This window comes from Kribbella sp. NPDC051587 (assembly GCF_044453945.1).
Lineage (GTDB): Bacteria > Actinomycetota > Actinomycetes > Propionibacteriales > Kribbellaceae > Kribbella.
In genome coordinates, this window is record NZ_JBITDE010000010.1 from 1 (window position 1) to 112943 (window position 112943).

Sequence of the window (112943 nt, forward strand, 5' to 3'; positions counted from 1 at the left end):
ACGCCGCGACCACTGAACCGTCACCCATGTCCTGACACACCAACTGTCACCGATGTCCTGATGCAGAACCGTCACCCATGTCCTGAGACATCACAATTGACTTGTCAGGATTCGTTGCATCTGATCGAACATCTGTTCTAATGTTTTCTCAGTTCGAGGTTCTCCACCCGGACGTCCGGCCGGCCGAGTCTCCCACCTTCGATGTGGACGGCCAGACGGACCCGCCGCCCGGGGTGTGAGGTCCCGGGCGACGGAGAACCGCCCGGAACATCATGCGGGGAGGACCAACTCGAACTACCCGCCCACCACGTCGATTCCGTGGAGATCGAACCGGCGTACCTGGACCGGCGCTTTGCCAGCACAGGTCAGCCGAGCGTCCACGGTGTCGAAATGCACCGACACCTCGATCACTACAGCTGTGGCTGACGTCGTGGTGAGAGTGACTTTGTAGTGCTGGTTGGCGAGTTGCTGAACCTGCGTGGGACGGAGGGCAGTGAGAGAGTCGGAGTGACCGGCCAGGCGGGCGTAATGCTGAGCGGCTTGGACGGCGGGTGGATAGATGCCGGAGCCTCGGAGGAGGTCAGGGACGACCCGACCTTCGGCGTGGTGTTTGGCGACCTCCACTGCACGCGACGGCGGGACCTGGCCGTAGAAGAGTGCGTGCGGGAGGACGACGACGTTACCGGCGAAGCGGTCGCCGCCGATATGGCTGCACTCCCAGGTGCGGTCGGGGTAGGCGCCGGCGAGAGCGGCGGCCACCGGCCGACCGCGGACGGCGCAGCAGGCGTCGTGGCGACCATGGGTGCAGACGAGGTAGATCGGTTCTTGCGTAGGAGGTTGGAGATCGGGGAGAGCATTCAAGGAGTTGGTGGCGACTGCCTCGAGGACGTTGAGCAGATAGGCGTCCGTCGGTAGTTCACCCCAACGGACGGACTCGTGTCCGGGGCGGCAGTCGACCAAGGCGTAGCGGCGTACGGCGGCGCGGTCTACGCGGCCGTGGCGTCGGATGAGGACCGGGCGATAGCCGAGCTCACCGCAGCGGCGGGCCACCTCGCTGCTGACCGCGGGCTCTTCGGGCGCGGGCTGCAGGGCGCCCAGAGCCTGGCGCGGCCAGGCGTTGGCGGACTCGATCAGCAGCCAGCGGGCAGCCGGTGGTGCCGTCGCGATCATCGCGTCGCCGCGCTGGAGTGCCATCGCCGCACACCCGGTGTCAGGCCGATAGCGGTCAACCGGCGCTGCAGCCGGAGCGGGTCGGTCGAGAGGGTTGGTCACTGCATGCCTTCGGTACCGCGTTGGGGTGACGGGCGGTGATGGGGACCTGAGGCGAGTTTACGAGGTCGGTACCAGGACTGCTTCGGTGAGCAGCCGGCGGACGAGGACCACCTGGTCAGGCGTGTCCAGACCTGGCAAGGTGCCCACCTTGTGCTCCTGACCGTCGCAGAGCTGCGCCAAAGCCTCGAGGACAGTCGCGGGGAACGTGATGGTCCGATCAGGCAGTTGGAGCGTGACCGGGTCCCCGGGGACCACCCGGCAGCGGAGACCAGCGCGCAGGCGGACCGTCGTACCGGATGCGAGGTTGGTGATGGCTGCGGCGTGCGCGAGCGGCGGGATCGGTTCGGGACGGTTGGCCGACCAGGTACGGCGACGCAAGCGCGGCGCCAGGTCGTCGACCGAGGTTGAGCGGAGGTGAGCAACCAGCAGATCAGTCACCTGCGGCAGTACTGCGGCCAGCTGAGCCGGGTCGCCGGGGTCGAAGCCGAGCGGAAGCGCGGTCCGGAGGGCCGGCTCGTTGGCAGCCAGCGCGGCCAACTCCTGGACCAGCAGGTACCGCGTCAACGTGTGCAGGCCGACCGTCAGGTGCGCGCTGACTCCACCCAGCGCCTTCGCTGAGTGCAGGAACCCACGCGGCACATAGAGCGCATCACCCGGCCGAAGGACGTCGTCGACGACCGGAGCCTGGTCGCGGGCCGCCGCGCCGACCGCTCGCGAGTGATCGGTCCACGGCTGGTTGCGCAGTGGATCGACGTGGACTGGTTCATGCACAGTCCAGTGCTTCTCACCGGCGACCTGAAGAACGAAGACGTCGTGGACGTCGTAGTGCGCCGAGAACCCCTGTGACTCCGGCGGAGTGATGTAGGCGTTGATCTGCACCGGATGCCCGGCGTCCGTCGACAGCTGCGTAGCGAAGTCGACCAGCGCAGGCCAGGTGCGATGGAGGGCCTGCAGTACGACGGTGTGCCCGCTCGCGAAGAGCGCAGCGACCTTGTCGTCGCGGACCTGGTCACCGATGTCAGCACCTGCTCCACCCGTGCCGGTGAACTGCGAGTCGCCGACGACGGCACCGTTCTTGGCGATGCGCAGGAACGGAGTCCGCAGGCCGCGACGGGACAGCAGCTCGTCGGCCGCGGTCAGGCTGAAGAGGTCGTCGTACGGCGCGGGCAGGTCAGGGGCGTGGGACAGCAAGGCCCGTGAACCCCAGTAGGCGCTGGCGAACTCATCCAGGTCGCCTGCCACGCAGCGCCGAAGAGCCGGACGGTCAACCGTCTCGGCAGGATCTGATTGCGGTCCGGCTCCCGGCACTATGGTCACCAGCTCCCGGAGTTGCCGCTCGCGCCTCCGTCGGCACCGCCGTCGGTTGCGTTCGAGTCGGCTCCACCGTCAGCAGTGCCCTCGTTGTCGCTACCAGCGCCACCGTCAGCCCCACCGTCGGTGCCGCCACCTACTGCGCCGCCATCGGCCGGACCCTCGTTCGAGTCACCACCACCGAAGCCACCGCCGTCACTGGAGCCACCTGAGTCGCCATAGCTGTCACCACCGCCGGCACCACCATCAGCGCCGCCGTCAGTACCGCCACCTACTGCCCCACCGTCAGCAGGACCCTCATTGGAGTCCCCACCGCCCGAGCCGCCGTCAGCGCCACCATCAGCGCCGCCGTCCGTGCCACCGCCGACCGCACCGCCGTCGGCCGGGCCTTCGGACTCGCTGCCGTAGCCGGACGAGTTGTTGCCGCCTGTCTGGCTGTCGTTGCCGTCGGCCGAGCCTCCGTACTCGCCGTCGGACGAGGTGTTCATGTCGTCGTCGTTCAGACCCATGATGGTGCTCCCTTCACTGCTGGCTTCAGAGCGCCGGACAGTGCAAGCAGCGCGCTCTGCGACCATCCTGTGCGCAAACCGGCGAAGAGCTAAACGTCGCCCTGGTTACAGCTCGACTGCAGTGTCTCGCCACACCTTCACGAAGCCGTCAACGACGTCCTCCGGCCGCACCGCGATCCGCAGCCAGTCCGGTCCGAGCCCGGGGAAGGTGTCGCCACGCCGTACCGCATATCCCTTGGCACGCAAGGCTTCTCGCAGTACGGCGCCGCCCGCGACCTGCACGAGGACGAACGGACCGCGCGGTACGCCGTAGGTCCGCACGCCCGTCAGGCTGTCGAGGAGATACGACCGCTGCCGCTCGATGTCGCACGCTGCCGCGGCCGCCTCGGCCACCGCGTGCTCGTTGCTGCAAGCAATCGCCGCGGCCAACGCAGGCGTGGACACCGGCCAGTGCGGCTGGACGGCGGCCAGCTGCTCGATGAGTCCCGCAGCAGCCAACACATACCCCACTCGCAACCCAGCCAGACCCCAGGTCTTGGTGAGGCTGCGAATCACCACCAGCCCCGGGATCGACGCGCCGGCCAGCGATTCCGGCTCACCCGGTACGGCGTCCATGAACGCCTCGTCGACCACCAGGATGCGGTCCGGCCGAGCGAGCTCCCGCAGGTCGTCGGCCCGATGCAGGACCGACGTGGGGTTGGTCGGGTTGCCGATCACCACCAGATCCGCGTCGGCCGGGATCGCCGCCGGATCGAGCACGAACCCGTCCTCCGGGCGGAGCACGACCCGATCGACCATGTGCCCCGCGGAGCGCAGCGCAGCCTCGGGCTCGGTGAATTGTGGATGAACAACGACCGCATGGCGTGGCCGGAAGGCCCGCGCGATCAGCACGAACGCCTCCGCCGCACCGGCCGTCAGCAGCACCCGCTCCGGCGTCACCCGGTGCCGGCCGGCGACCGCGAGGACCGCCGCGTCCTGTCGTGGATACGCCGCCAGGTCGGTCAGGCTGGCCGTAATCGCGTCGACGAGCCACGGCGGCGGCGTACCGGTCCGCACGTTGACGGCGAGGTCTACGAGGCCGTCACCGACCTCGAGATCGCCGTGGTGCCACAAGTCAAAGCCATCCGCCACCCAAGGAGGCTAACCCGAGACTAGGAACGGGGAGTGACACTGAAGCGGCGATTGATGAGCGAAGGGTTCCGTTGACGCACCTCGGCCAGGCGTTCGTCGGCGAGTTCAGCGACCGCGTAGCCGTCTGCTTCGCCCACTGCGGCGATGGCGATGCCCTGCGGATCGATGACCTGACTGAGCCCGGAGTACTTCTTCCCGTTCTGCGCCGCGGCCGCCACGTAGCAGGTGTTTTCGATCGCGCGTGCGGTGAGCAGAGTGGTCCAGTGGTGCTCCTTGAGCGGTCCCCGGACCCACGCGGCCGGTACGACGAGGACGTCGGCACCCTTGTCGACCAGCGCCCGCGACAACTCCGGGAACCGCAGGTCGTAGCAAGTCATCAGCCCGAGTGTCCGCCCGGCCACCTTCACCACGACCGGAGCCACGTCACCAGCCGTCAGCTGGTCAGACTCCTTGTAGCCGAACGCGTCGTACAGGTGGATCTTGCGGTACGCCCCCAGCAGTGAGCCGTCGGCGCCGACGGCCAGCAGCGTGTTGTACGGCCGGTCCTGGTCGCAGCTCCGCTCGAACATGCCGGCCACGATCGCCACTCCGTGCTCCACCGCACTCTTGCGCAGCGTCGACACGAACTCACCGTCCAGAGGCTCCGCCACGTCCGCGACGCCCTCGAGGTTGAAGTCGGCCATGATCGCCTCCGGCAGCACCACCAGGTCCGGCCGGTCCTGAGCAGCCTCTGCCACCAGTCTCGTGACCAGCTCCCGGTTGGCCGCCTTGTCAGAGCCACTGGCGGTCTGCACCACAGCAATCCTCATGCCCCCATGGTGCCGCACAAACTCGGACTTGAACCTCTCGCGACGGGAGGTCCTACCGTCGTGACATGGACACCGACGAGAAGACCTGGCGGGTCGGCGAGCTGGCACAGGCGACCGGCCTCAGCGTCCGCACGCTGCACCACTACGACGAGATCGGCCTGCTCTGCCCGAGCGGGCGCACCGGATCAGGGCACCGCCAGTACGACGCAGCCGACGTACGGCGGCTGCACCGGGTGCTGGCTCTGCGCGGATTCGGGCTGTCACTCGCAGAGGTGGGGCAGGTACTCGACGGCACAGTGAGCGACGTGCGGGAGCTGGTCCGCAGGCAGCTCGAGGTCGTCGAGGAGCAGGTGGCCGCGGCGACCAAGGTGCAGCACAAGCTGCGCGGTGTCCTGTCCGGTCTGGAGCAGACGGAAGAGCCGTCGGCCCAGACATTGATCGAGTTGATCGAGGTGATGACTGCTATGACCCGTGCACTCACGAGACAAGAGTTCGACGACCTGGCCGAGTCCCGACGCCAGGCCACGGCCCACCTGTCGGCGGAGGAGCTGGCCGCGATGGCCGAGGTCCGCCGCCAGGCAGCGGCTGCGATGACCCCAGCGGAACGCGAGGAGCTCAGCCGCACCCGGGCAGCCCTGCTTCCGAAGGACTGACCGACAGCTGTCACACAGTCGTCAGCAGATCCGTCAGTGGGACAGAGAGACGATCCACTGAGGAGTGACGATGACGATTCTGGTGACCGGCGGGACGGGAACGCTCGGCAAGCTGGTGGTTCCGCAACTGACAGGAGCCGGGTACACCGTCCGCGTGCTGAGCCGTCGGGGCGGCGTGAACGCGGACGGCGTCGAGCACGTGCAGGGCGATCTACTCAGCGAGGACGGACTTGACCTCACCGGAATCGACACCGTGGTCCACCTCGCCGGCGGAGCCAAGGGCGACGCCCAAGCCGCGGCGCACCTCGCGAAGGCAGCCGCAGCAGCGGGGGTTCGGCACCTGGTCCACATCTCCGTGATCGGCGCGGACACGATGCCGATCGGCTACTTCCGCGAAAAGCTCGGCGCCGAGCAAGCGATCCGCGACTCCGGCGTGCCCTGGACGATCCTGCGCGCGGCCCAGTTCAACAGCCTCACCTACACCGTTGCCCAGAAGATGGCCGGACTGCCGGTCGTACCCGTCCCGGGCGGCCTGCGCTTCCAACCGGTCGACGAGCGTGACGTGGCCGACCGCATCGCCGAACTGGCCCTGGGCGAGCCGGCCGGCGCCGTACCGGACCTGACCGGCCCGACGGTCTACACCCTGCGCGAGCTGGTCGACAGCTACCTCCAGAGCCAAGGCAAGCGCCGGCCCCACCTCCCGATCCGCATGCCCGGCAAGGTCGGCCGTGCCTACCGCACTGCCCAGAACCTCACCCTGACCGGCGCCACCACCGGCAAACACACGTGGGAGGACTACCTGGGGGCACACTGCTGAGGTGGAGTTCGATGCGGTGGTCGTGGCCGGCGGCGGGTCGACGAGGTTGGGTGGCGTCGACAAGGCACTGGTGGTCCTGGACGGGGTGACGTTCCTCGACCGGGTACTGCGTGCGGTCGGCCACGCCACGCACACCGTGGTGGTCGGACCGGTGCGCAAGACCTACCGGGACGTGGAGTGGACCCAAGAGGATCCGCCGGGAAGCGGTCCGGTGGCCGGGCTGGCAGCTGGCCTGGCGAGTGGCAGCGCCCCAATCGTCGTGGTGCTGAGCTGTGATCTCCCCTGGGTGACCCAGCAGGACATCACTCGACTGGTCGACAGCATCGACACCCACGACGGCAGCGGGCTGCGTGACAGTGACGGACGCGACCAGTGGCTCGCAGCGGCGTACAAACGCAGCTCACTCACAGCGGCCTTCACCAAGCTCGGCGATCCGCACAACAAGTCGGTACGACGTCTTGTCGCCGACCTGGACCTGGTCTGGTCGGACCCGTCCCGCAGCGGCGACGACGTGGACACCTGGGCCGACCTGGACGGCTGAAAAATCGTTCGACAACGCACCTAGGCTCCGAAGCAATGGATATCGAAGCGATGGTGACCAAGGCCTGTCCCGGAAGCACAGTCACGGACGTCAAGGAGCGGACCGGCGGTCAGCTCAGCAGTGTGTTCGAGGTGCAGCGGGAGAACGACGAGCCGCTGATCGTGAAGGTCTACAAGCCGGAGTGGGCCTGGAAGCAGGCCAAGGAAGTCCATGTCTACGGGCTGCTGGCCAACGAGTTCGCCACCGAGACTCCGCAGGTGGTGTACGTCGAGAAGGACGAGTACACCGTGCTGACGAAGATCGAGGGTGTACCGCTGTCCGAGGCGGAACCGCCGGACTGGCAGGCGATCTACGTCCAGCTGGGCAAGATCCTGCATCGCATGCACCAGATCCCCCAACCGGCGTACGGGTATCTGGTCGATCAGATCCTCGAGCCGCTGCCGGACAACGAGCAGTACGTCCAGCGTCAGTTCGCGAAGAAACTCGGCGAGTTCGAGCAGCTCGGTGGCGACCCGGCCCTGCACCGGCAGATCACCGAGTACGTCGCGAAGCACACCGCCGACCTGGCCATCGACCACGCTGTCCTCTGTCACAACGACTTCCACGAGGGCAACATCCTGGTCGACCCGCAGACCTGGCAGGTGACCGGCTTCATCGACGTGGAGAACGCGATCGCTGCCGATCCGCTGCTGGACGTCGCCAAAACCATCGCTTACTCGGTCCGCGACAACGCCGACAAACTCGCAGGGCTGGAAGCCGGGTACGGCGCTCTGGACCCGGACAAGATCGCGCTCTACCGGGTCTACCACTCGCTCGAACTATGGGACTGGTTCACGTCGATAGGAGAGACCACCTACCTCGACAGCATCGCGGGCGACATCGCAGGTTTGGTCAGCGGTACCGTGTGAGTCATGCGAGCTGTGGTGTGTGAAGGTGCAGGCGGACTCGAGGTTCTGACGGTCGGCGAGATCCCGGATCCGACCCCGGCCGTCGACGAGGTCGTGATCGACGTCGTCGCCGCGGGCGTGAACCGCGCCGACCTGCTGCAGCGGCAGGGCTTCTACCCACCACCCCCGGGTGCGCCCGGCACGATCGGGCTCGAGGTCTCCGGCCGGATCGCCGCGGTCGGTTCCGAGGTGACCGACTGGGCCGTCGGCGACGAGTGCTGCGCGCTGCTGGCCGGAGGCGGGTACGCCGCGAAGGTCGTCGTACCGGCGCCGCAGGTGATGCCGGTGCCGGACGGGGTCGACCTGGTCAGCGCGGCCGCGTTGCCCGAGGTGGTGGCGACCGTCTGGTCGAACATCTTCATGGGCGCGCACCTCAAGGACGGCGAGACCCTCCTGGTGCACGGCGGTGCCTCCGGCATCGGCACGATGGCGATCCAGCTCGGCGTCGCGCACGGTGCGCGCGTGCTGACCACCGTCGGCAGCAAGGACAAGATGGAGTTCTGCAGCGCGCTCGGCGCCGATGTCGCGATCAACTACAAGGAAGCCGAGTGGGCCTCAGTGGTGCAGGAGGCGACCGGTGGTGCCGGGGCCGACGTCATCCTCGACATCATCGGCGCGAAGTACCTGACCGACAACGTGAAGTCACTCGCGTACGACGGCCGCCTGGTCGTGATCGGCATGCAGGGAGGCGCGAAGGGCGAGCTGGATCTTGGCCGCCTGCTCAGCCGTCGCGCCTCGGTGACAGCGGCCGGCCTGCGGACCCGTTCGGTCGCGGACAAGGGACGGATCATCGCCGAGGTCGTCGGCCACGTCTGGCCGCTGGTCGCCGCGAAGAAGGTCCGCCCGATCGTCCACACCACGTTCCCCCTGGCCGAGGTGGCCGAGGCGCACCGCGCCCTCGAGGAATCAACTCAGATCGGCAAGGTCCTGCTGACCCTCTAGGGACGACAGCCACGCCGGATCCGGTGCGACCAGCTGGATCACGTCGATCCAGCTGCCTTCGGGGTCACGCACGAAGAAGTGCCGCTGACCCCACACCTCGGTGACGACCTCGGTCTCCAGCTCGACCCCGCCCTCGACCAGCGCGGCGGCGGTCTGGTCCGCGTCGTCGACGATGAAGCCGAAGACATTGGTCGACTCCCGAGCCGCCGACACCGCGGCCGGCACCGATTCGTGCCCGCGCTGGGTGATCGCCAGCTCCCACGAGGCGTCGCCGCGCCGAACACAGATGAACCAGCCGATGTCGAGCGTGATCTGCAGGTCGAAGTGCTGCTGGTAGAACGCGGCGACCTCCGCCGGTCGGTCCGTGACCACGGTGGCGCCAAAGGCTGCGGGTTGCATACGCACTCCTGACTAACTACTACAGCTGTTGTTGTTGACCACGACAGTTGTAGTTCACAGCTGCTAGGGTTGTCAACGTGCCCCGGAACCCAGAACGCCGTACCCGGCTCGCCGACGCCGGCCTGGCCGTCATCGCCGAAGCCGGTGCTCGCGGCCTGACCCACCGCGCCGTCGATGCCGCGGCCGGCCTCCCCGCCGGTACGGCGTCCAATTACTTCCGCACCCGGGATGCGCTGCTCGGCGCCCTCGGTGAGCGCATCTTCGAGCGCCTCGCCCCGGACCCCGCCGTACTGGAACCACTGGCGAAGCGCGAGCCGTCCGTCGACCTGGTCGTGGACTACGTCCGCTACATCGTCGAGCGACTCCTCGGCCGCCCCGAGCTGTCACTCGCCCTGCTCGAGCTCCGCCTGGAGGCGGCCCGGCGACCGGACCTGCACGAGATCCTGTCCCGCACGCTGCGCCAGGGCTTCGACGCCGACGTCTCCTTCCACGTGAACGCCGGCCTGCCCGGCGGCGCCGAAGAGGTGCGCCTCCTGCACTTCGCCCTCGACGGCCTCGTCCTCGACCAGCTCACCCCCGGCACCGGCCACCCGTACGACGTCGACGCCACCACCGATCGCCTGGTCCGGCGCCTGGTCGGTTGACCGGACGGTTGCTTGGACGGTTGACCGGGCCATACCGGGTATGCATACTCGGTATCTATGTCGATCAAGCACGGACTGCTGGCGTTGCTCCGCGAGGAGCCGAAGTACGGGTACCAGCTGCGCGGTGAGTTCGAAGCCGCCACCGGGGCGACCTGGCCGCTGAACATCGGGCAGGTCTACACGACGCTGACCCGGTTGGAGCGTGACGGCCTGGTCCGGGCCGCGTCGACCGAGGCCGACGGCCGCTCGATGTACGAGATCACCGACGCCGGCCGGGACGAGCTGAACAGCTGGTTCCAGACCCCGGTGACCCGCGAGTCGCGTCCCCGCGACGAGCTCGCGATCAAACTCGCCCTGGCGCTGGCTGTTCTGGGAGTCGACGTCAGCGCGGTCGTCCAGCGGCAGCGAGCGGCGACGATGCAGTCCCTGCAGGAGCTGACCCGGCTGAAGCGCAGCGATCGCGACGGCGAGATCTCCTGGCTGCTCGTCCTGGAGTCGATGATCTTCTCCGCCGAGGCCGAGATCCGCTGGCTCGACCACTGCGAATCCATCCTGTTAAGGCACCGAGGTCGGCCGGCGAAGCAGGTCCAACCGAGTGCGGACACCGCCGAGGTGTCCCAATGACCGCCGTACTCGACATCCGTAACCTGAGCAGGACCCACGGCCACGGCGAGCAGGCAGTGCACGCCCTCCGCGGCATCGATCTGAGCGTCGCGCCCGGTGAACTCGTCGCGGTGATGGGCCCGTCCGGCTCGGGCAAGTCCACGCTGCTGACCTGCGCCGGCGGCCTCGACCGGCCGACCGGCGGCGAAGTACTTGTCGACGGCAACGATCTCGTCACCCTCAGCCGGGCCGGCGTGGCGGCTCTGCGCCGCCGCCGGATCGGCTACGTCTTCCAGGACTTCAACCTGATCCCGGCCCTGACCGCCGCCGAGAACGTCGCGCTCCCGCTCGAGCTCGACGGCACCCGGAACCGGACCGCCCGCAAGTACGCCGAAGCGGCCCTGCAGGAAGTAGGTATCGGTGACCTCGCCGACCGTTTCCCCGACGACATGTCCGGCGGCCAGCGGCAGCGCGTGGCGATCGCGCGAGCCATCGTCGGCGAACGACGGCTGCTGCTCGCCGACGAGCCCACCGGAGCCCTCGACTCCGAAACCGGCGAAGCCGTTCTCCAGCTCCTCCGCGACCGCTGCGACCAGCACGGCATCGCCGGCGTCCTCGTCACCCACGAGGCCCGGCACGCCGCCTGGGCCGACCGAGTGGTCTACCTGCGCGATGGTGTCCTGGTAGGCCAGGCCGGCCCGCTGCCCGACGCCGACGAACTCCTGCAGGACAGTTACTGATGGGCAGCTGGGGCCCACCCCTCCGGATCGCCCGACGAACCACCCGCAAGTCGATCGGCCGCACGCTCCTGGTCGCTGCGCTGATCGGCCTGCCCGTGTTCGCCGCGACCTGGAGCGGCGTGACCGGACGCTCCGCCAGCCCGACCGGTGAGTTGCTGGCCCGGGTCTCGATCGGTCAGGCCGATGCGCAGCTCACGGTGACGTCGTACAACAAGATCGACCTCCAGTACGGCGAACCGACGCTCGACCTGATCCCGGGCGCTCCCCTGGACGGCAAGCGGGTGCGGAACCCCGCGACATTCGACCCGTTGCGCGTGCTGCCGCCGGGGACCCACGTCGCCCGGCCGTTCGACAACGCCGGTACCGCGGAGGTCAAGGGCCCGAACACGGTCAACAGCGTGAACGTGGTTGTCGGCGATGGGCAGGATCCATTGCTCAAGGACACCCTCCGGCTCGATGAGGGACGCTTCGCGACCGCACCGGACGAGGTCGCCGTCTCCCCGCGCCTGGCCAAGCATCTCGGCATCACCACGCTCGGCGGCACCCTGAACACCGCGGACGGCAAGGCCTACAAGGTCGTCGGGATCGCCCGGCAGCTCAAGGAAACCAGCTCCTGGCTGCTGTTCGCAGCACCGGCTACCACCCTCGTGACGCCGACGTCGGTCGACCTGCGCTACCTGGTCGATCTCCCCGACTCGGTCGATCCACATGCGCTGGTGGTTCCGCTGGCCGCCCAAGGGTTCACCTTGTTGCCGAGAGCAAACATCATCGACCCGCCGCCGGGTCCGGTCGGCTATCCCGGCGAAGCGATCGGCCCGTACGCCGCGATGGCGCTCGCGATCGGATTCGGCGTCCTCGAGATCGTGCTGCTCGCCGGTACGGCGTTCGCGGTCGGCGCCCGGCGGCAGACGCGAGAACTCGGCCTGGTGCTCGCCAGCGGTGGGACCGCCCGCGATGTCCGCCGAATCGTTCTGCTCCAAGGGGTTTTCGCCGGAGTCGTCGGGGTCACCAGCGGTCTGCTGCTCGCCGCCGTGGCTTTGCTGGCCGGCCGGCCGTTGTGGGAAGACCTGAGCTCGACGGTCTTCCTGGAATGGCAGGTCCCTTGGACGGCGATCATCACGATCAGCCTGATCGGGCTGTTCGCCGGCCTGGCAGCGGCCGTCGTACCGGCGATCAGTGCTGGGCGGCAGACGCCGTTGGCGGCCTTGGCCGGCCGGTTCGCGGCGACGACGACACGCCAGCCGATCCGCAAACCCGCACTCCTGCTGCTGATCGCGGGCATCGTGCTGGTGGTCGTCGGCTCCGGGCTGCTGGCGGCGGCCCTCGCCGCGGCGCAGCGTCAGTTCGCCGAAAGCGATCACTACCAGGCGACCGCGACGCCGGTCGGACCGATCGCCTTGGTGCTGCTCGGCATCACGACGGCGATCGCCGGGCTGATCTGGATGCTGCCGAGTCTGGTCAGCACGATCTCCGGCCTGGCCGGAAGGTTGCCGCTCAGCGGGCGGCTCGCGATGCGCGACGCGTCCCGGCACCGGCACCGCACCGCGCCGGCCGTGGCGGCGATCATGATGTCGGTCGCCGCTACCGCCGCAGCCGCCTTCGCCGGAGCCAACTCCATCGCCGCGGACTCCGCGGAGTACATCCCGGTCGGCCACCGGGGAAATGCGAGTCTGCGGTTCGACAGCGGCCTCGCCGGGGTCCCGTACTCACCCGAGCTCGAACAGCGGGTCGGCGCGCAACTGTCGTCCGCGTACACCTATCGGTTCGGCATGATCAGCGTGCCTCGGCCGGACGGGACCCCGATATACCTGGGCGTGCAACCACCCGGAGTCAACCCGGAGGAATCGCCGTCCTCCTTCATCGGTCTGGCGGTGGTGGATCCGGCGTATCTCGAGCAGTTCGACGGCAGCGGCCCGGAGTTGGCGAGCCGCCTGCGCGCGGGCGACATCGTCGTACCGCGCAGCGACTTCACCACCACGAAGTCGGTCGACATCGGCTTCACGGATCCGGCGCACCCCACGAAAGTCGTGCAGCACAAGGCGTCGTACGCCGGAGAGCTGCCGCTGATCCAGGTACTGCAGGGCCAGGCGCTGATCGGGCCGGAGGCGGCCGCGAAGCTCGGCAAGGTGGACACGTTCATGGTCGAGTACCAGCTGAAAAGCCTGCCGACGAAGGACGAACTCGCCGCCGCTGACGTCGTCATCGGTCACGACAAGCTACTGACCGTCGAGCAGGGATACCAGGATCCGGGCAACAAGATCCTGATCGGCGTCCTCGGCGTAGCGGCCGTGGTCACCCTGCTCGGGGTGGCGATCTCGGTCTCCTTGTCCGCGGCCGAAGGCCGGGCCGACCTCGCCACCCTGGCGGCGGTCGGCGCGTCACCACGCCGTCGGCGGAACCTCGCCGCGGCGCAGGCGTGGATGCTCGGGCAGCTCGGATGCGTGCTGGGTGTAGGGGTCGGCGCGCTCTACGGCTACACCGCGCACGCGGCCTTCGGTTCGCCGCACTTCACAGTCCCGTGGGCGGAGCTCGGCGGCACACTGATCGCCGTCCCCTTGTTCGCCGCCGCGCTGGCCTGGCTGCTCACCCGGTCACGACTGCCAATGGTTGCTCGCCTCGACTAGTGGTGATCCGCCAGTCGCCGCAGGCGCAGCGTTGGTAGACGACGAGTCCTTCGCTGACTTGGTGGGAGGACACCGCGCTCCAGCGGTGCCGGTGAGTCTCGGTCTGGGCTGTCATGGATCCATCGTGCTGTAATGGCATTATGCATCTCAACCCTTACGGTGCGGACGCGGTCCTGCTGGCCGTCGAACTGATCAGCCGGCAGCCCGCGACCCCGGTCGAGCTGGCCGAGGTCTGCGAGGAGAACCGGGTCGACAGCACGCTGATCCGCGAGCGCAAGGCGACACAGGCCGACCTGGCCGCGGTCCGCGTCGCGTTGGCCGAGTGGCTCGAGGTGGTCGATGCGACCGACGAACAGACCCGCGTCGACCTGATGAACGCGATGCTCGCCAAGTACACCGAGCATCCGCGGCTGACCAACCACGCCGGCGACGGCTGGCACGTGCATTACCGACCCGACAACGTCCCGGTCGGCAGGCTCGTCGCGACACTGATCAGCACCGGTACGGCGTTGCACCTGGCCGGCCGTGGCATCACTCGCCTCGGCCGTTGCGCTACTGAGGGTTGCGACAACGTGTACGCCGACCTCTCGCGAACCGGCCGGCAGCGCTACTGCAGCCCGGCTTGTGCGAATAGAGACGCCGTACGGCGTCATCGCGCCAAGCAAGCCTAGGATGGGCAGATGAGTGAGAGCAGCAGCGGCGAGGGCCAGGAGATGCCGATGGCCGGGGCACGGACCGAGGACGGCAAGGTGCTGATCGTCGGGCCGGACGGCATGGCTGTCGAAGGACCGCCGCGCTCGAGCGACGACGACGATCACGACGAGCCACGATCGGTGACCGAACTGGTCGAGCAGCCGGCCAAGGTGATGCGGGTCGCGAACATGATTCGCCAACTGCTCGACGAGGTGAAGTCGGCGCCGCTCGACGAAGCGTCGCGGCAGCGGCTGCGGACGATCCACGAAGCGTCGATCAAGGAGCTCGAGAGCGGCCTCGCGCCGGAGCTCGTCGAGGAGCTCGAGCGGCTCAGCCTCGACTTCACCGAGGACAGCACACCGACCGAGGCCGAGCTGCGGATCGCACAGGCCCAGCTGGTCGGTTGGCTGGAGGGTCTGTTCCACGGCATCCAGACCGCGCTGTTCGCCCAGCAGATGGCCGCACGCCAGCAACTGGAGGGCATGCGCCGCGCACTCCCCGGTGGCCAGCAGCAGCCCGGCGAAGAAGGACCCGGCTTCCCCGGCGCCCCACGGGCCACTGACGGCCCTGGCAGCGGCGGGATGTATCTCTAGGAGACATGCCTCGGCCCTACAGCTGGAACAACTCCTCGAGGACGGCGGCGACGCCGTCCTCGTCGTTTGAGGGGCACACCCGGTCGACAGCGGCCAGTACGTCGGTGTGCGCGTTCGCCACCGCGTACGACGTACCGGCCCAGGCGAGCATGGGCAGATCGTTGAGCGAGTCGCCGAAGGCGATCGTGTCCGCAGCCGGGATGTTCAGCTCGGCCGCGAAGTCCGCAAGCATCGCTGCCTTCGAGACACCGGTCGCGCTGATCTCGACCAGGCTCGTTCCGCCACTGTGGCTGGCCGTCACGCGCTCACCCACTACTGCGCTGACTTGTGCGAGCAGATCGTCGGAATGCCAACTCGGGTGCCGGACCAGCAGTTTGGCGGCCGGCTCGGCGAGTAACTCCTCCAGCTCGGCGATCAACGTGTTCTCGGGTTGTGGCCAGCGATTCACGTACCGCGGTTCCTGTCCGTAACGGTCCGATCGCTCAATGGCGAACTCCACCTCGGGAATCGCCGAGCGGATCGCGATTGCCACTTCGTGCAATACACCGGGATCGATCAGCCGGGTCCGGATCGCCTGCTGCTGCACGACGTCGTACAGAATGGCGCCGTTGGCAACTATTGCAATTCCGTGATCGCCCACCAGGTCTGCCAGTTCGTGCAACCACCGAGGTGGCCGCGCGGTGACCATCACGAAAACACTTCCGGCGCGTTGCGCCGCGGTCACGGCGGCACGGGTGCGTTCGGAGACCGAACGATCACTGCGTACCAAGGTTCCGTCAAGATCGGTCGCGATCAGGCGGGGTGGGCGGGGAGCTTCGGGAGCCGTCACCCGCCCACCGTATCGAGGTTCCGCACTACCGCCGGAGCACCCCTGGGCGCAAGGTTCCGGAGATCGGTTTCTGATGATTCTGATCAATCTGATTGAGTTTTTGACAACGTCACCAGACCGTTACGGCAACATGCTGCAAAGGCAGCAAGTTCCCCTGCGCAGCAGGGAGAACGCGTGATTTCATGCGGAGGTCTGGCGGGGAACCCGGAGCGATTCGACCGCGTCGTATGCCTGTTCTGGATCAGCACGACTGAGACAGCCCGCCAGCGAACCAGCAGACGTAACGTCCGCAAATTGATGCGGATTTGGCTGCAACCAAATCCTCAGCAGCGACGTCAACAGTTATGGATCAGTCTGTCCCGCGACAGGGACGACAACGGTGGGTCGGCAACAGTGCGCCGTTCCATCAGCTAGTGGATCCGTGTGACCGAACGGCGTTCACCGTTCGTTCATGTGAGTCCGGATACTTGGGGAGCCTTGATGACCGTCAGCAGCGCCACTCGCACGGGACCGATGCAAGCTGTCGAGACATCTTCCAGCACAGTTGGGGCCATGACCGGATGTATCGACCGGTCGGATATTTTCCAGCACCGCCTGATGGAAGAGCCGCCGCCCGCCTCGGCAACCCGCCGGACCCGGGAGCGGTACGAACAGCTGGTGCGGGAGGCAAAAGCCTTGTGTGCCTCGTGTCCGCTGTTCACCGACTGCCTCTACAGCGCCGTCGCCGAACACGATGTGAGCGGCTTCGTCGCCGGAACCACAGCAGCACAACGCCGTTCGATGCGGAACCTGCTCGACGTCGAAGTGCAGGCCGACGACTTCGACCAGCTGGCCGGAGCCCGCGGCACGCGGCGCCCGGTGAGCCACGAAGAGGTACTGCGCCTGCGCAGCCAGTACCCCAACGACAGCCTGGAATCCCTTGCCATGCGGCTGGGATGCTCGTTGTCGACCGTCAAGCGGCACCTGCGCCGGGCCCGGCGCGGCCAGAGCCCGGCCACCAAGACGCCGCGGCCGCGGCCCCAGGTGAACGCCGTCCTGGACGCCTTCGAGGCCGTCGTGGACGTCCAGTCCTGCCAGCCCCGCCGCGGCGGCAGCCGCGTCGCCTGATCCGGCCCTCGGCCCGCCAGCGGACTGCCGGATCACTCTGCGCATCGGCCCGGAATCCCTGTGTAGACAGGGATTCCGGGCCGTTTTGTTGCTACTGGCAAGCTTTCCCGTTGTCAACCTATTTCGTCCTGGTCGAAAGGTTGGCACCGACCTCCGGCGCAGGACCACACTGGTCCGGTCTCAGAAGTAGCGATTCAGAACGGCGGCAACCCCGTCGTCGGTGACCGACTTGGTCACCTCGTCGGCTGCCGACTTCACCTCGTCGGGAGCCGCGCCCATCGCGACCCCATGGCCGGCGAACGTCAGCATCTCGATGTCGTTGCGGCCGTCCCCGATCGCGAGCAGTCCGGACGCATCCAGGTCGTACTGCGCCAGCGCCACCTTCAGCCCGGTCGACTTGTCGACGCCTTCGGGCGCGATGTCGAGCCAGGCGGTCCAGCCGACGAAGTAGCCGACGCCGTGCAGACCGAGCCGCCCGGCCAGCCGGACGAAGTCGGCCTCGGACTGCTCCGGGTCGCGAATGATCAACCTGGTCACGGGTTCCGGCGCGAGCTCCTCGTCGGAGACCACGCGGATCCTGGCGTTCTTGCCGAGGTCGCCGTCCGGGAACGGCGCGGTCACCAGGTAGGTCCCGTCGTACTCCTCGACGGCCATCCGGGCGTTCGGCGCATGTTCGCGCACCGACGCGATCACCGTGCGCGGATCGAAGGTGCGCTCGTCGAGCACCTCACCGTCGGGGTAGCGCAGGGTGCGCGCACCGTTGCTCACGACAACCAATCCGTCCGGCAGGCCGAACCGGTCGGCCACCGGCTTGGTGGTCGACCACGCGCGGCCGGTGGCCAGGAAGACCGGTACCTGTGCGGAGGCACGCCGTACCGCGTCGACGACCGCGGGCGACAGCCCTTCGTCGTGGTCGATCAGGGTGCCATCGATGTCGAGGGCAACGGCTGTCGGGGCGAAGGGCTGTCCGCTCATCTATTTGACCGGCTCGAGGACTTCGCGGCCGCCGAGGAACGGCTGGAGTGCCGTCGGCACCCGCACCGAACCGTCCGCCTGCTGGTGCGTCTCCAGGATCGCGACGATCCAACGGGTAGTGGCCAGCGTCCCGTTCAGCGTCGCCACCGGCTGCGTCTTGCCGTCGGCGTCGCGGTGCCGGATGTTCAGCCGGCGGGCCTGGAAGTCGGTGCAGTTCGACGTCGAGGTGAGCTCGCGGTACGCGCCCTGGGTCGGCACCCAGGCCTCGCAGTCGAACTTCCGGTACGCCGACAACCCCAGATCGCCGGTGGCGGTGTCGATCACCCGGTAGCTCAGCTCCATCTTGTCGAGCATCTGCTTCTCCCAGTCCAGCAGCCGCAGGTGCTCCGCGTCCGCCTCGTCGAGGCTGCAGTACGAGAACATCTCGACCTTGTCGAACTGGTGGACGCGGATGATCCCGCGGGTGTCCTTCCCGTGCGAGCCGGCTTCCTTGCGGTAGCAGGACGACCAGCCGGCATACCGGATCGGGCCGTTGGACAGGTCCAGGATCTCGTCCATGTGGTAGCCGGCCAGCGCGACCTCCGACGTACCGGTCAGGTAGAGCTCGGGGTCCTCGAGCCGGTAGACGTCGTCGTGCGCCGACAGGTAGCCGGTGCCGCCCATCACCTCGGGCTTGACCAGGGTCGGCGTGATCATCGGGGTGAAGCCGTTCTCCACCGCCTGCTGGATCGCCAGCTGCAGCATGCCGAGCTGCAGCAGCATGCCGGCGCCCTTGAGGAAGTAGAACCGGGCCCCCGAGACCTTGGCGCCGCGCTCCATGTCGATCGCGCCGAGCAGCTCGCCCAGCTCGAGGTGGTCGCGCGGCTCGAAGCCCTCGGCCGCGAAGTCGCGCGGCTTGCCGATCTCCTCGACCACGCGGAAGTCCGCCTCGCCGCCGACCGGCGCCTCGTCCGAGACCAGGTTCGGCAGCGATCCGGCCAGCTCGTCGTACCGGCGGCCGGCGTCGTTCGCCGCCGCCTCGTTGGCCTTCACCTCGGCGGCCAGGGTCTTGGTCCGCTCCAGCAGCGCGGTGCGCTCGTCGCCCTTGGCCTGGGCGACCTGCTTGCCGAGCGACTTCTGCTCGGCCCGGAGCGCCTCGAACGCGGAGATGGACGATCGACGCTCGCTGTCGGCGACCAGAATCTGGTCGACCAGGTCGGTACTCTCGCCGCGCTTGGTCAGGGCGGCACGTACGACGTCAGGGGTCTCACGGAGCAGTTTCGCGTCAATCACACCCTGAGGGTATCGGGGCGTGTCTGAACCGGCGAAGTCAATTCGGGATGATGAGGTGGAGGCACGTCACCACAGAGGGGGATTTGAGCGGGCGATGAACCACCATCCACCCAGTCCGGTCGGCCGTGCGCTGACAGTTGTCCTGGGCGCGGTGCCGTTCACCGTCATCACCCTCCTCGTCTTCGGGCACTGGCCGCCGCTGGAGCAGTGGGACGCGTCGGTGGCCGCCCGGGCTTCCGCGTACGGCGCGACGCACCCGAACGTGGTCGACATCTGGCAGGTGGTCGGGGCGGTCGTCCTGCCGTGGACGTCGCGCGCCGTGATCGTGGTCGTCGCCGCCTACCTGTGGCACCGCCGGGCCCGGCTGCTGACGGTCTGGCTGCTGGTCTCGGCCGGTGCGGAGCTCGGGCTGGTCCAGGCGGCCCAGTACATCTTCACCCGCTCGCACCCGGCCGAGGCGCTCGTCGAGAGCGGAGGCTGGTCGTATGTGTCCGGCCACGCCACCGCGGCGTTCGTGATGGCCGGGGCGCTCGGTGTGGTGCTGCCGTCGGTACGGGGCTGGCGGCGACGCTTCCGGCTGCTCGTGCTGATTCCGGTGATCGCGGTGGTGTGGATCGCCTCGGCGGACCGGATCGCGCTGAACGTCCACTACGTGTCCGACGTACTGGGTGGGTGGGCGCTCGGCCTGGCGATCCTGACCGCCACCTCGATCGGCTTCGGACTGCGGCCGGGGTTGCGCCGCCGGCGCCGTCGTACCCCGTCTTCGCCGGACGAGATCGCGAAGCCGCCGCGGGCGGCCGTGATCGTGAACCCGATCAAGGTCGGGGACGGGGTGACGTTCCGGCGGAAGGTGACGCGGTCGCTGGAACTACGCGGGTTTGACGATCCGCTCTGGCTGGAGACCCGGGTGGACGACTCCGGGAACGCGATGGCCAAGCGGGCGATCGAGTACGAGTCGGACCTGGTGCTGGTGGCCGGTGGGGACGGGACGGTTCGGGTGGTGTGCGCGGCGCTGGCGCATACCGGGATTCCGGTCGGGGTGATCCCGGCGGGGACCGGGAACCTGCTCGCCCGCAACCTGCACATCCCGCTCGACCTGGACGACGCGCTCGAGCGGATCCTGGAAGGGCGGAACCGGCGGATCGACCTGGTCTCCGTGTACGGCGATCAGCTGGACAAGGACCGGTTCGCGGTGATGGCCGGGCTGGGGCTGGACGCCGCGATCATCTCCGGTGCGCCGCCGGTGCTGAAGGCGCAGATCGGGTGGCCGGCGTACCTGGTGTCGACGGCCCGGAACATCAACCACCCCTCGGTGAAGGTCCGGATCACGCTGGACGACGAGGTGTCGATCGAGCGCCGGGTCCGGACCGTGGTGGTCGGGAACGTCGGCATGCTGCAAGCCAACATCCCGCTGCTGCCGGACGCGCGGCCGGACGACGGTCTGCTCGACGTCGTCGTGATCGCGCCGCGGCGGGTCACGCAGTGGCCGATCGTGGTCTGGCGGTTGATGACCCGCACCAACCGCGCCGACATGTACCTGGAGCGCTTCACCGGCCGCAAGGTCGAGATCGAGGCTGCTGTCGACGTCGAGCGCCAACTGGACGGCGACCCGATCGGCCCCGGCCGCTCGCTCACCGCCGAGATCGAGCCCGGCGCCCTGATCGCCCGGGTCCCCCGCGGCCGCTAGGCGACGGTGGGGCCGGCTTCCTTGCGGAGGGTCTCCAACGCCTCTTCCTCTTCGGGGGAGAGCTTGGACTCGCTGGCGAAGGAGCGGATCTCCTTGGCGTAGGTGCGGGCGTCGGCGCGGCTGTTGATCGAGGTCAGGATCACGCCGTGGCCGTTGTCGTCCAGCAACGCCAGCGACCAGGACAGCTTGCCGCCGGTGTCGCCGAACGCGTCGTACCGGACCATGGCGAGGTGCTGGAGGGTCTCGCGCACCTCGGCGCGGGTCACCTCGATGTCCTTGCCGAGCCGGCGCAGCTCGGACTTGACCGTGCCCGGCTTGGCCTCGGGCTGGGGTTCCGGCTCGGGCTCCGGGACGACCGGTTCCACCTTGGCCGTCGTACCGGTCTGGGCCCGGACCGCCTGGATGGCGAACACGAGGGCGAGCACCGCCACGAACAGGGCAGCGATCCCGAAGGCACCGGCTAACGTCGAAGACACGCACGAGAGCCTAAGGCATCAGGGTTTACCTGAGTACTCAGGTGGTTGCGGAGCGTGCGGAACGACGGCCGGAAGAGGTGTCCGGGGCATCGGCCACGTAGATTCACGACGTGACACATTTGCCTGACCAAGGACCACAGCCGGGCGTGCACGACCTCGGTTACGCCCGTCTCGACACTGACCGCCTGGAGCGCACCGGCGACGCCGAGGTCGTGTACGGCGCCGGCAAGACGCCATCGCAGGTGGTGGAGCTGCTGCGCACACTGCACGCCACGCACCCGGACACCGCCGTACTGGCGACCCGGCTGACGCCAGAGGCGCAGTCTGCCGTTTCTGAGGCGCTGCCGGAGGCTGTGGTCGACCCAGTCGGACGTACGGCGGTTCTCGGCTCTGTGCCGGTCTTGCAGGGGACTGTGGCCGTCGTGGCCGCCGGTACGTCGGATGCGCCGGTCGCGCTTGAGGCGGCGACTACCGCGCGCGTGTTCGGGGCGAACGTCGAGATGATCACCGACGTGGGCGTGGCCGGGCTGCACCGGATCCTTGGGGTGCGTGAGCGGCTGGACACGGCGGACTGCCTGATCGTGGTCGCCGGGATGGAGGGTGCGCTGCCGAGCGTCGTCGGCGGGCTCGTCGGCGTACCGCTGGTGGCTGTGCCGACCTCCGTCGGGTACGGCGCTTCGTTCGGCGGAGTGGCCGCGCTGCTGGGGATGCTGAACTCGTGCGCGCCCGGTGTCACCGTGGTGAACATCGACAACGGCTTCGGCGCCGGAGTGTTCGCTGCCCGCGTCGCCCGCCGCGCAGCACCCCGTGACTCGAAGGACGAGTCATGAAGGTCGCCTGGATCGACTGCTCTGCCGGCGCCTCCGGTGACATGCTCCTGGGCGCTCTGCTGGACGCAGGTGCCGACCTGGCCTACGTGAACTCCGCTGTGGCCGCCGTAGACCCGTCCCTCTCCGTCCAGGTAGGCAGAACCGCCCGCCACCAGATAGCGGCTCTCAAGGCGTCCGTCGAGGTTGACGGCACCCCTCACCCGGAGGGTCCGGCGGAAGTCGGACATGGGCACGGGCACGGTCATGGGCACTCCGACTCGTCTGACCACAGTCATGGGCCCACTCGGCCTTGGGCTGAGGTGCGGCGGATTCTCGAGGCGGCCGAGCTACCGGACGTCGTACGGGCGCGGGCGCTGGACACCTTTGCTCGGTTGGCTCGGGCTGAGGCCACTGCGCACGGCGTGGACGTTGAGGGTGTGCACTTCCATGAGGTGGGTGCGCTCGACGCCATCGCGGACATCGTGGGCGTCGCCGCAGCCTCTGTGTCGCTCGGGCTTGAGCGAGTGGTCGTTTCGACGATCGCACTCGGCGGCGGGCGGCAGGTGAAGGGGCAGCACGGAGGGATTCCGATTCCGGGGCCCGCAGTACTGCATCTGATGGCTGAGGCCGAGGCACCCGTGATCGGGGGCACGGCGCCGTACGAGATGACGACGCCGACCGGAGCCGCCTTGCTGGCGACGCTGGCGGACGAGTTCGGGATGATGCCGCCGATGCGGGTCGGCCGCACGGGTGTGGGCGCGGGCGGACGGGATCCGGTCGAGGTGCCGAACATCCTGCGCGTGGTCGTCGGCGAGACGGCTGAGCGCGCCGCGACCCAGCTCGTCTACGAGACGAACATCGACGACCTGGACCCGCGCCTCTGGCCGCCTATCCTGCAGCGCCTGTTGGACGCCGGTGCGGCCGATGCCTGGCTGACCCCGATCCTGATGAAGAAGGGTCGCCCGGCACACACCCTGTCCGTACTCGTCAGCAGCACCAACGCCGACGCCGTACGGCGCGTCGTCCTCACCGAGACCACCGCCATCGGCCTCCGCGAGTACGACATCCGCAAGCACGCCGCCGACCGTGAGTTCACCAGTGTCGACGTCGACGGCCAGCAGATCAGCATCAAGATCGCCCGGTACGACGGCCAGGTGGTCAACGTTCAGCCGGAGTACGAGGACGTGGTCACCGCGGCCGCCGAGCTCAAGCGACCGGTCAAAGCCGTGCTGGCCAAGGCGATCGCGGCCGCCGAGAACCTCTGGGGCTAACGCCCGGAGTACGCCGGTGCGAAGAAGACCAGCAGCGACAGGTCTTCGGTGATGTCGACGAAGCGATGCTCCTCTTCCGCCGGAACGAAGAGGACATCGCCGGTCTCGACCGGCTCCGCACCGGACGGCGTCACGAACGTCGCCCGCCCGGCGGTCACCACGTAGATCTCTTCCTCGTGATGCGGCGCCTGGTCGTCCACTCCACCGGCCGGGATCGAGTACGTCCCGACGGACATCGACTCCGTCCGCAGTTGTTCGACGTAGTCGTTCGGCTCCCGGCGCCCGAAGACACCCGCGCCCACCAGCTTCTTCATCCGGTGAGGCTAACGCGCAGCGGCCTTCTCCGGAACGGCTTTCTGCTTCCGCCGCGGCCAGTCGTACGGCCACCACTGCGCCCCACTGCGCCGCGCCCACACGATCAACCCCACCAGTACGGCGAGCTCGATCGCCGGGCAGATGGTGTCCCGCAGCCGCGCGCTGAAGAACTCCAGCGAATCGGACAGGCTCGCCGCGACCTGGCGTGCATTCGGGTCGCGCCCAGGCACATACGCGATCGCGAGCATCGTCGTCCGGACGACCATCAGGCCGTCGACCTTCGACGCCGCCATCGCCGCGAGCGGCATCCACGCGATCACGTCGTACCAGGGCAGTGAGTACATCGCCGTCAGCACCCACGCGATCGCATAGATCGTCGTGTAGCGGACCGCGGCCGGTACCGGGTCGTCCGGATGCGTCTGCGGGACCAGCGACTTCGGCATCACCTGCGAGAGCAGGATCGCGACCACGATCAGGCCGACCCACGCCAGGATCGCGAGGATCGTCCGGACGAGCGCTCCGGGGAGGAACAGGTCGAACAGACTGAGCAGCACCTTGTGTGGCGTACCGGTCGAGATGAACGACGTCTGCGAGCGCGCCTGCTGGAACGCCTGCAGCCCGAACACGCCGTACAGGCCGCCCATCGCCAACGCGCCGCCGCCGCAGAGGTACAGCATCTTGCGCCGGTCTCCGCGCAGCGACCACAGCATCGCGATCCCGACCAGACCGATCGACAGCTTGGTCGCGCCGGCCATCCCGATCAGGAGTCCGGCCACGAAGATGTGCCGGCGCAGCGCCACCAGGGCGAGCACCGCGAACATCACCGCGATCGAGTCGTTGTGCCCACCGGCGAGGACCGCGAACAGCAGCAGCGGGTTCGCCATGCCGAGCATCACGACGCGACGGCGGGCGGGCAGGTTCGGGCCGACGAGCTTGAACAGCAGCAGGCTGGTCAGGACCAGGCTGATCGCGACCGACAGTTGCAGCATCCACACCGTGAGCTGCATCGAGTCGCCACCGATCAGCGACGACAGCCACTGGATCCAGGTAGCGATCGGGCCGTACACACTGCGCGCGCCCTGCCACGGCCGTTCGGTCGCGGCGATCACCGGGTCGTACCCGAGCCGAATGGTGTCGGCCGGCGCCGTCGTGTACGGGTTGCCGCCGAGCGTCATGATCCGCCCGTACGCCGCGTAGATCAGCACGTCGCCCGAGGCCATCGGCGGCACCAGCGTGATGGCCGCCGTCGTACCGATGCCCAAGGCAACCAATCGACTGAGGCGCGGGGCCCAGCCGTGCTTGAGCGCCTTCAGGGCCGACCAGACGCCCCACCCACCCAGGGCGATCGCGACGTAGATCATCACCGAGACGAGCCAGTCGTTCGGCTTCGTGTCGAACCAGTACGACGGGAGCCACGCGTGCCGGTTGGTCAGGGTCAGCACGACCACCGAGGGGCCGAGGAGTCCGACGGCCACGATCAACGCCGTACAGGCGAGGTAGAGGACAACGGCGCGCCGGCCGTACCGCTCCGCCAGGCGCGGGTCGGTGGCTACATCCGCGCTCATGGCGTGGTCTTCCGCGGGAACAGGCTGCGGAGCGACGGTCCACCCTCGGCAGGCAACGCGCTCCGCGCCGCGAGCGCGCGGCGTACATGGAGGTACTGACGGCCGCGGTGCAGCTGCCCGCGCAGGTCGGTCCCGGTCGCCCGGTGCCGCACGTCGATCGGGACCTCGAGGATCCGGAAGCCCTTCCGGCCGAGGTCGATGCTCAGCGCGGTCTCGACCCCGAACCCGGCAGCCAGCGGTACGGCGGCCTCGAACGCGACCCGGGTGAGGCAGCGCTGGCCGGAGAGCGGCTGCTCGGGCGCCCAGCCGGTCGCCTCCTGGATCCCGGCGCGGGCCAGCTTGACCACGAACCCGTGACCACCGGCCTTGGAGCCATCTGCCCGGATCTGCGCCGGCAGCGTGCCGATCGTCATGTCCGCGCGGCCCGACTGCACCGGCTCGATCAGCGGCGCGACGGCGCTCGCGGTATCGGTCAGGTCGGCGTCGAGGAAGAGCAGGTGCCGCGGCCGGGCCCCGTCGCGCTCAGCGACCGCCGCCGCGCCGGTCTCCATCGCGGCCGCCTTGCCTCGGTTGCGCTCATGACGCACGACCACGGCTCCGGCCCGCTCGGCCGCCTCCGCGGTCCCGTCGGACGAACCGTCGTCGACAACCACCACCAGATCGACCCCGATGAGCTTGTGCACCGCGTCGACCGTCGCCGCGATCCGCGCCGCCTCGTCCTTCGCCGGAATCACACAGGCGACGGCACGCTCGAACGGCTCAGGGGATGAATCAGCACCGGACACAGCACCGCAGCCTAGTTGCTCACCAGCCGATCCCCCGCCTCAGCGGCCACCCGGATCGGACATCTCGTTCTTTCGTACGACGGCGGCGTTTTGCACTGTCAGGCATATTGTCGGACAATCAGACAGAACCTCGACATCCGCCATCCCGGCGGGTGCTGCCGTAGCGTGGTGGGCAGGACCGACGAGAGGGCGGGCGGATGAGCCAGATGTACGGCGTCGACAGCGAGGTCGGCACGCTGCGGACAGTGATGCTGCACCGGCCGGGGAACGAGCTGCGCCGGCTGACCCCACGCAACAACGACAAGCTGCTCTTCGACGGCATCCCGTGGGTCGGCCGGGCCCAGGACGAGCACGACGCCTTCGCCCAGGTGCTGCGCGACCGGGGCGTCGAGGTCCTCTACCTGCACGAGCTGCTGACCGAGGCCCTCGGTGACCCCACGGCGCGGGAGCAGGCTGTCGAGGGCGCGATCGCGGATCTGCGGCTCGGTGACACGCTGCGTTCGTATCTCTCGGCGTCGTTGACCGCTCTCGACCCGGCTCAGTTGGCCGAGGCGCTGATGGCCGGCGTACGGAACGACGAGGTCCGGGCGGGCGGGTTGGTCACGTCGCTGCTCGCGCACGAGGACTTCCTGATCGACCCGCTGCCGAACCTGCTCTTCACCCGGGACTCGAGCGTCTGGATCCGGGACTCGGTCGCTGTGACGTCGCTGGCGATGCCGGCGCGCGTTCGGGAGACGCAGCTGACCGAGCTCATCTACGGCTTCCACCCACGGTTCGCCGGGGCGGACAAGGTCTACGACCACTCGCTCGAACACGTCGAGGGTGGAGATGTGCTCGCGCTCGGTCCCGGCGTACTGGCTGTTGGGGTTGGCGAGCGGACGACGCCGGCTGGTGTGGAGCGGCTGGCCCGGCGGGTGTTCGCTCAAGACCTCGCGCACACGGTGCTCGCCGTACCGATTGCGCAGCAGCGGGCCACCATGCACCTCGACACGGTCTGCACGATGGTCGACGTCGACGCCGTCCTGATGTATCCGAACATGGCCGAAGAGATGCGGGCACTCGCTGTCACCACCGACGGCGACCAACTGCACGTCGCCGAGTCCGAACCGTTCCTCGTCGCGGCCGCCAAAGCCCTCGGCATCGACACCCTGCGCCGGATCGACACCGGCCTCGACCCGGTCACCGCCGAGCGCGAACAATGGGACGACGGCAACAACACCCTCGCCCTCGCACCCCGCGTCTGTATCGCCTACGAGCGCACCGTAGAGACCAACCAGCGCCTGGAGGAGTCCGGCGTCGAGGTCATCCGCATCTCCGGCTCCGAACTGGGCTCCGGCCGCGGCGGCCCCCGCTGCATGTCCTGCCCGGTCCTCCGGGACCCCGCCTGATCCTCTTACTTCACACCCTCACTTGACGTCACAAGTAAGGCGGACGACACGCGGAGTGAAATCGGGGCTTGTGCAGAGACCCTCTCCTGAGTATTCTCCACGCTAGGCCCAGGCCCTGTTGCTCCCCCGTCAGCAGGACTTGGGCCGTCCACGTCCCGAAGGCCCCGAACACGTCCCGTGTCCGGGGCCTTCGCACGTCCCGCTCGGCCGCCTCGGACCTGCCCCACTCACCAACCCCAGCCGCGGCCCCCTCGCCACGCTCCGAGACCACCGCCCGGCCCACCCGTTTGGCGAGTTACTGCGTGCTGGCGGTCCGCTCTTCCATCCGCAGCCCATGACCAAGCTGCCGAGGCCACCGACCACGATCGCCCGCCACGCCGAACAGGAATCGGCGCGACCGCATGAGGCGATCGCGCCGAAAGACTGTCGCCGCCGGAGGCGGTGTCCTTTAGGGGAAGTTAGCGGATGGTTAGTTGGCGGCTGGCCAGGCCGGCTCGGGCGGCTCGTTCTTCGGTGGACAGGGGGGTGTCGGTGGCGAGGGCCTTGTCGAGGGCGGTGGCGAAGTCGGCGGCGGGCTTTTCGACGTCGGTGGCTTCGGTGTCGGCGGGGAGTTCCCAGACGGGGGCCAGGACGCCGAGGGCGCGGAAGGAGCCGATCAGGCGGCTGCCTTCGACGAGGGCGGACTGGCCGGCGGCGTGCAGGCGGGCGAGGGCGTCGAGCACGGTGTCTTCGGTGTGGGGGAGGACCCAGCGCAGGTAGCGACGGTCGCCGATCTGGGTCCAGTACGCCGCTTCGACGGACTCGAGGCGGACGGTCGGGGCAGCAGCGGCGTTGGCGCGCTCCAGCCCGGCGGCGACCTCGCCGGTCGGGTCTTCGACGTTCTCGCCGACCCAGAAGTCGAAGCCTTCGTGGACCTTGACCTCGATCGGCTTGGAGGTGTCGATCAGGTCCTGCAGGCGCGGGCCGTCCTTCATCAGGTCGCCGACCTGGATCGGGTTGCCGGGCTCGGTGGTCAGCGCGGCGGTGATCGCGTGCGCGACGTCGCGGGACGGGTCACCGGAGGAGGCGTGCGTCTGCAGGCCGATCCAGATCGTCTCGTCGTCGCGGACCAGGCCGGGCATCGCCATCGGCAGCAACGTCACCAGGTTGACGGTCTTGCCGGAGTCCAACAGCTCGACCTGCGCCGTACCGGACGGGACGATCTCGCGGAACGCGATGAGGTCACACTCGGACGGCAGCCCCTCGAACGGGCGCACCACCCACGTGTCGGCGGCCGCCGCGATCTCCTTGCCGTGGCACTGCTTGAACCGCTTGCCCGAACCGCAGGGGCAAGGTTCCCGCGGACCGACGTCGACCAGGTCGGCCGGGTCGAGAGTGACGGTCGTCGTGTTCTTGGCGCGCTGCCGCGACTTCTTTCCCATGGCGGCAGTCTTACAGTGAAGACCGCCCCACGGCCAACCAGCTAGTTGGGAACGATCGCGTGCACGGTTCGGTGCGTCGCCGCGGTGCGGACGTCCCAGTGCGACGTCAGTACGTCGACGATCGCCAGCCCGCGGCCACCGATCGACTCCGGGTGGGTGTCGTCGATCCGCTGCGGCTCGGTCTCGCCGCGCCCGTCCGTGACCTCGACGTGAATGCCGGCCTTGTCGATCCACCAGGCCGCGCGCACCTCACCGGCCGGCAACGCGGGGGCGTACCGGATGGCATTGGAGAGCAGCTCCGACAGCACGAGCTGCGCGTCGTCACAGGCCGCGTCTGCGACCCGGTACCGCTTCAGGTAGGCCGTCAGACGGCGCCGGGCGTCCGCTACCGCGGACACTTCGTGCGGCAGTACGACGTCGACGATACTCACGTCGGCAGGCAGAGTCGCTGAGGACAAGCAGGGTCTCCTCGATGATCGGAACAGCCATCAGAGGTTCTGCCCAGCTTCCTGCCGAGGAAAACACCAGCAGGTATTCCGTTACACAGTCCCGCCGGTAGATCACGGTGACCGTCGGGAAACTGTAATAAAGGCGACAGTATTTAACGTAACAATGACCGCGCGCATTCATCGAGCTACGTTTCCGGACGTCCTATCTCACGCGCTTCGTCGGACAACACCCGGAGTACGGACTCCGGGCGGTCACTGATGATCGCGTCCACCCCGATCTCGCGGCAGTGCCGGATGTCGGCATCCGCATTCACGGTCCACACATGCACCTGGTGACCGTGCTTGTGCGCGCGATCGACGTACTCGGGGTGGGCGGTGACGATCTCCAGACTCGGGCCGGCGTATGAGACACCGGTCGGCAGCGACCCGTCCCGGAATCGCAGAGGCACCCGGTCCATCAGCAGCACGGTCCGCAGCTTCGGCGCCAGCACCCGCATCCGCCGCAGCGACAGCCACGAGAAGCTCATCACCCGGACCGGCGACTCCGTGCCGACCTTCGGATGCGACCAGCCGTATCGCCCGAGCGCCTCGATCAGTCGCCGCTCCACCAGTCCGGCGTACCGCGTCGGGTGCTTGGTCTCGATCGCCAGCTCGAGCGGCCGCCCGGCGTCGCGGACGGTCGCCAGCAGCTTGTCCAGCGTCAGAACCTTGGACAGGTCCGGATCCGGCAGCTCGGCCTCGTCGTCGAGATCCGACCACGGGTTCTTCCACGATCCCCAGTCGAAGCTCTCCAGCTCCTGCAGGCTCATCGTGGACAGCACCCCACGACCATTGGACGTGCGTTCGATCCGGCGGTCGTGGACACAGACCAGATGACCGTCAGCGGTCAGCCGGACGTCACACTCCAGCCCGTCGGCCCCGGCGTCGATCGCCCGGCGGTACGCCGCCAGCGTGTGCTCGGGACTGGTTTCACTGGATCCACGGTGCGCCACGACGCTCGGGCCCTTCCCGAAATTACCCAGTGCCATGGAGATAACTCTGACACGGAAGCGGCCAGGGCAGGATGATCGCCATGGAGATGCGTGCGATCGTGCTGGACCACCCGGTCGAACCAGAACAATTACGAGTACGGCGGGTGCCGGTTCCCGAGCCGGATCCGGGCTGGGTGCGGATCAAGGTGGAGGCCTTCGGACTGAACCGCTCGGAGTACCACCTGCGCGAAGGCCTGGCCGCCGGAGCGACATTCCCGATCATCCCGGGCATCGAGGCCGTCGGCACGGTCGACAAGGCCCCGAACGGCGAGTACCACCCCGGCCAGCAGGTCGCCGCGATGATGGGCGGGATGGGCCGCAGCTACGACGGCGGATACGCCGAGTACGTCGTCGTACCGGCCTCGTTGGTCACCCCGGTCAGCACCGATCTCGACTGGGCCACCCTCGGCGCGCTCCCCGAGATGCTGCAGACCGCCCACGGCTCGCTGTTCACCGGCCTGGCCATCGAACCCGGCCAGAGCATCCTGATCCGCGGCGGTACGTCGTCGGTCGGGGTGGCCGCCGCGGCGATCGCCAAGGAACACGGCCTGATCGTCTTCTCCACCAGCCGCAATCCCGACCGCGTCGACGTGCTGCGGGAACACGGCGTCGACCATCCGATCGTTGACGACGGCAACGTCGCGGAAAAGGTCCGGGAAATCCAGCCGGCCGGCGTCCAGGCCGCGCTCGAACTGGTCGGCACTAATGTTCTTCCGGACACTCTGAAAGCCGTCGCCGTGCACGGTACGGCCTGCTTCACCGGAATGCTCAGCGACAACTGGACGATCCCGGACTTCTATCCGATGGACTATCTTCCGAACGGCGTCCGGCTCACCGCGTACGGCGGCGAGAGCAGCGATCTGCCCGCCGAGGCCTTTCAGCGGTACGTCGATCTGGTGGCCGCCGGCAAGCTGCCGATCCGGATCGACCGGGTCTTCACGATGGACGAGATCGGCGCGGCGCACCGGATCATGGCCGACGGCAAGGCGGTCGGCAAGCTGGTCGTGACGGTGAACTGATGCAAGGGGGCGCCGCCCCCGACGCCCCCCGCATCAGGTCAGCCGGTTGCCTCCTGCAACAGCGAGGCCCGGCCAGCAGGACGCGCCAGACCGTAGTGGTCCCTCAGCGTCGTCCCGATGTACTCGGTGCGGAACAGTCCGCGGGCTTGCAGGATCGGGATGACCTCGTCCACGAACACGGTCAGCCCGGACGGCAGCACCGGCGGCATGATGTTGAAGCCGTCGGCTGCCCCGGCCGCGAACCACTGCTCAATCGCGTCGGCCACCTGGTCCGGCGTACCGGTGAAGGTGCGGTGGCCGCGGCCGCCACCCAGGCGGCCGATCAGCTCGCGCACGGTCAGCTTCTCGCGGCGGGCGAGGGTGACGATCAAGGTGTAGCGGCTCTTCGCGCCCTCGATCTCGTCCTCGTCCGGCAGTTCGGCCGGGAGCTGCTGGTCGAACGGCAGCGCCTCCGGCGCGACCCGCAGTGTCTTGGCCAGCTGCAGCCGCGCGTACTCAGGCCGGATCAACTCGTCCAGCTGCGCCTCCAACCGCTGAGCCTCCTCAACGGTTGACCCGATCACCGGCACAATCCCCGGCAGGATCTTGATCGTCGAAGGATCGCGCCCGAGCGCCGCCGTACGGGCCTTCAGATCGCGGTAGAAGTCCTGCGCGTCCTCGAGCGTCTGCTGCGCGGTGAACACCGCCTCGGCGTACCGGGCGGCCAGGCCCTTGCCGTCCTCCGACGACCCGGCCTGCACGATCAGCGGGTGCCCCTGCGGTGAGCGCGGCAGGTTGAGCGGGCCGCGGACCTGGAAGTGCCGGCCGAGGTGATCGATCGGTACGACGCGGTCGTTGACCGCCCAGACGCCGGCCTCCTTGTCGGCGATCGCGGCGTCGTCCTGCCACGAGTCCCACAGCTTGTACGCGACCTCGAGGAACTCCGCCGCCCGGTCGTACCGCTCCGCATGAGCCGGCTGATCGGCCAGGTTGAAGTTCTTCGCCGCCTCCGGACCCGCGGTGGTCACCACGTTCCAGCCGGCGCGACCGCCGCTGACGTGATCGACGCTCGCGAACCGCCGCGCCAGGTTGTACGGCTCGTTGTACGTCGTCGACGCGGTCGCGATCAGCCCGATCCGCGACGTGACCGCGGCGATCGCGGTCAGCAGCACGGTCGGCTCCAGCGAACCCGCCGGCCGCCGGCCGACATCACCGAACAGCACCGGCGAGTCCGCGAAGAACACCGAGTCGAACAGTCCGCGCTCGGCGATCCGGGCCAGCTCCTGATAGTGCGCGACCGACGTGTTCGCGAACGGATTGCTCTCCGGCAACCGCCACGAGGCCTCGTGATGGCCGGTGCTCATCAGGAACGCATTCAGATGCAACTGCTTACTCACAACGAAACCCCCAACGCGTCAAGGAGCCGCGACCGCACCGCGGCCGGTTCGTCCACCACTTCTTCGGCGATCAATCGCCCGTCCTCGAGCACGAGCACCCGATCAGCCAGCGCGACCGCCTCGTCGACGTCATGCGTCACGAGCAGGACGGCGGGCCGATGCACCTCGCACAAGGTGCGCAACAGGGCGTGCATCTTCAAGCGCGTCAAGGCATCGAGCGCGCCGAACGGCTCGTCGGCCAGCAACAGCTCCGGTTCCCGAACCAATGACCGCGCGAGCGCGACGCGTTGCTGCTCGCCACCCGACAACTCGTTCGGCCAGGCCTTCTCGCGACCGGCGAGACCCACCTCGGCCAGACTCTGCCGACCTCGCTCCTCAGCGCCGCGCAGGCCGAGTACGACGTTGTCCAAGACCGTGGCCCAAGGCAACAAACGCGAGTCCTGGAAGACGACCGACACATTCTCGGGCACCAGCAGTTCTCCCGACCCGCCGACCTCCGGATCCAATCCGGCGAGGGCACGCAACAAGGTGCTCTTCCCGGAACCGCTCCGGCCCAGCAGGGCAACGAATTCACCGGCCGCGATCTCGAGATCGACCCCGTCCAGTACGGCGCGGTCGTCGTACCGGCGGACCAGCTTGCGGGTTACGACGCCAGCGTACGACGCCATGTCAGGGCCCTCCTCTGAATCAAGCGGACAACGCCGTCGGAGAGCAGCCCGAGAATGCCGTACAGGACCAGGCCGACGATGATGATGTCGGTCTGCCCGTAGGTCCGGGCCAGCTCCATCATGTAGCCGATGCCGCTGGTGGCGTTGATCTGCTCGACCACGACCAGCGACAGCCAGGCGCCGGTCACGGCGAACCGCAGACCGAGCAGGAACCCGGGCAGCGCACCCGGCAGGACGACCCGGCGGATGAACTCGCGCTGCGACAGACCCACGGTCTGCGCGAGTTCGACGTACCGGCTGTCGATCGTGCGCAGGCCGTTGTGGGTGTGCAGGTAGATCGGGACGAAGACGCCGAGCAGGATCGTCACGACCTTCATCGACTCCCCGATGCCCAGCCAGAGAATCAGCAGCGGGAGCAGGGCGAGTGACGGGATCGCGCGCTTGATCTGGATCGGGCCGTCGAGAATCGCCTCGCCGAGGCGGGACAGGCCGGAGATCAGCGCCAGTACGACGCCCAGCACGATGCCGAGACCTAGTCCGACGAGGGCGCGCTGCGATGACGTCCACAGGTTCGACTGCAGGCGGCCGTCGGAGATGAGCTCACCGGCGGTCGTGACGACCGTCCACGGCGCTGACAACACGCGCTGGTCGATCCAGCCGGTGGCCGAGCCGATGCTCCACACGGCCAGCAACAGAACGGGTCCGATGGCGGCCCCGAACTTGATCGGCTTCCCCGGTCCGAGCCGACGACGCCGTACGACGGGAGCGGTCCGCGCCGCGGTCCGTACGCCGGGCAGGATGGTGACGGTCATTTGGCCACCCCCGCCTTGATCGCGTCGGCCGCGACGGCCTGGAACCGCAGGTCGTACAGGTCCTTGGCCTGGATGACCGGGTTCTTGGTCTCCTTGGCCAGGAGCTCGATCGTCTCCTGCTGCCGGGTGATCGCGTCACTCCAGTCAGCGGTGATGTCCGGGTGCCCCGCGTTGTCGACGAGCCACTGGCCGTCGGCCTCGGTGAGCCCCTGGTCCTTCACGTAGTACCCGGCGATCCATTCCTTCGGGTGCTGGTCGATCCACACCTGCGCGACACCCCAGGCCGCGACGTACGCGCGGATCGCGGCCGCCTTGGCGGGATCCTCGAGCGACTCGACCGGTCCGTAGAGGTGGCCGGCATCGTCGCGAATCCCGTGCTGCAGCGTCGTCGCGCCGTCCTTGCCGTACTTCGCCTGGTAGCGCTTGATCTGTACGCCGCCGATCGGCGCGACGTCAACTTGCTTACCTGCAAGGGCATTCACGTACACGTCACCGGTGCTCGGGATCTCGACCAGCTTCACGTCGTCCTTGGCCAGCCCGGCCTTCTTCAGCACCTTGAGGATCAGCGCGCCCTGGGCCTGGCCCGGACTGAAGGCGATCGACTTGCCGCGCAGGTCGGCGAGCGTCTTCACGCTCACGCCGGGCGCGATGCCGAGCTCGTAGATCGGGTGGTTGAGCGGATCCTGGCGGAACTTCGAGGCGACGATCTTCACCGGCAGCCCGGTCCAGGTCGCGTGGATCGACGGGATCTCCGCCACCGCGCCGAGGTCGAGGGCGTGCGCCCGGAACGCCTCGGTGGTCTGCGGGCCGCCGCTCAGGTTGGCGAACTTGACGTACTTCTCCACCTTGTCGAGCTGGCCCGACAGCTTGAAGGCGACCTGGGTGGCCGGATCGCCGACGACGATCTTCGTCCCGTCGGGCACGCTGGTCGGCAGGGGCGCGTCCAGCGCGAGCTTCTCGCCACTGCCGGCCTGGGCCGCGCCACCACATCCGGTGAGGACGAGGGCGAGAGCCAGTACGGCGTACTTGAACTTGTTAGACATGGTGAACCTTCGGGGTGGCGGTGGCGTAGCGGCCGTCGTGGTAGAGCAGCGGCTCGTGCTCACGACGTTCGGTGTGGGTGATCAGGCGGGCGACGACGAGGTAGTGGTCACCCACGGCGAAGCGGTGTTCGACGTGCGCACGCAGGACGCTCGGCGCCTCATCGAGCACGGGCTCCCCGGTGCGCAGGCGGGACCAGCGGGTCGGCGCCGCGAACCGGTCGATCCCGCTGGTGGCGAAGCGACCGGCGATCGCGTGCTGGTCGTCAGACAGGAAGTTGATCGCGAGGGACTCGGTACGGCTGACGGTCGGCCAACTGGAAGCCTTGGTGTCGATCGCGAACGAGACCAATGGCGGCAGCAGGCTCACCGAGACCAGTGAGGTGGCGGTGAAGCCGACCGGGCCGTGGCCCGCGTCGGCGGTGATCACCACGACGCCGGCGGCGTGGCGACGGAACACGGTGCGGTAGACGTCGGCGTCGACGATCCGCTCCTCGGAGTGGTCCGGGACCAGTGCCAGGGCAGGACGGTGCACAGCAGGGACGGACATGTCTCTCCCTCGGGGAAAAGGGCATGCGAAAAAGAAGAGGCGTAGGCCTCATGCGGCGCTCAGCGCCGGATCACCAGGGGACGCGGGTCACCGACAGGTGGCGCTCGCCGTCCGCAGCAGATCGATGACGCGACGGCGGGTGAGCAAGGTCGTCGTCATGTCAGCAATCTTCGCATCTATGTCTACTGAAGTACTCGACAATCCCATCATGCGGGACAACCGTCCGCAACGGGCCACCCTCACACTCTGCGCACCCGCTGCGTTTAATGGGCGTGATGACTGACGCACTGCCGCCGTTCCAGGCGCTCGTCGACGCGCACTGGCGAGACGTCGCCCGGCTCGCGCGTGCCCTCGCCGGGCCGGTGGACGGTGACGACGTGGCACAACGCGCCTGGGAGAAGGCGTTCGCCGCCTATGCCGGGTTGACCTCGGCCAAGAACCTGCGCAGCTGGTTGCTGACGATCACGGCCCGCTGCGCGACCGACGTACATCGGGCTCGAAAACCGCAGCGCCCACTCGATGATGCGCCGCCGATCGCGGTCGACGGCCCGGACGCCGCCGACTGGCCCGATCCCGACCTGTGGCAGGCGGTCAACGGGCTGCCCGAGCGGCAGCGGTACGCGATCACGCTCAAGTACGTCGGCGACCTCGACCACCACGGTGTGGCCGCCGCCCTGGACACCACCCCCGCAGCCTCGCGGCGCCTTGTCAGCGACGCCCTCGCGACCCTGCGCCGCACACTCGGAGTTGACGCATGAACGCACTGGAGGACCGGCTGACCCGGTTCAGCATCCCTGACCTCAAACCACCCGTCCTACCGGACGCCGACGTCGCCTACGCCCTGCACGACACCCCGATCGGCACGCTGCTGCTCGCGATCGCGCACGGCCGGGTGGTGGCGAGCTCTTTCGGCGACGAGGAGACGATGACCGGGCGACTGGCCCGCGCCATCTCGCCCCGGGTACTACGCCAGCCACGCGCACTGGACGTCGTACGGAAGGAGCTGGACGAATACCTCGCCGGAGAGCGGCAGGAATTCACCGTGCCGGTCGATCTCACCCTCGCGACGCCGTTCCAGCAATTGGTCCTGAGTGATCTCCGCACGCACACCAGCTACGGCCACACCAAGACCTACGGCCAGCTCGCCGGAGAGATCGAACGACCCAAGGCAGCACGAGCAGTCGGTACGGCGCTGGGCGCGAACCCCGTGTGTGTCCTCCTGCCTTGCCACCGGGTGATCGGGGCGAGCGGCGCGCTGACCGGGTACGCGGGCGGCCTCGAGGCGAAGCGCTACCTGTTGAACCTCGAAAAGAAAAGAATGCTTTCCCCGTAGCGGATTGCCGGGATTTACAGTTGAGGCAATCAGGAGCAGGTCCCCAATGTGGAGTGGGGATCTGCTCCTATTCTTTCGGGGTTCAGGCGTGGATCTCGAGGATCAGCCGGCGCCGGCCGCCCCACTCGCGCTTGTAGACCTTGTAGTTGTCGATCCCCGCGGCGGCGCAGAGCCGGCCGTAGCTGATCTCGTCGTGGATGTAGTGCACGCTGCTCAGCCCGTCGGCGTGCTCGGTGGTGACGATCCGGTGCTCCGGGCCCTGGCGCAGGCCCAGCGCGATCTCGCCCGCCTTGGCCGGCCCCCAGGACGGGCCCTCGATGACCGCGAGCCCGCCCGGCTTCAGCACCCGGGAGATCTCGCAGATCGTCGAGATCTGCTCGTCCTCGGCGAACAGCTCGTGGAACGCGGTCCACAGGCAGATCACCGCGTCGAACGAGTCCCACGCATAGGGCAGATCGGTCATCGACCCGATCGCCCAGTCGATCGCCAGCTCCTCCTCGGCCGCCTTGGCGCGGCCGGCCTCGATCAGGTTCGGCGAGATGTCGAGGCCGCGCACGGTCTTCCCGGCCCGCGCCAGCGGGAGGCTGATCCGGCCGTAACCACAGCACAGGTCCAGGACCGTTTCGCGGCCCTCCAGGAGCTCTTCGACGGCCTTGACGATGTCTGCGTCCCGCTCGGGCGAGGTCCGCGCGGACAGACCGTCGACGCCGAGTTCGGCGTACTCGGCCCGGCTGCGCAGTGCGGAGTTGAGCATGGGGGCAAGTATCCCGCGTGCCTCAGGTCAGTTGTCCACTGGTACGCGGGTCACGATCCGGCCGCGACCGATTTTGCCGAGCGCGACAGCGGCCACCATGGAAACGACGATGCTCGTATAGGTCGCGCCCAGCCAGCCCGGTACGGCGTGTCCGCCGAAGAGCTTGCCCTGGACATCGAGCCAGAACGGCGACCAGCCGGCGACCGTGCCCGGATTGACGAGCTGGTAGGCGACGAAGCCGATCAGCCACGCGACCGCGGGCTGCCAGCGGAACTTCGCCGTACCGGAAACGTCCCAGTTCATCTTGCTCACCAAGAAGAAGTCGGCGATCGCGACCGCGAACAGCGGGATGAAGACCGAGCCGATCAGGTAGAGGAACTGCGTGTAGTTGCCCAGGTCAACCAACAGCGCGAGGCCGGTGGCGAGGACACCGATCGCGACCGAGATCCAGCGACGGTCGACATGACCGATCAGATTGTGCGCGGCCATCGTGGTCGAGTAGACGTTCGCGTAGGCCTCGTCGACCTCGTCCACCAGCAGCACGAACAGCGCGATCGCGCCGGCCGGCAAGGTGACGAGAGCGGTGATCACGCCTTCGCTGTCGGTCTGCAGCGTCGCCACCGCGAAGACACCCAAGGCGTAGTACAGGATCGCGGCCAGGCCGTAGCCGAGCGCGGAACCTCCGAACGCGGCCTTGTTGGTCTTCGAGTGCCGCGTGTAGTCCGCGGCCAGCGGAGCGAACGAGACGACACCCGCGGCGGCCAGGTCGACGGCCGGCCAGAAGCCGAACACGCCGTCCTGCGGGAGACCGTGCACCGGCTTGCTCAGCACCTGAACAAATAGGTAGACCGAGGCAATCAAAACCAGCCAGACCATGAACTTGCGCAGGACTTTCACGCTGCCCAGCGGCCGGACCGCCATCGTGGTGGCGATGATTCCGGCCAGGACGACGAACAGCCAGCGCCAGCGTTCACTCGTCACCGCGACCGCGGCCTGCGCGATCACGATGATCTCCATCGTGGCCCAGCCGATGTTCTGCGCGATGTTCAGGACGGTCGGGGCCATCGACCCGCGACGGCCGAAGATGCCGCGCAGCGCGGTCATCGCCGGTGCTCCGGTCTGCGAGCCGAAGACGGCCGCGCCGCCGAGCACCAGCGCACCCATCCCGCACCCGACGACCACGGCCAGCAGGCCCTGCCACAACGACCCCGTGTACGCCGCGACGAGCGCGCCGGTGACCGGGCCGAACAGGGAGATGCCGAAGTTTCCCCAGAGGGTGAACTGATCGAGGAACCCGAGAGTCCTCGGTGCGTCCGTGGTGAGGACGAGCGGTGCCTCGGTGGTGGCAGGACGAATTGCAGTGTCAGTCATCGCGATCCCTACGCCGGCATTACCCGGTCAGGTTCAGGCGGTCGGCGACCCGGATTGTCTCGTCGCCCTCTCAGCCCGCATTCGGCGCGAGCTCCCGCAGAGGTTTGCTACCGCGTCAACGATACTGCGTCAGCCAGTTGGCCGCGCGGCGGCTGCTCGGTGGATGAGCGCGGCCACCTCCGGGCCGTTGGTCAGCACCGGCATGTGCGCGCCGGTGGACAGGGTCCGCGCCTCACCATGGGTCAGCGCGGCCAGCCTGCTCGCGAAGTCGGCTGACGACAGGTGGTCGTGCTGCGAGCGGATGATCACTACTGGTGCTTTGACCCGGGTGATCACTGCGGCCAGGTCGTGCTTGCGGCAGGCGGCCGCGGCCCGGGCGATCGTCGGCATGCCGGTCCGCGCGTACTGCGGGGCGAGGACTGGGATGAGCTTTGGCGACTCCGGGGCGGCGGACTCCAGCCAGCGCATGCCTAGGTCCAGCCAACTGGAGGCCTTGGTGTCACCGCTCGGAGCGATCAGCACCAGCGCGTGAACCAGCTCGGGGTGTGCGACGGCCAGCTCCACTGCGATCTGTGCGCCGGCGGAGTGCCCGACGAGCACCGAACGCTCGCGCACCTTCCGCTCCAGGATCGCGGCGAGAGCCTCGGGGTGCAGGTCCTCACGCTCGCCCGCAGGTTCGCCGTACCCGGGGAGTGTGACGACGTTGTAGGGCAGGGAGAGGTGCTCGACGGTCGGTGCATACGACTCGACGCCCAGTCCGAGGCCTGGGACGAGTACGACGGGGGTGCTCACTCCCAGGGCGGACGGCCGGGCGCGGACCGGACCACGGTGTCGTAGTCCGGCTTGAGCTCGCGGTAGCCGAGGAAGAGGCCGACTGCGAGGAGCAGCAGTCCGAACCCACCCCACCCGTACGCGGTCGGCAGCCGGTCGAGAGTGGAGTCAACGGACCCCAGACCGGTCGTCAGCACCATGATCAGCCAGATGAGCAGCGGGACGAGCGAGGCGGCGACCACTACACCGCCGATGATCTCGGACAGCTCCGGCTGCCGATTGAGCTTGCGGCGAGCCAGCACGTCACGCGCCCACAGCGCCAAGGCCGCCACACCGACCAGAACGATCAGCAGCTGACCGAGAGCGTCGATGACGTCGGTGCGCAGCGGGTGATTGAGCGGAGAGCCCGGTGCCTGGGTGATCTCCCGGATCGAGACCCGCTGGATCGAGATCACCATCAGTCCGTAGATCGCCGCGATCAGGGTGGCCAGCAGGACCACCTTGGCCGCCCGTGGGTCCCGGTCGGCGAAAGGCTCCTTACGCCCGTACGTCGGGAAGTGGTCCGGGTGCGCGTCCACGGGGGCGCCGTACGGGTGTCCGGGCCGGTAGCTCGGTGGCTGCGCCGGGTCGGTCGGCGGACCGCCGTACTGGCCTGGTTGGGAGCCGTAGGGCTGCGACGGCGCGTACGGGACAGGCGGTAGCGGCTGACCGCCGCCGGCATACGTGCCACCGCCGTACGGCGTGGGCGGAGCGAAGTGCTGCTCCTCGCCGCGCTGTGCGTTGTCCGGCTGCTGCTCAGGCTCCGGATCACGCCCGTACGTCGGGAAATCCTGTGACGACATCGCTGCTCCCTCCCTCGGGACTCAGCTTCTCACGGGAGCTGGTCAGGTGGCCTTGATCGTCGGCCATGCGTTCGGACGACAGCCACCCAGGCCCTTCGTCTGCTGCATCATCACCGGCGCGGGCGTCTTCGCCTTCGCACAGGTCGAGTGCCCATGCCCAAGCGCGTGCCCGACCTCATGGTTCACCAGATAGCTCCGGTACAGCGCGACATCCCCGCCGTACGCCGGGACCGCGTACATCCACCGCTTCGCGTTCAGCACGACCCGGTCCTCCACCCGGCACGACACCTCGCCACCGGTGTCGAGCGGCAGACACAGCTTGTCGGTCAGCGTCGGCGTGGCCACGATGATCCGCAGATCCACCTCATCGGAGTCGGTCCGCTCGAAGCTCACCGGATGCACCGCCTGCCACCCCCGCGGATCCGTCAGCGTCTTGTGAATCGCCTCCGCCACCGCCACCGGGTTCACCGACACACCCTGCTCGATCTCCACCCGGTACGTCAGCTTGTCCCGCACCCCGTTGGCCTTGTTCGACCCCGGCACCACACTCAGCCTGCCGCTCGACACCGTCACATTCGGCTTCGCACCCTTCGGCTGCCGAGTCAACGTAGGTGCCGGCCGCAACGGAGTAGTCAGATGCGCAGAAGGCGTAGCCACAGCTGTCGGTGTCTGTAGCGCAACCGGAGTGCTTGCCCCGGCAACAACCTCAGCAGCCAGACTCCGCCGCCCCGTCACATCCGGATGCACCACCATCACAGTCCCCAGCACCGCCAACGCAGTCACCGAAAACCACTGCACCCGATAAGACCGCCGCCGACTATGCCGCCCGCGCGCAGACACCCCAGCACGCTGGCCAGTCCGCCCGGTGGTCATGCCGATTCACCCTACAGACAGACCCGCCATGCACAAAAGGGCAGCCAGGAGCGTTACGCCGTACGGGTGCGGAGGAACTTGCCGAAGTGGGGGACGGTGAAGGCTACGGTGCCGCGTTCGGCGGAGAAGACGAGGCCTTTCTTGATCAGGCCGTCGCGGGCTGGGGAGAGGGACTGGGGTTTGCGGTTGAGGGTGGTGGCTACTTCGGCGGTGGGGACTGAGCCGTCGTCGGCGGCTATGCCCAGTTCGGCCATGGCTCGCATGTACTCGCGTTCGGCGGGGGTGGCGCGTTCGTAGCGGGAGCCGAAGAAGCCGACGGTCAGTTCGGCGGAGGCTTCGGGGCCGGCGACGGCTACGTCTTTGATGGTGATGGGGGAGGTGGGGGCGTGGTCCCAGGTGGCGTGGGCGAAGGCTTGGACGAAGTACGGGTAGCCGTCGGTCTGGGCGTAGAGCTCGTCCAGTGCCTCAGGGTCGTACTGAACGCCTTCGCTCTCCGCAGGGATCATCAGCGCGCGGTCACACGCCTCACGCGCCAGGCGGTCCACGCGGACGTAGCGGAACAGCCGCTCGGAGTACGACTTACTAGCGGACAGTACGGCGGGCAGGTGCGGCAGGCCGGCGCCGACAACCACCATCGGCGCACTCTGCTGCGAGATCTCGTGACAAGCCGCGCACAGCGCCGACAGGTCGTCCGCACTGATGTCCTGCATCTCGTCGATGAACAGTCCGACCCCGACGGACAGATCACCGGCCAGATCAGCCGCATCGGTGAACAGCTCGATCAGGTCCATCTCCAGATCACCGGAGTCGGCGCGACCCTTCGCAGCAGCCACGTCAACAGGCGGGTGCCAGCGAATGCCCTTCCGATCGTTCACGTCGGTCCGCAGCGCAAAAGCCTTCAGTACGGCGCTGAACTGGTCGACCCGCTCGTCGTCCCGGTGCCGGTGTCCCAGCTCCCGCATGGCCGTGTGCAGCGCCTGCGCGATCGGCAACCGGATGCTCTGATCAGGCCGCGCCTCGATCTTCCCGGTACCCCAGGCGCGCTTGATCGCCTGACTGCGCAACGTGTTGAGCAGCACGGTCTTGCCCACTCCACGGAGTCCACTCAGCACCAGACTCCGCTCGGGCCTGCCTGCGGCGACGCGCTCGAGTACCACCTCGAACTGCCGCACCTCGGTGTCGCGACCGGCCAGCTCAGGCGGGCGCTGACCGGCGCCGGGCGCATAGGGATTCCGAATCGGATCCATGCTGTCACTGTATGAGGCCGTCTAGCGTTTTCCGTAGATTGACCAATCAACAACCAGAGCGTGTCGCGAGTAGTGTCTACAGCTTTCTAGCGTCAGAACTAGATTTCACTAGAGGCGTCTAGCAACGATGTCGAACCGATGCCAGTGAATCGCTGAAGTCCGGCATTCGGCGAGTTTCGCAGGTGTCAGTGACGCGTCAAGAGCACTATGGTGCGGGCATGGTCGGGCGGGTGGAGTGGGCTGAGCAGGCCGCGGCGTTGTACGAGCGGGTGCACCAGCAGTACGTCGGCGGTGCCCGCAAGCTCGAGTCGCTGATCAACGAGCTGATCGGTGAGGAAGAGGGCATCAACTACCTCACCGCGACCGCCCGGGCCAAGGATCCCGAGTCGTTCCTGGCCAAGGCCGCCAAGCCGCATCCGGACGATCCGAACCGGCCCAAGTACGACGACCCGCTGGGGCAGATCACCGACCTGGTCGCGGCCCGCGTCATCACGTTCCTGGTCGAGGCGGTGGACCGGGTGTGCGAGGTGATCGCGGAGGAGTTCGAGATCGTCGAGCACACCGACATGGGCGCGCACACCCGCGCGCAGGGCGTGTTCGGCTATGCCAGCAAGCACTTCCTGGTCCGGCTGAACGCGCATCGGCGCGAGCAGCCGGAGTACGCCGTACTGAAGAACCTGGTGATGGAGATCCAGGTCCGGACCGCGGTCCAGCACGCGTGGGCCGAGTTCGAGCACGACATCCGGTACAAGCTGGACATCCCGCCGGACCGCAAGCCGGAGTTCGACCGGCGGTTCCTGCTGGCGGCCGCGCTCATGGAGCTGGCCGACAACGAGTTCACCGAGATCGACCGGCTCTACCGTGAGCTGGCCGCGGCCGCGCCGGACAAGTCGCCACGGGAACTCAACACCTCGATCCTGACCACGTACCTGACCCGTCGCTACCCGGACGCCCCGCACGCCAAGACGAACCACTATGCGTGGATCCTCGCCATCCTGGCTCGCATGGGCGTCACCACCGAGGAGAAGCTCACCGAACTTCTCTCCGGTATCGACAGCCTCGCCGTCCAGGCCGCCATGACGCATCGGTTTCCGGCCGGCACCGTACGGCGGCTGGACGACGACCTGCTCGCTGCGGGCGGATCGGCGTACATCGATCTGTTCCCGGACGAGGAGCGCCGGCAGAAGATCCTGCGCGGTCGGTTGAAGGCCCTCAGCCGGGCCGGCGTCATCGAGGCGTGACGAGGTCCTCGGCGACAACAGCCGCTGTACGGCGAGCCCAGGCACCTGTGGTGATCAGCCCAAGCGTGAGCACGAGCAGACCGCAACCGGCGATGAGGTACCAGTAGAGCCGGGCAGCTGAGACGAACCCGGTCTCGAGCGGTCCGACGAGTCGCGCGGCCAGAACCGTACCTGCGATCGCCACACCGAGTGAGGCACCGACCTGACGGCTCGTCGATGCCACAGCGGCCGCGACCCCCGCCTGCTCGCGAGGCATGCCAGAGACCGCCGCGTTCGTGATGGGGGAGTTCAGCATGCCGAAGCCGATGCCGAACACCAGATAGCCGAGCGCCAGCACCACAACGGTCGTCGAGGTGGTCAGCCGGGACAGGATCAGTCCGGACGCGGCCAGCATCGTCCCCGCCACCACCAGCGGCAGCCGCGGCCCACGGTGGCCGACAAGCCAGCCAGAGATGGGCGCGAACACCACAGTCATGGCCGCCATCGGCAGCGTCAGCAGTCCTGCATGCAGTGCGGAGTAGCCACGCACAGACTGCAGATACAGCGAGTTGAGGAACAGAAACCCAGACAGTGCAGAGAAGCCGGCCACTGCGATCAGCGTGGCACCGGAGAACGGCGCACTGCGGAAGAAGCGCGGCTCCAGCAGCGGCTGGTCCCTGCGCTGCTCATAAAGCACCAGCGTCACCGCAGCAACCACGGTCAGTGCGAAGCAGCCCAGAATCAGCGGTGAGGTCCAGCCGGCCTCACGACCCTCGATGATCCCGTAGGTCAATCCACCGAGCAGCAGTACGACGAGCACCTGCCCGACCGGGTCGATCCGTCGCGGTACCAGTGACCGCGACTCCGGCACGAACAACGCAGCCAGTACGACGGCCAGTACCGTCACCGGCACGTTGATCCAGAAGATGAACCGCCACCCGACGCTGTCGACCAGTGCACCGCCCACGACCGGGCCGACCGCCATGCTCAGTCCGACGACGCCACCCCACACACCGATCGCCTGCGCGCGCTCCCGCGGATCGGTGAACGTGTTGGTGATGATCGACATCGCCACCGGGTTCAGCATCGACCCACCGATCGCCTGCAGCATGCGGAACGCGATCAGCAGCTCCACCGTCGGCGCGAACCCGCAGAGCAGCGACCCGATCCCGAAGAGCACCAGACCGGCCTGGAACGTCCGCCGCCGGCCGACCCGGTCCGCGGTAGATCCGGACACCATCAGCAGACTCGCCAGCACCAGCGTGTAGGCGTCGATCGTCCACTGCAGCCCGGTCACCGACGCGCCCAGCTCGGACCGGATCGCGGGCAGCGCCAGGTTCACGATGGTCGAGTCGAGACCCACGATGAACAAACTGGAACAGCAGATCCCGAGTACCGCCAGCCGACGCCTGCGACTCAGTTCGCCCACGGCTCCGACACTACAGCGAGCAGGAAGGCTGATGGCTGGGTGTCCGCCGCCCCGCGGACACCCAGCCATCGGCGGGGAGGATCAGCGAACGCCGAAGACGTCGCTGATCGTTTGTAGGACGCTGTTACCGGACTGATCCGTTGCATCGACTCGCAACGAGACCGTCTTCGCGCCACGCGGCGGAAGCAGCAGGCCCTGGTAGACGCTGCGCAGGTTGACCCCGGCGACGACCTTCCAGCTCTTGCCGCCGTCATAGCTCGCACTGACCTTCACCGTCTTGAACGTCGCGGTCCGCGGTTTCGCAGTGCTCTCGTAGTACGGCTTGAGCTGCAGTGGAACCATGCCGTGGGCAACCTTGTTGCTCTGGTCGGTCGGTGCCGAGTACCGCACGTACAGCAGTTGCTGCGGCGCACAGACATCCGCCTGGTAGCAGGTGGTGTTCCCCATGGCCGACGTACCGACATGCTGCGAGCTGAAGGTCCACTCCGAGTGCTGCTTGGCGCCGTACCGATAGAGGTCGGGGTAGCGCGCCATCTGCGGACTACTGAGGTCGGTGTCCAGCACCAGCTTGTACCGGGCAGCCGCGGCTGGCAGGTCGAAGGCCGGATAGCCCCCGTCGTACAAGGTCCCGGGGATCTCCTGGTTGCCGGCGTACAGCTTGGCCGCTGCGCCGACCACGCGCAGCGACGGCACCACCAGCGGGTCGGAGTTCGCGTACTGCGGTACGACGACCAGCCGGTCACCGTCGCGGCACGCTGTGCAGTAGCCCATGTGCTGCAGGTTGGTCGCGGACGCCGGTACGTCGGACGCTCCGATGCTGCGCGGCGCGCCCAGCCAGCGCTCGTCCGGCATCCGGCCGGTGTGCAGGATCGTCCGGCGCTCCTCCGTCGACGCCAGGCCGTTCTGAGTCCCAGCGGACCTGATCCACTGCTGACCGGGGACGATCGGGCCGAACAACTCGTCTCTGGTCAACGGCACCTTGTTCAGGTAGGTCGTCCACTGGAACAGGTTTGGTTGCTGCTCCTTGCTCAACCGCTGACCGGCGAGCGACTTGGCACCGTACGCGCCCGGCTGCCACTCCGGCGTGTAGCTCGACCTGATCCGCGCCAGCTCCCGATCGTGCACCTGGAAGGACATCGACTTCGGGAAACTCGGGAGCACCTTGGACAGGTGATAGAGCGTTGGTGCGTCCGGTGTCCCGACTAGCGTCACTGTGACGGTTCCCTTGGCGAGCAGAGCGTGCAGGCTCGCGGCTTGGACGGTGTCGAGGGCTGCAACCGGCAGCGCATCGGTCTCCAGCCGGTACGGGTACGGCTCACACATGTAACCGATGGATTCCTGCAGTACGCCGACCGCTCCGGCCGCCTTGAGCGCGGCAACGTCGTCGCCGCTCAGTGTGCACTCCGACCCACCCTGTCCCGCGCTGAAGGACATCAGCACGAGCTTGCCGCGGACACCGGCCAGCTCACCCGGGTCCAGGGACCAGCCGATATCAACCACCGGCAGCTTCTTCCAGGTGCCGTCGAGATGCGGCGCGGTGATGTTGAAGGCCGCGTTGCCCGGATAGTTGGGCAGCATCGACAGACCGCGCCCGTTGGCCGAGTCGGCCGTCAACTGCAGCTGCGGCCGGCCGCGGGTGGTGACGAAGTTGATCAGGTAGTTACCGCCGGCCGCCACCGGCTTGTTCGGAGCGACCAGGTAGTCCCCGTCACCGTACGCGGAGAACTCCTCGGTGATGATCCGTCCGTTGGACTTGTCCGCGTTGTAGCGCTGCTCGACCAGTCCGCCGCCCAGCGGCTGGGTCGGCGTGTCCGTCGCCATCCGGAACGGAGCCGCGTCCTTGTCGTCGAGCGCCAGCTCCGTCGGCCCCTGCACGGCGACGTCAGGTTCGGAGAAGAGAACGCGCTCGAGCCGCTCGGACGCCTGATGCCGGGTGCCGGCGACCCGGATCCAGTAGTGCCCCGGCGGCAGGTCCAGCGTCACGTCTCCGCTCGTCGGGTCGCCGCTCGAGCGGGTGTAGGTGGAGACCGGCGGCACTGTAGCGTCCTCCGCGTTGAAAGCATTGACGTACGCGTCGGTGTACATCGGTGCCGACAGCTTCAGCGACACATGCACCGGATAGGTCTGCCGCGACTTCCGCATGGCCAGCGGAGTGCGCACCTGGGTATCCCCCGCAGTCGCGACGACCGCGCCCGACGAGAACCCACCAGCCAGGACCCCAGCGTGCACCGTGACGTCGACAGTCGCGGTCCCGTGCGCCGGTACGACGACCTGTCCCGGTACGGCGGCCGCTGCGCTCGTGTCGACCCCGGTCGTGGTCCGGAGCGAGCTCCTGAGGCTCAGCGTGACATCGGCTGCACTGTCGTTCCGGTAGGTGACCGGCCGGACCACATCGCCCTGCTCGCTGTCGAGGATGCGTCCGAAGTCGACCCCGCTGGTGACACCGACGACCTGCTGCGTCACAGCCCGAGCGACGTCCACCCGGCCGGCGCCCTGCTCGTAGACGGCGTACGCGTCGTCCTTGCTCGTACTCATGAGCGCAGCCTTGAGCTGCGGGCCGGACCAGTCCGGGTGCTCTTGCAACAGGATGGCGGCTGCGCCTGCCACATGCGGTGTGGCCATCGACGTACCGGAGGCGCTGGTGTAGTTCGCGTCCACTGGGTCGCCCATGGTGGTTCCGGCGGCGCGGGCAGCGACGATGTCCGAGCCCGGCCCCGAGATGTCCGGCTTACTGACCCGGTTCACGGACAGAAGTGGTCCACGGCTGGAGTAGTACGCGAGCTTGTCGGACTTGTCGACCGAGGCCACCGTGAGAGCCGCCTCGGCGACCCCAGGGCTACCGACCGTGGAGGCGCCCGCCTGGCCCTTGTTCCCGGCCGCGATCACGAACAGAGCGCCGGTCGACGCGGTCAACTGGTCTACCGCGATTGCTCCGGGGTCCTGCGAATCGTCGGCGTACGGGTCTCCGCCGAGGCTGAGGTTGATCACCTTGGCGCCCTGCGCGGCCGCCCACTCCATGCCGGCGATGACGTCCGACTCCAGCCCGCTGCCGGTGTGGTCGAGCACCTTGCCGACCATCAGGTCGACGTCAGGCGCCACGCCCTTGTACTTGCCGCCTGAGGCAGCCCCTGACCCGGTGATGATCGAGGCGACGTGAGTACCGTGGCCGAAGCCGTCGACGATGTCCGGGTCCGGAGTGAAGTTCTTCGACGCGGTCACCCGGCCCTTGAGGTCTGGGTGGTTCGGATCGATGCCTGTGTCTAGTACGGCGACCTTCACACCCTTGCCGGTGTAACCAGCCGCCCACGCCTGTGGCGCACCGATCATCGGCACGCTCTGGTCCAGTGAGGCCGTCACCTTGCGGTCGAGCCATACCTTCGCCACACTCCGCTGGAACGATCGCGCACTGGCCTTGCCAGCGGTGATCGACGCCCAGAACGCACCAGCCTCAGCCTTCGGTACGTCGACCGCAGCAGCGTGCAGACTGCTCAGCTCCGCAGTCGGAGTCACTCCCGGTACGGCGTCCGCCTGGCCGAGCACCTTCGCAGCCTGAACCGACGAGGCCATCTGGGTGATCAACGGCAGCTGCTTGGCCGCGCCGTCGCCGTACCCGTTCTCGACCAGATACGAGACGTCGAACAAGGTCTCGTCCAGTACGCCGGACGCGATCAGCGGACCGGCATCGTCCGGAACCACCTCACGCCGACCGTTGGTCTCAGTCATCCGCAGCAACGGCCGGTAGCCGTTGGGTCGCACAGCGGCCTCCATCGAGACCTGGGTGCCGTCGGGGCCCGGCGTCAGCGTGACCTTGTCGCCGGTGATCAGGGTGACAGTGGTCGGCGCGGCGACGCGTGGCAGGCCGGAGGCGACCGGCTGCGGCGCGGTGGCCTGTACGTCGGTGGCCTGTGCGTCGGCAGCGGTCAGCGCACCGGCGAACAGGGCCGTTCCGAGCAGAACAGAGAGCACAGGTCGGGACATCTGGCGGCTCCTCACAACAGGGGGTAGTAGGAGCGTCACCGAGCCGTGGAAATGCTGTAAAGAAGTTCTGGAGACTGGTACAGGCCAATGACCGGTATCAGCCATAGCCTGAGGGAGTGCTGGAAAGTCTGGGACTCGACGCCGTCCAAGAGCAGCTGTACGAGCGCGTTCTGACCCAACCCGGCCTGGCTGCCGACGACCTGACGGACGACCGCGCCGTACTGGACCAACTGGTCGGCTTGCGGCTGCTGCGCTGCACCAACGACCGCTACACGGCCGTGCCGCCGGAGCTCGCACTGCAGCGGTTGCTCGACGACCGTCAGCTCGAGCTCGACCGAGCTGCGGCCCGGGTGCGGGAGCTGGAGCGGTTGCATCGGGCGACTCCGGACCCGGACCGCCAGGTGCCGGTGCAGTTCGTTCCGGGTGACGAGGCGCCGTACTTCCAGGGGGCGATCCATGCCACCACGCGGAACCAGCTCCGTGCGTTCGAGACCCCGCCGTACGGGAAGCCCTTCGATCTCGGTGACGCCGAGCCGGAGGTGGGCGCCATCCACCGCGGGGTGCGGCACCGGATCGTCTACAGCCGCGAGGCGGTCGAGGTGCAGGGTCTCGACGTCCTGCGCCTCACTCTGACGATCGGCGAGGAAGCCCGGGTCGCCGGCGAGGTGCCGCTGCGGCTCTCGATCTTCGACGACTCGGTCGCGACCCTGCCGCTGCGGACCGGCCGCCCGGTCACCGAGGGGATCCTGGTGATCCGGCCGAGTGCCTTGCTCGACTCTCTGATCGCCCTGTTCGAGCACGTGTGGTCAACGGCGTTACCGCTCACCCCTGATCTCTCCGACGGGCTGGATCCGGAGGACGACGAGACCCTGATCGCCCTGCTGGCGGCGGGGATGGGCGACCAGGCGATCGCCCGGCAGCTCGGGATCAGCCTGCGCACGGTAGGCCGCCGGGTACAGCGGGTGCAGAGCAGTCTGAACGCCGCGACCCGGTTCCAGGCCGGCGTGGCGATCGGGCTCCGGACCACGCCTTGAAAAGGGTTTGACGGACTGTCGGAGGCGCCGCCTAGGGTTGATGTATTCGCCTGGTCAGGTGCCCTTCATCACCCCTCTATGTCTTTGTCTGTGAGACGTCATGTCCCTGCGCCTCATTCCGTTCGCCGACCCAGGTGTGCCAGACACCCGGTCGGCTCTCCGACTCATCATCTGGCTCGAGCACCAGCAGCTGCGCGGGCAAGCGCTCGCGATCTTCTGGGGCTTGGTGTTCTTCGGCGGGATCGCCGCCGCTCCGATCGCGGTCGGCCTGGCCGTGCAGGCCGTGATCGACAAGTCCTGGCCGAAGCTGATCTTCGCCGGTGTGCTGCTGCTCGTCTTCGGCGCGGCCAAGGCCGGCGCGGACTCGTTCTTCCACCGTGCCGTGGTCTCCAACTGGATCTGTACGGCGTCGCGCCTGCAGCAGTTGCTGATGCGCAAGGCGTCGGAGCTGGGCTCGTTGCTCACCCGCCGGATCGCTGCCGGTGAGGTGGTCGCGGTGAGCAGCGGCGACGTCGAGAAGATCGGCTGGTTCGTCGAGGTGCTCGGTCGCTTCACGGCCGCATTGCTGACCTCGTTCGCGGTCGTCATCGGTCTGCTGTTCTACGAACCGCAGCTCGGGCTGATCGTGGCTGTCGCCGTTCCGGTGCTGGCGTTCTCGATCGTGCCCCTGATGGGCCCGGCCGAGCGGCGTGCCGACGAGCAGCGCGCGAAGGGCGGTCGTGCGACCGAGCTTGCCGCGGACACCGTGGCCGGTCTGCGCGTGCTGCGCGGTATCGGCGGTGAGCAGTTGTTCCTGGACCGCTACCGCACCGCCTCGCAGGAGTACCGCTCCAGCGCGGTCCGCAGCGCCCGCATGTGGTCGCTGATCGCCGCGCTGCAGGTGTTTCTGTTCGGACTGTTCCTGGTGCTGATCGTGTGGCTGGGCGTGCGCATGGTGTCGTCCGGCCGGATCACGGTCGGCGAGCTCGTCACGACGTACGGGTTCATCACCTTCCTGCTGGTGCCGTTGCACACGTTCGAGGAGACGGCGAGCGCGTTCATCTTCTCGAAGGTGTCGGCGCGACGGGCGGCTCGCGTGCTGTCGCTGCGGCGTACCGACGAGACCATGGGCACGGCTGCGGCGCAGCTGCCCGACGGCGACCTGTTCGACCCGGTCTCCGGTCTGCAGGTGCCCGCTGGTTCGTTCACCGCAGTGGTGTCCGGCAACCCCGATGCGGGCGGTCTGCTGGCCGACCGGCTGGGCGGACACAGTCCGACGAGTGAGCCGGACGAGGCGTCGGTGCAGCTGGGCGGTGTCGGTCTGGACGATCTGCCGCTGGATTCAGCACGCACAGTCGTGCTGGTCCAGGACAAGGACCCGGTCCTGCTGTCCGGCACGGTGCGCGAGCTGTTCGACGTACCGGCCAGTGGTGTGGTCTCCCCCGAGACAGCACTCGACGCCGCGCAGTGTGCGGACATTCTCGACGTACTGCGTCAGACCTTGCCTGCTGGTGAGGACGACGCCATGCAGGCGATGCTGACCGAGCGCGGCCGGTCGCTGTCCGGTGGACAGCGCCAACGCGTCGCACTCGCCCGGTCCCTGTACGTCGATCCGCAGGTGCTGGTGCTCGACGAGCCGACCAGTGCGGTCGACGCGCACACCGAAGCCCGGATCGCTGACGGGCTGCGCCTCCTGAGGGCCGGACGGACCACTGTGGTGTTCACGTCCAGCCCACTGATGCTGGACCGCGCGGAGCGGGTGGTGTTCGTGCCGGATGGTCGCGTCGACGCCGTCGGCACGCACCACGAGCTGGTGCACACCAATCCGCGGTACCGCGCGGTCGTCACCCGTGAAGAAGAGCCAACTCTCGAGGAGTCGGTGTGAAGCCCCCTCTGTACGACCCGGCGGCACCACAGGAAGTGGTCCGGCTGCCGGTGGCAGGGAGCGCGACCGTTCGCGCCTACCTGAAGACGCTGTTCCGCCGGCACCGCCGTGCGTTCGGCTGGCTGACTGTGGTGAACGCAGTGGCCGCGCTGAGCGGCATGGTCGGTCCCTGGCTGCTCGGCAACGTGGTCGAGAAGCTGTCCCTGGGCGAGAAGGACGTCGACCTTCCGTATGTCGTGCTGGGCTTCACCATCGCCCTGCTCGTCCAGTCGGTGTTCGTCCGACTGACCAGACTGCGTGGTGCGGTGCTCGGTGAGGAGATGCTCGCCGATCTGCGCGAGGACTTCCTGGTCCGGGCCGTCGGGCTGCCGCCAGGCGTGCTGGAGCGCGCCGGGACCGGTGACCTGCTGTCCCGGATCACCACCGACATCGATCGGCTCTCGCACGCCATGCGCGACGCCGTGCCGCAGCTGACCATCGCCGTGCTCTGGGCCGGCCTCCTGATCGGTGCGCTGATCGTGACGGCCCCGCCGCTGGCGGTGGCCGTGGTGATCGCAGCGCCGATCCTGATCATCGGCGGCCGGTGGTACTTCCGCCGGGCACCGCAGGCCTACCGTTCCGAGGCCGCCGGGTACGCCGCTGTCGCCTCGGCGCTCGCCGAGACCGTCGACGCCGGCCGGACTGTCGAGTCGCACCGGCTCGGCACCCGCCGGATCGGTCTGGGCGACACCCGGATCGGCCAGTGGGTCGCCTGGGAGCGGTACACGCTCTATCTGCGGATGATCCTGTTCCCGGTGATCAACATGACGCACACGGTCGCACTGGCCGCAGTGCTGGTGATCGGTGGCGGATTCGCGCTGCAGGGCTGGATGACCGTCGGTGCGCTCACCACGAGCGCGCTGTACATCCAGATGCTGGTCGAGCCGGTCAACATGATGATCCGCTGGTACGACGAGCTCCAGGTGGCGCAGGTGTCACTGGCCCGGCTGGTCGGGGTCCGCGAGGTCGAGACCGAGCAGTTGGGTGAGGAGCGCGAGCCGGAGGGCCGGACGGTGCTGGCCGACGAGGTGCGCTTCGGCTACCTGGAAGGCCGTGACGTCCTGCACGGCGTCACGCTGACCGTCCAGCCGGGAGCACGAGTCGCGCTGGTTGGTCCGTCCGGTGCCGGCAAGTCCACACTGGGCCGGCTCCTGGCCGGCATCTACTCACCGCGGGTCGGTGACATCACGCTGGGTGGTGCGGCGCTCGACAAGATGTCGGCCGAGCAGGTGCGGAGCCATGTGGCTCTGGTCAACCAGGAGCACCACGTGTTCGTCGGCAGCGTCCGTGACAACCTGCGGCTGGCTCGGCCGGAGGGGACCGATGCGGACCTGTGGGCAGCACTGCGCTCGGTGGATGCCGACGGCTGGGTGGCCGGGTTCGATGAGGGCCTGGACACCGAGGTGGGTTCCGGGGGCATCACCCTGACCCCGGCGCAGGCTCAGCAGGTCGCACTGGCCCGGCTGGTGCTGGCCGACCCGCACACGCTGGTTCTCGACGAGGCGACCTCGCTGATGGACCCGCGGGCCGCTCGGCATCTGGAGCGGTCGCTGGCCGGTGTCCTGGAGGGCAGGACGGTGGTGGCGATCGCGCACCGCTTGCACACCGCGCACGACGCGGACGTGATCGCGGTGGTCGAGGACGGCCGGATTGTCGAGCTGGGCGGTCACGACGAACTGGTCGATGCCCAGGGCCCCTATGCCGCGCTGTGGCACTCCTGGCACGGCGAGCGCTGACCCGTTGCACCAAGTGGCAGCCCGCTCGGCTGCCACTTGGTCGCTCTCCATGTGAGGATGAAGTGTGCTGACGACGTTGCTCTCACTGCCCGCTGCCATGGCTCTCGACGTGAACGACGAGGGCCGGGTGCTCGTCCTGTACGACGGCACCGGTGTCCGTCAGGTCAACGAGATCACTCCGGACGGTGCCTGGCGCCCACTCACCGACCTCACTGACACCTGCCGCAACGCCCGGTTCGTGCCGGACAGCCGGCTGGTGGTCGTCGAGCACGACAGTGGCGGCAACGAGCGCGGCCAGCTCTCGCTCCTCGACCTCGACGAGCCCGGGCTGCCCACACTGACCCCGCTCGTGCACGACCTCGACTACCTCCACCACCTGGTCGCCGCGAAGCCCGGCCGGGTGCTCTACACGACCAACCGGCGCAACCGGGTCGACTTCGACCTGATCGCGCGCGACCTCGCCACCGGCGCGGAGACGGTGCTGTACGACGGCGGTGGCTGGGTCATGGGAGTCAGCCCGTCCCCGGACGACCAGTGGGTCGTGCTGACCGTGGCCACCGTCCCGGCGAACTCTTTCCAACTCCTGCTCGTCGAGACCGCCACTCAGGCGGTCACCGAGCTCACTCCGGCCGATGCACACAACGACCAGGGCCAGGTGTCCTGGCTGCCGGACTCCTCCGCGTTCGTGGCGTCGACAGACGCGGACCGGGACCGGAAGGCCCTGCGCCGCTACGACGTGAGCACAGCGGTGTGGAGCGACCTACTGGCGGACGATCGCGACCTGGCCGGCTGGGTGTCGCCCGACGGCGAGCAGCTGCTGGTGGCGATTGTCGACGATGGTGAGGTGTCACTGTCAACATGCCGGTTGTCCGACGGCTCGGAGATCAACCGCCTGGACCTACCGCCCGGCGGCTGCGCGGCGCTGAGCATGACGACTCCCGACCCGGTCTGGTCGCCGGACGGGTCGTTCGTCGCATTCACCTACAACTCCCCGACCACCCCGCCGACGGTGCATCGCTATGACCCGGCCACGGGCGAGGTGGTCGCCGTACCGGCTCCTGGGATGCCTGAGGTGCCGAAGCTGACGCTGCCGGAAAGCCTGCGAGTGCCGTCCTTCGACGGTGAGCAGGTGCCGGTCTTCGTCTTCCGACCGACCGGACCCGACCTGGGCTCGACCGTGCTGCACATCCACGGTGGACCTGAGGGCGCGGCGATGCGCGTCTGGCAGCCGGTGATCGCGGCCCTGGCCGCCGAGGGCCACACGGTGATCGTGCCGAACGTGCGCGGCTCAGCGGCGTACGGCAAGCGCTGGTATTCGCTGGACGACCGCGAGCTGCGACTGGATTCGGTGAAGGACCTGGCCGCGATCCACGCCTGGCTCCCGACCATCGGCGCCGACCAGAGCCGCGCAGTCCTGTGGGGCGGCTCGTACGGCGGTTACATGGTGCTGGCCGGTCTCGCCTTCCAGCCGGAGCTGTGGGCGGCCGGTGTGGACATCGTCGGGATCGCCTCGCTGGTGACCTTCCTGGAGAACACGTCCGACTACCGCCGCGCGACGCGTGAGCGCGAGTACGGCTATCTCGCGACCGACCGCGAGTTCCTGGAGTCCGCGAGCCCGTTGAGCCGGGTCGACGACATCCGGGCACCGCTGTTCGTCATCCACGGCGCCAATGACCCGCGGGTGCCGCTGTCCGAGGCAGAGCAGATCAGCGCAGCACTCGAGCAACGCAACGTGCCCTGCGAGCTGGCCGTCTACCCGGATGAGGGCCACGGCCTGGCCAAGCTCAAGAACAAGCTCGACGCCTACCCGCGGGCCTTCAGCTTCCTGCGGCAGCACCTGGCCACAGCGGAGTGAGCGTCGCGGCTGTCGCGTCCAGCCGGACCGGCAGCCCGAGCGGTACGGCGAGGTTCAGGTCCTCATGGCCGATCGCCGCACCCTCCACCATCGGAAGACCCAGGGGCTCAAGCCGTTCCCGTACGACATCGGCCGCGAGCCCCTGGTCGTCCGACTCACTGAAGTCCCCGACCACGATCCCCGTCACCTGGTCGAACCACCCGGACCGCAGCAGCTGCGTGAGCAGCCGGTCGATCCGGTAGCCCTGCTCGCTCACGTCCTCCAGTACGACGACACCAACGGGTGGCGCGTACGTCGGCGTACCGATACTGGAGGCGAGCAGTGCGAGGTTGCCACCGCGCAGCACGCCTTCTGCAACGCCACCGACCAGCGTGCGCGCACCACGCGGTGCGAGTAGGTCGGTGACCCGCTCAGGCTCGAACAGCAGGTCGTGAACCCGAGCACGCCCCTCTTCCACACCTAGCTGCTCAACAGCAGCCGCCATCGGCCCATGGATCGTCACGAGTCCGCGCGCGTTCAGCGGCTCGTGCAGCGCTGTGATGTCGCTGAAGCCAACGAACCACTTCGGTACGGCGGCCAGCTCGTCGAAGTCGACCGCCTCCAGCATCCGCTGCACGCCGTACCCGCCACGTCCACAGAACACCGCAGCGAACCGCTCGTCCAACCACGCGTCCCGCAGGTCGGCAGCCCGCGCCTTGTCCTCAGCCGCGAGATAAGCGAACCGCTCATGCCCCGCGAGCACCGACGGCATGATCTCGACCTCAAGACCCCACGCCTTCAGGTACTCGGTGCCTTGGTCCAGGCGCTCCGACCGGATCCGGCCCGACGGCGCCACGACGGCGATCCGGTCACCAGCTTGCAGGGGGCGCGGAACGATCAATGAGGTCACGCAGCAGACGCTACTGGATGCTGAGCCCACGGCCTTCTGGTCTTGATCAGAAAGCCCAGCAGCACCAGGGACAGCAGCGCTGCGCCGCCGTCGGTCACGAGGGACGGCAGCGCGCCGACCGGACCGAACCGATCGATCGAGGCCTCGAACATTTCCGGCGGAACGGCCCGCACACCGACGGCCTGAGTGACGTTGACCGCGAGCACCAGCCAGAACAGCCACGTCTGCTTCTGTTGGCGCAGAGCGAGGATCCCGGCGGCGTTGCCGACAATGTAGAGGCAGCCGACGATCCGGAAGCCGGTGAGGAACCCCGGCGCACCCGCCTCCGCGTCAGCCTCCGTCCGGCCGGCCAGCACCATCATCCGCACCAGCGTCTCGTGGTTGACGATCCAGAAGTTCTGCAGCGCCGTCCCGACCGTGAAAACGATCGAGACGGCTCCCACGAGTATCTGCAACCGCGGCGTCCACCGTGTCTCCGTCATACCCACCAGCCTTGGGCCTGCGGGCACGCGCAGCTACCAGGTGACCTTCACTGCTGCTGACGTGCTGACACCATTGACAGTGACTGTTAGCTGCGCTGTACCGGGGCGGAAGGCGGTGAGCTGGCCGGTGGCTGGGTCATACGAAGCTACGGCCCAGAACGGCGCAGTGCTGGCAGGGCCGATGTGGAGTTGGCGGTCGCCTTGCCAGTCGGCCGAGACGGGGAAGCTGACCGGGACCCGACGGCCATCCTGTACGACGGTTGCCGCGGCGGGCGCGGTGGCGCCGCGACGGAGTGTCGGGGGAACGGCGAGTTCGAGCGTGTCCACGTGCGGCCTGAGCTCCAGCTGCATCCAGTTGGGTTCCCGACCGATGCCGACCAGGGCCCAGCCCGTGAAGCCGCCGGCGTCCGGCGCTGCGGCCGGGCTCTTCCCGGAGTTCCCGGTCAGTGGCAGCAGCACTCCATCGGTGCGAGTGGCAGCGAAGGTGCCGGCGTGGGCGGCCATGTACGCGGCGCCCTTGCCGGTCCGGGCGCGGAAGTCGGCCAGCCACTTGACGATCAGCGCGGCTTCCTTGCGGTCGCCGAGCTGGGAGTTCTGCGTCGGCGACGGGTCGTCGATCGGGTGGTGCGCCATCACGACGACGTTCTGGATCGACTTGTTCCGTGCCGCGTCGTCGAGCTGCGCGCGCAGATCGGCGATCTGGGCGAACCCGCCGGCCCGCAAGGAACCGAGCGACGAATCCCGCAGTACGAAGCGGGTGCCCTTGTGGTCGAACGTGCTGGTCGGCGCCCCGAAGACCTTGGTCCACTCGGACAGGTCGCCCGGCCCGTAGCTCTCGTGGTTGCCCGGTACGTAGTGCACCGGCACCTTGCCGGCGACCTCCTCGTCGAGGATCTTCTTGGCCAGCGCGATGTCCGGACCGAACGCCCGGTCGACGAAGTCACCGTTGATGATCAGGAAGTCCGGGTGCTGCGCGAGCGCCTCCCGGATCGTCCGCCGGGCCTGCTTCACGTAGTCGGAGTTCGGGTCGTCGGCGGTGAACTGCGCGTCCGACATCACCGCGTACCGCCAGCGCCCGCCACCCGTGACGGTTCCGTCCGTGACGACCATCGGGTCGACCACCTTGGCCGGCGGCGCCAGCGTGACCGGCGGCGCGCTGCGGAGGGTCAGGTCGTCGATGACGATCCGGCCGGCGTACTGCCGCGTCGGCACCGTCTCCACCACGTAGATCCGCCAGAACCGCAGCGGCATCGTCAGCCCCGGCGGGATGTCCGCCTCGACGTACTTCCAGCCGGTCCAGTCGACCGCCGACGCCAGGTTCAGCGTCTGCGCCGATCCACCCGCCGCGTCATAAGCGTTGGCGCGCAACCACGCGCCCTTGCCATCGCCGTACACCCAGGCGCCGAGCTTCTGCGGCTGGCCAGGCAGGGTCTGCTGCGGAGTCTGCGACAGGTACGCCGCCCGCGTCGCCGTGCTGCCTGTCAGCGAGTAGTCGAGCGCAATCGCCTGTCCACCATCATGCCCCTCGGCCGCGGACCGCGTGACCGTCGCAGCACCAGCCGGTACGGCGTTCGCCGCCCACTTGGTCACATCATCCAGCTCGTCCACCACCGTGCTCGTCAGCCCGGCCGTGACACTGAGCTGGGTGCTCAACTTGCCAACCGTCGCGGTCACCACGGCCGACACGGCTTCGTTGCTCAGGGCATTCACTTCGAAACCCTTGCCCTTAGCAACCACCTTGAGAACCGCCGGATCGTAGCTCAGCTTGACGTCCCGTGGCTCGACCCACGTCGCGAATCCATCGGCGTCGTACCCGTCGACCTCGAAGAACCCCTTCGCCGCGGAGTCGGCCAGCGACACCTGACGACTCGACGGCGCCAACCGGATCGGCGCACCCAGCACAGTCATCGGGAACCTCCCGTTCGCCGACCCGCGCGCCGCCGTGACCACCACGTCACCGGCCCGCCGCCCAGTCACCACGCCCTGTTGATCAACCCGGACAGCACTGCCACCGAACCAGTACGGCGTACCGGTCGCCGGCGCGTACGTCTCGTCGTGACCGGTTGCCGTGAGCACGCGGCTCAACCCGCTGAGCACACGGGAGCTGCGGGACAGATCGGCATCCGCGTCCTCGGCCGCCGTACCGGCTGCCTCGATCCGGAATCCCTTGAGCCGGCCGGATCCCTTGACCGGGATCAGCCCGAGTCCGTTCGGCACCACGCGCTCGGCACCGTCGGACGGGTCGTTGACCACGCTCGGGGCAGCATCGCCGGCCGACCGGGCCAGCATCGTCGACGAGCCACCACCATCGAGGTTCAGCGCGTCGTCGGCCCCGAGGCCGATCATCAGCTGACCCATCTCCTTCAGCGACAGCCCGCGCGATCCGGTCGCCCGGCCGTCGACGGTGAGCAGGATCATCCGGCTCCCGTCGGCGTCGAACCCGATCGCCGTCCGCGGTGCCAGGTCCGCATCCGGTACGTCGGCCGGTACCGCGCCGTCCTTCGCCAGCTGAACGTTCCCGCTGATCCCGACCGCGACCTTCGACGCATCCGGCCGCAGTCCGTACTTCACGTCGACCTTGTCGCCGACCTCGAAGGCGGTGAGCGCGTCAGCCCCGGCCTCGCGACCGATCAACGCCTGCTCGTTCGCCGCGAGGGCCGTCGTACCGGGTGCTGCGGCTGACGAGACGACCACGCCGTCGCGGAGGATGACCTCTCGAACGGTGGGCAGTCCGTCGACGGTTCGGGTCCGGGCGACGTCACCCCACTCGGGGGTGTAGAGACCGATGCCGCCGGAGTCCACCGAGGGCGAGTTGAGGTTGGTGAGGGCGAGCTTGACCGCGTCATCGTCGGTCGCTGTGCCCTGCAGGAAGAGCTGCGCGATCTGGCCGAGGCCATCCTTGCCGATCACCGCGGTGTCGTTATGCCCGGCCGCCGGCGCGTTGATCAGCCGGCCGCCCTGCTCGATCCCCACGCCGAGCGGCGCGGTCGTGTCGTTGATGTCGAAGAAGTCGCCGTTGACTCCGGCGATCGCACCCTTGCGGGCCAGCTGCTGGCTCAGCGGCGCGCCGCCCGAGACCTTGCCGGTGCTGACGTAGTCGACCGTCACGCCGTGCTTGTCGAGGTCGGTGGAGATCAGGTCGCCGCGCAACCAGCCCTTGGGGTCGAGCCGCTCGAACGAGGTGTAGGTGACGCCGGGCGCCACCGGACTGTCCTGGCGGCTGGCGACCACGCCGTCACCAGCCAGTCCGGTACCGGGAGCGGCGTGGGCCGGGGACAGAGTGATGGCGGCGAGCAGACCGCCGACGGCGAGCGCCGTACAGGCAGGACGGACGAGCGGCACGGGAGCCTCCACAGATCGATTGCCGGTGACAAAGTAACGTCACCGGCATCCAAGTGGAAGCTTTTCTTCCCGAACTTCAGGTGATCAGTCGGTGCTGACCGGTTTGCCGAGCGTCTCCCAGGCGTGCATCCCGCCGTCGAGGTTGATCGCGTCGCGACCGACCGAGTTCAGGAACTGGGTGGCCATCCCGGACCGGCCGCCGACCGCGCAGACGCAGAGGATCTTCTGGTCATTCGGCACCTCGCCGACCCGCTCCTGCAGGTCACCGAGCGGGATGTGCACGGCGCCGTCGATGTGGCCACGGGCCCATTCGTCGGGTTCGCGCACGTCCAGGACGAAGGCTTCCGCGAGCAGCGCGTCGTCGAGCTCGGCCACCACGACCGAAGGGATCTGCTGATTCTGGGGCATGGGTCGATGATGTCAGATCTCACAATGGTTCACAGACGAGACGTTGACCAATGAGAGCGCTTCCTTTGTACTGGGCGTGATCGGGGCTGTCGAATCAGTCACCGATCGGACTCTACTTCCGCCCCGACAGAGGAGTCACTTCATGCGTAACCCCATGCCCAGATTCGCCCGGCTACTGGTCGCCGGCGCCCTGATCAGCGGTGGCGCGGCGGCCACCGCGGTCGCCGCACCGCCGTCCACTCCGGCAGCGGCACCACAGGCCGCGACCACGTCGATCCAGGCCCCGGCCCAGAGCAAGACCGACTACTGGACCGCCGAGAAGATGGCCAACGCCATTCCCTACGACCTGCCGTCGGGCGCCAAAGGCACCCAGGGCAAGGCCGTGGACAACTCGAGCGGCGTCGCCTCGCACCCGGTCGGACCGAAGGGCAACGGCACGCTGGCCGACCCGGTCCCGAGCAGCGCGGGCAAGCTGTTCTTCACGATCGGCAGCGCCAACTACGTCTGCTCGGCGTCGACGATCAACAACAACTACAAGAACCTGATCATCACCGCCGGGCACTGTGTGCACGACGGCGCGGGTGGCGGCTGGCACGCGAACTTCCGGTTCGCGCCGGCCTACTACAACGGCGAATCCGGCTACGGCTCCTACAACTGGAGCAACGCCCGGACGTTCAACTCGTGGATCAACAGCAGCGACTTCAGCCACGACCAGGCGTTCATCACGCTGCAGAAGCGCAACAACGTCAACGTCGTCGACGCGGTCGGTGGCAACGGACTGGTCTGGGGCAACGGTCGCGCACAGGCCAACACCCGGATCTGGGGCTGGCCGGCCGAGCCGCCGTACAACGGCCAGGTCCCGTACTACTGCGACGGCAACACCTACGCGTGGGGCTCGACCGATGCGGCGCTCACCTGCAGCATGAACGGCGGCGCCAGCGGCGGCCCATGGATGAAGGACCGCATCGACGCCAACCTGGGTTACGTCTTCGCGGAGACTTCACGCCGGACCACCAGCGGTACGCCGACGTTGCTCGCGACACCGAACTCCGGTGACGTGAAGACGATGTTCGACCAGATGACCACTTAGCACCCATCCGATCGGCTGCTCGCTCCGAAGGCATCGTTGTCAGGAGCAGACCAGCCGACCCGGGAGGTGCCGCGGATGACCGTTCTGCGTCGTTGCGCCCTCGTCCTGGGTGGCGCTCTCGCGGGAAGTGCCGCGGCCCTGATCCTCTCGTCCTCCCACGCTGCCGCCGCCCCGGCTCCCTCCGGTACGGCGGCAGTCGTGCGTGATGTCGTCCGCCCCGTCGTGAAGCCAGTGGCACATGACGTGGTCCGCCCGGTCACGAGGCCGGTACTGCGCGACGCCGTCCGTCCGGTCGTGACACCAGTGGTGCACGACGTGGTTCACCCGGTTGTGAAGCCGGTACTGCGCGACGTGGTCCGGCCGGTCACGAAGACGGTGGTCCGCGACGTGGTTCGACCGGCCGTGAAGCCGGTGGTCCGCGATGTCGTCCGTCCGGTCGTGACGCCGGTACTGCGCGACGTCGTCCGGCCGATCGTGCGTGACGTCGTGCGTCCGGTGGTCAAGCCGTTGGCGCGTGAGCTGGTGCGGCCAGTGGCGCGTCCCGTGCTGAAGCCGTTGGTGGGTGGCGTCGCCAGGCCCCTGGTGAGGCCGCAGCCTGACGAGGTCGTCCGCCCGATCGTTCAGCCGCTGGCCTCCAGAGCTGCGCGGCCGAGCGTGAAGCCGGTTCCGGCAGAAGGCGCTCGACCGGCGGTCGCGCCCAAGGCGGTGCCGACTCGCGATTCAGCTCCTGCCGTCGTACCAGGTGCGTCGGCACCTCGTACGGAGGTGCCGCGCGGCCGCGGCTCGTTCCCGGCACCGGCTCCGCACCAGCCCGGCGTACCCGACGGATCGGCTCAGCTGACCTCCTCGAGCTCGAACAGCTTCGGCTCCAAGAAGTACGCAGTCCTTCCGCAGCCGGTCGACCAGCGGTTCGGCCGCACCGGCGTCGTCCTCCCGACGTCGGAGCCGCTCGGCCCGCACCCTTCCGACCGCCCGGGGACCACGCCCGACTAGTCCACTCGTTGCATCGCGCGCACCACCGGCGTACCTCCGGGCACGCCGCCACCGAAGCAACGAACGGAAGGCAATTCCTCATGAACGTGTGGGTCAAGCGATCCCTCAGCACCGCCGCAGTGGCTGGTGGCCTCTTCTTCGCCGGCGCGGCAGCCGCACACGCCGACACCGGCACAGCGCACGACGAGGGCCTCCTGGGCGGCAAGGCCTCCGCACCGATCGAGATCGGGTCGATCGACCTGGGCGTGCAGAGCTCGTCCTCGTCCAGCCACAGTTCGACGGTCTCGCACACCGGCAAGCAGGGCACGACCACCAGCACCAAGCAGTCGACGAAGTCCACGAAGGACTCGATCGGCCTGAGCACCGGCAAGATCACCGCCGACCCGGCAGCCACGCTGAAGAGCGTCACCCGCTCGACCACCCACCGCTCCGACGGTGCGGTCAGCGGCAAGCAGTCTCAGCACACCCAGGGCTCGGTCCAGGCGCCGGTCTCCATCGGCGGCGTGAAGCTCACCGGTCAGCACGAGGAGACCTCGACGAGCGCGGAGAAGGTCACCCGCTCGGACAAGCACGGTACGTCGGTCAGTGAGCGCCGTACCGTCCGCGGATCGAAGACCGGCGGCTCGCTGGAGACCGGCTCGATCACGCTGAACCCGAACGGCAGCCTCGACACCCGCCAGGTCGCCGGCGGCTCCGCCGACCGGCGTGGCAACAGCTCGATCTTCTCGCATTCGGCGACCGACGCGGCGGGCTCGCTGCCGATCTCGTTCGGTGGCCTCAAGGCCCAGGGCTGGTCGGACACCTACTCGCTCGACTACAGCAAGCAGAAGTCGACCGGCAAGCACGGCAGCCGCACCGAAGAGCGGTCCGACGAGCGTGCGACGCACACCGGTGCGGGCGTCGAGGTGGGCCGGCTGGTAGCCGACCCGCAGGCGGAGCTGAGCGACCGCCGTTCGTTCCTCGGCCAGACCGACCGGCACGGCAGGTACACGCTGATCTCGGACCAGGCGACGACCGGCTCCCTGTCGGCACCGTTCCGGTTCGACGGCGTGAGCGGTTTCGTCACCTCCCAGCAGGCGTCCCGCACGGTGCGGGCCACCGAGGTCGCGAACCAGCACCGGACCGTTCGCAAGATCGTCACCGACGAGTCCGCCTCCAGCCAGACGATCGCCGGTCACTCCGGCGCCGTCACCGGCGACCCGTCGCTCGATTTCGCCGACCACCGCTCGAGCCTGATCGCCGGTGACCGGCACTCGTCCATCGTGCGCCGTGACCACGACGGGTACGCCGCCTACGCGTTCCCGTACTCGTACGACGGCTTCGGTGTCGCCGGTGACTTCGCCAACGCCTCGCGCCACTCGGTGATCGACCAGGTGGCCGACCGCCACGGTGTCACCACCCGGACCGAGACCGACCAGAAGGCGAACCGCACCCTGCCGGCCTACAACTTCCAGGGCTTCCACGGCTCGCCGGAGGGTGTCGTCGACTTCAGCCGCATCAGCCAGCTGACCCAGCTCGACAAGTGATCCTCGGATCCTGACGACGGCGGCCCCCACCGGGGGCCGCCGTTTCGCTGCTCAGTTGTTGTTGATGAAGGTCCGGGCGAGCTCCTGACCGCGCGAGGTGGCGAGGCTCTGGCTCTCGATCGGGTTGATCGTCGAGTTCTTGAACACGATGTAGGTGACCGGACCGTCACTGCCACCGTTCTCCGGGTCCGGGTTGATGCCGAGGGCAACGGCCGACGCGTATGACGCCTCGCCGATGATGTCGGTCGGGCCGGTGTCGCCGACGACGGCGTACTTGACCTGGTTGTTGTAGATCATCGCGACCACACCGCCACCGGCGATCTGGAAGTTCTGGTAGTTCCAGATGCCGCTCGCACTCGGTACGACGACGTACGGGAGCTGGGCCGCGTTGAGCGGCTGACCCGTCGAGGTGTGGAAGGCCGTGTCCGGCTGGAACCACGGGTCGGTGCTCTCGTTGCACTGCGTGGTGCGCAGACCGTCACAGTCCACATCCATGTCGGCCTTCCAGAACACGGCGCCGTTCTTGCCGCAGACCGGGATGGTCGGGCTGAGCTCGGAGTCGGTCTTGTAGAGGCCGTTGGAGATCTGGCTGCAGCTGGTCACCTTGGCCAACAGCTCGGCCGCGGTCGGTGCACCGCCACCACCACCGGAGTCGGTGACGGTCAGCGAGTCCAGGTTCGGGCCGCCGTTCGCGGTGGTCGCGGTGGCCTTGACCGTGTGCGAACCCGCGGAGAGGTTCGCGTTCACCGTGGCGGTGTTCCAGACCGTCCAGTCGCCGGTCCCCGCGAACTGCGGCGTCGCGACCGTCGTACCGTCGACGGCGATCGTCATCGGCCGGTTCACCGTGGTCCCGTTGGCGAAGCGGAACGCGAGCGAGGCGTTGCCGCTGGCGCCGACGTTCACGGTGAAGGTGACGGACGAGCCGGTCACGTTGTCGTAGTTGACGAACCCGGAGCCGGTGAACCCGGCGTGGTTGGACTCCACCACGCCTTGGGTCCGGGTCGCGTTCTCGGCCTCGTACGACGTGGTCGCCGCGCTGGCCGTGGTCGCGATCGTGGGAATCAGCAGCGCACTGCCGATCACTGCGAGGGCAAATGCGATGGGGCGGATACGCATCGTGCACACCTCCGATAGTTAAGAAACTTTCCTAACTGTCGGAAGGCGTTTTCCCGCTGTCAAGGTCTCAGTGGTTCCGGAACTACTTGAGCAGCTTGGACAGCCGCCGGTCGGCCAGTGGTTTGCCACCGGTCTGACAGGTCGCGCAGTACTGCAACGAAGAGTCGGCGAAGCTCACCTCGCGGACGATGTCCCCGCAGACCGGGCACTTCTGGCCGGTCCGCCCATGCACCCGCAGCCCGGACTTCTTCTCCGACTTCAGGTCCTGTACGGCGAGACCCGCCGACCGGTCGACCGCGTCCTGCAGCGTCGACCGCATCGCGTCGTACAGGATCTTCAGCTCGTCGTCGGCCAGGTTCGACGCCGGTTTGAACGGGCTCATCTTCGCCACGTGCAGGATCTCGTCGGAGTAGGCGTTGCCGATCCCGGCGATGATCGACTGGTTGCGCAGCACGCCCTTCAGTTGCACGCGCCCGGCCTGCTTGAGGATCGCGCCGAACTCCTCGATGGACAGCGAGAACGGCTCCGGTCCGAGCCGCGCGATCCCCGGCACCTCGGCCGGGTCGCGAACGACATACACCGCGAGCTTCTTCTGGGTGCCGGCCTCGGTCAGGTCGAACCCGGACCCGTCGTCGAACGCCGTCCGCAGCGCGATCGGGCCCTTGCCGGGCCGGACCAGGGTGGTGGACTGCTCGTCCCGCCAGCGCAGCCAGCCCGCGCGGGCCAGGTGGATGATCAGGTGCACGCCCTGCGCCGAGAAGTCCAGGAACTTCCCGTGCCGCTGGACGTCGTCGATCAGCAGACCGACCAGCGCCGAGACCGGCGGGTCGTAGGTCTTCAGGGCGCTGATCGCGGTGATGTCCGCGCGCACGAACGCATGGCCGACCGCGCGTTCCCGCAGGAACACCGCCAGCGACTCGACCTCCGGCAACTCAGGCACCCACCCAGTGTGCCTGATCCCAGGGACAGTTTCGGGTTATCACCCATGGGAACGGGTTGTGCACCCGGCTACCGTCGATGTCAACGAACTAGGGAGGCCCACAATGGGTGGCTTTATCAAGACGCTGGTGAAGGGTGCCGTCGTCGCCAAGGTGGTCCAGGTCGCGCAGCGCGAGCTGAGCAAGCCGGAGAACCAGGCCAAGATCAAGCAGGCGTTCCAGAAGGTCCAGCAGCGCCGCGCGCACTGATCACGGCTTGTGCGCCTGCAACGTGTAGGTCGCCGCAAGCCGCTCGGGGTTGTCGGTGAGACGCCACTCACCGGCACCGTCCACGGTCATCAGACCGTCCAGACCACACCACGGCGCACTGTCGTGCTCGGCGAGTGAATCGAACACCAGTCCCGCGTTCTGCACCGCGGTGATGGTCTCGCCGAGCCCGTGATTCCAGTCGTGGGTGGTGTTCACCGTGAACTCGACATCCGTCTCGACGTACGTGCCGCCCTCTTCGAAGACCAGCGGCTCGGCCATCTCGAAGTACGGGTACTTGAGCGCGATCTCGCGATCGACCGACTCCAGCGCCCACAGCATCGGGTGGCCCTCACGGATGAAGAGCCGCCCGCCCGGCTTCAGCAGGCCAGCGACGGTCTGCGCCCAGCGGTTGATGTCCGGGAGCCAGCAGAGCGCGCCGATGCCGGTGTAAACGAGGTCGTACTGCGCTGCGCCGAGCACCTCGACCGCGTCGTACACATCGCCGACGTGGAAGTCGGCCTCTAGGCCGAGCCGGTCGGCGAGTCCTTGTGCTGCTTCGATTGCGGGCGGCGAGAAGTCCAGTCCGCTCATCCGCGCACCGAGCCGAGCCAGCGACACGGTGTCCGTGCCGATGTGGCACTGGAGATGCACGCCGCGCAGCCCGGTGATGTCGCCGAGCCGCGGCAGGTCGAAGCGCACCACTTCACTCAGGTACGACGGGTCACTCTCGAACTCGGCCACGTGGTAGCCGGGTGATGCGACGTGGGCCGGGACTCGCTCGTCCCAGCTGGCTCGGTTGATCTCGCGGTAGTCGGTCACCGCCCGACTGTGGCACAGCCGGGCGGTGGGGTTCGATCGGTTTTGCCCGAAAGGGCTACTCGAAGGCAGTGGTCCAGATCCGGGCCTTGTAGAACTGCGCCCCCGCCCGCGAGCGATCCGCGGACTGCGAGAAGCGGATCGTCTTGTTGGCCCAGTCGCGCGGCTGGGTGCCGTCGCCGCGGATCGAGACGACCTCGCCCGACGAGTGCTTCACGTAGGACTTCACCTTGGTCTCCGAGGAGATCTTGCGGCTGCGGAAGGTCCCGCCGTCGGTGAGCAGCTCGTAGATGCCCTTGGTGGCCGTGATCAGCATCTTGTGCTTGTTGGTGAAGTCGGGCTGCAGGTCGTGCCCGAGGTTGCCACTGCCGAGGCTGAAGTGGGCGGCGTACTTGAGCCGGGTGTTCCGGCCGCTGCCCATCACCGCATAGTGGCTGAACCGGTTCTGGCCGACCACCCAGAGCAGCTTGTACGTCGGGTCCCACAGCACTCCGTGTGCTCCGGCGTAGTCGACCGTCTGCACCTGCTTCAGACTGCCCAGGTTGCCGACGCTGGTCGGTGCGTAGAGCGTGAGTCTGCCGTCGGAGCTCGCCACGACGACCGAGCCGTTCCCCGGTACCCGCTCGATCGCATGCGGGTTGCCACCCGGCGTCGCGCTCCACTTCAGGTCGTTGCCTTCGGTGTGCTTCTCGCTACCGATGTCGACGATGCCGGCCTTGCCGCCGGACGCGACGACCAGGGCGATCCAGCCCTGCGCCTCGGTGGCACGGATCTTCACGTCGCTCAGGTTGGCCCACGCACCGCCGCCCGGAGTGAAACTCCAGTGCACGTTCGCGTCGGTGAACGCTTTGCTCTTCGGGAAGACGAGCACCTTGTTCTTGGTCTGCTCGGTGGTGGCCACGTAATAGTCCGTGGCCGCCACCGCGTCCTGCTGCCCCAGTAGTGTCGCCGCCGGCGCGGCTACCGCTGCCGCCGCCAGTCCTTGCAGGAACGTCCTGCGCTGCATCAACGTGTCTCCTCGTCGTCGAGAGCGTGATCTTGAGGTGCTTAGATCAGCCAACCCGACGGTTGGTTCACGAGTAGACCAAAGTCACGCCGCGTGACGTCCGGGGTGGACCAGACGAGCCGCGTGGATCCGCCGTACCGAGGCTTCGGTGGTGGTGGGCTTGTGGGTGAAGGGCTTGGCCGACGCGCCGAGGGCGAGCAGGTCCAGCTTGGTCCGGGCCAGGTCACGGTCGTCGGTCGTGCCATCCAGGTCGGCGGGGTGCCGACGGTGGCTGACCTCGAGGGCCGCGATCAGGGCCAGTACGAGTACTGCGATCACCACGATTCCGTTCATGGCAGTAATCTTGCTACCAACTAGATCCCGCCACAATTGGCACTTTTGACATACTCCATCAACTTTCTGCCATACTGGCGCCATGCTGCGGAAGATCGCCGTTGTCCTGATGGAAGACGTGGCCCTGTTCGAGTTCGGTGTGGTCTCCGAGGTGTTCGGATTCGACCGCACCGACGACGGGGTGCCGGCCTTCGACTTCAAGGTCTGTTCCACCCGGCCGGGCGAGCCGATGTCCACCAGCACCCATTCGGCGGTGATCGCGCCGTACGGGCTGGAGGAGCTGGAGGACGCCGACCTGATCGCGCTGCCGGCCACGACCTGGCGGCACGCGTACGACGAGCGCATCCTCGAGGCACTGCGGCGGGCCGAGGCGCGCGGGGCGATCCTGCTGACGGTCTGCTCGGGCGCCTTCGTGCTCGGAGCGGCCGGACTGCTGGACGGCCGGCCATGCACTACGCACTGGCGCTACGTGAAGCAGTTCGAGGAGCAGTTCCCTCTGGCCAAGCTGGATGCGGACGTGCTGTTCGTCGACGACGGCAACATCATCACCAGCGCCGGTACCGCGGCCGGGATCGACGCCTGCCTGCACCTGGTACGACGTGAGCTCGGTAGCGCGGTCGCCACCCGGATCGCCCGCCGCATGGTCGTCCCGCCACAACGAGACGGCGGCCAGCGCCAGTACGTCGAGGTACCCGTGCCCGAGTCATCCGGCGAGAGCCTGCAGCCGGTGCTGGACTGGATGGTCGACAACCTGACCGTCGATCACACCGTGCCGGCCCTGGCCCGTCAGGCGCAGATGTCGGAGCGGACCTTCGCCCGGCGCTTCGTCGCCGAGACCGGGACCACCCCGCTGAAGTGGGTCACCACCCAGCGAGTCCTGCGCGCCCGCACCCTGCTCGAGCAGACCCGGATGGGGATCGAGCAGATCGCCTCGGAGTCCGGCTTCGGGACGGCGGCGCTGCTGCGGCACCACTTCCGGCGCGTGGTCGGCGTACCGCCGCAGGACTATCGGCGCACGTTCCGCACCACAGCGTGACGTGATCCACACGATTTGCAACCACCCGGGGCAGTCCCACTAGGATCTCTGAAGTGTCACGGGGGGATAACGGGTACTGGGGGGACACGGCCGAAACTGATTCGGCGAGTCGAGCCAAGCTGGAGCTTCTGTGTCCACGCCGTCCCCGCCCCGGGAAACCTCCGCGCGCCGTTTGAGCTGGGATGTAGTCCGCGTCCTCGCTGTTGCGGCCGTGATGTTCACACACACGACCTACATGGGTCCTTATCTGCATCCGGAGCTCGGTGCTCCGCTCACTCCGCATCCCTTTCAGGTCGGCGCCAGCGTTCTGCTGGTGATCAGCGCGTACTTCGTCTGCGTGACCGTCCGGAAGGACGGGTCCACCCTGCACTGGCTGCGACGGCGCTACGCGCGGGTGATCCCGCCGTACCTGGCTGCTGTTGTCATCACCTATACGGCGCTGGTGCTGTTCGGCCCAAGCCAGTGGACGCTGCCCACGCCGCATGACCTGTGGGGCAACCTCACGCTGGCCAGCTCGTTCGACCCGACCGTGCGGATGATCGACGGGTCCTACTGGACGCTGCCGCTGCAGCTGATGGCCTTCACCGTCGCCGCCATCCTCTGGCCGCGCGGCGCCCTCTCCGGTCAGCGGGTCACCGTCCTGCTCTGGGTGATGATCCTGGCGCCGGTGATCCTGCAGTGGAACGACCGCATCACCAACAGCCCGCAGTGGGTGATCCAGATCTGGAACGGCTTCGGCATCCACCGGCTCCAGTTGTTCGCCATCGGCATCGCTCTCTGGCTGTGGACAAAACACCGCATTGGTACGCCGCACCTGGCCGCGCTGCTGGTCGCGACCGTGTTCGCACACCACGCGCAGACGCAGGACTGGCCGTCCTCATTGGGGATGGGCGTGCTGCTCATCGTCGTCGCCGGCGCCGCACGCGGACCGGACTGGACGGTGTTCGAGCCCGTACGGCGACCGATCCAGTTCCTGGCGAAGATCTCGTTCGGGATCTACCTGCTGAACCAGGAGCTCGGCTACCTGGTCGCCTGGCACCTGATGACGCTCGGCGTCGGCCGGCTCGGCCAGATCGTCGGTGCCGTCGCCGCGGCGATCCTGCTCGCCTGGCTGCTCACCAAGTACGTCGAACAACCGGCGTACCGGCTGTTGACCGCACGCAAGCCGGTCCGGCGGCTCGGGTTCCGCGCGGTCGCGTGGCTCAATACTTGACATCGGATACCCGTGAGCTAATACTCGATCTCGAATAACCGAGATCGAGGGAGCTGTGATGGCGAAACGCAAAGTGGCGAACCCACTGGCGTTCGCCGTGCTGGGCAGCCTGACCGAGCGCCCGATGCATCCGTACGAGATCTCGACGCTGCTCAAGACGCGCGGCAAGGACTCGAGCATCAAGCTCAACTACGGCTCGCTGTACTCGGTCGTGGGCGCGTTGGAGAAGAACGGCTTCATCGAGGCGCAGGAGACGATCCGGGACGGCAACCGCCCGGAGCGGACCGTTTACCGGCTCACCGAGGCGGGCACGGCCGAGTTCCAGGACTGGCTGAGCGAGCTGATCGGCTCACCGGCCCGGGAGTACCACCCTCTTGAGGCGGGGCTGGCCTACATGCCAGGCCTGCCGCCGGACCGGGTGGTCGAGCTCCTGGTCGAGCGCATCAAGGCGGTCGACGCGGAGATCGAGCAGGTCGAGACCGCGCACCAGTACATGGAGTCGATGGACTTCCCGCGGGTCTTCTGGGTCGAGTCGGAGTTCCGGCTGGCGCTACTGAAGGCCGAGTCGGCCTACGTGCATCGGCTCACCGAGGAGATCCGCTCGGACAGTCTGGGCGAGTCGGGGTTCTGGCGGATGGCCTGGAAGACCTTCGCCGAGACGGGCGTCTCACCGAACGAGCAGCTCCGGGACCCGGTCAAGTACTTCGGGCAGGAGTTTGCCTGGATGAAGGCGGTGCCACCAGAAGGACTGTAAGAGAACGGCCCCGACCCACGGCGCGGCAACGCCAAGGGTCAGGGCCGCAGTTACCTCAGAGTCGATCCGAAGACCGGGTATCCAAGGGCACAACTATCAGGATAGCCAGACCCGGACCGACTCCCCATCACACCAAGGGAGTCACCCACCATGGCTACGCATGCTCTAGAAGCATCAGAGCTGGTCAAGACCTATCCGGCCGGTCGCCGGAAACCACCGTTACGCGCCCTCGACGGACTGACCTTCAGCGTCGGCGAAGGCGTCGTACTCGGCCTGCTCGGCCCGAACGGCGCCGGCAAGTCGACCACCGTGAAGATCCTCACGACCCTGTCCCGCGCCGACTCCGGGACCGCGCGCGTCGCCGGGTACGACGTGATCCGTGACCAGGCCAAGGTCCGGCACGCGATCGGCTACGTCCCCCAGAAGTCCAGTTCGGACCCGATGGCCACCGGCATGGAGAACCTCGTGCTGGGCGGGCGCATCTACGGCCTGTCCCCGACAGACGCCGTACGGCGGGCCACCGACCTGCTCGAGCGATTCGGCCTGACCGAGTTCGGCGGTCGTCAGGTCAAGACGTACTCCGGCGGGATGCAGCGCAAGCTGGATGTCGCACTCGGCCTGGTGCATCGGCCGCGAGTGCTGTTCCTCGACGAGCCGACCACCGGTCTCGACCCGGAGGCGCGTGCGGACCTGTGGACCGAGGTCGGCCGGCTCGCCGGCGCCGAGGGCCTCACCGTGTTGCTCACCACGCATTACCTGGAGGAAGCCGACCGGCTGGCGGATCAGCTCGCGATCGTCGACCACGGCAAGATCGTTGCCGAAGGCACCCCGGACGGGCTGAAGTCCGAGCTGCGCGGCGACTCGGTTCAGGTCGAGCTCATCGATGCCGATACCGACGGGACCGTTCGCACCCTCCTGGGGCAGCTGTCCGGGATCGGCGAGATAGTTGTCGAAGGCAAGGTGTTGCGCGCACGGGTCGCTCACGGCGCGACCGCGGTTCCCGCCGTACTGGGAGCCCTTGAGGACAAGGCGATTCCGGTCTCCGCGGTGACGGTGTCGCGACCGTCGCTGGACGACGTGTACCTGAACTACACGGGTCGCTCGTTCCAAGCAGCCGAGGAGGCGGCGTGATGACGACAGCGGTTGCACACACCCGGCTCATCACCGGTCGCTGGCTGCGCGCGTCGTACCGGCAACCGGCTCTGATCATCTTCACGCTGGTTCAGCCCGCGATCTGGCTGCTGCTGTTCGGGCAGGTGTTCCAAGGTGTCGTGCAGATCCCGGGGTTCGGTGACAAGTCGTACATCGCCTTCCTGACACCAGGGATCGTGATGATGACCGCGCTGATGTCGAGCGGCTGGAGCGGTACGACGTTCATCGCGGACATGGAACGCGGAGTGATGGACCGAATGCTCGCGTCACCGGTGAGCCGCGGCGGGCTGATGGCCGGACAGTTGATCAGCAACGCGACCAACACGCTGATCCAGACGGTGCTCGTGTTCGCGATCGGGATTGCCGCCGGCGCCCGGTACGACGGTGGCGCGGCCGGCTACCTGGTCACGGCCGCGGCATCGATGCTGGTCGGGATCGCGTTCGGTTCACTGTCCAACGCGGTCGCCCTGCTGACCCGGCAGCAGGAGGCGCTGATCGGGATCTCGCAGTTCGTCTCGCTCCCGCTGACGTTCATGTCGTCGATCATGATCGACCCGAAGGTGGCACCGCACTGGGTCGGTGTGGCCGCCCGGTTCAATCCAGTCGACTGGGCCGCGATCGCCGCCCGGCAGGCGCTGTCCGCCGACCCGGACTGGTCGTCGGTACTGCGCCACGGCGGCTATCTGGCGGCGTTCACGCTGATCGTCGGGTGGCTGTCGACCCGGGCCTTCCGCACCTATCAACGGTCGGTCTGACGGCCCTCGACCCAAGGGGCTGCAACCCCTTGGGTCGAGGACCAGCTTCGGTGTGGGCGGCGACGATCGCGTCCGCCTCGGCCCACGGCTCGGCGTCGTCGTCCGGACGGACGATCGCGCCGGACCGCTGGCGGCTGAAGTGCGAGAGGACGGCATCCTCGATCGCACGGTCGCTGGTGGTGTTCACGAGGACATCGAGGCGCCGGTGGTGACTGAGGATCCCGGCCACCGCGTGGTCGGCCTGCTCCGGGGCGAGACCGAGCGCCTCGACCTGCCGCGGGAACGCGCCGACGAGGTCGTAGACGGACTCCGGGTGCCGGGCCGCCGCGACGACCACCGCTCCGGACGCGGCCGCCGCGGCCACGATCGAGCGCCCCATCACGCCATCCGCGCCGGTCACCAACCAGACCTTCGCCATCCGTGCTCCCCCTCGGTCACCAAGCCCACCCTAAGTCAGACTCTAGTCCAAGTTGATGTCATAGTCTGCAGATGGACTCTGACTCGGCAACAGTCGACGCAGCCCCGCTGGGCCGTCGGGAGCGGAGCAAGGCGGCGCTGCGGCAGCGGCTGCTGGAGGCGGCGCTGGCCGCCTTCGCGGAGAAGGGCTATCGGGCTTCGACGATCGACGAGATCGCCGAACGCGCCGACGTCGCCCGCGCCACGGCCTTCAACCACTACCCGCGCAAGGAGGACTTCCTCCTCGAGCTGATCCTGAAACGGCGGCAGAGCATTCGCGAGGGGCTCGAGCAGCAACTGCAGGCCGGAGAGCGGAGCGTGCTCGACGTCATCCAGGGCGTCGCCCGGGCGGCCGCCCACTCCTATGAGGCGGACCGGGAGACGAACCAGGCGATGATGCGGGCGGTCCTCCACTCCGGCGTGATGGCCACGGCCGGCTCGCACTCGACCGGCCTCCTCTTCGGTCAGGCCATCGCCGTCGGGCAGGAACGCGGCGAGATCCGCACCGACCTGGACGCCTTCGCGATCGGCAACCTGCTCTTCGACAGTTACGTGGGCATCCTCTACCGCTGGGGCCTGGACGAGGTCGAGGTGTCCCTGGAAGAGGCTTTCGGCACTGTTCATGACGTCGTGGTCACCGGAATTTCACCGCGCTAGACCAGCGCGAAGTACGCCGTGATCCGGCAGGCTTGGAGCCACTGACCGTTGCTTCGAGGGGAATGCACATGAGCAGAGCGAGTCGCCGGGCCGTCCTCGGCGGTGCTGTCGCCACCGCCGCCGGTATCGCCGCAAGTGGAACGTCTACCGCCGCCACCCGCCGCACGCCCGGCAGATTCACCGGGAAGGTCGTGCTGATCACCGGTGGAACCTCCGGTATCGGCGAGGCCACCGCCTGCGCCTTCGCCGCGGCCGGGGCACGCGTCGTCCTCGGTGGCCGGCGAACAGCGCTGGGCCGCGAGGTCGAACGCACCATCCGAGCTGCGCGAGGAGAAGCGACGTACCTGGAGAGCGACGTCCGCTCGGCCTCGTCGATGGAGGGGTTCGTCACTGAGGCCGTACGGCGTTATGGGCGGCTCGACATCGCGTTCAACAACGCCGGCGTCCCGGTCGGGTCGGTCGCGGAGTGGAGCGATGGGCTGGCTACGAACGCGCACGGGCAGTTCCTCGCGATGAAGTACGAGCTCCCGCACCTGATCGCGAGCGGCGGCGGGCACATCATCAGCAACTCACCATCCGCGCAGGACCTGGTCAAGACCGCCGCAGCCGAGTACGGCGTACAGGGGGTTCGCGTGAACACGCTGCTGGCGGGGGCGGTACCGGCTGCCGCGGTTGCGCAGGCTGTGCTCGGTCTCGCGGGTGACGAGTTCAGCTATCTGAACGGTACGACGATTCCGGTCGGCGGTGCGTCCGCCTGATGCAGGCCGTTGTCGTGCATGGCCCTGGCGATGTCCGCGTCGAGTCACGGCCGGATCCGTCGCCAGGGCCTGGTGAGGTACTGGTCGCGATGGAGTGGGGCGGCATCTGCGGGAGTGACATCTCCTACGCGCGACACGGCTCCTCCGGTACGGCGGTCCTCCGTCATCCACTCGCGCTCGGTCACGAGGTGGCGGGGCGGATCGCCGTACTGGGTTCGGGAGTTTCGTCTTATGGGGTTGGGGATCCGGTGACTGTGCATCCGGCGTCGCCGTCGTCGGAGCCGCTGCCTGAGTTGGTGGCGGGGCGGACGAACCTGCATCGGGAGGTTCGGTACTTCGGGTCGGCGGCCTTCGATCCCCACGAGGATGGCGGGTTCTCGACGTACCGGGTGGTGCGGGTGGATCAGTTGCGGGCGCTGCCGGCTGGGTTGTCCACGCGGATTGCTGCGTTGGCCGAGCCGCTGGCCGTTGCCTTGCATGCGGTCGGGCGGCTGGGGGATGTGCGAGGCCAGTTCGTCTTCGTGAACGGCGCTGGGTCGATCGGGTCGCTGGTGGTCGCGGCCTTGAAGGCTCGTGGGGCTAGGCGAGTGGCGAGTGCAGACGTGACCGCTGAGGCGTTGGCGATGGCCTCGGCCATGGGTGCGGACCACCTGTTCGATGCGGCCGTGGGGTTGCCGAACGACAGCGCCTTGGTGGTCGAGGCTTCTGGCGTTCCTGGGGCGCTCGGTGCGGTGCTGCGCGCAACGGCTCGCGGCGGAACCGTCGTACAAGTGGGGAACCTGCCGATCGCGCCGACGCCTGCTGTGCTGGGCGATCTGGTGAGTCGCGAGATCACGTGGACCGGTTCATATCGGTTCGTCGACGAGATCACTGAGGCCGTCGCATTGTTGGCCGGTGGGCTCGACGTGACGCCCATGATCGCGGGCGAGTACGACCTGGCCGACGCCGCCGCTGCGATCGATGCCGCGGCGACGACAGCCGGGAAAGTCCTACTCCGCTTGGGCTAGCGCCTCGGCGTACCAGGGCTTGATGATCGTGTCGATGATCGCGAGGCGCTCGTCGAACGGGATGAACGCGGACTTCATCGCATTGATCGCGAACCAGCGGAAGTCCGCCAGCCCGTAGCCGAACGTCTCCGCGAGCAACGCCAGCTCGCGACTCATCGACGTACCGCTCATCAGCCGGTTGTCGGTGTTGACGGTGACCCGGAAACGCAGCTTGGTCAGCAGCCCGATCGGGTGCTCGGCCAGCGACGCGGCCGCGCCGGTCTGCAGGTTCGAACTCGGGCACATCTCCAGCGGAATCCGCCTGTCCCGCACGTACGCCGCCAGCCGCCCCAGCTCCACCTTCTCCCCCGCCGGGTCATGGCTGATGTCGTCGATGATCCGCACGCCATGCCCGAGTCGGTCCGCGCCACACCACTGGATCGCCTGCCAGATCGACGGCAACCCGAACGCCTCGCCGGCGTGAATCGTGAAGTGCGCGTTCTCCCGCTGCAGGTACTCGAACGCATCCAGGTGCCGGGTCGGCGGGTACCCCGCCTCCGCCCCGGCGATGTCGAAACCGACCACGCCCGCATCGCGGTACCGCACCGACAACTCCGCGATCTCCATCGACCGCGCCTGATGCCGCATCGCTGTCAGCAGCTGCCGCGCCACGATCGGCCGCTCCGCCACTGCCATCCCGTGCTCGAACCCCTCCCGCACGGCATCCACCACCTGCTCCAGCGACAACCCCTTGGTCAGATGCTGCTCCGGCGCATACCGCACCTCCGCATACACCACCCCGTCAGCCGCCAGATCCTGCACACACTCACTCGCCACCCGCGAGATCGCCTCAGCCGTCTGCATCACCGCCACCGTGTGATCAAACGTCTCCAGGTACCGCTCCAACGACCCCGAGTCCGCCGACTCCACAAACCACTGCCCCAGCTCCCCCGCATCCTCCCGAGGCACCCGATGCCCAACCTCCCGCGCCAGCTCCACCACCGTCGCCGGCCGCAACCCACCATCCAGATGGTCATGCAAAAGCACCTTCGGCGCCGCGTTCAACTGCTCAGCCGTGATCATCCACCCATCCTGCCACCGCGTCAGGCGGGGGTGATGCGGAAGGCGGGGACGCCGGGGGCGATGTGGTGGAGGACCTCGTCGGGGGAGGTTTTGGTGACGTCGCCTTCGAAGAAGGCGCCTACCTCCCAGGACCACTTCTTGAGGTAAAGGCGGAGGACGGGGAGCTTGTCGGCGTCGGTGAGCTCGACGGCGCGGAAGGTTTCGGTACGGCGGCCGAGCTGGAGGAGGGCTTCGGGGGTGGCGCGGAGGTTCTTGACCCATTGGGTGTGGCCGCGGGGGGCGACGAGGTAGCGCTGGCCGTCGATGACGAGGAGGTTGACAGGGGTGCTGCGCCACTCGCCGGACTTGCGGCCGCGGACGGAGAGGACGCGGCTGCCCATCAGGCTGAGGCCGAGCTTGGTGAGTCCGGCGACCATGCGGTTGAAGACGCGCATGCTGCTCTCGCCGCCGGTGAAGACGCGCTTGCTGTCGTAGGTCTGCTTGTACTCCGGCATCGTCGTGCCCTTCTCGAAGTCATTTGCGAGAGCAGTGCTCTCTGTTGTGATCAGTGAACACGGAAGCACCGCTCACTGTCAAGAGCACTGCTCTCGGTTTTGTGGCAGACTGGGCTCATGAGCGCCGGACGTACTGCCCGTGAGCGAGCCCGGGCCGAGCTGACCGACGAGATCAAGGCGGCCGCGCGACGGCAGTTGGAGACCAGCGGCGCCGAGAGCTTGTCGCTGCGGGCGATCTCGCGCGAGCTCGGCATGGTGTCGTCGTCCCTCTACCGCTACTTCCCCAGCCGGGACGACCTGCTCACCGCGCTCATCATCGACGCGTACGACGCTCTCGGCGAGGCCGCGGAGCGTGCAGCGAACCAGGTGTACCCGCACCCCCGCGAGGCGTGGATCGCCGTGTACGCCGCGGTCCGCAACTGGGCCCTCGCCAACCGCCACGAGTACGCGCTGATCTACGGATCACCCATCGCCGGCTACCAGGCACCGCAGACCACCGTGCAGCCAGCGGCACGCGTGCCGCTGGTGCTGCTGCGCATCCTCGGCCAGGCACACGCCGAGGGTTGGCTCGACGACCTGGACGCGCCCGAGCCCACTGGCCGGCTCGCGGAGCAGGTCGACGTACTGACCGAGTTCGCGCCCGGCGTACCGCGGCGGATGCTGTTGCGGATGGCGATCGTGTGGACGCAGCTGTTCGGGATGATCAGCTTCGAGCTGTTCGGTCAGCTGGTCGGATCGATGGACCCGGCCGACGACTTCTTCGCCGAGACCAGCCGTCAGATGGCCGCGTTCGTGGGGATCAGCTGAACGCCTTCGGCAGGGGCAGCGCGAGCGCGCCCCGCACCCGCCGTACATAGTCTTCGCGCGGGATCGAGATCGCGCCCATCGTCGCCAGGTGGTCGGTCACCCACTGGATGTCGAACACCCGCTCCTCGGCGTACTCGTCGTCCAGGAGCTCGATCAGCCCGGCCACGGCCGCCTTCGACCCGTCGGTCTTGTGGTGGAACATCGACTCCCCGGCGAACAGTCCGCCGATCGCGACGCCGTACAGGCCGCCCGCGAGCTCGTCGCCGTCCCACGCCTCGACCGAGTGCACCCAGCCGAGCCGGTGCAGTTCGGTGTACGACGCGATGATGTCCCGATCGATCCAGGCGCCGGTACGGCGTGGGTCGGCGCAGGCCCGGATCACTTGGTCGAACGCCGTGTTCACCCGGATCTCGAACTTCGCCCGGGCCCGCCGTACCGTCCGCGTCGGCCGGTACCCGGCCACCTCGATCACGCCGCGGTCCACCGGCGACCACCACAGCAACGAACTGCGGTGGTCCGGCATCGGGAACAACCCCTGCCGGTACGCCGCCAGTACCGTACCCGGGCGCAGATCCGCCCCACCCGCCACCACGTCACCGTCGCCGGCGACCGACACCGGCGGGAACTCCCACACAGACGCAGCAGGCTCGACAGGCACCCTCACATCCTGGACCACGACGAATCCCAGGGGACACCGAGGGTTTGTCCCGAGTGGCGCGGGCACCTGGGCCACGTAGAGTTGAAGGCACGCCCGGGCTCCCGACACGTGAGGTCAGGCGGGAAGGAGCACTGTGGCCGGAGTAGCCAGGTTCGTTGCCAGTAGTCTCGCGCCCGCTGCCCAGCGGTTCGCGCCCCAAGCTGCCGCGGGCGTACTGCGCCAGATCCTCGAGTTCGCCATCGACGGGTACCAGCGGTTCCCGAGCGCCGAGCGGGTCGCGGAGAACAAACTCGCCAAGGTCGGCGGCGACCCACAGCTCGCCATCGACGCCGTGATCGACCAGCACATCCGGCTCGCCGGCGTCCAGGGCTTCGTCACCAGCATCGGTGGCCTCGTCACCCTCCCCGTCGCGCTCCCGGCGAACATGACCGGCATCGCCATCGTGCAGGCGCGGATGGTCGCCGCGATCGCCCACCTGCGCGGCTACGACCTCGACGACCCCCGCGTCCGTACGGCGGTCATCACCTGCCTGCTCGGCGAGGACGGGGTCACCGACCGCCTGAAGAAGTCCAGCCTGGTGACCTCACCCCTGGCCATCGCCACCGCACCCGTCTTCGACCCCGAGCTCGACCGCCAGGTCGCCACCGAGGTCGTCGCCGAACTGATCGCCCGCGTCAGCGGCAAACGGATGGCCATCACCGTCACCCGCCGCGTCCCACTCCTCGGCGGCGCCGTCGGAGCCACCGTCGACGGCTGGTCGACGTACCGGATCGGTCAGTACGCCGACAAGAGCCTCATCCGCCGCATCCGCCGCCCCATCGAGCCCTAGGCACCGTTCGGTTCGACAGGTCAGCCCGCGAGGGCCTGGACGACGCGGCTGGGCGACGGCTTGCCGAGCTTTTCGGCCATCCAGACGCTGGTCTCGACGAGCTTGGGGAGGTCGACGCCGGTCTTGATGCCGAGGCCGTCGAGCTGCCAGAGCAGGTCCTCGGTGGCGAGGTTGCCGGTGGCGGACTCGGCGTACGGGCAACCGCCCAGACCACCGGCGGAGCTGTCGACCGTGGTGACGCCTTCACGGAAGGCGGTGAGGGTGTTGGCGAGGGCCTGGCCGTAGGTGTCGTGGAAGTGCACGGCGAGCTTGTCGGTGCTGACGCCGGCCGCGGTGAAGGCGGCGATCAGCGCGGTGACGTGGCCGGGGGTCGCGACGCCGATGGTGTCGCCGAGCGAGAGCTCGTGGCAGCCGAGATCGACCAGCCGGGCGCCGACCTTGACGACCTGGTCGATCGGTACGTCACCCTCCCACGGATCGCCGTAACACATCGACACGTAGCCGCGGACGGTCAAACCCTCGTTGAGCGCGCGCTCAACCGTCGGGGTGAACATCGCGAACTGCTCGTCCACGGTCGAGTTCAGGTTCTTCGCCGCGAAGGTCTCGGTGGCGCTGGCGAAGATCGCGATCTCCCGGACGCCCGACGCGAGGGCGCGGTCGAGGCCGCGCTCGTTCGGGACCAGGACCGGCGCGCGGACGTCGTCCGGCAACTCGAGCTTGGCCAGCAGTTCAGTCGCGTCGGCGAGCTGCGGAACCCACTTCGGGTGCACGAAGCTCGTCGTCTCCACGGTCCGCAGCCCGGCGTCGACCAGCCGGCGGATGAACTCCGCCTTGACCTCGACATCGACGATCGCCGACTCGTTCTGCAACCCGTCCCGCGGCCCGACCTCGTAGATCGTGACCTCGGTAGGCAGCCCGTCGGCCTGCACCAGCTGCGGTGTCCGCATGTGTCGCCTCCGTGCGTTCGGTGGGTTCTCCACCACAATGGCTCGTGATGACAACTCTGGCCGACATTCTGCAAGGCGTCGAAGGCGGAGCCTTCCCAATCCCGGATCTCAGCGTGACAGTTGTCTCACCGCCCTCCGCGCGCGAGTCCTGCGTGATGGCCTTCACCGCCCACACCGTGGTCGCCGCCGACGTCGACACCACCTGGGTCACCGCACGGCTCACACCTGAGGACCCGGCCGAGCCCGTCTCCCCGCCGTTCCTGACCGCACTCGCCGCCGCGACCGGCCGGTCCGCGCACACCCTCGACGCGATGCTCCTCGCGCCTGCCCTCCCGGAGCCCGCCGTACAGGCTGATCTCACCGAGTTCACCGACCACGATCACCCACGGCTGGCCCGAGCACTGCAGTATCGCGACGACGTCCGCGCGTACGTCGACCCGTACGGCGGCGGCGTCGTCATCATCGGCCGCGGCGTGGCCGGACGCCTCGAGTGCGCCATCGAAGTCCCCGAGTCCGCCCAAGGCCAAGGCCACGGCCGCCGACTCGCCCAAGCCGCCCGCACCCTCATCCCCGCCGACGCCCACCTCTGGGCCCAAGTAACCCCCGGCAACGCCGCGTCGTTCCGCGCCTTCCTAGCCGCCGGCTACCAAATCGTCGGCTCAGAAATCCTCTTCTTCTAGTGGCAGTGCTCCGGGGAGCGGCTGGCGGCAGCCACGGCGGTGAGGTTGGTTGGAGCGCCCGGTACGGCGGCCTTTGGGGTTAGGGAGCCGTCTGCGCGGCGGCGGCGGGTGAAGGCTTGGCCGGCGGAGATCGCGGTGAGCTGGAGTTCGCCGGACGTCGAGGATGCTGCGACCTGGTCGGCGGGATCGCCGGTTGCGGTCGGAAATTGCCAGGTGCCGTCGGTGTGTTGGATCGCGTAGTGGAGTTGGCCGCCTGCGGCGATGACGACCATCATTTCGTCGCCGACGACGGTGACGGCGATGGAGGTGATGCCGGTCATGGTGGCGAACAGGTTTCGGGAGCTCCAGGTGCCGTTGCCGTTCCGGACCCGGTGGTAGATCCGGCCGGAAGCCTCGACCTGCATCATCTGGAAGGTGCCGTGGAACTCGGTGGCGGCGACCAGGTTCGCGGCATCGCCGAGGCGGTTCGGGCCGTCCCAGCGGCCGTCCGGGAACTGCATCAGGTGGTAGACGATCCCGCCCGAGGCGAAGGCCACTTGCAGGCAGCCGAGTACGACGGCGGCGGTCATCGATGACACGCCTCTGAGCTCGCCGAACAGGTTCCGGGTACTCCAACTGCCGTCGACGGCCCGCACCCGGTGGTAGACCGCGTCGCCGGTCATCTCCATCACGTTCAACGCACCGTTGAATTCGGATGCCGCTACCAGCCGGGCCGGGCCACCCAACGGGTTCGGACCGTTCCAGGTGTCACCAACCTCCTGGATCGCGTGGTGCACCGCGCTGTCCGAAGCCAGGATGACCTGCGCCTGGGGGTCCAGCGACGTACCGGGTGCGTCCAGCCGATAGAGCGCGGCCGCACCGGGCGCGAGCGAGACCGTGATCGAGGCCGCGCTCGGCTGGGCCGTGTAGGTCGTGGTGGCCGGGTCGAAGCGCGAGACGCGAGTCACCGTTGCCGTGTTCACGTTGATGGTCGCCTGCGCGGACGCCGAGTGGGACCAGTTCGCCACCAGCAGCCACCTCGTCCGCGGCTTCCGGTCCTTGCTGCGGAAGGTGCCGAGGACGACCGGGTTGCCGGAGGTGCTGGTCAGGAACGCGTCCGGTGTGAAGGGCTGCACGCTGGACGGGACCGACCCGTTCGCGTGCACTACGCGCTCCGACACAAGTGGCAGCAGTTCGGCGCCCGCCGGGGCGAGCCAGGTGGTGTTCACAGTCTTGGCGTAGTCGTAGATCGGGGACCGGTTGCCTTCGTAGTCGATCAGCGCGGGGCCGTAGCTCGGCGGCGGCTCCGGCGACCAGTAGCAGAAGTACTGGATGCCCTTGCAGCCATAGGCCAGGCTGACGTTGACCTGCCAGGCGAGCTCGGCGGCCGACGGCGATCGGTAGCGCCAGTGCGGGACGGAAAGGATGTAGATCCAGGTCGGCACCCCAGCACCCAGACCGGCCGCGCGAAACTCTTGCCACTCGGCGCAGTAGCCGCCGAAGTCACTGCCGTCGTCCATCAACGGGTAGCGGTCGTACGACAGCATCTGCGGCCGGACCGTGCTGGTGAACTCGTGGATGTAGTCCCGCCAGCCCCCGAAGTCGGGGAGCAGATTGATGTTCTGCAACAGGTTCGGGGCCGCCGCACGCAACGCAGCCGAGCCGGCCGCGAACCGCGGGAACTCGCTGGCCTGCGGCTCGTCGGTCAGCCGGAACCCCGCGAACGACGGATGCCGCGTGAACTCCGTACGCCGCTCCAAGGCCTTCTCGGGCCAGTTGACGACCAGCGCCTTCAGCCCGACCTGGTCGGTGAGGTCGAGCGTGCTGTGGACGTACGGCACTTCCTTGTCGTCGTCACTCGCGCCGACGAAGGAGAACGTGAACCCGGCATCCTTCATCTCCTGGAACCGCTCCAACAGGTTGAACCGCGGCTGCATCGACGGCGGCCAGAACGCGCCGATCGGGAACTCCGGACCGGAGATGATCGGCAGCGGCGAGCAAGGGGCGGCAAGCGCCTGCGTGGTCCTCGCGAGAGCTGTGGTGGCGGGCAGGAAAGGCAGGATACCGGCCGCGGCGGCGAGCTTCAGAAGTCCGCGGCGGGCGATCGTCGGCGTGGGCGTCGCGCTGGAATCGTCCGTCATGCAAGGAATTCGAGCACGCCCGCATCGACCGAACCACCGATGAAATCTCGCTCGAATACGATCGGACGGTGAAGTCGGCCAGGGTCGAGGTGCTGGGATGCTGGCTCCAGTACGTCGAAGTGGGCGTCGGTGATCCGGTGCTCTTCCTGCACGGGAACCCCACATCGTCGTACCTGCGACGAAAAGTCATCGGTGCGGTGGCTCGAACGGGCCGCCGGAGCATCGCGCTCCACCCGATCGGCAGGGGCGGATCCGGCAAGCCCGCGATCGACTACCGCCTCGTCGACCATCTGTCATTCGTTGAAGCCTTCATCGAAACGTCGGGGCTGTCGCCGCGATTGTCACCGCCAACCAGTCAGTGATCGCAGACCCGGACCTCCCGACCGAGATCGTCGCGGCACTCACCCACTGGCTCGGCCGCCTGAGCCCCTGATCGGGAAGCACCGGGTGGGTCTTTGGTGATTCGGTGGGTGCCGGTGGGGGTGACGTGGAAGGTGAAGCCGTGGGGTGTGGTCCATTCGAGGGTTGTGGGGTTGAGGCGGTGGACGGTCCAGCCTCGGGCGTGGGTTTTGACCCGGTGGCCGTGGCGGCTCAGCGGTGCGAGGTTGTCAGTGCTGGTCTGGCCTGGTGGGCCGAGGGAGTCATAGGGGCGGATGTGGTCGAGGTCGAGGGTGTGGGTGGTTTCGCGGGTGCCGTACGGGAAGAGTTCGACGGGGTGGGTGAGTTTGACGTGTTCGCGGATGCGGAGGGGGATTTCGTAGGCGTTGGCGCTGATGCCTTGATTGAGGTCGATGACGGGCTTGACGGTGTAGGGGCCGTACCCGATGGCTTCGGTGAGCTGGTCGGCGATCAGGGGCCCGACGTCTTCGACGCGGAGTACTCCGATGCCGGTGGCCAGGGTGTGGTCGGTGAGGTGGACGTAGATCTCGGTCTTGCCTGGGCGCGCGGGAACGCCTGACGTGCTGGGCCTGTTGTAGGCGTCGTGCCTGATCTGGGCCAGCCGGGCGGAGAGCGCGCGCCGGGTTTCGGCATCGAGTGGTTCACCGCCGTCGCCGGGGTCTGTGGGTAGTCCGGGTTCGAACACTTCCGAGTCCGAACTGGGTGGTGTGTCGAGGGGGTCGGGTAGGTCGCTAGTGCTGGGGTGGGGTGCGTCGCGGTCAGCGTCGTCACCGGGATCCGGTTCAGGCCAGTCGGGCAGGTCTTGAGCTGACGCAGCGACTGGGTCGTCCACGACCGGCGCACGCGCACCGCCAAGCCGACCGGCAGCCGGCGGGACTCCCACGCCAGGCGCGGGCGCCGGGGTGGGGTCGGGTGAGGAGTCCGGCGTAGACCTTGGCTCGGACGCTCGCGTCGGGGCGGGGCGCGGAGCAGGGCCGGGGGCCGGCTGTGTGAGGTTGGTGGTGTGGCGGGGGTGCGCGGCGGCTTGGGCTAGGAGTTCTTGGTGGTAGCGGGGGTCGGCGATGATGCCGACGGCGGTGGCCTGGCGGGCTTGCAGAGTGCGGGGGTCACCGATGTCCTTCAACGCATCGGCGATGGCTCGGATGGCCGCCTTGTTGCGTTTGATGTCGCCCGCGGCCGCGCGGATGTACATGGTCGCGGTGCCGTGCTCGTCGGCCTGGCCGGTGAACACTCCGCGCTCACGGGCCTTCTGAGCGGCTTGAGCACGAGCCTGGTCGGGGTCGGCGTGGTACTTGGCGGCGCGAACGATCCGCGCGAGCCGGCCCGGCGTGATGGAGTCGATCAGGCCGGCGACCCGGGCATCGACATACCGGGCGGCCGCTTCGGACAGGTCGGTGCAGTCGTCGACGATCCGAGCGGCCTTCCACGCGGTGGCCTCGTTGGCCAGGACCTTCGCCCAGGTTTGTGGAAACCGATGGCGTAGCCCGAGAGCGTTGCCGATGTAGCGGGCCGCGACCTGCGGCGAGACACCGATCACGACACCGAACTCGTCGACCGCGAACTCCACGACCGGCGGGCAGCCCTCACCGCCGTACACGACGGCACGCTCGCGGCCATCGGCCGCACGGCGACCGGGCCGGACCGAGTCGGGGAGATGGTCGGGGTGAAAGCGGTCGGCGTAGACCAGGGCGTGTTCGAAGACGCGGGTGTCACAACGGTTGGACAACGCGATGTGGTCCGCGACCGATTCGAGCAGGTCGCGGTTGGAGAGATCCGTGAGGTCCCCATCGAGATCGAACATGTGTTCTATTGTAGTCACAAAATGATAACGGACCAAATCCTCCTTACAGGCAAGGAGATACGCCCGTCAGTCCCGGTGGTACGTCGAGGTCTTGCCGGCGTAGAACGTGCCTCGGTAGATGCCGTGGACGATCTCGGCCTCGTAGGCGTCCAGCTCCGGGGCGCCGAGCTCGCGGGCCACGGCCAGTTCGGCCTGGGCGTCGTACGGGACGCGGACGAACTGGAGGGAGAACGGAGCTGTCGCGTCCGGGCCGCCTTCGAGGATCGTGTAGACGGGAGTCGGGTCCGTGAGGCTGTTGCCGACCGACCCGACGTTGATCAGCGCGCCGCGGAGGTCACACTCGTAGTACGGGTCGTGGATGTCGCCGTACGCGACCACTGTCGGAACCGGACCGTCGCCGGTGGCGGGCGTGTTCTCGAACATGCCCTCGTACGCCGTTGCGTCGTGGTCGAAGTAGACGCGGGTGTGCACGCTGGTCGCGGAGGCGTGGAAGATGCGGATCTGCCGGCCGCTCAGCTGGAAGTCGTGACAGAACGGGAGGTTGCGCAGCCAGGTGCGCTGGTCTTCGCGGAGCTCGTCATGCCACCAGAGCATGCTGCCGCCGGCCGGCCATTCGCGGTCCGGGTCGGGGAGGAAGTCGTCCCAGTTGCCGAGGATGTTCACCTCGCAGTCCTCGCGGCAGCGGTCGACCACGGCCTGGCCGCGCGGACCCTTGCCGATGTAGTCGCCGAGGTTGAAGATCCGGGTGATCCCGCGGGCCTCGATGTCCGCGAGGACTGCTTCGAGTGCGGTGAGGTTGCCGTGGACGTCCGAGATGAGGGCGATCCGCTCGAGCTGCATGCCCGCCATCGTTCAAGCCCGGACGACCCACGGCAAATCGTTTCTCACCAACTGCCCGCCGGACCGTCGTACGAGGAGGAGGATCCGCTGGCCGCATAGGCCCGCGACCCACCCGACGACCCCGAAGGACCGCCGCTACCACCTCGACTGCCGCCAGAAGAACCACCAGTAGAACCACCAGACGAGCCGGCGGACGAACCCCCGGATGAACCACCGCGACCACCACCAGATGACCCGCGACCACCCGAACCACTAGGGCCCGAGCTGCGCGGCCCGAAGGAGCTCGGCGTACTCCCGCCACCCCCACTCTCACCCGCAGAGTGCGAAGCCGCACCGGCTGCCGCGCCACCAGCCTTGCGGGCCGCCGTCAGCGCCGCACCCGCAGCTCCGAGTCCCGCACTGCCCACCGTCTGCGCGCCCGTCGCACCACCACCGCCAGCGCCTGCCCCAGCACCTGCACCGCCGCCCACGCCACCACCGGACCCGCCCAGCTTGGCCCGACCGACATTGATCGCACCGGTAGCGAGCCCACCCGGATCCGCGACGGCACTACCCATGGCAGCACTGCCACCGGCCACAGCAGCAGTCAGCGGTACGGCGAACCGCAGCAGCGCGGGCAGCGCGAACACGGCGAGCATCAGCAGCATGATCCCCGTCATCGCCCGCACCAACTGGTTGTCGCCGGGCATCATGGCGCCCTTGTTGAGCTTCATCGCGGCCGCGTAAATGAGTGCCGCGGCGGGCTTGTAGGCGATGAACGCCAACGACCATCCGCAGAACTTGCGGAACCACGTCCGCCCGACCTCGGTGTTCGTCGCTGCGGCCGCGAGCGGGAACGTCCCGGCCAGAAGGACGAGCATGGCGGACCGGATCAGCAACAGCACGATCTGGATCAGCGAGGCGAGCATCACCGTGACGGTCAGCCCGATCGACATCACGACCTGCCCGGAAGCGACGCCGACGTCGGTGAAGCCGCCGTTCGCGACGACGCTCTTGAAGCCTTCCTCGACATTGCCGCCGGAGGCGTCCTGGACGATGTACAGCGCGAAGTCGTCGGACCAGCTGCTCAAGGCCTGCAGCATGGCCGATCCCGCGCCGCAGACCAGCACGAACAGCATCATTGCCTTGAGCAACTCCTGCAACGGCTTGGCGCGCTGCTCCCAGGCCGTGCGGATGCCCGCGATGATGATCGCGACCGTGAAGACCGCGCCGACGACGGTGAGCGTGCTGTGCTGCAGGTACTCGACCGGGCCGGAATTCGTCCAGCCCTGGGACTCGTACGAGATAGTTGCCGTCGGCACCTTCAGCCAGAACGACGCCATCGCGTGGATCGAGTCGAGCGCGGCCTGCGCGACCTGGTGAGCCATCGCCTCCACCCCGGACTGCGCGACCGAGAGGAAGCCTTCCTTGACCTGACATCCGACTTCGAAGTTTCCGCACATCACAGACCACTCCACTTCACGAAGTCGGCGAGACTGCGCACCTGGACGAACGGGGCACCGACGGCATCACCCGGCGGTGGTGGTTGGAGCCGCCAGTCGTGGTCGTACCAGACCATCGTCACGGTGAGGGTCACCCACTGCTGCTCGACCGGTACGGCGAGCATCACCGTCACCTGATCGCGGTTGGCGGCGAGCACGCGGTACCCGGCCAGTTGGGTCGGCTCCGATTCGGTCGACGGTTTCGCACCAGCGAGGTCGCGCAGCATCGCGTCGGTCTCCGGCCCGGGCACCATGAGCTTGCGTGCGGTCGCCGCCACCTTGGTCTGATCCGCCAGCGCAGCAAGGACGTTGTACGCCGCGAACACCGCGCCCGTCGGCGAATGAGCGAAGCACCGCCGGAACCCGTCGGAGTCCGTAGCCGCCGGCCCGAAGACCGCCGACCGGGGAACCACTACTCGCCGGCTCACCTCCCAGCTGTCGGCAGCAGGCGCCGCACTGGGAAGTCCCTGATCACCAGCCGCCAGCGAGCACCCAGCGGACGGGGCAGTTGATTGCTGCACCACTTGACTTGGCACCACACTCACCGGCGCAGGTGCAGGCGCCGCCTGGGACTCGGTGGCGTCCCCGGTGACCAGCAGGATGACGCCGCAGGCGACGACCGCGGCGATCACGATGCACGCCGCGATGAACCCCGGCCCGAACCCCGTAGTGCTCTCGTTCTCGCTCATCCCGAGCCCCCGATCAAAGGTGGAGAACCTGCTGGGACCAGGCTTGCAAAAATCGGCCGACCGCCGCGGAAGTTATCCACAGGCACCCTGCGAACCGGTCTGGACAGGTGCTCGGTTACGCTCAGGAAGTTTGCGGCTCCCGGTCGATCTGTAGCCAAAAGGTCACCCCGTGTAGCGAAGTGAACTAGTCAGCTACTAGAGTCCGCGCATGACCATCGCGCCTTCGCTTTGCTCGCCCCTAGCGCTCGCCGATGCAGAACCCACCCGCGCCGCGGAACCCTGGGAAAGCGACGTCATCACGGCCTACGGTCTGCTGCGCGAAGCCGCAGCCGAGCTGGATCAGTTGATGCGGCACTCTCTCAAGCGCAGTGGTCTGCAAATGGCAATGTTCGAACTGTTGCTGCGGCTCGCCCGCAGTCACGGGGAGAAGCAGCGTTTGACCTCCCTGGCCCGGGAGTTGACCGTCACCACCGGCGGCATCACCCGGCTCGTCGACCGGGCCGAGAACCTCGGCCTGGTTCGTCGCGAACCCTGCCCTGACGACGCCCGCGGTTCCTACGCGGTGCTCACCGAGGAGGGGAAGCGGCGGCTGCGCGAAGCACTGCCGGATCACCTCCTGGAGATCGACAGCCTGTGGATGTCGCAGCTGTCCGACGAGCGCGACGTCGTGCTCGGCAAACTGCGCCGGGTCCGGGACAACGCACGTCGCTGGCCGAACGGCCGGCCCGCGCTCTGACGCAGCAGCACATCTAGCGGCGAGCAGTAAACCAGCAAGAACAACTTCAACGTATTACCCGGAACTAACGGATGGGGCGCTCGGCTGGTGTCGAGCGCCCCTCCGCGTCATGGTTGAGCTGTGAACCAGCAGCTGGCCGAGCGCGAGCAACAGATCGAACGCCACACCGACGGTCGTCGCGCGACGCGATGGCGTGGTGCGATCGGTGGCGTCCTGGCCGCCCTCGCCGGCCTCGCGGCAGGCAGCGTGGCGGCCGGCGTCCTCGGCACCTCGCAGACCCCGGTGGTCGCGATCGGCTCGGCCTTCATCGACCGCGTGCCGCCGTGGCTGAAGGAATTCGCGATCTCCGTGTTCGGCACCCACGACAAGACCGCCCTCCGCGCCGGCATCCTGATCGTCCTGCTGGCGCTGGCCGCCGTGGGCGGGATTCTCGCGGTACGGCGTTATTGGGCCGGCGCGCTCGTGGTCGTCGTACTGGCCGGGGTGGCCGTGGCCGCGGCGATGACTCGCGCGGACTCCGGCCAAACGGGATTCGTCCCGTCAGCAGTTGCCGGTCTCGCCGCGCTGGGCATCCTGCGCCTCTACACGTCACGTCTCGAACCGCTGCTCGACTTCCCCGATGACGGCGTCAGCCGCCGGGGCTTCCTGCAGTTGTCGGCCGGGGTCGCGCTCGGTTCGGCCGCGATCGGTGCCCTCGGCAAGGTGATCGGCGGCAACCGCGCCGCGGTCGCCGAGGCCCGCAAGGGGCTGACTCTCCCGAAGCCGCCGACCCTCGACCCGCCGCCCGGCGTACAGGTTGATGGTGGTGTTCCGTGGGCGACGCCGAACGAAGACTTCTATCGCATCGACACCGCACTCGCCGTCCCGCAGATCGCACCGTCGGACTGGAAGCTGCGGATCCACGGCATGGTCGACAAGGAACTGAACCTCACCTTCGACGACCTGCTGAAGCGGCAGGTCGTGCACAAGTGGGTGACCCTGACCTGCGTCAGCAACGAGGTCGGCGGTGACCTGATCGGCAACGCGCTGTGGAGCGGCGTGCTGTTGAAGGACCTGCTCGAGGAGGCCGGGCCGTCGAAGGACGCCGACGCGATCCAGTCGACGTCGAAGGACGGTTTCACCGCCGGTACGCCGCTGAGCACGCTGCTCGACGATCGCCAGTCGATGCTCGCGTTCGCGATGAACGGGGACCCGCTGCCGGTCGAGCACGGGTTCCCGGTGCGGATCGTCGTACCGGGGCTGTACGGGTACGTGTCGGCGACGAAGTGGCTGGTCGACATCGAGGTGACGCGGTTCGATCAGTTCGAGGCGTACTGGACGCCGCGCGGCTGGTCGGCGCTCGGACCGATCAAGCTGTCGTCGCGGATCGACGTACCGCTCGGCAAGAAGGTGACCGCCGGACCGGTGCAGGTGGCGGGGGTGGCGTGGGACCAGCACGTCGGGGTGTCGAAGGTCGAGGTCCGCGTCGATGGTGGCCCTTGGCAACAAACGACGCTGGCCGCGGACGCGTCGACCGACACCTGGCGGCAGTGGCACTGGACCTGGAACGCACCGCGCGGGACGCACATCCTGCAGGTCCGCGCGGTCGATGCCAAGGGCACGCCGCAGGTCGAGGACTCCGCGCCGCCGGCCCCCGACGGAGCGACCGGCCTGCACACGATCAGCGTGAAGGTCGACTGACCGCGTCGAGCACGATCGGCAGGAAGGCCTGCTCCAGCGATCCGGCCGGCACGCTGTCAGGCTCCAGCAGACTCTGCGACCGCGCTCCTTCATGGAGCGCGATGATCAACCGGACAAAGAGCTCTGGCGACACACTGAAGGTCACACCGCTGGTCGCCGAGATCTCCTCGACCAGCCGGGTCAGGCTGGTCCGGAACATCGCCCGCTGCTCGGTCAACGCCCGCGCCGCGTCGGGATTGCGCAACGCGTGCAGCGTGAACTCGGTCGAGATCAGGTGCCACTGCCGTTGATCCCCAAGCGCCTTGTCCAGCAGGCCCAGTACGGCGTCCAGCAGCGTGCCGGGCTGATTGGCCAGGTCGGGGAGCAGCGCCTCGATCTGCTCGAGCAGCCGGTCGGTCGTTGCCTGGAACAACGCCAGGACCAGCTCGTCCTTGGAACCGAAGTTCGAGTAGAAGGCACCTCGGGTGAACCCGGCCTGGTCGCAGATGTCCTCGACCGAGGCACCGGCGAAGCCGCGCTCGGCGAAGACTTCGAGCGCGCCTTCCAGCAGGCGGGCCCGAGTGGCGGTACGACTGCGCTTGGGTGTTTCCATAGGAGTAGGATACAGTTCTGTATTGAATACACAAACGTATTGAACTGGCCAAGAAAATGGTGGAGTACGGGATGCAGCTCGAGGCCAACGGGATCACCGTGCAGGGTCCGCACGCGCCGATGCTGAGCAACATGTCGGTGACGGTCGACGAGAAGCAGGTCATCCTGCTGACCGGATACCCCGGTGCCGGCCACGTGGCCGCGGCTCTGGCGCTGTCCGGGCGGCTCAAGGCGGACGCCGGTGTGGTGACGCTCCAGGGCGACACCGACCCCGCCGTACTGCGTCGCAAGGTGGCCATCGTCGATGCGCCCGGGATCACCGAGCCGGACGACGCCCTGCCGGTCCAGACGGTTGTCGGCGAGGAGCTGGCGATGGCTGGTCACAAGGCCGGCCGGAAGGCCGTGCTGGCGTGGCTGGACGAGCACGGTGAGGCGGAGCACGCTGACAAGCGCTTCGAGCACCTCCCGGTCGCTGCGCGCACCAGACTGCTCGCTGAGCTGACTGTGGCCCGGCCTGAGGTGAAGGTCGTCATTCTGACCATGCCTGACCGCCATGGTGGCGATCCGCACGAGTGGTACGCCGTCGGCCAGGACCTGGCCGAGCGGGGCTACGCAGTCCTGATCACGTGCGCGGATACCTCCGCCCGGTTGCTCGACGTACCCGCTGATCAAGTTGAGGAGATGAAGGCGTGACCGCGCTCCGGATGGCCTTGAGTGAGCTGCGGCGCCTGACCGCGGGCCGGCTGCCCAAGCTGGCCGTGATCGCGTTGCTGATGGTGCCCGTCCTGTACGGCGGCCTGTACCTCTACGCGAACCATGATCCGTACAGCCGGCTCGGCCAGATCCCCACAGCGGTCGTGGTGGAGGACGAGGGCACGACGCTGGCGACGGGCGAGGAGCTGAACGTCGGACCGCAGGTGGCCGACGAGCTGGTCAAGTCGAAGAGCTTCGGCTGGCACCGGGTCGACCGGGCCGAGGCGACCAAGGGTGTGTCGGACGGCAAGTACGAGTTCGCCCTGGTGCTGCCCAAGTCGTTCTCCGGGGACCTGGCCTCCAGTGCGGACTTCAAGCCGCGGCAGGCGAACCTGGAGCTGCTCACCAACGACGCGAACAACTACATCGCGCACACCATCGCCAACCAGGTCGTTGCCCAGGTCACCAAGACTGTCGCGTCCCAGGTCAGCGAGACCGCGGCGAGCAAGCTGCTGGCTGGGTTCAACCAGATCCACGGCCAGATCAGCCAGGCCGCCTCTGGTGCTGCTCAGCTCCAGAATGGTCTGACCACGGCGTCCACTGGCGTCGGCAAGCTGCAGACCGGCGCAGGCCAGCTCAACACCGCCCAGCAGCAGCTGTCGGCCGGCGCGACCAAGCTGGCCGGTGGCACCGCCCAAGCACAGAAGGGCGCTGTGAAGCTCGCGAACGGCGCTGACCAGCTCAGCGACGGTCTGGGCACACTGAAGTCCAAGACCGCCAGCCTGCCGAAGCAGACCAAGGCTCTGGCCAACGGCGCCGACCAGGTGGCTGACGGCAACGAAAAGATCGCCGGCGTCGGCCGCCAGGTCGCTACTGCGTCGAACGCTCTGGTCGGAGACCTCAAGGCCTTCGACAAGACCCTTGCTGCCCGTCTGAAGGCACAGGGCCTCAGCAACCACCAGATCAACCTCATCCTGAGCGAGACCGCCAAGCTGCGCGGTCCGGTCGTCCGGGCGAACACCAAGATCCAGTCCACCTCCGCACAGCTCAACCAGCTCGCCGGTGGTGCTCGCAAGGTGTCCAACGGCGCGGCCGCCCTGGCCAAGGCCACTCCGGCTCTCACGAACGGCATCGGTACGGCGGCCAACGGTGCCAAGCAACTGAACGCTGGAGCCGGTCAGCTGAAGACCGGGCTGGGCACGCTGAACTCCGGTGCACAGCAGCTGGCGAGTGGTGAGAAGCAGGCGGTCACCGGACAGGGCCAGCTCCTGAACGGCGTGAACAGCCTGGCCACTGGCGTGACGAAGCTCAAGGACGGCGCTACTCAGCTGAACACTGGGCTGCAGAAGGGCGTCAAGGAGATCCCGAACCCGACCGCGGAGCAGCGCAAGGCCGTGGCCGAGACCCTGGGCGCGCCTGTCGGCCTCCAGAACGTCTCTCAGGCGCGAGCCGAGAGCTACGGCGCCGGTCTGGCTCCGTTCTTCCTCTGCCTGGCCTGCTGGATCGGCGCCTACGTGCTCTTCCTGCTGGTGCGGCCGCTCTCCCCGCGGGCGCTGGCCGGCCTGCAGTCGCCGTTCCGGGTGGCGCTCGGTGGCTGGTTGCCGCCGGCCATCTTCGGTGCGATCCAGGCGACGCTGGTCTTCGGCGCAGTGACGCTCGGCCTCGGCATCCACGCGGCACACCCGTGGCTGACCGCCGGCTTCCTGATCCTGACCTCGGTCACCTTCGTGGCGATCCTGCACGCACTGGCCTCGTGGTTCGGTGCCATCGGCAAGTTCCTCGGTCTGGTGATGATGGTGATCCAGCTGGTCAGCGCGGGCGGCACGTTCCCCTGGCAGACCATCCCGGCACCGCTGTACTTCTTCCACCACGCGCTCCCGATGAGCTACGCGATCGACGGCGTCCGCCACCTCATGTACGGCGGCTCCACCGCGTCGCTCGGCAAGGACCTGCTGGCGCTGGCGGCCTGGTTCGCAGTGGCCCTGGCGGCATCTACCCTGGCTGCTCGTAAGCAGCGGGTGTGGCCGGCCAAGAAGCTTCAGCCGGAGCTCGCGCTCTGACGGAGGAGACTCGGATGAAGCCCACACAGGACGACGTACTCGGGTACTTCGACACGCTGTCGAACTGGGGACGGTGGGGCGACGACGACGAGCTCGGCACGCTGAACCACATCACGGACGACGTCCGGCGGGCGGCGGCTCAGGCCGTGCGCCACGGCCGGAGCGTCTCGTGCGGCTGGGAGGTCGCCGTACCGGCTGAGATGGAGCGGTCGACGAACGCGTGCCCGTGCGCGGCTGAGATGCCGGGTGCCGAGCACATGCCGGCTGCGTTCCAGAACGACCGGCGCTGGGGCTTCTCGAACGAGCGGCTCGGCATCCTGTTCCACGGCAACACGATCACCCACCTCGACTCACCGTGCCACATCTTCTGGGACGGCAAGATGTACAACGGGCGGCCGCACTCGTTGGTCGACGCCGACACCGGATCGGCGTGGGCGGCCGTGACGGCGGCAGCGAACGGCATCGTCACGCGTGGCGTCCTGCTGGACGTTGCTGCGGTCCGCGACGTCCCGTGGCTGCAGGCCGGTGAGGGTGTGTTCCCTGAGGACCTGGAGGCCGCTGAGCGCCGCCAGGGCGTGCGAGTGCAGCCCGGTGACGCAGTACTACTGAGGACCGGCTACGGCCGCGCCAGGCACGAGTCTGGCCCCTCTGGCGGTATCGAGCAGGCCGGCTGGCATGCGTCGTGTCTGCCGTGGCTGCACGAGCGGGGTGTCGCACTGATCGGCGCTGACACTCCGCAGGACGTGCAGCCGTCCGGGTACGACGACGTACTGATGCCGGTGCACGCGGTGAGCCTCGTCGCGATGGGGCTCTGGATGCTCGACAACTGCGACCTGGAGCTGTGCGCGACGACAGCTGCCGAGCTCGGTCAGTGGGACTTCCAGCTCGCCGTCGCGCCGGTCCGCTTCGCCGGTACGTCGGGCAGTCCGGTGAACCCGATCGCCACCTTCTAACCGTTGACGAAGGCTGCCGTCTCGGTCAGCAGCTGACTGGTGGTCGGCTGGTCGAAGTAGGTGATCAGCGCCTCGTACGCACCTGCTTCGGCCGCGGTCGCGTCGACGACGTACCCGAAGTAGCCGTCGGTGTAGCCCACCACCCGAGTGACCGGGTAGCTGCTCTTCTCCTGCAGAGCTGCACCGTGGAGGGCGAACAGCTCGACAGGCAGGTTCACCCAGCAGACGTCGCCCAAGGTGACCACGCTGACCGGCAGCTCAAGTTCTGCGGGCAGGTCGGCCGCAGCCATGAGTGCTTGCCCACGGGCACCGTCCAGGCGGGTCTGCGCGATCCTGGCCGACGGGTTGTCCACTCCGGAGCGGACGGCTTGCTCAGAGGCTCTCACGATCGCTGCGGTGTCCTCCGCGGTCGGTAGCGCTCGCACCGGCAGTCGAACCGTCGTACGGCGAATGGACGGTGCCACCTGCGGTAGTTCGAGGCCTGGCTCGGCCAGCGCCTCGCGGACCCGCGCTGCGAGCAGCTCACCCAACCTGGTGATCTCTGCGGCACCACGTCCCTGCCGCGTGAACCGCGGGCTCACGTCACCAGCCGCACCCTGCAGATAGCCGACCACAGCCGGTGCGAGCGCAGCCCGGGCCGCACCGGGCCAGTCAGCCGAATAAAGCAGGTTCTCCGGCCCGTACGTCGTCGGATGGCACGCGAAGTCCAGCAGCACGGCCTGCAGCACCCCAGACGGCGAGTGCAGCGCGAGCACACCAGCCGTGTTGTCGTGCGGCCCGTCCTCACGATGCCGGTTGGTCCCGACCCCAGTCACCTCGACCGAACGCCACGACGCCACCGCAGGCTGCCGAGCCAGTACGGCGTTCGCTACCGCCGTGACAAGTGGTTCGTACAGCTCGGGCTCACGCTCGGCCGGGATCACCGGGTGGATCTCACCGGTCCAGCCACTCGGACCGGAGTGAGTGTGCGAGGCCGACACGACCACATGTTCTGGCGGGATACCCGCAGCGCGTCCAGCGGCTGCAGACAGTTCGGCGGTCAACTCCGCGCCGACCGCGATCGCGTCCAGGGTCAGCCACAGTACGCCGGGGGCATCCGCCGTACTGAGCCAGATGATCGTGGCGCGAAGCGGATCCGCCGTACCGGTCGCAGGGCCTGTGCGGGCGGCGTAGCCGTCCAGGTTGTGGCCGGGCGGCGGTGTGACGTCCAGGGACGTCGCGGCCAGCAGTAGATCCGTCACTTGAGGGCTCCTGCGGTCATACCGGCACTGATCTGCCGATGGAAGACAAGGTAGACCGCGAGAACCGGGAGGATCGAGATCGTGAGTCCGGCGAACAGACCCGAGTAGTCGGCGTGGTACCCCTGGGTGACGGCGATGTTCGCCAGGCCCTGGGTGACCAGGAAGCGGCTCTCGTCGGTGTTGAGCACCAGCGGCAACAGGTACTCGTTCCACATCCCGAGGAACTGGAAGATACCGATGCTGACCAGGCCCGGCCGGGCCAGCGGCAGCATGATCCGGAACAGCACACCCCAGTGCGAGCAGCCGTCGACGAGCGCGGCCTCGGCGAGCTCCTTGGACTGGGTCTTGAAGAACGCGGTCAGGAAGAACACCGAGAACGACATCCCGCCGGTCGCGTAGACCAGGATCAGGCCGAGATAGGTGTTCATCAGCCCGAGGTTCTGGACGACGAAGAACAGCGGCACCAGGGCCATGAACCCCGGGAACACCATGCCGCCGACGAAGACGTAGTACAGGGCTTTGCTGCCCGGGAACTCGAACTGCGCGAGCACGTACGCGACCGCGGCCGACAGCAGCAGGCAGAGCACGACGCCGCAGGTCACCACGACCAGGCTGTTGAAGAAGTAGCGGCCGATGTGCGACTCGCTCCAGGCCCGGCTGAAGTTGTCCCAGTGCCAGACCGCCGGCAGCTTCCACGGACTCTGGAAGATCTCCGAGTCGGTCTTGAAGGAGCTCACCAGCGACCAGAGCAGTGGGAACAGCACCATCGCGCCCCAGACGAGCGCGAAGCCCTGGGTCGCCCCACCCAGCAGCCGGCCGCCCACCTTCTGCGGCATCGAAGGCTCTTCCACACCGGAGAGCGGTGTCAGGTCCACCCGGGGCGGCTCTGTGACTGTGGCCATCAACGCACCTCCTTAGTAGGCGACCCGCTCGCGGCGGGTGAGCCGGAACGTGAGCAGGGTCAGGATCATGTTCAGCAGGAACAGCGTCACGCCGATGGCAGACGCGTACCCGAACTTCCCGTAGGTGAACGCGTTCGAGTACATGTACAGCGAGATCACCTGGGTCGCGTTGTCCGGGCCGCCCGGCCCGACCGACAGCACCTTGATCAACGCGAACTGGTCGAGCGCTCCGATCACCAGGAACGCGATCGCCACCTGGACGGTGTTCCAGATCAGCGGCAGCGTGATCTTGAAGAACGCCTGCACGGATCCGGCGCCGTCCAGGAGTGCGGCCTCGTACAGCTCCTTCGGGATCGCGGCCATCGCCGCGGTGAACAGGACCACATAGAACCCGACACCGCCCCAGACCACGACCGCCATGATCGAACCGAGCGCTGTATCGCCATCACCCAGCCACGACTGTGCGAGCGCGTCCAGGCCCACTGCACGCAGGAAGCCGTTCAGCAGACCACCGCGAGGCTCGAAGATGAACTGCCACAGCACGCCGACCACCGCGATCGACAGCACCGCCGGGAAGAAGTAGACGATCTTGTAGACCTTCGCACCCGGGATGCCGCCGCGGTGGTTGAGCACCGCGGAGAAGAACAGCGAGAGCGTGACGATGATCGTCGGCAGACTGACCAGCAGGAACAGGTTGTGCCGCATCGCCGTCCAGAACACCTCGTCGTGGAACAGCGCGACGAAGTTGTCGAACCCGATGTAGTTGTACGTCGCCGACAGGCCTTCCCAGTCGGTGAACGCGATCGGGAAGGCCTGCACGTACGGCGAGACCACGAACACGGCGTACAGGCCGAGCGGGACCAGCAGCAGGCCGATGACGAAGCGGTACTTGCCGTGATGCATGTCAGACGTGGAACTTCTTGATCGACGGGTCCTTCGCGGTCGCGTCGGCGTACTTCTGCATCTTCTTGCTCCACTCGTCCGGCGTCACCTCGCGGTTCATCAGCGCCGCCATCGCGCCGTCGGAGTTGTCCAGCAGCTTCTTGTACCAGATCCGGAACTGCCAGTCGTTGAACATGTTCGAGCCGGCCGCGGCGATCGCGTTCTGCATCGACTCGGCGGCGTGGGTCAGCTTGACGCCGTCGGTGCCGCCCTTGACCACGACCGGCGAGTTGGTCAGGCCGGCGAAGTTCTGCATGCACTTCTTCGAGAGGATGATCCGCAGCAGCTCCAGGCCGCCTTGGGGGTTCTTGGCCTGCGCGGGCACGATCAGCGCACCGCCGGGGCCGCCGGTCAGCGTCTCGAACGGCGCCTTGTCGTCCTTCGACCAGCCGGGCACCGGCATCATCGTCATCGCGAAGTCCTTCGGCGCGTCCTGGCCGGACTCGTTCTCCAGCCAGCCGCCGCAGGGGATGAACACTGCCTGGCCCTTGGCCCAGAAGGCCTGCGACTGCTTGTGGTCGATGGCCTGCGAGCCCTCCAGCAGGTAGCCCTTCGCGGCCAGCTCCTGGTAGCCCTCGGCGGCCTGGATCAGCGCCGGGTCCCGCCAGGCGTTCGGCTCCAGGTTGTCGACCTTCTTCTTCAGCTCCGGACCGGCCGCCTTGTACGCCGTCATCAGCATCGGGCTGGTCAGGTACCCGGGGTACTTGCCCTGGTAGGTCCACGGCGCGATCTTCGTCGACTTCTTGATCTCCTCGCAGAGCGCGAGCATCTCCGGCCAGGTCTTCGGGTAGGTCCAACCGTGGTCGTCCATCAGCTTCTGGCTGAACCAGATGCCGCCGGTACCGATCACGTACGGCATCTCGTACTTGACCCCGTCGTACACGCCCGCCTCGGCGACCCCCGGCAGCAGCGTGTCCTTGAACTTCACGCCGGGCTGGTCGTAGGCCTCCATCTCGAGCAGCGCGCTGATGTCCATGACCTGCTTCTTCGCGGCCAGGGCGGCACCGTCGAGGCCCACGTTCTCGATCAGGTCCGGCGGGTTGCCCTGGATGAAGCGCGGCTGCAGCTGCTGCTGGAGCTGCTGCATGCTGTTCAGCTTCACGTCGGCCTGCGGGAACTCCTTGCGGTACAGGTCGAGTGGCATCTCGGTCCACTTCTTGCCGTACCCGCCGTCGAAGTTGACGAACTCCAGTGCCTTGCTGCCGTCGACCTTCGCACCGACCGACTGCGCGGGCCCGGACTTGTCCACGACGGGCTTCGCACAGGACGCCAGCGCACCGACGGCGGGCGCGGCCAGCGCGACGCGGAGAAGGGTACGGCGGTCGACCTTGCCGTCTGTGCTCATGTGACGCGTCCTCTCCAGGGGATGGGTTGGGACATGGATACGCCCGCGCGGCCGGACTGGGGAAGAGCATTCGACCTGGATCGACAAGGTGGAGTAGACCACTCCGATGGGTTATGACACCGGGATCGCGCTGACCAACCGGGCCGTGATGTCCATCGGATTGGTGATCGCGTAGCCGACCACGACGGCGTACGCGCCCGCATCACACACGGCACGGACGTCGTCCGGCGTCCGAACCCTGCCCTCGGCAACGACCGGGCAGTCCAGCTTGGCCACCAGCTGCCGGACCAGCTCGACGTCTGGTCCGCTCGGAGTGTGGCCATTGGTATACCCGGACAACGTCGAGGCGACCAGATCGGCACCGCCGTCACGCGCCGCGATCCCGGCCTCGAGAGTGTCCACATCGGCCAGAACCGGTACGCCGAGTTCCGCGTGGATGCGGGTGATCTGCTGATCCAACCGCTGTCCGTCGGGGCGCGGGCGGAGCGTACCGTCCAGCGCGATCAGGTCGGCGCCGGCCCGGACGATGTCGATGGCCGACTCGAAGGTCGGGGTGATGAACACCCCGCCCGGGTCGCCGAGTTTGTTGATCCCGATGATCGGGAGGTCGGTGACGGCACGGATCGCGGCCACGTCGGCCGCGCCGTTCGCACGGATCGCGCCGGCCCCACCGGCTTCGGCGGCACGGGCCATCAGGGCCATCGACTCCGGGGCGTGGAGCGGATTGCCGGGGGCGGACTGGCAGGACACCACCAAGGTGCCCGGGGCAAGGACTCTCATTGGTTCCTCTGGATGACTGTGAGGGCGGTATAGGGTCCGACATCGCTGGTCGCCAGCCGCTCCGCGCCGTCGAGCGCGGAGCCGGCAGCTTCGGTCAGCCGGGCTCGTGCAGTCAGTTGTGCGCAGACCGGGTCCAGCAGTTGTTCTCCGGCACCGGCGAACAATCCGCCGACACAGGCCACCGGAACCGGGTCGGTCCCGATCAGTTTGTTGACCGCGGCATCGATCGTCTCAGCGATGTCGCGCGCCGCACCGGTCAAGATGCCGTTGGCAACCACATCACCTTCGGCCGCACACCGCAGTACATCGGGAGCGAACCGCGCCACGTCGTCGACCAGCGTTGGCGATCGGTAGAACGTGACCGGGTCGAGCGTGGTCTCGGCCAGCTTGGTCCCTGGCCCCCGACCGTCCCTTGCCTTCTGTACGGCGGCCAGCCCGGCCCGGCCGATCGCGAACGCGCTCCCGGCATCACCGAAGAGGTATCCGTGACCGTCGAGCTTGTGCCAGCTACCGTCCCGATCGACCGCCAGGCACACCAACCCGGTGCCCGCGGCAACCACTACGCCGTACCCGTCAGGTAGCGCACCCGCATGAGCCGTCACCATGTCCTGGGTCAGCCGCACCTCGTTAGCCTGGAGCAGCTCCTGAACCCGCGCCGCAAACACCTCGGCCGCGCCAGCTGCCGCGGGGTAGCCAGTCAGCCCAAGAGCAACCACACCTACCTCACCGACAAGCCCCGCGTCAGCGGCTGCTTCGCGGATCGCTTCCAGCATGTGGTCGGCGGCGTCGGCACCGTGGATGTAGCCGGGGCCTGTGCCTGTTTCACCCGTCGGGAGGACTCGGAGGCGGAGAGCGGACTGGCCACCGTCGATCGCCACGTTGGTGCTCATGCGGTGATCCAGTGGGAGTAGTCCTGCCAGGGCAGGTGCCAGCGATTGACCTTGTGGGTACGGCGGTCCTGGCCGGCGGTGTCGTTGGCGACCAGGCGGACGGTACCGAGCTTCTCGTCGTACATGACGGCTGGGGAGCCGGTGAAGTGCAAGGTGCCGACCTGCTCCCACGGGGTATGGCCGCCGCGGACGTCGATCATCGAGCAGTGGTGGATGTGCCGGTCCTCGCCGAGGACGTAGACCTCGATGGCGTTGGCCCCAGGGTTGAACGCGACGATGGGTTCGTCGGCCAGGGTCAGCTCGCCGATTTGTTGCCAGCGGCCCTGACCGACGCGGTCGTCGAGATACGTGTGGTGCACGTGACCGTCGGCCCCCCGCACGTAGATCTCGTAGGACCCGACCGGTTCGTTGCGCGCCCAGACCGGCTCGCCGCCAGCGATCAGATCACCGAGGACTGCCTGTACGCCGTCCTGGGTCCGGATCACCCGGCCGTCCTCGCGGCGCGTGAAGTGGACCGGTACCGGCTGCCCAGCCTGGATCGCGTCGAATTCCGCCCGAATCGACGCGGGCAGGGTGGACAGACCGGCACCGGGTTCAGGGGCGGCCGGGAAGAACGTGTCGCCGGTCAGATAGAGCATGGCGCCGATGATCGACGGGGCGACCGACCAGCCGGTCTCCACGCAGTACGGGCCCCAGCCGAGATCGGCGTTCGAACCGAAGTACTCCCAGGAGTCGAAGTCGAAGGCGCGTTGCCAGGTACCGTCGAGCTGCTCGTCGTCCGGGTCGTCGATCTGGATCCGGCTCAGGTAGTCGAGCACGCCATGCGCCAACTCCTGGAACACCGGCTCACCTGTCACGCGGTACGCCAGTGGCAGGGCCCAGGCCGCGAACGGCGTCCCGTACAGCTGGTCGGTGACGCTGTCTCCGTTGACGGTGAAGATCGATGCCTCGTCCACGCCGTACGCCTCGTTGCTCGGCGGGCACTTGCCGTCCCATTCGGCGAACCCGCCGTCCGGGCCCTGCCGGCTCTTCAGATAGCCGGCCAGCGACCGCATCGTCTCGAGGTACAGCGGCTTCCGCGTGTAGTGGTACGCGCCGACGAGGGGCAGCAGGAAGCGCCCGGCCTCACACGTCCGGCTCGTCTCCAACCGCGCCCGCGGGTGCTGCCGCGCCATGTGATCGAGTCCGCGCGTGGCCCTGTCGAGGTAGCGCTGCTCGCCGGTCAGGCCATAGGCGTAGAGATACGCGCTCTGCGCCGAACTCTGCCAGTGCGACGTGAGGTCCAGCCCGTCCTCGATCGGCGACTGCGAGATCTCCTCCCACCCCTTGACCAGGAGTGTGGACGGCGTCCGCCACGGATCGACCTGCAGACCGAGCTCGGCGCTCGACGTACGGATCAGCGCCTCGACCCCACGCAGACCGGACTCGGTATGGCCCGACATCAGCGCGAACAGCGAGATCCAGCCGTTGTCGTCGGCGAACAGGTTGTTGGTGCCGGTCAGGTCGGTCCGCGCGCCGCGCGGTTCGAACGAGCCGAAGAGCTGGTTGCGGTCGGTGAGCTGCTCCTCCTCGACGACCAGCCGCATCAGGTTCGCGGCGATCGTCCGGCCGCGCGGGAAGTCGGCGAGGTCGGCGTACATCCGGAACGCGTGCGCGGTCTGGGTGAAGCAGTCGCCGCGCGGTACCGGCCGGAACGGAAGCTTGCCCTCGGCATCGATCTCGTTGGAGAAGCCTTCGGCGACGCCCTTCGAGCCGTCCGGTGCGTCGTAGAACATCCCGGCCCGGTCGTACCAGGCGATCGCCCGGTCGACCATCCGGCGGTACCGTTCCGCACGCGGACCGACCGAGACGGTGACCTGGTGGTCGCCGACCGCGAAGGTGTGCTCGCCATCGGCCAGGTACTGCGGATCCGACTCGAACCGGCCGGGTTGTGTCTCGGCCAGCTCCAGGTCGGAGGCCGGCGGCTTGGTGCCCGAGCGGACCACGAGCTTGACCGGCTCACCGGTGGCGACCCACACCCGGGGCTCGGTGAACACCTCGATGTCCTCGGCAAGCTGTACGCCGGTGAGTTGCCCGACAATCACCTGCAGGAGGCGGCGCCAACGCCGTACGGGCTTGTAGCGGCCCTTGATGTGGTGGCTGAGCGCGGTCGTCGCGTAGAGCAGCCGCCCCTCGCCGGCCGGAATGTCGAGCAGCGCCGGGAACGTGACTTCCGACGGGCCGAAGACCGCCTCGTGGGTCCCGGCGACCGAGCCGTAGCTGCACAGCTCGACAGCGTTGCTGGGGGCAACCACCTGCTGGGCGCGTGAGGAGTGCTCGTCGAGCAGGTGCAGCGGTTCGATCCCGGGCAGCGCGGCGGTCGTGAAGATGCGTTCGATGTGCGCGGTCCGCAGCTCGCCCTGCGGCAGGAAGCCGGTGTCGTCGAGGGCGAACTCCACGTACGCCGAACCGCCCGCGTGCACGTAGTCGGCCAGGCCGGTCACGTCGAGGCGCTCGGGTTCGGGGTAGCGGGCGGCCACCACGATCACCGCCGTGTAGGGCGAGAGGTCCACGGGCAGGGCGTCGTACCGGACGGACGCGAGGCCTGCCTGGTCGAGGGCGGCCGTGAACGCGGCGGCCGGCTCCGGCGGCCCGATCACGGCGACAGGCGCAGATGCGGTCACCGCATTACTGTCCCCGACCGAGGGCAGCCGGTAAAGCACCTCAGGTAGACCACTCGGGCAGATCCGTCCGTGGTCAACCGGGGAGGTGGCACGCTGAGGACATGCGATTTGGACTGAAGGTCAACCCCGCCGGCTGGACCGACGCCACGTATTGGGCAGGAGTCGCCGAAGACGCCGGCTTCGACGGGTTGTGGACCGGTGACAACCTGCGGAATCCGCGCGATGCCGGCATCCCCGTTCACGATGGGCCGACGGTGATCGCCGGCTGGGCGGCGACCACGCAGCGGATCCGCGTCGGCATCCTGATCGCGAACATGGTGTTCCGGCACCCGACCGTCCTGGCGAAGACCGCCACCACCCTGGACCACGTCTCCGGCGGCCGCTTCGACCTCGGGATCGGCTCCGGCGTCTGGCCGACCGACCACGGCATGGCCGGTACGCCGGTCTGGACGGCGCGCGAGCGGACCGATCGGCTGGTCGAGTTCGTGGCGGCGGTGGAACGGCTGCTCTCGGGCGACGTGGCCGACCACGACGGGCCGTACTATCCGTACTCGCTGGCGGCGATGGCGCCCGGGACTGTGCAGGAGCGGTTGCCGCTGATCGTCGCGGCGAACGCGCCGCGCGCCCTGGCCGTGGTCGCGGCCCACGCCGACGGGTGGGTCACGTTCCCCGGCGCGGCGTCGGAGGAGGAGTTCTACGCGAAGTCGGTCGAGCGGTCGCAGGCCCTCGACGCGGCGCTGGACGGTCGGACGATCCGCCGGTTGCTGCTCGGGTACGGCGAGTTGGACCCGTGGGGTTCCGAGGAAGGGTTCGCCCGGCTGGTCGAGCGGTACGCGGGGATCGGGTTCGACGAACTGGTGCTGTACACCCCGAAGGACCACGAGAAAGTGGTCTTCGAGAAGGTCGCCAACAGGCTGGACAGCTACCGTTGACCGCCGCCTAGGGTTTGGCCCCATGGGTGACTTCAACGGTCTCGACGTCCATCTCGGCAACGTGGCGCGGCTGTCGCCGGCCCGCACGTTCTCGATCAGCGCGGAGAATCGCGACGGCGCCAAGGGCGGTGGGGCGCGGGCGACCGAGGGGACGATGTCGCGGCAGGCCCGCGACCTCGGCGTCGGCTGGAAGATGTCGCCGTGCATCCCGTTGCCGGCCGGCTCGACCACGACGCTGGCCGAGATCGAGGGGTCCGGCGCGATCACGCACATCTGGATGACCGTCGACAAGAAGGTCTGGCGATCGCTGGTGCTGCGGGCGTACTGGGACGGTGAGGAGACGCCGTCGATCGAGGTCCCGCTCGGCGACTTCTTCTGCAGCGGCTGGGGTGAACACGCCCAGATCAGCTCGGTGCCGGTCGCGGTGAACCCGTCGGGCGGGTTCAACAGCTACTGGCAGATGCCGTTCCGCGCCGGCGCCCGGATCACGATCGAGAACCTCCAGGAGGTCGACGTACCGGAGCTCTTCTACCAGGTCGACTTCGTGCGCACCGAGGTTCCGGACGACGCGGCGTACTTCCATGCGCAGTTCCGCCGGTCGAACCCGGTTCCGTACGGCGAGGTGCACACGCTGCTGGACGGCGTTCAAGGACAGGGACAGTACGTCGGGACGTACCTCGCCTGGGGCTGTAACAACACCGGCTGGTGGGGTGAGGGCGAGGTCAAGTTCTACCTGGACGGTGACGACGAGTTCCCGACCATCTGCACCACCGGGACCGAGGACTACTTCGGTGGTGCGTGGGGATTCATCCACCCGGAAGGCGTCTACGCGACGTTCACGACGCCGTACCTGGGGATGCCGCAGGCGATCCAGCCGGACGGTTTCATGAAGAACCAGCAGCGGTTCGGGTTGTACCGCTGGCACATCACCGACACCATCCGCTTCACCTCGGATCTGCGGGTCACCGTGCAGGCCCTCGGGTGGCGGCGCGACGGCCGGTTCCTCCAGCTCCAGGACGACCTCGCCTCCACGTCGTTCTGGTACCAGACCGAGCCGCACGCGCCGTTCCCCTCGTTGCCCTCGCGCGACTACCTCGAGGTGATCTAGAAGGCTGACATGACGTGCTTGATGCGGGTGTAGTCCTCGAGGCCGTACATCGACAGGTCCTTGCCGTGGCCGGAGTTCTTGAAGCCGCCGTGCGGCATCTCGGCCACGATCGGGATGTGGGTGTTGATCCACACACAGCCGAAGTCGAGGCGACGTGACATCCGCATCGCCCGGCCGTGGTCCTTGGTGAAGACCGACGACGCCAGTCCGTACTCGACGCCGTTCGCCCACCGGAGCGCTTCTTCCTCGTCGGAGAAGCGCTGCACGGTGATCACGGGGCCGAAGATCTCGTCCTGGATCGCCTCGTCGCTCTGCTGCAGACCGGACACGACCGTGGGCTCGAAGAAGTACCCGCGATCCCCGATCGCGTGTCCACCAGTCTGTACGGCGGCATGGTCGGGAAGGCGGTCCACGAATCCGCGCACCCGTCCGAGCTGATCGGCGTTGTTCAACGCGCCGTACGCGACGTCGTCCTCGGGCTGACCGGTCTTGGTCTGCTTGGCCTGCTCGGTCAGGGCGGCGACGAAGTCGTCGTGGATCCGCGGACCGGCGAGCACGCGGGTGGCCGCAGTACAGTCCTGTCCGGCGTTGAAGTAGCCCGCGCCGGCGATCGCCTCCGCGGCTGCCTCGAGGTCTGCGTCGTCGAAGACCACGACCGGCGCCTTGCCGCCGAGCTCGAGGTGGGTGCGCTTCAGCTTGCGCGCGGCCGACGACGCGACCTCACGCCCGGCGCGGACCGAACCGGTGATCGCGACCAGCTGCGGGATGTCGTGCTCGACCAGCGCGCGACCGGTGTCGCGATCACCGCAGACCACGTTCAGCACGCCCGGCGGGAGGAACTCATTGCACACCTCGGCAAGCAGGACCGTCGAGGCCGGAGTGGTGTCACTCGGCTTGAGCACGATGGTGTTGCCGGCGGCGAGGGCGGGCGCGATCTTCCAGATCGCCATCATCAGCGGGTAGTTCCACGGCGTCACCTGGCCGACCACACCGATCGGCTCGCGCCGGATCCAGGAGGTGTGGCCGGGCAGGTACTCACCGGCCGAGCGACCCTCCAACACGCGAGCAGCGCCGGCGAAGAACCGCAATTGGTCCACACACGGCGGTACTTCCTCGCTCGCGGTGAGGGCCAGCGGCTTGCCGGTGTTGCGGCTCTCGACCGCGGTGAACTCGTCAGCGCGCTGCTCGATGGCGTCGGCGATCTTGAGCAGCGCCCGCTGGCGATCGGCCGGCGTACTGTCCCGCCAGCTCTCGAACGCCCGCGCGGCCGCGGTGTACGCCTGGTCCACGTCCTCGGGCCCGGACAACGGCGCCTGGGTGTACTTCTCCCCGGTCGCGGGCGCGATCACGTCGTACGTCGCACCGCTCAGCGCGGCGACCGGCTTGCCGTCGACAAGGTTGGTGAGGGTCATGAGCGTCCTATCTGGTCGGGGCCGAAGACGAGCTCGCCTTCGACATAGGTGGCCCGGACTCGGGCGGTGTTGATCTCGTCGGTCGGAGCGGTGAAGAGGTCGCGGTCGAGGATCGCAAGGTCCGCGAGGGCACCGACCGCGATCCGGCCGGTGTCGTCGGCGTGGTTCACCCACGCACTGCCCTGGGTGTAGGCGCTCAGCGCGGTGGCGAGGTCGATCGCCTGCTCGGGGAGGAAGGGGTCGTCGTCTGCGTCAGTACGGCGGTTGACGGCTACGTGAATGGCTTCCAGCGGGTTGGGGCTGGAGACCGGCCAGTCGGAGCCTGCCACCAGCCGGGCTCCGGCCGACTGGAGAGATTTGAACGGGTACTGCCAGCCCGTCCGCTCGGGACCGAGGAACGGGATGGTGAGGTCGTTCATCTGCGGTTCGTAGACGGCCCACAGGGCCTGCATGTTCGCCGCGACGTTGAGCTTCGCGAACCTTCCGATGTCGTCGGGGTGGACGACCTGCAGGTGGGCGATGTGGTGCCGGTTGTCGTTGGACCCGTTGCTGGCTTGGGCTTTCTCGAACGCGTCCAGCGCCTCGCGGGCCGCGCGGTCACCGATCGTGTGGACGTGGACCTGGAAGCCTGCGGCGTCGAGGTCGGTCACGTGCTGCTGAAGCTGGATCGGGTCGACGAACGAGATCCCGCTGTTGCCGGTGCGGCAGCCACAGGCATCGAAGTACGGGTCGAGCATCGCGGCCGTGTGGTTCTCGGCGACGCCGTCCTGCATGATCTTCACGGTTCCGGCGCGGAACCTGCTGTATTGCAAGGCTTTTCGACGTTCGATCAGTTCCGGAATCTGCTCGGCACCGCGATCTCGCTCCCACCACAACGCGCCGTTCACGCGCGCGGTCAAGCGACCGTCCTCGGCGAGCTCGACGTACGCGGCGGTGGCGTCGCCGAGGTTGGCGTACGCGCCGAGGATCGCATCCTGCCAGCCGGTGATGCCGAACGAGTGCAGATAGGCCTGCGCATCGAGCAGCGCCGCAACGGCCTCGGCATGATCGGCCGGCGGGAGCAGGCGGCTGACCAGGCGCATCGCGCCCTCGTGGAGCGTGCCGGTGGGATTGCCGTCGCGGTCGCGCTCGATGCGGCCGTCGGGTGGATCGGGAGTGGTGGCATCGATGCCGGCAAGTTCCAGGGCTTTCGAGTTCGCCCAAGCGCCGTGATGGTCAGCGTTCACGAGGAACGCGGGGCGGTCGCCCGTCACCACGTCCAGGTCGGTGGCGAACGGCGTACCGCCTGGAAAGTCTGGTTGCTGCCAGCCGCCGCCTTCGATCCAGGGGCGCTCCGGGTGGGCGGCGACGTACTCGGCGATCTTCTGCTGGTACTGCGGGAGTCCGGACAGCGGGGAGAGATCGCAGTGGGCGCGTTCGAAACCGCCCTGGAGCGGATGGACGTGCGCGTCCACGAACCCGGGGATCAGCAGACCGCCGTCCAGGTCGACGATCTCGGCGCCGGCGCGCTGGCCGATGTCCGGACCGATCGCGGCGATCCGGCCGTTCTTGACCGCGACCGCGAGACCACGGCGGTACGTCGCGCCGTCGAACACGGCGCCGTTGACGAACAGGGTGTCCACGCGTCGGCCTCTCGTCGTACGGAATCCGAATCATTTGAGCTTCTCGGCTGATGACATCGACACCCTATCGGCTTCCCGGGCACGAAATCACTTGCCAGAGAAGATTTTGCCAGGCAGGATGACGGCAACGACCACGCTCTGAGACGAGGGATCCGACATGTCGTCCGACACGATCGGCGATGCCGAATTCGCCAAGCTGCAGCAGTCGGCGCGCGACCACCTGTGGATGCACTTCACCCGGATGTCGAGCTACGACACCGCCGAAGTACCGGTGATCGTCCGCGGCGACGGCGCCTACATCTACGACGCCCACGGCAAGCGCTACCTGGACGCCCTCGCCGGCCTCTTCGTCAGCCAGCTGGGGCACGGCCGCACCGAGCTCGCCGAAGCCGCCGCCAAGCAGGCCTCCGAGCTGGCCTTCTTCCCGCTCTGGTCGTACGCGCACCCGAAGTCGATCGAGCTCGCCGAGCGCGTCGCCGCTTATGCACCCGGCGATCTGAACCGGGTCTTCTTCACCAGCGGTGGCGGCGAGGCCGTCGAGACCGCGTGGAAGCTCGCGAAGCAGTACTTCAAGCTGACCGGCAAGCCGCAGAAGCACAAGGTGATCAGCCGCGCGATCGCGTACCACGGCACCACCCACGGCGCGCTGTCCATCACCGGACTGCCCGACCTGAAGGCGCCGTTCGAGCCACTGGTCCCGTCGACGTTCCGAGTGCCGAACACGAACTTCTACCGGGCACCCATCCACACCGACGATCCTCAAGCTTTCGGGCGCTGGGCGGCGGATCAGATCGCGGTCGCCATCGAGAACGAAGGCCCGGCCACGGTCGCCGCCGTCTTCCTCGAACCCGTCCAGAACGCCGGCGGCTGCTTCCCGCCGCCGCCCGGCTACTTCGAACGCGTCCGCGAGATCTGCGACGAGTACGACGTCCTCCTCGTCAGCGACGAGGTCATCTGCGCCTTCGGCCGCCTCGGCCACATGTTCGGCGCCGAACGCTACGGCTACCAGCCGGACATCATCACCTGCGCCAAAGGCATCACCTCCGGCTACTCACCCCTGGGCGCGGCCATCGCCACCGACCGCCTCTACGAACCCTTCGCCCAGGGCGACACCACGTTCGCCCACGGCTACACCTTCGGTGGCCACCCCGTATCCGCCGCGGTCGCGCTGGCCAATCTGGACATCTTCGAGCGCGAAGGCATCAACGAGCACGTCCGGGACCACGAGGGGGACTTCCGGGCAACCCTCGACAAGTTGCTCGACCTGCCCCTGGTCGGCGACGTCCGCGGCGCCGGCTTCTTCTACGGCATCGAACTCGTCAAGGACAAGTCCACCAAGGAAACCTTCAACGCCGACGAGTCCGAGCGGTTGTTGCGCGGCTTCCTCTCCAAAGCCCTCTTCGACGCCGGCCTCTACTGCCGGGCCGACGACCGCGGCGACCCCGTCATCCAACTCTCCCCACCCCTGATCTGCGACCAGTCCCACTTCGACGAGATCGAACAAACCATCCGCGCAGTCCTCACCGAAGCCGAATCCCTGCTGTAGAAGGGCGTCGGGCTTCAGGGGCGGTGGGCGAAGCCGGTTTCGTAGGCGACTACTACGGCTTGGACTCGGTCGCGGACGTTGAGTTTGGTGAGGACTCGGGCTACGTGGGTTTTGACGGTGGTTTCGGCTACTACGAGTTCGGTGGCGATCTCGGCGTTGGACAGGCCGCGGGCGATCAGGCGCAGGACGTCGCGTTCGCGGTCGGTGAGGGTGGCGAGTTCGGCGGGTAGGGCTTGGGGGGTGGTGGGGGCGACGAACTGTTCTACGAGGCGGCGGGTGATGGCTGGTTCGATCAGGGAGTCGCCGGTGGCTGCGGCTCGGACGGCGGCGATCAGGCGGGTGGCCGGGGAGTCTTTGAGGAGGAAGCCGGCGGCGCCGGCGCGGAGGGCCCGGTAGACGTATTCGTTCTGGTCGAAGGTGGTCAGGACGATGATGGTCGGCGGGTTCGGGCGGCGGCGGATCTCTTCGGTCGCGGAGAGGCCGTCCAGCTCGGGCATCCGGATGTCCATCAGGATCACGTCCGGCCGGACCAGCTGCGCCTGCCGGATGGCCGCCGTACCGGTGTCGGCCTCGGCGACCACCTCGATGTCGCCTTCGGCCTCCAGGATCACCCGGAAGCCGGTGCGTACGAGGGTCTGGTCGTCG

Annotated in this window: 107 protein-coding genes and 1 riboswitch (1 of these 108 running past the window's edge); of the genes, 48 read left to right on the forward strand and 59 right to left on the reverse strand. The window is 68.1% G+C overall.

Annotated features, from left to right (window positions below; all coding sequences use genetic code 11):
- Positions 1-294 precede the first annotated feature (294 nt).
- From ACIA49_RS29500 to ACIA49_RS29520, 5 genes are all read right to left on the reverse strand, one after another.
- Positions 295-1194, reverse strand: coding sequence for a sucrase ferredoxin (locus tag ACIA49_RS29500; protein WP_396380829.1), 900 nt, complete (start codon positions 1192-1194; stop codon positions 295-297).
- Between the two features lie 135 nt (positions 1195-1329).
- On the reverse strand, positions 1330-2514 hold the full coding sequence (locus tag ACIA49_RS29505) for a cupin domain-containing protein (protein ID WP_396380831.1): 1185 nt from the start codon (positions 2512-2514) through the stop codon (positions 1330-1332).
- A 71-nt stretch (positions 2515-2585) separates the two neighbouring features.
- The gene (locus tag ACIA49_RS29510; protein ID WP_396380832.1) at positions 2586-3092 is read right to left on the reverse strand and encodes a BatC protein; all 507 of its coding nucleotides are present in this window, start codon (positions 3090-3092) and stop codon (positions 2586-2588) included.
- A 105-nt stretch (positions 3093-3197) separates the two neighbouring features.
- The gene (cobC, locus tag ACIA49_RS29515) at positions 3198-4223 is read right to left on the reverse strand and encodes an Rv2231c family pyridoxal phosphate-dependent protein CobC (protein ID WP_396380834.1); all 1026 of its coding nucleotides are present in this window, start codon (positions 4221-4223) and stop codon (positions 3198-3200) included.
- A 20-nt stretch (positions 4224-4243) separates the two neighbouring features.
- Entirely contained in the window at positions 4244-5032 is a 789-nt protein-coding gene (locus ACIA49_RS29520; RefSeq protein ID WP_396380836.1) for a carbon-nitrogen hydrolase family protein, read from the reverse strand.
- A gap of 65 nt (positions 5033-5097) precedes the next feature.
- Here ACIA49_RS29520 and ACIA49_RS29525 point away from each other — a divergent pair, with 65 nt between their 5' ends.
- The 5 genes from ACIA49_RS29525 to ACIA49_RS29545 all read left to right on the forward strand — a co-directional run bounded on the left by ACIA49_RS29525 (position 5098) and on the right by ACIA49_RS29545 (position 8932).
- Positions 5098-5685 (forward strand): MerR family transcriptional regulator, encoded by a 588-nt coding sequence (locus ACIA49_RS29525; RefSeq protein WP_396380837.1) that lies wholly within the window; start codon positions 5098-5100, stop codon positions 5683-5685.
- Positions 5686-5755: 70 nt separating this feature from the next.
- Positions 5756-6502, forward strand: coding sequence for an SDR family oxidoreductase (locus ACIA49_RS29530; RefSeq protein WP_396380839.1), 747 nt, complete (start codon positions 5756-5758; stop codon positions 6500-6502).
- 1 nt (position 6503) lies between these two features.
- Positions 6504-7043 (forward strand): molybdenum cofactor guanylyltransferase, encoded by a 540-nt coding sequence (locus ACIA49_RS29535; protein WP_396380840.1) that lies wholly within the window; start codon positions 6504-6506, stop codon positions 7041-7043.
- A gap of 35 nt (positions 7044-7078) precedes the next feature.
- Positions 7079-7951 carry a phosphotransferase family protein gene (locus ACIA49_RS29540; RefSeq protein WP_396380841.1) on the forward strand — a complete coding sequence of 291 codons (873 nt, stop codon included), beginning with the start codon at positions 7079-7081 and terminating at the stop codon, positions 7949-7951.
- A 3-nt stretch (positions 7952-7954) separates the two neighbouring features.
- A complete protein-coding gene (locus ACIA49_RS29545; RefSeq protein ID WP_396380843.1) occupies positions 7955-8932 on the forward strand; it encodes an NAD(P)H-quinone oxidoreductase in 978 nt (325 codons plus the stop codon).
- Here the strand turns inward: ACIA49_RS29545 and ACIA49_RS29550 are convergent.
- Positions 8897-9331, reverse strand: coding sequence for a VOC family protein (locus ACIA49_RS29550; protein WP_396380844.1), 435 nt, complete (start codon positions 9329-9331; stop codon positions 8897-8899). The two genes, ACIA49_RS29545 and ACIA49_RS29550, sit on opposite strands and share 36 nt — an antisense overlap.
- Before the next feature lie 77 nt (positions 9332-9408).
- Between ACIA49_RS29550 and ACIA49_RS29555 the strand changes: the two genes are divergently transcribed.
- From ACIA49_RS29555 to ACIA49_RS29580, 6 genes are all read left to right on the forward strand, one after another.
- Complete coding sequence (locus ACIA49_RS29555) at positions 9409-9975, forward strand: TetR/AcrR family transcriptional regulator (RefSeq protein ID WP_396380845.1); 567 nt, start codon at positions 9409-9411, stop codon at positions 9973-9975.
- 57 nt (positions 9976-10032) lie between these two features.
- Complete coding sequence (locus ACIA49_RS29560; RefSeq protein ID WP_396380847.1) at positions 10033-10599, forward strand: PadR family transcriptional regulator; 567 nt, start codon at positions 10033-10035, stop codon at positions 10597-10599.
- Entirely contained in the window at positions 10596-11318 is a 723-nt protein-coding gene (locus tag ACIA49_RS29565) for an ABC transporter ATP-binding protein (RefSeq protein ID WP_396380848.1), read from the forward strand. The genes ACIA49_RS29560 and ACIA49_RS29565 overlap by 4 nt, the downstream gene beginning before the upstream one ends.
- Positions 11318-13942: an FtsX-like permease family protein gene (locus tag ACIA49_RS29570; protein ID WP_396380850.1), complete on the forward strand. Its 2625-nt coding sequence runs from the start codon at positions 11318-11320 to the stop codon at positions 13940-13942. The genes ACIA49_RS29565 and ACIA49_RS29570 overlap by 1 nt, the downstream gene beginning before the upstream one ends.
- Positions 13943-14082: 140 nt before the next feature.
- Entirely contained in the window at positions 14083-14613 is a 531-nt protein-coding gene (locus ACIA49_RS29575) for a CGNR zinc finger domain-containing protein (protein WP_396380851.1), read from the forward strand.
- Positions 14614-14622: 9 nt separating this feature from the next.
- On the forward strand, positions 14623-15228 hold the full coding sequence (locus ACIA49_RS29580) for a bacterial proteasome activator family protein (protein WP_396380853.1): 606 nt from the start codon (positions 14623-14625) through the stop codon (positions 15226-15228).
- A gap of 16 nt (positions 15229-15244) precedes the next feature.
- Here ACIA49_RS29580 and ACIA49_RS29585 read toward each other — a convergent pair whose 3' ends face one another.
- On the reverse strand, positions 15245-16057 hold the full coding sequence (locus tag ACIA49_RS29585; RefSeq protein WP_396380855.1) for an HAD family hydrolase: 813 nt from the start codon (positions 16055-16057) through the stop codon (positions 15245-15247).
- Between the two features lie 552 nt (positions 16058-16609).
- Between ACIA49_RS29585 and ACIA49_RS29590 the strand changes: the two genes are divergently transcribed.
- Entirely contained in the window at positions 16610-17164 is a 555-nt protein-coding gene (locus ACIA49_RS29590; RefSeq protein ID WP_396380856.1) for a WhiB family transcriptional regulator, read from the forward strand.
- 180 nt (positions 17165-17344) lie between these two features.
- On the opposite strand, the gene ACIA49_RS29595 is transcribed toward ACIA49_RS29590, so the two are convergent.
- Both ACIA49_RS29595 and serS read right to left on the reverse strand, forming a co-directional pair.
- Positions 17345-18139, reverse strand: coding sequence for an HAD family hydrolase (locus ACIA49_RS29595; RefSeq protein ID WP_396380858.1), 795 nt, complete (start codon positions 18137-18139; stop codon positions 17345-17347).
- Positions 18140-19411, reverse strand: coding sequence for a serine--tRNA ligase (gene serS / locus ACIA49_RS29600; RefSeq protein ID WP_396380859.1), 1272 nt, complete (start codon positions 19409-19411; stop codon positions 18140-18142). It abuts the gene before it with no gap.
- Between the two features lie 94 nt (positions 19412-19505).
- Between serS and ACIA49_RS29605 the strand changes: the two genes are divergently transcribed.
- Positions 19506-21098 carry a diacylglycerol kinase family protein gene (locus ACIA49_RS29605; protein ID WP_396380860.1) on the forward strand — a complete coding sequence of 531 codons (1593 nt, stop codon included), beginning with the start codon at positions 19506-19508 and terminating at the stop codon, positions 21096-21098.
- On the opposite strand, the gene ACIA49_RS29610 is transcribed toward ACIA49_RS29605, so the two are convergent.
- Positions 21095-21574: a DUF4446 family protein gene (locus tag ACIA49_RS29610; protein WP_391544349.1), complete on the reverse strand. Its 480-nt coding sequence runs from the start codon at positions 21572-21574 to the stop codon at positions 21095-21097. The genes ACIA49_RS29605 and ACIA49_RS29610 overlap by 4 nt on opposite strands.
- A 110-nt stretch (positions 21575-21684) precedes the next feature.
- Between ACIA49_RS29610 and larB the strand changes: the two genes are divergently transcribed.
- Entirely contained in the window at positions 21685-22404 is a 720-nt protein-coding gene (gene larB / locus ACIA49_RS29615) for a nickel pincer cofactor biosynthesis protein LarB (protein ID WP_396380862.1), read from the forward strand.
- On the forward strand, positions 22401-23654 hold the full coding sequence (larC, locus tag ACIA49_RS29620) for a nickel pincer cofactor biosynthesis protein LarC (protein WP_396380863.1): 1254 nt from the start codon (positions 22401-22403) through the stop codon (positions 23652-23654). The genes larB and larC overlap by 4 nt, the downstream gene beginning before the upstream one ends.
- On the opposite strand, the gene ACIA49_RS29625 is transcribed toward larC, so the two are convergent.
- The 3 genes from ACIA49_RS29625 to ACIA49_RS29635 are packed head-to-tail and all read right to left on the reverse strand — an operon-like array spanning position 23651 to position 26319.
- Positions 23651-23968 carry a cupin domain-containing protein gene (locus ACIA49_RS29625; protein WP_396380864.1) on the reverse strand — a complete coding sequence of 106 codons (318 nt, stop codon included), beginning with the start codon at positions 23966-23968 and terminating at the stop codon, positions 23651-23653. The genes larC and ACIA49_RS29625 overlap by 4 nt on opposite strands.
- A gap of 9 nt (positions 23969-23977) precedes the next feature.
- Positions 23978-25534: a DUF2029 domain-containing protein gene (locus ACIA49_RS29630; protein WP_396380866.1), complete on the reverse strand. Its 1557-nt coding sequence runs from the start codon at positions 25532-25534 to the stop codon at positions 23978-23980.
- Positions 25531-26319, reverse strand: a complete 789-nt coding sequence (locus tag ACIA49_RS29635; protein ID WP_396380867.1) for a glycosyltransferase family 2 protein — start codon at positions 26317-26319, stop codon at positions 25531-25533. Before ACIA49_RS29635 ends, ACIA49_RS29630 begins: the two co-directional genes overlap by 4 nt.
- Before the next feature lie 197 nt (positions 26320-26516).
- Between ACIA49_RS29635 and ACIA49_RS29640 the strand changes: the two genes are divergently transcribed.
- Entirely contained in the window at positions 26517-27707 is a 1191-nt protein-coding gene (locus tag ACIA49_RS29640; protein ID WP_396380869.1) for an arginine deiminase, read from the forward strand.
- A 458-nt stretch (positions 27708-28165) separates the two neighbouring features.
- Here ACIA49_RS29640 and ACIA49_RS29645 read toward each other — a convergent pair whose 3' ends face one another.
- The 3 genes from ACIA49_RS29645 to ACIA49_RS29655 all read right to left on the reverse strand — a co-directional run bounded on the left by ACIA49_RS29645 (position 28166) and on the right by ACIA49_RS29655 (position 30605).
- Positions 28166-29128: a DUF5926 family protein gene (locus ACIA49_RS29645; RefSeq protein ID WP_396380871.1), complete on the reverse strand. Its 963-nt coding sequence runs from the start codon at positions 29126-29128 to the stop codon at positions 28166-28168.
- A gap of 41 nt (positions 29129-29169) precedes the next feature.
- Positions 29170-29559: an ATP-binding protein gene (locus ACIA49_RS29650; RefSeq protein WP_396380872.1), complete on the reverse strand. Its 390-nt coding sequence runs from the start codon at positions 29557-29559 to the stop codon at positions 29170-29172.
- 203 nt (positions 29560-29762) lie between these two features.
- Positions 29763-30605: a glycerophosphodiester phosphodiesterase gene (locus ACIA49_RS29655; protein WP_396380874.1), complete on the reverse strand. Its 843-nt coding sequence runs from the start codon at positions 30603-30605 to the stop codon at positions 29763-29765.
- Positions 30606-30649: 44 nt separating this feature from the next.
- Between ACIA49_RS29655 and ACIA49_RS29660 the strand changes: the two genes are divergently transcribed.
- Complete coding sequence (locus tag ACIA49_RS29660) at positions 30650-31627, forward strand: zinc-binding alcohol dehydrogenase family protein (protein WP_396380876.1); 978 nt, start codon at positions 30650-30652, stop codon at positions 31625-31627.
- A gap of 38 nt (positions 31628-31665) precedes the next feature.
- Here ACIA49_RS29660 and ACIA49_RS29665 read toward each other — a convergent pair whose 3' ends face one another.
- Genes ACIA49_RS29665 through ACIA49_RS29685 form a run of 5 tightly spaced genes read right to left on the reverse strand, consistent with a single transcriptional unit; the run spans position 31666 to position 36073 of the window.
- Positions 31666-33003 carry an LLM class flavin-dependent oxidoreductase gene (locus tag ACIA49_RS29665; protein ID WP_396380877.1) on the reverse strand — a complete coding sequence of 446 codons (1338 nt, stop codon included), beginning with the start codon at positions 33001-33003 and terminating at the stop codon, positions 31666-31668.
- Positions 33000-33671: an ABC transporter ATP-binding protein gene (locus ACIA49_RS29670; RefSeq protein WP_396380879.1), complete on the reverse strand. Its 672-nt coding sequence runs from the start codon at positions 33669-33671 to the stop codon at positions 33000-33002. The genes ACIA49_RS29665 and ACIA49_RS29670 overlap by 4 nt, the downstream gene beginning before the upstream one ends.
- Positions 33647-34483, reverse strand: a complete 837-nt coding sequence (locus ACIA49_RS29675; RefSeq protein ID WP_396380881.1) for an ABC transporter permease — start codon at positions 34481-34483, stop codon at positions 33647-33649. Before ACIA49_RS29675 ends, ACIA49_RS29670 begins: the two co-directional genes overlap by 25 nt.
- A complete protein-coding gene (locus ACIA49_RS29680) occupies positions 34480-35526 on the reverse strand; it encodes an ABC transporter substrate-binding protein (RefSeq protein WP_396380883.1) in 1047 nt (348 codons plus the stop codon). The genes ACIA49_RS29675 and ACIA49_RS29680 overlap by 4 nt, the downstream gene beginning before the upstream one ends.
- On the reverse strand, positions 35519-36073 hold the full coding sequence (locus ACIA49_RS29685; protein ID WP_396380884.1) for a flavin reductase family protein: 555 nt from the start codon (positions 36071-36073) through the stop codon (positions 35519-35521). Before ACIA49_RS29685 ends, ACIA49_RS29680 begins: the two co-directional genes overlap by 8 nt.
- 275 nt (positions 36074-36348) lie before the next feature.
- Here ACIA49_RS29685 and ACIA49_RS29690 point away from each other — a divergent pair, with 275 nt between their 5' ends.
- Together ACIA49_RS29690 and ACIA49_RS29695 are read left to right on the forward strand one after the other, a co-directional pair.
- Complete coding sequence (locus ACIA49_RS29690; protein ID WP_396380886.1) at positions 36349-36831, forward strand: RNA polymerase sigma factor; 483 nt, start codon at positions 36349-36351, stop codon at positions 36829-36831.
- Positions 36828-37406, forward strand: a complete 579-nt coding sequence (locus ACIA49_RS29695; protein WP_396380888.1) for a methylated-DNA--[protein]-cysteine S-methyltransferase — start codon at positions 36828-36830, stop codon at positions 37404-37406. The genes ACIA49_RS29690 and ACIA49_RS29695 overlap by 4 nt, the downstream gene beginning before the upstream one ends.
- A gap of 82 nt (positions 37407-37488) precedes the next feature.
- On the opposite strand, the gene ACIA49_RS29700 is transcribed toward ACIA49_RS29695, so the two are convergent.
- From ACIA49_RS29700 to ACIA49_RS29725, 6 genes are all read right to left on the reverse strand, one after another.
- Entirely contained in the window at positions 37489-38160 is a 672-nt protein-coding gene (locus tag ACIA49_RS29700; RefSeq protein ID WP_396380890.1) for a class I SAM-dependent methyltransferase, read from the reverse strand.
- Positions 38161-38187: 27 nt separating this feature from the next.
- Positions 38188-39531, reverse strand: a complete 1344-nt coding sequence (locus ACIA49_RS29705; RefSeq protein ID WP_396380891.1) for a purine-cytosine permease family protein — start codon at positions 39529-39531, stop codon at positions 38188-38190.
- Positions 39519-39639: riboswitch (TPP riboswitch) on the reverse strand. (Overlaps the previous gene by 13 nt.)
- A 21-nt stretch (positions 39640-39660) precedes the next feature.
- Positions 39661-40323 (reverse strand): alpha/beta fold hydrolase, encoded by a 663-nt coding sequence (locus tag ACIA49_RS29710; RefSeq protein WP_396380892.1) that lies wholly within the window; start codon positions 40321-40323, stop codon positions 39661-39663.
- Positions 40320-41144 (reverse strand): hypothetical protein, encoded by an 825-nt coding sequence (locus ACIA49_RS29715; protein ID WP_396380893.1) that lies wholly within the window; start codon positions 41142-41144, stop codon positions 40320-40322. The genes ACIA49_RS29710 and ACIA49_RS29715 overlap by 4 nt, the downstream gene beginning before the upstream one ends.
- A gap of 42 nt (positions 41145-41186) precedes the next feature.
- A complete protein-coding gene (locus ACIA49_RS29720; protein WP_396380894.1) occupies positions 41187-41717 on the reverse strand; it encodes a DUF3152 domain-containing protein in 531 nt (176 codons plus the stop codon).
- A gap of 353 nt (positions 41718-42070) precedes the next feature.
- On the reverse strand, positions 42071-43264 hold the full coding sequence (locus ACIA49_RS29725; protein WP_391544326.1) for an ATP-binding protein: 1194 nt from the start codon (positions 43262-43264) through the stop codon (positions 42071-42073).
- A 218-nt stretch (positions 43265-43482) separates the two neighbouring features.
- Here ACIA49_RS29725 and ACIA49_RS29730 point away from each other — a divergent pair, with 218 nt between their 5' ends.
- Positions 43483-44505 (forward strand): GTP pyrophosphokinase family protein, encoded by a 1023-nt coding sequence (locus ACIA49_RS29730; RefSeq protein WP_396380896.1) that lies wholly within the window; start codon positions 43483-43485, stop codon positions 44503-44505.
- Here ACIA49_RS29730 and ACIA49_RS29735 read toward each other — a convergent pair.
- Together ACIA49_RS29735 and ACIA49_RS29740 are read right to left on the reverse strand one after the other, a co-directional pair.
- On the reverse strand, positions 44492-45913 hold the full coding sequence (locus tag ACIA49_RS29735; protein ID WP_396380898.1) for an MFS transporter: 1422 nt from the start codon (positions 45911-45913) through the stop codon (positions 44492-44494). The genes ACIA49_RS29730 and ACIA49_RS29735 overlap by 14 nt on opposite strands.
- 81 nt (positions 45914-45994) lie before the next feature.
- Complete coding sequence (locus tag ACIA49_RS29740; protein WP_396380900.1) at positions 45995-49891, reverse strand: S8 family peptidase; 3897 nt, start codon at positions 49889-49891, stop codon at positions 45995-45997.
- Positions 49892-50007: 116 nt separating this feature from the next.
- Here ACIA49_RS29740 and ACIA49_RS29745 point away from each other — a divergent pair, with 116 nt between their 5' ends.
- The 4 genes from ACIA49_RS29745 (at position 50008) to ACIA49_RS29760 (ending at position 56419) form a co-directional block, all read left to right on the forward strand.
- A complete protein-coding gene (locus tag ACIA49_RS29745) occupies positions 50008-50925 on the forward strand; it encodes a helix-turn-helix domain-containing protein (RefSeq protein WP_396380901.1) in 918 nt (305 codons plus the stop codon).
- 100 nt (positions 50926-51025) lie between these two features.
- Positions 51026-52789: an ABC transporter ATP-binding protein gene (locus tag ACIA49_RS29750; protein WP_396380903.1), complete on the forward strand. Its 1764-nt coding sequence runs from the start codon at positions 51026-51028 to the stop codon at positions 52787-52789.
- Positions 52786-54564, forward strand: coding sequence for an ABC transporter ATP-binding protein (locus tag ACIA49_RS29755; protein WP_396380904.1), 1779 nt, complete (start codon positions 52786-52788; stop codon positions 54562-54564). Before ACIA49_RS29750 ends, ACIA49_RS29755 begins: the two co-directional genes overlap by 4 nt.
- A gap of 64 nt (positions 54565-54628) precedes the next feature.
- Positions 54629-56419 carry an alpha/beta fold hydrolase gene (locus ACIA49_RS29760; protein ID WP_396380905.1) on the forward strand — a complete coding sequence of 597 codons (1791 nt, stop codon included), beginning with the start codon at positions 54629-54631 and terminating at the stop codon, positions 56417-56419.
- Here the strand turns inward: ACIA49_RS29760 and ACIA49_RS29765 are convergent.
- The 4 genes from ACIA49_RS29765 to ACIA49_RS29780 form a co-directional block, all read right to left on the reverse strand.
- Entirely contained in the window at positions 56382-57308 is a 927-nt protein-coding gene (locus ACIA49_RS29765; RefSeq protein ID WP_396380906.1) for an LD-carboxypeptidase, read from the reverse strand. The genes ACIA49_RS29760 and ACIA49_RS29765 overlap by 38 nt on opposite strands.
- On the reverse strand, positions 57305-57790 hold the full coding sequence (locus ACIA49_RS29770) for a hypothetical protein (protein ID WP_396380907.1): 486 nt from the start codon (positions 57788-57790) through the stop codon (positions 57305-57307). The genes ACIA49_RS29765 and ACIA49_RS29770 overlap by 4 nt, the downstream gene beginning before the upstream one ends.
- A gap of 33 nt (positions 57791-57823) precedes the next feature.
- On the reverse strand, positions 57824-61132 hold the full coding sequence (locus ACIA49_RS29775; protein ID WP_396380908.1) for a phosphodiester glycosidase family protein: 3309 nt from the start codon (positions 61130-61132) through the stop codon (positions 57824-57826).
- 84 nt (positions 61133-61216) lie between these two features.
- On the reverse strand, positions 61217-61540 hold the full coding sequence (locus ACIA49_RS29780) for a rhodanese-like domain-containing protein (RefSeq protein WP_396380909.1): 324 nt from the start codon (positions 61538-61540) through the stop codon (positions 61217-61219).
- A 142-nt stretch (positions 61541-61682) separates the two neighbouring features.
- On the opposite strand from ACIA49_RS29780, the gene ACIA49_RS29785 reads away from it, so the two are divergent.
- From ACIA49_RS29785 to ACIA49_RS29795, 3 genes are all read left to right on the forward strand, one after another.
- The gene (locus ACIA49_RS29785; protein WP_396380910.1) at positions 61683-62630 is read left to right on the forward strand and encodes a trypsin-like serine peptidase; all 948 of its coding nucleotides are present in this window, start codon (positions 61683-61685) and stop codon (positions 62628-62630) included.
- 75 nt (positions 62631-62705) lie between these two features.
- Entirely contained in the window at positions 62706-63623 is a 918-nt protein-coding gene (locus ACIA49_RS29790; RefSeq protein ID WP_396380911.1) for a hypothetical protein, read from the forward strand.
- 80 nt (positions 63624-63703) lie between these two features.
- Positions 63704-65149: a hypothetical protein gene (locus ACIA49_RS29795; RefSeq protein ID WP_396380912.1), complete on the forward strand. Its 1446-nt coding sequence runs from the start codon at positions 63704-63706 to the stop codon at positions 65147-65149.
- 51 nt (positions 65150-65200) lie between these two features.
- Here the strand turns inward: ACIA49_RS29795 and ACIA49_RS29800 are convergent, their stop codons facing one another.
- Positions 65201-66265 carry a glycoside hydrolase family 75 protein gene (locus ACIA49_RS29800; RefSeq protein WP_396380913.1) on the reverse strand — a complete coding sequence of 355 codons (1065 nt, stop codon included), beginning with the start codon at positions 66263-66265 and terminating at the stop codon, positions 65201-65203.
- Positions 66266-66347: 82 nt separating this feature from the next.
- Positions 66348-67205 carry a DNA-formamidopyrimidine glycosylase family protein gene (locus ACIA49_RS29805; protein WP_396380914.1) on the reverse strand — a complete coding sequence of 286 codons (858 nt, stop codon included), beginning with the start codon at positions 67203-67205 and terminating at the stop codon, positions 66348-66350.
- Between the two features lie 103 nt (positions 67206-67308).
- Here ACIA49_RS29805 and ACIA49_RS29810 point away from each other — a divergent pair, with 103 nt between their 5' ends.
- Positions 67309-67452, forward strand: coding sequence for a hypothetical protein (locus ACIA49_RS29810; RefSeq protein WP_391544312.1), 144 nt, complete (start codon positions 67309-67311; stop codon positions 67450-67452).
- Here ACIA49_RS29810 and ACIA49_RS29815 read toward each other — a convergent pair whose 3' ends face one another.
- From ACIA49_RS29815 to ACIA49_RS29825, 3 genes are all read right to left on the reverse strand, one after another.
- Entirely contained in the window at positions 67453-68271 is an 819-nt protein-coding gene (locus ACIA49_RS29815) for a class I SAM-dependent methyltransferase (protein ID WP_396380915.1), read from the reverse strand.
- Positions 68272-68326: 55 nt separating this feature from the next.
- Positions 68327-69274 (reverse strand): DUF6528 family protein, encoded by a 948-nt coding sequence (locus ACIA49_RS29820; RefSeq protein WP_396380916.1) that lies wholly within the window; start codon positions 69272-69274, stop codon positions 68327-68329.
- A gap of 84 nt (positions 69275-69358) precedes the next feature.
- Positions 69359-69607, reverse strand: a complete 249-nt coding sequence (locus ACIA49_RS29825) for a hypothetical protein (protein ID WP_396380917.1) — start codon at positions 69605-69607, stop codon at positions 69359-69361.
- An 82-nt stretch (positions 69608-69689) separates the two neighbouring features.
- Here ACIA49_RS29825 and ACIA49_RS29830 point away from each other — a divergent pair, with 82 nt between their 5' ends.
- From ACIA49_RS29830 to ACIA49_RS29850, 5 genes are all read left to right on the forward strand, one after another.
- On the forward strand, positions 69690-70643 hold the full coding sequence (locus ACIA49_RS29830) for a GlxA family transcriptional regulator (RefSeq protein ID WP_396380918.1): 954 nt from the start codon (positions 69690-69692) through the stop codon (positions 70641-70643).
- A 130-nt stretch (positions 70644-70773) separates the two neighbouring features.
- Positions 70774-71856 carry an acyltransferase family protein gene (locus ACIA49_RS29835; protein ID WP_396380919.1) on the forward strand — a complete coding sequence of 361 codons (1083 nt, stop codon included), beginning with the start codon at positions 70774-70776 and terminating at the stop codon, positions 71854-71856.
- A 58-nt stretch (positions 71857-71914) separates the two neighbouring features.
- Positions 71915-72610, forward strand: a complete 696-nt coding sequence (locus ACIA49_RS29840) for a PadR family transcriptional regulator (protein ID WP_396380920.1) — start codon at positions 71915-71917, stop codon at positions 72608-72610.
- A 150-nt stretch (positions 72611-72760) separates the two neighbouring features.
- Positions 72761-73741 carry an ATP-binding cassette domain-containing protein gene (locus tag ACIA49_RS29845; protein WP_396380922.1) on the forward strand — a complete coding sequence of 327 codons (981 nt, stop codon included), beginning with the start codon at positions 72761-72763 and terminating at the stop codon, positions 73739-73741.
- Positions 73741-74517, forward strand: coding sequence for an ABC transporter permease (locus tag ACIA49_RS29850; protein ID WP_396380923.1), 777 nt, complete (start codon positions 73741-73743; stop codon positions 74515-74517). The genes ACIA49_RS29845 and ACIA49_RS29850 overlap by 1 nt, the downstream gene beginning before the upstream one ends.
- On the opposite strand, the gene ACIA49_RS29855 is transcribed toward ACIA49_RS29850, so the two are convergent.
- Entirely contained in the window at positions 74456-74935 is a 480-nt protein-coding gene (locus tag ACIA49_RS29855) for an SDR family NAD(P)-dependent oxidoreductase (protein WP_396380925.1), read from the reverse strand. The two genes, ACIA49_RS29850 and ACIA49_RS29855, sit on opposite strands and share 62 nt — an antisense overlap.
- Positions 74936-75006: 71 nt before the next feature.
- On the opposite strand from ACIA49_RS29855, the gene ACIA49_RS29860 reads away from it, so the two are divergent.
- The 3 genes from ACIA49_RS29860 (at position 75007) to ACIA49_RS29870 (ending at position 77395) form a co-directional block, all read left to right on the forward strand.
- On the forward strand, positions 75007-75630 hold the full coding sequence (locus ACIA49_RS29860) for a TetR/AcrR family transcriptional regulator (protein ID WP_396380927.1): 624 nt from the start codon (positions 75007-75009) through the stop codon (positions 75628-75630).
- Positions 75631-75698: 68 nt separating this feature from the next.
- Positions 75699-76388 (forward strand): SDR family NAD(P)-dependent oxidoreductase, encoded by a 690-nt coding sequence (locus ACIA49_RS29865; protein WP_396380929.1) that lies wholly within the window; start codon positions 75699-75701, stop codon positions 76386-76388.
- A complete protein-coding gene (locus ACIA49_RS29870; protein ID WP_396380931.1) occupies positions 76388-77395 on the forward strand; it encodes an L-idonate 5-dehydrogenase in 1008 nt (335 codons plus the stop codon). Before ACIA49_RS29865 ends, ACIA49_RS29870 begins: the two co-directional genes overlap by 1 nt.
- Here ACIA49_RS29870 and ACIA49_RS29875 read toward each other — a convergent pair.
- Positions 77378-78457 carry an adenosine deaminase gene (locus tag ACIA49_RS29875; protein ID WP_396380932.1) on the reverse strand — a complete coding sequence of 360 codons (1080 nt, stop codon included), beginning with the start codon at positions 78455-78457 and terminating at the stop codon, positions 77378-77380. The two genes, ACIA49_RS29870 and ACIA49_RS29875, sit on opposite strands and share 18 nt — an antisense overlap.
- Positions 78458-78477: 20 nt before the next feature.
- A complete protein-coding gene (locus ACIA49_RS29880) occupies positions 78478-78951 on the reverse strand; it encodes a nitroreductase family deazaflavin-dependent oxidoreductase (RefSeq protein ID WP_396380933.1) in 474 nt (157 codons plus the stop codon).
- A 117-nt stretch (positions 78952-79068) separates the two neighbouring features.
- On the opposite strand from ACIA49_RS29880, the gene ACIA49_RS29885 reads away from it, so the two are divergent.
- A complete protein-coding gene (locus ACIA49_RS29885) occupies positions 79069-79758 on the forward strand; it encodes a TetR/AcrR family transcriptional regulator (RefSeq protein ID WP_396380934.1) in 690 nt (229 codons plus the stop codon).
- Here ACIA49_RS29885 and aat read toward each other — a convergent pair.
- A complete protein-coding gene (aat, locus tag ACIA49_RS29890) occupies positions 79751-80416 on the reverse strand; it encodes a leucyl/phenylalanyl-tRNA--protein transferase (RefSeq protein ID WP_396380935.1) in 666 nt (221 codons plus the stop codon). The genes ACIA49_RS29885 and aat overlap by 8 nt on opposite strands.
- 133 nt (positions 80417-80549) lie before the next feature.
- Here aat and ACIA49_RS29895 point away from each other — a divergent pair, with 133 nt between their 5' ends.
- Positions 80550-81245 carry an EcsC family protein gene (locus ACIA49_RS29895; RefSeq protein ID WP_396380936.1) on the forward strand — a complete coding sequence of 232 codons (696 nt, stop codon included), beginning with the start codon at positions 80550-80552 and terminating at the stop codon, positions 81243-81245.
- A 20-nt stretch (positions 81246-81265) separates the two neighbouring features.
- On the opposite strand, the gene ACIA49_RS29900 is transcribed toward ACIA49_RS29895, so the two are convergent.
- Entirely contained in the window at positions 81266-82192 is a 927-nt protein-coding gene (locus tag ACIA49_RS29900; protein ID WP_396380938.1) for a hydroxymethylglutaryl-CoA lyase, read from the reverse strand.
- A gap of 47 nt (positions 82193-82239) precedes the next feature.
- Between ACIA49_RS29900 and ACIA49_RS29905 the strand changes: the two genes are divergently transcribed.
- A complete protein-coding gene (locus ACIA49_RS29905; RefSeq protein WP_396380939.1) occupies positions 82240-82872 on the forward strand; it encodes a GNAT family N-acetyltransferase in 633 nt (210 codons plus the stop codon).
- Here the strand turns inward: ACIA49_RS29905 and ACIA49_RS29910 are convergent.
- Entirely contained in the window at positions 82869-84992 is a 2124-nt protein-coding gene (locus ACIA49_RS29910; protein WP_396380940.1) for a hypothetical protein, read from the reverse strand. The genes ACIA49_RS29905 and ACIA49_RS29910 overlap by 4 nt on opposite strands.
- A 68-nt stretch (positions 84993-85060) precedes the next feature.
- On the opposite strand from ACIA49_RS29910, the gene ACIA49_RS29915 reads away from it, so the two are divergent.
- Positions 85061-85354: an alpha/beta fold hydrolase gene (locus ACIA49_RS29915; RefSeq protein ID WP_396380941.1), complete on the forward strand. Its 294-nt coding sequence runs from the start codon at positions 85061-85063 to the stop codon at positions 85352-85354.
- On the opposite strand, the gene ACIA49_RS29920 is transcribed toward ACIA49_RS29915, so the two are convergent.
- From ACIA49_RS29920 to ACIA49_RS29935, 4 genes are all read right to left on the reverse strand, one after another.
- Positions 85348-87192: a hypothetical protein gene (locus ACIA49_RS29920; RefSeq protein ID WP_396380943.1), complete on the reverse strand. Its 1845-nt coding sequence runs from the start codon at positions 87190-87192 to the stop codon at positions 85348-85350. The genes ACIA49_RS29915 and ACIA49_RS29920 overlap by 7 nt on opposite strands.
- A gap of 66 nt (positions 87193-87258) precedes the next feature.
- The gene (locus tag ACIA49_RS29925) at positions 87259-88032 is read right to left on the reverse strand and encodes a metallophosphoesterase family protein (RefSeq protein WP_396380945.1); all 774 of its coding nucleotides are present in this window, start codon (positions 88030-88032) and stop codon (positions 87259-87261) included.
- A gap of 44 nt (positions 88033-88076) precedes the next feature.
- Positions 88077-89489: a hypothetical protein gene (locus ACIA49_RS29930; protein ID WP_396380946.1), complete on the reverse strand. Its 1413-nt coding sequence runs from the start codon at positions 89487-89489 to the stop codon at positions 88077-88079.
- Positions 89474-90202: a hypothetical protein gene (locus ACIA49_RS29935; protein WP_396380948.1), complete on the reverse strand. Its 729-nt coding sequence runs from the start codon at positions 90200-90202 to the stop codon at positions 89474-89476. The genes ACIA49_RS29930 and ACIA49_RS29935 overlap by 16 nt, the downstream gene beginning before the upstream one ends.
- A gap of 208 nt (positions 90203-90410) precedes the next feature.
- Here ACIA49_RS29935 and ACIA49_RS29940 point away from each other — a divergent pair, with 208 nt between their 5' ends.
- A complete protein-coding gene (locus ACIA49_RS29940) occupies positions 90411-90938 on the forward strand; it encodes a MarR family winged helix-turn-helix transcriptional regulator (protein WP_132171411.1) in 528 nt (175 codons plus the stop codon).
- A 120-nt stretch (positions 90939-91058) separates the two neighbouring features.
- Positions 91059-92618, forward strand: a complete 1560-nt coding sequence (locus tag ACIA49_RS29945; protein ID WP_396380950.1) for a molybdopterin-dependent oxidoreductase — start codon at positions 91059-91061, stop codon at positions 92616-92618.
- Here the strand turns inward: ACIA49_RS29945 and ACIA49_RS29950 are convergent.
- Positions 92599-93210 carry a TetR/AcrR family transcriptional regulator gene (locus tag ACIA49_RS29950; RefSeq protein ID WP_396380951.1) on the reverse strand — a complete coding sequence of 204 codons (612 nt, stop codon included), beginning with the start codon at positions 93208-93210 and terminating at the stop codon, positions 92599-92601. The genes ACIA49_RS29945 and ACIA49_RS29950 overlap by 20 nt on opposite strands.
- A 71-nt stretch (positions 93211-93281) precedes the next feature.
- Between ACIA49_RS29950 and ACIA49_RS29955 the strand changes: the two genes are divergently transcribed.
- The 3 genes from ACIA49_RS29955 to ACIA49_RS29965 are packed head-to-tail and all read left to right on the forward strand — an operon-like array spanning position 93282 to position 96915.
- Positions 93282-93902, forward strand: coding sequence for a hypothetical protein (locus ACIA49_RS29955; protein WP_396380953.1), 621 nt, complete (start codon positions 93282-93284; stop codon positions 93900-93902).
- Positions 93899-95962, forward strand: coding sequence for a YhgE/Pip family protein (locus ACIA49_RS29960; protein WP_396380955.1), 2064 nt, complete (start codon positions 93899-93901; stop codon positions 95960-95962). The genes ACIA49_RS29955 and ACIA49_RS29960 overlap by 4 nt, the downstream gene beginning before the upstream one ends.
- A 14-nt stretch (positions 95963-95976) precedes the next feature.
- Positions 95977-96915 (forward strand): cyclase family protein, encoded by a 939-nt coding sequence (locus ACIA49_RS29965; protein ID WP_396380956.1) that lies wholly within the window; start codon positions 95977-95979, stop codon positions 96913-96915.
- Here ACIA49_RS29965 and ACIA49_RS29970 read toward each other — a convergent pair.
- The 7 genes from ACIA49_RS29970 to ACIA49_RS30000 form a co-directional block, all read right to left on the reverse strand.
- Positions 96912-98156: a hypothetical protein gene (locus ACIA49_RS29970; RefSeq protein WP_396380957.1), complete on the reverse strand. Its 1245-nt coding sequence runs from the start codon at positions 98154-98156 to the stop codon at positions 96912-96914. The genes ACIA49_RS29965 and ACIA49_RS29970 overlap by 4 nt on opposite strands.
- The gene (locus tag ACIA49_RS29975; RefSeq protein WP_396380958.1) at positions 98153-99058 is read right to left on the reverse strand and encodes a carbohydrate ABC transporter permease; all 906 of its coding nucleotides are present in this window, start codon (positions 99056-99058) and stop codon (positions 98153-98155) included. Before ACIA49_RS29975 ends, ACIA49_RS29970 begins: the two co-directional genes overlap by 4 nt.
- Positions 99059-99070: 12 nt before the next feature.
- A complete protein-coding gene (locus tag ACIA49_RS29980; protein WP_396380960.1) occupies positions 99071-99961 on the reverse strand; it encodes a carbohydrate ABC transporter permease in 891 nt (296 codons plus the stop codon).
- Between the two features lies 1 nt (position 99962).
- A complete protein-coding gene (ngcE, locus tag ACIA49_RS29985) occupies positions 99963-101345 on the reverse strand; it encodes an N-acetylglucosamine/diacetylchitobiose ABC transporter substrate-binding protein (protein ID WP_396380961.1) in 1383 nt (460 codons plus the stop codon).
- A gap of 111 nt (positions 101346-101456) precedes the next feature.
- On the reverse strand, positions 101457-102125 hold the full coding sequence (locus ACIA49_RS29990; RefSeq protein ID WP_396380962.1) for an N-acetylmannosamine-6-phosphate 2-epimerase: 669 nt from the start codon (positions 102123-102125) through the stop codon (positions 101457-101459).
- Complete coding sequence (locus ACIA49_RS29995) at positions 102122-103015, reverse strand: N-acetylglucosamine kinase (RefSeq protein WP_396380963.1); 894 nt, start codon at positions 103013-103015, stop codon at positions 102122-102124. Before ACIA49_RS29995 ends, ACIA49_RS29990 begins: the two co-directional genes overlap by 4 nt.
- Positions 103012-105678, reverse strand: a complete 2667-nt coding sequence (locus ACIA49_RS30000) for a hypothetical protein (protein ID WP_396380964.1) — start codon at positions 105676-105678, stop codon at positions 103012-103014. The genes ACIA49_RS29995 and ACIA49_RS30000 overlap by 4 nt, the downstream gene beginning before the upstream one ends.
- Before the next feature lie 101 nt (positions 105679-105779).
- On the opposite strand from ACIA49_RS30000, the gene ACIA49_RS30005 reads away from it, so the two are divergent.
- On the forward strand, positions 105780-106610 hold the full coding sequence (locus ACIA49_RS30005) for an LLM class flavin-dependent oxidoreductase (protein WP_396380965.1): 831 nt from the start codon (positions 105780-105782) through the stop codon (positions 106608-106610).
- Between the two features lie 22 nt (positions 106611-106632).
- Entirely contained in the window at positions 106633-107718 is a 1086-nt protein-coding gene (locus tag ACIA49_RS30010; protein ID WP_396380966.1) for a glycoside hydrolase family 172 protein, read from the forward strand.
- On the opposite strand, the gene ACIA49_RS30015 is transcribed toward ACIA49_RS30010, so the two are convergent.
- Both ACIA49_RS30015 and ACIA49_RS30020 read right to left on the reverse strand, forming a co-directional pair.
- Positions 107715-109130: a gamma-aminobutyraldehyde dehydrogenase gene (locus tag ACIA49_RS30015; RefSeq protein ID WP_396380967.1), complete on the reverse strand. Its 1416-nt coding sequence runs from the start codon at positions 109128-109130 to the stop codon at positions 107715-107717. The two genes, ACIA49_RS30010 and ACIA49_RS30015, sit on opposite strands and share 4 nt — an antisense overlap.
- Positions 109127-110752 (reverse strand): amidohydrolase, encoded by a 1626-nt coding sequence (locus ACIA49_RS30020; RefSeq protein WP_396380968.1) that lies wholly within the window; start codon positions 110750-110752, stop codon positions 109127-109129. Before ACIA49_RS30020 ends, ACIA49_RS30015 begins: the two co-directional genes overlap by 4 nt.
- A gap of 157 nt (positions 110753-110909) precedes the next feature.
- Between ACIA49_RS30020 and ACIA49_RS30025 the strand changes: the two genes are divergently transcribed.
- Entirely contained in the window at positions 110910-112298 is a 1389-nt protein-coding gene (locus ACIA49_RS30025; RefSeq protein WP_396380969.1) for an aspartate aminotransferase family protein, read from the forward strand.
- A gap of 14 nt (positions 112299-112312) precedes the next feature.
- Here ACIA49_RS30025 and ACIA49_RS30030 read toward each other — a convergent pair whose 3' ends face one another.
- Positions 112313-112943: the 3' portion of a response regulator gene (locus ACIA49_RS30030; RefSeq protein WP_396380970.1), read on the reverse strand. 20 nt of this gene lie beyond the right edge of the window; only the last 631 of its 651 coding nucleotides appear in the window; its start codon lies off the right edge, out of view — the gene reads right to left on this strand; it ends in the stop codon at positions 112313-112315.

Excerpts from the sequence above, each read along its gene's own strand:
- ACIA49_RS29540 (WP_396380841.1), top strand. The coding sequence starts at position 7,079 with ATGGATATCGAAGCGATGGTGACCAAGGCCTGTCCCGGAAGCACAGTC.
- ACIA49_RS29520 (WP_396380836.1), bottom strand. The coding sequence starts at position 5,032 with ATGAGGATTGCTGTGGTGCAGACCGCCAGTGGCTCTGACAAGGCGGCC.
- ACIA49_RS29595 (WP_396380858.1), bottom strand. The coding sequence starts at position 18,139 with ATGAGCGGACAGCCCTTCGCCCCGACAGCCGTTGCCCTCGACATCGAT.
- ACIA49_RS29800 (WP_396380913.1), bottom strand. The coding sequence starts at position 66,265 with ATGCGTATCCGCCCCATCGCATTTGCCCTCGCAGTGATCGGCAGTGCG.
- ACIA49_RS29910 (WP_396380940.1), bottom strand. The coding sequence starts at position 84,992 with ATGACGGACGATTCCAGCGCGACGCCCACGCCGACGATCGCCCGCCGC.
- ACIA49_RS29830 (WP_396380918.1), top strand. The coding sequence starts at position 69,690 with ATGCTGCGGAAGATCGCCGTTGTCCTGATGGAAGACGTGGCCCTGTTC.
- ACIA49_RS29685 (WP_396380884.1), bottom strand. The coding sequence starts at position 36,073 with ATGTCCGTCCCTGCTGTGCACCGTCCTGCCCTGGCACTGGTCCCGGAC.
- ACIA49_RS29975 (WP_396380958.1), bottom strand. The coding sequence starts at position 99,058 with ATGGCCACAGTCACAGAGCCGCCCCGGGTGGACCTGACACCGCTCTCC.
- ACIA49_RS29940 (WP_132171411.1), top strand. The coding sequence starts at position 90,411 with ATGACCATCGCGCCTTCGCTTTGCTCGCCCCTAGCGCTCGCCGATGCA.
- ACIA49_RS29935 (WP_396380948.1), bottom strand. The coding sequence starts at position 90,202 with ATGAGCGAGAACGAGAGCACTACGGGGTTCGGGCCGGGGTTCATCGCG.
- ACIA49_RS29950 (WP_396380951.1), bottom strand. The coding sequence starts at position 93,210 with ATGGAAACACCCAAGCGCAGTCGTACCGCCACTCGGGCCCGCCTGCTG.
- ACIA49_RS29545 (WP_396380843.1), top strand. The coding sequence starts at position 7,955 with ATGCGAGCTGTGGTGTGTGAAGGTGCAGGCGGACTCGAGGTTCTGACG.
- ACIA49_RS29525 (WP_396380837.1), top strand. The coding sequence starts at position 5,098 with ATGGACACCGACGAGAAGACCTGGCGGGTCGGCGAGCTGGCACAGGCG.
- ACIA49_RS30015 (WP_396380967.1), bottom strand. The coding sequence starts at position 109,130 with ATGACCCTCACCAACCTTGTCGACGGCAAGCCGGTCGCCGCGCTGAGC.
- ACIA49_RS29670 (WP_396380879.1), bottom strand. The coding sequence starts at position 33,671 with ATGGCGTCGTACGCTGGCGTCGTAACCCGCAAGCTGGTCCGCCGGTAC.
- ACIA49_RS30025 (WP_396380969.1), top strand. The coding sequence starts at position 110,910 with ATGTCGTCCGACACGATCGGCGATGCCGAATTCGCCAAGCTGCAGCAG.
- ACIA49_RS29795 (WP_396380912.1), top strand. The coding sequence starts at position 63,704 with ATGAACGTGTGGGTCAAGCGATCCCTCAGCACCGCCGCAGTGGCTGGT.
- ACIA49_RS29900 (WP_396380938.1), bottom strand. The coding sequence starts at position 82,192 with ATGCGGACACCGCAGCTGGTGCAGGCCGACGGGCTGCCTACCGAGGTC.
- ACIA49_RS29810 (WP_391544312.1), top strand. The coding sequence starts at position 67,309 with ATGGGTGGCTTTATCAAGACGCTGGTGAAGGGTGCCGTCGTCGCCAAG.
- ACIA49_RS29850 (WP_396380923.1), top strand. The coding sequence starts at position 73,741 with ATGACGACAGCGGTTGCACACACCCGGCTCATCACCGGTCGCTGGCTG.
- ACIA49_RS29580 (WP_396380853.1), top strand. The coding sequence starts at position 14,623 with ATGAGTGAGAGCAGCAGCGGCGAGGGCCAGGAGATGCCGATGGCCGGG.
- ACIA49_RS29565 (WP_396380848.1), top strand. The coding sequence starts at position 10,596 with ATGACCGCCGTACTCGACATCCGTAACCTGAGCAGGACCCACGGCCAC.
- ACIA49_RS29590 (WP_396380856.1), top strand. The coding sequence starts at position 16,610 with ATGACCGGATGTATCGACCGGTCGGATATTTTCCAGCACCGCCTGATG.
- ACIA49_RS29845 (WP_396380922.1), top strand. The coding sequence starts at position 72,761 with ATGGCTACGCATGCTCTAGAAGCATCAGAGCTGGTCAAGACCTATCCG.
- ACIA49_RS29705 (WP_396380891.1), bottom strand. The coding sequence starts at position 39,531 with ATGACTGACACTGCAATTCGTCCTGCCACCACCGAGGCACCGCTCGTC.
- ACIA49_RS29700 (WP_396380890.1), bottom strand. The coding sequence starts at position 38,160 with ATGCTCAACTCCGCACTGCGCAGCCGGGCCGAGTACGCCGAACTCGGC.
- ACIA49_RS29715 (WP_396380893.1), bottom strand. The coding sequence starts at position 41,144 with ATGTCGTCACAGGATTTCCCGACGTACGGGCGTGATCCGGAGCCTGAG.
- ACIA49_RS29990 (WP_396380962.1), bottom strand. The coding sequence starts at position 102,125 with ATGAGAGTCCTTGCCCCGGGCACCTTGGTGGTGTCCTGCCAGTCCGCC.
- ACIA49_RS30010 (WP_396380966.1), top strand. The coding sequence starts at position 106,633 with ATGGGTGACTTCAACGGTCTCGACGTCCATCTCGGCAACGTGGCGCGG.
- ACIA49_RS29695 (WP_396380888.1), top strand. The coding sequence starts at position 36,828 with ATGAACGCACTGGAGGACCGGCTGACCCGGTTCAGCATCCCTGACCTC.
- ACIA49_RS29500 (WP_396380829.1), bottom strand. The coding sequence starts at position 1,194 with ATGGCACTCCAGCGCGGCGACGCGATGATCGCGACGGCACCACCGGCT.
- ACIA49_RS29780 (WP_396380909.1), bottom strand. The coding sequence starts at position 61,540 with ATGCCCCAGAATCAGCAGATCCCTTCGGTCGTGGTGGCCGAGCTCGAC.
- ACIA49_RS29825 (WP_396380917.1), bottom strand. The coding sequence starts at position 69,607 with ATGAACGGAATCGTGGTGATCGCAGTACTCGTACTGGCCCTGATCGCG.
- ACIA49_RS29860 (WP_396380927.1), top strand. The coding sequence starts at position 75,007 with ATGGACTCTGACTCGGCAACAGTCGACGCAGCCCCGCTGGGCCGTCGG.
- ACIA49_RS29605 (WP_396380860.1), top strand. The coding sequence starts at position 19,506 with ATGAACCACCATCCACCCAGTCCGGTCGGCCGTGCGCTGACAGTTGTC.
- ACIA49_RS29660 (WP_396380876.1), top strand. The coding sequence starts at position 30,650 with ATGGAGATGCGTGCGATCGTGCTGGACCACCCGGTCGAACCAGAACAA.
- ACIA49_RS29920 (WP_396380943.1), bottom strand. The coding sequence starts at position 87,192 with ATGTTCGATCTCGATGGGGACCTCACGGATCTCTCCAACCGCGACCTG.
- ACIA49_RS29875 (WP_396380932.1), bottom strand. The coding sequence starts at position 78,457 with ATGATCACGGCTGAGCAGTTGAACGCGGCGCCGAAGGTGCTTTTGCAT.
- ACIA49_RS29965 (WP_396380956.1), top strand. The coding sequence starts at position 95,977 with ATGAAGCCCACACAGGACGACGTACTCGGGTACTTCGACACGCTGTCG.
- ACIA49_RS29680 (WP_396380883.1), bottom strand. The coding sequence starts at position 35,526 with ATGTCTAACAAGTTCAAGTACGCCGTACTGGCTCTCGCCCTCGTCCTC.
- ACIA49_RS29785 (WP_396380910.1), top strand. The coding sequence starts at position 61,683 with ATGCGTAACCCCATGCCCAGATTCGCCCGGCTACTGGTCGCCGGCGCC.
- ngcE (WP_396380961.1), bottom strand. The coding sequence starts at position 101,345 with ATGAGCACAGACGGCAAGGTCGACCGCCGTACCCTTCTCCGCGTCGCG.
- ACIA49_RS29790 (WP_396380911.1), top strand. The coding sequence starts at position 62,706 with ATGACCGTTCTGCGTCGTTGCGCCCTCGTCCTGGGTGGCGCTCTCGCG.
- ACIA49_RS29740 (WP_396380900.1), bottom strand. The coding sequence starts at position 49,891 with ATGTCCCGACCTGTGCTCTCTGTTCTGCTCGGAACGGCCCTGTTCGCC.
- ACIA49_RS29855 (WP_396380925.1), bottom strand. The coding sequence starts at position 74,935 with ATGGCGAAGGTCTGGTTGGTGACCGGCGCGGATGGCGTGATGGGGCGC.
- ACIA49_RS29645 (WP_396380871.1), bottom strand. The coding sequence starts at position 29,128 with ATGGGAAAGAAGTCGCGGCAGCGCGCCAAGAACACGACGACCGTCACT.
- ACIA49_RS29925 (WP_396380945.1), bottom strand. The coding sequence starts at position 88,032 with ATGCAGCTCGAGCGGATCGCCCTCATCTCGGACGTCCACGGCAACCTC.
- ACIA49_RS29530 (WP_396380839.1), top strand. The coding sequence starts at position 5,756 with ATGACGATTCTGGTGACCGGCGGGACGGGAACGCTCGGCAAGCTGGTG.
- ACIA49_RS29865 (WP_396380929.1), top strand. The coding sequence starts at position 75,699 with ATGAGCAGAGCGAGTCGCCGGGCCGTCCTCGGCGGTGCTGTCGCCACC.
- ACIA49_RS29550 (WP_396380844.1), bottom strand. The coding sequence starts at position 9,331 with ATGCAACCCGCAGCCTTTGGCGCCACCGTGGTCACGGACCGACCGGCG.
- ACIA49_RS29980 (WP_396380960.1), bottom strand. The coding sequence starts at position 99,961 with ATGCATCACGGCAAGTACCGCTTCGTCATCGGCCTGCTGCTGGTCCCG.
- ACIA49_RS29995 (WP_396380963.1), bottom strand. The coding sequence starts at position 103,015 with ATGAGCACCAACGTGGCGATCGACGGTGGCCAGTCCGCTCTCCGCCTC.
- ACIA49_RS29880 (WP_396380933.1), bottom strand. The coding sequence starts at position 78,951 with ATGCCGGAGTACAAGCAGACCTACGACAGCAAGCGCGTCTTCACCGGC.
- ACIA49_RS29730 (WP_396380896.1), top strand. The coding sequence starts at position 43,483 with ATGGTCGGGCGGGTGGAGTGGGCTGAGCAGGCCGCGGCGTTGTACGAG.
- ACIA49_RS29955 (WP_396380953.1), top strand. The coding sequence starts at position 93,282 with ATGCAGCTCGAGGCCAACGGGATCACCGTGCAGGGTCCGCACGCGCCG.
- ACIA49_RS29770 (WP_396380907.1), bottom strand. The coding sequence starts at position 57,790 with ATGACGGAGACACGGTGGACGCCGCGGTTGCAGATACTCGTGGGAGCC.
- ACIA49_RS29655 (WP_396380874.1), bottom strand. The coding sequence starts at position 30,605 with ATGGCACTGGGTAATTTCGGGAAGGGCCCGAGCGTCGTGGCGCACCGT.
- ACIA49_RS29885 (WP_396380934.1), top strand. The coding sequence starts at position 79,069 with ATGAGCGCCGGACGTACTGCCCGTGAGCGAGCCCGGGCCGAGCTGACC.
- ACIA49_RS29560 (WP_396380847.1), top strand. The coding sequence starts at position 10,033 with ATGTCGATCAAGCACGGACTGCTGGCGTTGCTCCGCGAGGAGCCGAAG.
- larC (WP_396380863.1), top strand. The coding sequence starts at position 22,401 with ATGAAGGTCGCCTGGATCGACTGCTCTGCCGGCGCCTCCGGTGACATG.
- ACIA49_RS29625 (WP_396380864.1), bottom strand. The coding sequence starts at position 23,968 with ATGAAGAAGCTGGTGGGCGCGGGTGTCTTCGGGCGCCGGGAGCCGAAC.
- ACIA49_RS30005 (WP_396380965.1), top strand. The coding sequence starts at position 105,780 with ATGCGATTTGGACTGAAGGTCAACCCCGCCGGCTGGACCGACGCCACG.
- ACIA49_RS29640 (WP_396380869.1), top strand. The coding sequence starts at position 26,517 with ATGAGCCAGATGTACGGCGTCGACAGCGAGGTCGGCACGCTGCGGACA.
- ACIA49_RS29750 (WP_396380903.1), top strand. The coding sequence starts at position 51,026 with ATGTCCCTGCGCCTCATTCCGTTCGCCGACCCAGGTGTGCCAGACACC.
- ACIA49_RS29725 (WP_391544326.1), bottom strand. The coding sequence starts at position 43,264 with ATGGATCCGATTCGGAATCCCTATGCGCCCGGCGCCGGTCAGCGCCCG.
- ACIA49_RS29630 (WP_396380866.1), bottom strand. The coding sequence starts at position 25,534 with ATGAGCGCGGATGTAGCCACCGACCCGCGCCTGGCGGAGCGGTACGGC.
- ACIA49_RS29870 (WP_396380931.1), top strand. The coding sequence starts at position 76,388 with ATGCAGGCCGTTGTCGTGCATGGCCCTGGCGATGTCCGCGTCGAGTCA.
- ACIA49_RS29840 (WP_396380920.1), top strand. The coding sequence starts at position 71,915 with ATGGCGAAACGCAAAGTGGCGAACCCACTGGCGTTCGCCGTGCTGGGC.
- ACIA49_RS29510 (WP_396380832.1), bottom strand. The coding sequence starts at position 3,092 with ATGGGTCTGAACGACGACGACATGAACACCTCGTCCGACGGCGAGTAC.
- ACIA49_RS29575 (WP_396380851.1), top strand. The coding sequence starts at position 14,083 with ATGCATCTCAACCCTTACGGTGCGGACGCGGTCCTGCTGGCCGTCGAA.
- ACIA49_RS29905 (WP_396380939.1), top strand. The coding sequence starts at position 82,240 with ATGACAACTCTGGCCGACATTCTGCAAGGCGTCGAAGGCGGAGCCTTC.
- ACIA49_RS29570 (WP_396380850.1), top strand. The coding sequence starts at position 11,318 with ATGGGCAGCTGGGGCCCACCCCTCCGGATCGCCCGACGAACCACCCGC.
- ACIA49_RS29820 (WP_396380916.1), bottom strand. The coding sequence starts at position 69,274 with ATGCAGCGCAGGACGTTCCTGCAAGGACTGGCGGCGGCAGCGGTAGCC.
- ACIA49_RS29675 (WP_396380881.1), bottom strand. The coding sequence starts at position 34,483 with ATGACCGTCACCATCCTGCCCGGCGTACGGACCGCGGCGCGGACCGCT.
- ACIA49_RS29690 (WP_396380886.1), top strand. The coding sequence starts at position 36,349 with ATGACTGACGCACTGCCGCCGTTCCAGGCGCTCGTCGACGCGCACTGG.